General features: G+C 64.4%; 94 protein-coding genes, 5 tRNA genes and 2 pseudogenes (1 of these 101 running past the window's edge). 34 read left to right on the top strand and 67 right to left on the bottom strand.

Annotated features, from left to right (window positions below; genetic code table 11):
* The 7 genes from F6X37_RS04810 to F6X37_RS04780 form a co-directional block, all read right to left on the bottom strand.
* A protein-coding gene (locus tag F6X37_RS04810) for an NCS1 family nucleobase:cation symporter-1 (RefSeq protein ID WP_187610498.1) crosses the window boundary here: on the bottom strand, positions 1 to 1,427 show its 5' portion. It extends 55 nt beyond the left edge of the window; the window shows 1,427 of its 1,482 coding nt (coding positions 1–1,427); the start codon lies at positions 1,425 to 1,427; its stop codon lies beyond the left edge, outside the window.
* A 367-nt stretch (positions 1,428 to 1,794) separates the two neighbouring features.
* Positions 1,795 to 2,508: a GntR family transcriptional regulator gene (locus F6X37_RS04805; RefSeq protein WP_187610497.1), complete on the bottom strand. Its 714-nt coding sequence runs from the start codon at positions 2,506 to 2,508 to the stop codon at positions 1,795 to 1,797.
* Between the two features lie 317 nt (positions 2,509 to 2,825).
* Positions 2,826 to 3,752 (bottom strand): muramoyltetrapeptide carboxypeptidase, encoded by a 927-nt coding sequence (ldcA, locus tag F6X37_RS04800; RefSeq protein ID WP_187610496.1) that lies wholly within the window; start codon positions 3,750 to 3,752, stop codon positions 2,826 to 2,828.
* 26 nt (positions 3,753 to 3,778) lie between these two features.
* Positions 3,779 to 4,507, bottom strand: coding sequence for a tRNA adenosine(34) deaminase TadA (gene tadA, locus F6X37_RS04795; protein ID WP_187610495.1), 729 nt, complete (start codon positions 4,505 to 4,507; stop codon positions 3,779 to 3,781).
* Entirely contained in the window at positions 4,504 to 4,902 is a 399-nt protein-coding gene (locus F6X37_RS04790; RefSeq protein WP_187610494.1) for a DnaJ family domain-containing protein, read from the bottom strand. The genes tadA and F6X37_RS04790 overlap by 4 nt, the downstream gene beginning before the upstream one ends.
* Positions 4,903 to 5,409: 507 nt before the next feature.
* Positions 5,410 to 6,033, bottom strand: a complete 624-nt coding sequence (locus tag F6X37_RS04785; RefSeq protein WP_187610493.1) for a 2'-5' RNA ligase family protein — start codon at positions 6,031 to 6,033, stop codon at positions 5,410 to 5,412.
* A gap of 120 nt (positions 6,034 to 6,153) precedes the next feature.
* Positions 6,154 to 6,894 carry a LysR substrate-binding domain-containing protein gene (locus tag F6X37_RS04780; protein WP_187610492.1) on the bottom strand — a complete coding sequence of 247 codons (741 nt, stop codon included), beginning with the start codon at positions 6,892 to 6,894 and terminating at the stop codon, positions 6,154 to 6,156.
* Here F6X37_RS04780 and F6X37_RS04775 point away from each other — a divergent pair.
* The 6 genes from F6X37_RS04775 to F6X37_RS04750 all read left to right on the top strand — a co-directional run bounded on the left by F6X37_RS04775 (position 6,878) and on the right by F6X37_RS04750 (position 15,940).
* Entirely contained in the window at positions 6,878 to 7,660 is a 783-nt protein-coding gene (locus F6X37_RS04775; RefSeq protein ID WP_187610491.1) for a hypothetical protein, read from the top strand. The genes F6X37_RS04780 and F6X37_RS04775 overlap by 17 nt on opposite strands.
* A 51-nt stretch (positions 7,661 to 7,711) precedes the next feature.
* Positions 7,712 to 8,692, top strand: a complete 981-nt coding sequence (locus F6X37_RS04770) for an amidohydrolase family protein (RefSeq protein WP_187610490.1) — start codon at positions 7,712 to 7,714, stop codon at positions 8,690 to 8,692.
* Positions 8,693 to 9,275: 583 nt separating this feature from the next.
* Complete coding sequence (locus F6X37_RS04765) at positions 9,276 to 10,736, top strand: DUF3375 domain-containing protein (protein WP_187610489.1); 1,461 nt, start codon at positions 9,276 to 9,278, stop codon at positions 10,734 to 10,736.
* A gap of 2 nt (positions 10,737 to 10,738) precedes the next feature.
* The gene (locus F6X37_RS04760) at positions 10,739 to 11,395 is read left to right on the top strand and encodes a DUF4194 domain-containing protein (RefSeq protein ID WP_090800540.1); all 657 of its coding nucleotides are present in this window, start codon (positions 10,739 to 10,741) and stop codon (positions 11,393 to 11,395) included.
* On the top strand, positions 11,388 to 14,759 hold the full coding sequence (locus F6X37_RS04755) for an ATP-binding protein (RefSeq protein WP_187610488.1): 3,372 nt from the start codon (positions 11,388 to 11,390) through the stop codon (positions 14,757 to 14,759). The genes F6X37_RS04760 and F6X37_RS04755 overlap by 8 nt, the downstream gene beginning before the upstream one ends.
* On the top strand, positions 14,756 to 15,940 hold the full coding sequence (locus F6X37_RS04750; RefSeq protein ID WP_090800543.1) for a Wadjet anti-phage system protein JetD domain-containing protein: 1,185 nt from the start codon (positions 14,756 to 14,758) through the stop codon (positions 15,938 to 15,940). The genes F6X37_RS04755 and F6X37_RS04750 overlap by 4 nt, the downstream gene beginning before the upstream one ends.
* A gap of 92 nt (positions 15,941 to 16,032) precedes the next feature.
* Here the strand turns inward: F6X37_RS04750 and F6X37_RS04745 are convergent, their stop codons facing one another.
* The 4 genes and pseudogenes from F6X37_RS04745 to F6X37_RS04730 all read right to left on the bottom strand — a co-directional run.
* The gene (locus tag F6X37_RS04745) at positions 16,033 to 18,432 is read right to left on the bottom strand and encodes a DEAD/DEAH box helicase (protein ID WP_187610487.1); all 2,400 of its coding nucleotides are present in this window, start codon (positions 18,430 to 18,432) and stop codon (positions 16,033 to 16,035) included.
* A 429-nt stretch (positions 18,433 to 18,861) separates the two neighbouring features.
* Positions 18,862 to 19,810, bottom strand: a pseudogene (locus tag F6X37_RS37580) (nucleotidyl transferase AbiEii/AbiGii toxin family protein).
* Positions 19,794 to 20,615, bottom strand: a complete 822-nt coding sequence (locus F6X37_RS04735) for a type IV toxin-antitoxin system AbiEi family antitoxin domain-containing protein (protein ID WP_187610486.1) — start codon at positions 20,613 to 20,615, stop codon at positions 19,794 to 19,796. The pseudogene F6X37_RS37580 and the gene F6X37_RS04735 overlap by 17 nt, the downstream one beginning before the upstream one ends.
* A gap of 155 nt (positions 20,616 to 20,770) precedes the next feature.
* Positions 20,771 to 21,787: pseudogene (locus F6X37_RS04730) on the bottom strand (tyrosine-type recombinase/integrase); the annotation flags it as partial.
* A 273-nt stretch (positions 21,788 to 22,060) separates the two neighbouring features.
* Here F6X37_RS04730 and F6X37_RS04725 point away from each other — a divergent pair.
* Entirely contained in the window at positions 22,061 to 22,870 is an 810-nt protein-coding gene (locus F6X37_RS04725) for a DUF5677 domain-containing protein (RefSeq protein ID WP_187610485.1), read from the top strand.
* Here the strand turns inward: F6X37_RS04725 and F6X37_RS04720 are convergent.
* The 5 genes from F6X37_RS04720 to guaB form a co-directional block, all read right to left on the bottom strand.
* The gene (locus tag F6X37_RS04720; RefSeq protein WP_187610484.1) at positions 22,842 to 23,693 is read right to left on the bottom strand and encodes a DNA-methyltransferase; all 852 of its coding nucleotides are present in this window, start codon (positions 23,691 to 23,693) and stop codon (positions 22,842 to 22,844) included. The genes F6X37_RS04725 and F6X37_RS04720 overlap by 29 nt on opposite strands.
* A gap of 194 nt (positions 23,694 to 23,887) precedes the next feature.
* Positions 23,888 to 24,103, bottom strand: coding sequence for a hypothetical protein (locus tag F6X37_RS04715; RefSeq protein WP_187610483.1), 216 nt, complete (start codon positions 24,101 to 24,103; stop codon positions 23,888 to 23,890).
* Between the two features lie 162 nt (positions 24,104 to 24,265).
* Positions 24,266 to 25,849: a glutamine-hydrolyzing GMP synthase gene (guaA, locus tag F6X37_RS04710; RefSeq protein WP_187610482.1), complete on the bottom strand. Its 1,584-nt coding sequence runs from the start codon at positions 25,847 to 25,849 to the stop codon at positions 24,266 to 24,268.
* Positions 25,850 to 26,064: 215 nt separating this feature from the next.
* Complete coding sequence (locus F6X37_RS04705) at positions 26,065 to 26,808, bottom strand: hypothetical protein (protein WP_187610481.1); 744 nt, start codon at positions 26,806 to 26,808, stop codon at positions 26,065 to 26,067.
* A gap of 6 nt (positions 26,809 to 26,814) precedes the next feature.
* Positions 26,815 to 28,275: an IMP dehydrogenase gene (gene guaB, locus F6X37_RS04700; RefSeq protein ID WP_187610480.1), complete on the bottom strand. Its 1,461-nt coding sequence runs from the start codon at positions 28,273 to 28,275 to the stop codon at positions 26,815 to 26,817.
* Positions 28,276 to 28,592: 317 nt separating this feature from the next.
* Here guaB and F6X37_RS04695 point away from each other — a divergent pair, with 317 nt between their 5' ends.
* On the top strand, positions 28,593 to 29,579 hold the full coding sequence (locus F6X37_RS04695; RefSeq protein WP_187610479.1) for a DMT family transporter: 987 nt from the start codon (positions 28,593 to 28,595) through the stop codon (positions 29,577 to 29,579).
* A 70-nt stretch (positions 29,580 to 29,649) separates the two neighbouring features.
* Here F6X37_RS04695 and F6X37_RS04690 read toward each other — a convergent pair whose 3' ends face one another.
* Together F6X37_RS04690 and F6X37_RS04685 are read right to left on the bottom strand one after the other, a co-directional pair.
* On the bottom strand, positions 29,650 to 29,982 hold the full coding sequence (locus tag F6X37_RS04690) for an RnfH family protein (protein WP_090800565.1): 333 nt from the start codon (positions 29,980 to 29,982) through the stop codon (positions 29,650 to 29,652).
* Positions 29,979 to 30,416: a type II toxin-antitoxin system RatA family toxin gene (locus tag F6X37_RS04685; protein ID WP_018417666.1), complete on the bottom strand. Its 438-nt coding sequence runs from the start codon at positions 30,414 to 30,416 to the stop codon at positions 29,979 to 29,981. Before F6X37_RS04685 ends, F6X37_RS04690 begins: the two co-directional genes overlap by 4 nt.
* A gap of 100 nt (positions 30,417 to 30,516) precedes the next feature.
* Between F6X37_RS04685 and smpB the strand changes: the two genes are divergently transcribed.
* Positions 30,517 to 30,963, top strand: a complete 447-nt coding sequence (gene smpB / locus F6X37_RS04680) for an SsrA-binding protein SmpB (protein ID WP_013089686.1) — start codon at positions 30,517 to 30,519, stop codon at positions 30,961 to 30,963.
* A 100-nt stretch (positions 30,964 to 31,063) separates the two neighbouring features.
* On the opposite strand, the gene F6X37_RS04675 is transcribed toward smpB, so the two are convergent.
* The 3 genes from F6X37_RS04675 to ppsA all read right to left on the bottom strand — a co-directional run bounded on the left by F6X37_RS04675 (position 31,064) and on the right by ppsA (position 35,075).
* Positions 31,064 to 32,011, bottom strand: coding sequence for an SPFH domain-containing protein (locus F6X37_RS04675; RefSeq protein WP_184056883.1), 948 nt, complete (start codon positions 32,009 to 32,011; stop codon positions 31,064 to 31,066).
* Between the two features lie 87 nt (positions 32,012 to 32,098).
* Positions 32,099 to 32,554 (bottom strand): NfeD family protein, encoded by a 456-nt coding sequence (locus tag F6X37_RS04670; protein WP_187610478.1) that lies wholly within the window; start codon positions 32,552 to 32,554, stop codon positions 32,099 to 32,101.
* A 118-nt stretch (positions 32,555 to 32,672) separates the two neighbouring features.
* Entirely contained in the window at positions 32,673 to 35,075 is a 2,403-nt protein-coding gene (ppsA, locus tag F6X37_RS04665; protein ID WP_187610477.1) for a phosphoenolpyruvate synthase, read from the bottom strand.
* A gap of 515 nt (positions 35,076 to 35,590) precedes the next feature.
* Between ppsA and F6X37_RS04660 the strand changes: the two genes are divergently transcribed.
* Complete coding sequence (locus tag F6X37_RS04660; protein WP_090800570.1) at positions 35,591 to 36,406, top strand: pyruvate, water dikinase regulatory protein; 816 nt, start codon at positions 35,591 to 35,593, stop codon at positions 36,404 to 36,406.
* Between the two features lie 58 nt (positions 36,407 to 36,464).
* Here F6X37_RS04660 and F6X37_RS04655 read toward each other — a convergent pair whose 3' ends face one another.
* From F6X37_RS04655 to rpsB, 16 genes are all read right to left on the bottom strand, one after another.
* On the bottom strand, positions 36,465 to 37,253 hold the full coding sequence (locus F6X37_RS04655; protein WP_090800571.1) for a TrmH family RNA methyltransferase: 789 nt from the start codon (positions 37,251 to 37,253) through the stop codon (positions 36,465 to 36,467).
* 92 nt (positions 37,254 to 37,345) lie between these two features.
* The gene (gene rnhB / locus F6X37_RS04650; RefSeq protein ID WP_090800573.1) at positions 37,346 to 38,095 is read right to left on the bottom strand and encodes a ribonuclease HII; all 750 of its coding nucleotides are present in this window, start codon (positions 38,093 to 38,095) and stop codon (positions 37,346 to 37,348) included.
* Positions 38,092 to 39,261 (bottom strand): lipid-A-disaccharide synthase, encoded by a 1,170-nt coding sequence (lpxB, locus tag F6X37_RS04645; RefSeq protein ID WP_187610476.1) that lies wholly within the window; start codon positions 39,259 to 39,261, stop codon positions 38,092 to 38,094. The genes rnhB and lpxB overlap by 4 nt, the downstream gene beginning before the upstream one ends.
* A 3-nt stretch (positions 39,262 to 39,264) precedes the next feature.
* The gene (gene lpxA / locus F6X37_RS04640) at positions 39,265 to 40,053 is read right to left on the bottom strand and encodes an acyl-ACP--UDP-N-acetylglucosamine O-acyltransferase (RefSeq protein ID WP_184056892.1); all 789 of its coding nucleotides are present in this window, start codon (positions 40,051 to 40,053) and stop codon (positions 39,265 to 39,267) included.
* Positions 40,054 to 40,154: 101 nt separating this feature from the next.
* On the bottom strand, positions 40,155 to 40,619 hold the full coding sequence (gene fabZ, locus F6X37_RS04635) for a 3-hydroxyacyl-ACP dehydratase FabZ (protein WP_006048683.1): 465 nt from the start codon (positions 40,617 to 40,619) through the stop codon (positions 40,155 to 40,157).
* A 186-nt stretch (positions 40,620 to 40,805) separates the two neighbouring features.
* On the bottom strand, positions 40,806 to 41,918 hold the full coding sequence (gene lpxD / locus F6X37_RS04630) for a UDP-3-O-(3-hydroxymyristoyl)glucosamine N-acyltransferase (RefSeq protein WP_090800579.1): 1,113 nt from the start codon (positions 41,916 to 41,918) through the stop codon (positions 40,806 to 40,808).
* Between the two features lie 143 nt (positions 41,919 to 42,061).
* Complete coding sequence (locus F6X37_RS04625; RefSeq protein WP_026225318.1) at positions 42,062 to 42,583, bottom strand: OmpH family outer membrane protein; 522 nt, start codon at positions 42,581 to 42,583, stop codon at positions 42,062 to 42,064.
* Between the two features lie 89 nt (positions 42,584 to 42,672).
* Positions 42,673 to 44,976, bottom strand: coding sequence for an outer membrane protein assembly factor BamA (gene bamA, locus F6X37_RS04620; RefSeq protein ID WP_184056894.1), 2,304 nt, complete (start codon positions 44,974 to 44,976; stop codon positions 42,673 to 42,675).
* A 67-nt stretch (positions 44,977 to 45,043) separates the two neighbouring features.
* Entirely contained in the window at positions 45,044 to 46,438 is a 1,395-nt protein-coding gene (rseP, locus tag F6X37_RS04615) for an RIP metalloprotease RseP (protein WP_187610475.1), read from the bottom strand.
* Positions 46,439 to 46,445: 7 nt separating this feature from the next.
* Positions 46,446 to 47,651, bottom strand: coding sequence for a 1-deoxy-D-xylulose-5-phosphate reductoisomerase (locus tag F6X37_RS04610; protein ID WP_184056899.1), 1,206 nt, complete (start codon positions 47,649 to 47,651; stop codon positions 46,446 to 46,448).
* 10 nt (positions 47,652 to 47,661) lie between these two features.
* A complete protein-coding gene (locus F6X37_RS04605; RefSeq protein WP_090800583.1) occupies positions 47,662 to 48,483 on the bottom strand; it encodes a phosphatidate cytidylyltransferase in 822 nt (273 codons plus the stop codon).
* Entirely contained in the window at positions 48,477 to 49,256 is a 780-nt protein-coding gene (uppS, locus tag F6X37_RS04600) for a polyprenyl diphosphate synthase (protein WP_090800585.1), read from the bottom strand. Before uppS ends, F6X37_RS04605 begins: the two co-directional genes overlap by 7 nt.
* Positions 49,257 to 49,318: 62 nt before the next feature.
* Positions 49,319 to 49,879 (bottom strand): ribosome recycling factor, encoded by a 561-nt coding sequence (gene frr, locus F6X37_RS04595; RefSeq protein WP_090800586.1) that lies wholly within the window; start codon positions 49,877 to 49,879, stop codon positions 49,319 to 49,321.
* Positions 49,880 to 49,976: 97 nt separating this feature from the next.
* Entirely contained in the window at positions 49,977 to 50,690 is a 714-nt protein-coding gene (gene pyrH / locus F6X37_RS04590; protein WP_090800588.1) for a UMP kinase, read from the bottom strand.
* Positions 50,691 to 50,912: 222 nt separating this feature from the next.
* A complete protein-coding gene (gene tsf, locus F6X37_RS04585; protein WP_090800589.1) occupies positions 50,913 to 51,794 on the bottom strand; it encodes a translation elongation factor Ts in 882 nt (293 codons plus the stop codon).
* A gap of 218 nt (positions 51,795 to 52,012) precedes the next feature.
* A complete protein-coding gene (gene rpsB / locus F6X37_RS04580) occupies positions 52,013 to 52,765 on the bottom strand; it encodes a 30S ribosomal protein S2 (RefSeq protein WP_013089705.1) in 753 nt (250 codons plus the stop codon).
* Positions 52,766 to 53,321: 556 nt separating this feature from the next.
* On the opposite strand from rpsB, the gene map reads away from it, so the two are divergent.
* From map to F6X37_RS04565, 3 genes are read left to right on the top strand one after another with little or no spacing between them, the layout of a single operon-like run.
* Positions 53,322 to 54,131 carry a type I methionyl aminopeptidase gene (map, locus tag F6X37_RS04575; RefSeq protein WP_187610474.1) on the top strand — a complete coding sequence of 270 codons (810 nt, stop codon included), beginning with the start codon at positions 53,322 to 53,324 and terminating at the stop codon, positions 54,129 to 54,131.
* Positions 54,132 to 54,160: 29 nt separating this feature from the next.
* Positions 54,161 to 56,740 carry a [protein-PII] uridylyltransferase gene (locus F6X37_RS04570; protein ID WP_187610473.1) on the top strand — a complete coding sequence of 860 codons (2,580 nt, stop codon included), beginning with the start codon at positions 54,161 to 54,163 and terminating at the stop codon, positions 56,738 to 56,740.
* Between the two features lie 6 nt (positions 56,741 to 56,746).
* Complete coding sequence (locus F6X37_RS04565; RefSeq protein WP_187610472.1) at positions 56,747 to 58,891, top strand: pseudouridine synthase; 2,145 nt, start codon at positions 56,747 to 56,749, stop codon at positions 58,889 to 58,891.
* A 96-nt stretch (positions 58,892 to 58,987) separates the two neighbouring features.
* Here F6X37_RS04565 and def read toward each other — a convergent pair whose 3' ends face one another.
* From def to F6X37_RS04540, 5 genes are all read right to left on the bottom strand, one after another.
* Positions 58,988 to 59,521: a peptide deformylase gene (def, locus tag F6X37_RS04560; protein ID WP_090800596.1), complete on the bottom strand. Its 534-nt coding sequence runs from the start codon at positions 59,519 to 59,521 to the stop codon at positions 58,988 to 58,990.
* Entirely contained in the window at positions 59,521 to 61,584 is a 2,064-nt protein-coding gene (ligA, locus tag F6X37_RS04555) for an NAD-dependent DNA ligase LigA (protein ID WP_187610471.1), read from the bottom strand. Before ligA ends, def begins: the two co-directional genes overlap by 1 nt.
* 166 nt (positions 61,585 to 61,750) lie before the next feature.
* Complete coding sequence (locus F6X37_RS04550; protein ID WP_187610470.1) at positions 61,751 to 63,067, bottom strand: cell division protein ZipA C-terminal FtsZ-binding domain-containing protein; 1,317 nt, start codon at positions 63,065 to 63,067, stop codon at positions 61,751 to 61,753.
* A 113-nt stretch (positions 63,068 to 63,180) separates the two neighbouring features.
* Positions 63,181 to 66,699: a chromosome segregation protein SMC gene (smc, locus tag F6X37_RS04545; protein WP_187610469.1), complete on the bottom strand. Its 3,519-nt coding sequence runs from the start codon at positions 66,697 to 66,699 to the stop codon at positions 63,181 to 63,183.
* A 184-nt stretch (positions 66,700 to 66,883) separates the two neighbouring features.
* On the bottom strand, positions 66,884 to 67,945 hold the full coding sequence (locus tag F6X37_RS04540; RefSeq protein WP_187610468.1) for a DMT family transporter: 1,062 nt from the start codon (positions 67,943 to 67,945) through the stop codon (positions 66,884 to 66,886).
* A gap of 304 nt (positions 67,946 to 68,249) precedes the next feature.
* Between F6X37_RS04540 and dapC the strand changes: the two genes are divergently transcribed.
* The 6 genes from dapC to cls all read left to right on the top strand — a co-directional run bounded on the left by dapC (position 68,250) and on the right by cls (position 74,594).
* Positions 68,250 to 69,470: a succinyldiaminopimelate transaminase gene (dapC, locus tag F6X37_RS04535; RefSeq protein ID WP_187610467.1), complete on the top strand. Its 1,221-nt coding sequence runs from the start codon at positions 68,250 to 68,252 to the stop codon at positions 69,468 to 69,470.
* Between the two features lie 62 nt (positions 69,471 to 69,532).
* Positions 69,533 to 70,360 carry a 2,3,4,5-tetrahydropyridine-2,6-dicarboxylate N-succinyltransferase gene (dapD, locus tag F6X37_RS04530; RefSeq protein ID WP_184066209.1) on the top strand — a complete coding sequence of 276 codons (828 nt, stop codon included), beginning with the start codon at positions 69,533 to 69,535 and terminating at the stop codon, positions 70,358 to 70,360.
* Entirely contained in the window at positions 70,360 to 70,725 is a 366-nt protein-coding gene (locus F6X37_RS04525) for an ArsC family reductase (RefSeq protein WP_090800605.1), read from the top strand. The genes dapD and F6X37_RS04525 overlap by 1 nt, the downstream gene beginning before the upstream one ends.
* 141 nt (positions 70,726 to 70,866) lie before the next feature.
* Complete coding sequence (gene dapE / locus F6X37_RS04520) at positions 70,867 to 72,006, top strand: succinyl-diaminopimelate desuccinylase (RefSeq protein WP_187610466.1); 1,140 nt, start codon at positions 70,867 to 70,869, stop codon at positions 72,004 to 72,006.
* 14 nt (positions 72,007 to 72,020) lie between these two features.
* The gene (prmB, locus tag F6X37_RS04515) at positions 72,021 to 72,905 is read left to right on the top strand and encodes a 50S ribosomal protein L3 N(5)-glutamine methyltransferase (protein ID WP_090800608.1); all 885 of its coding nucleotides are present in this window, start codon (positions 72,021 to 72,023) and stop codon (positions 72,903 to 72,905) included.
* Between the two features lie 201 nt (positions 72,906 to 73,106).
* Complete coding sequence (gene cls, locus F6X37_RS04510) at positions 73,107 to 74,594, top strand: cardiolipin synthase (protein WP_187610465.1); 1,488 nt, start codon at positions 73,107 to 73,109, stop codon at positions 74,592 to 74,594.
* Between the two features lie 10 nt (positions 74,595 to 74,604).
* Here the strand turns inward: cls and F6X37_RS04505 are convergent, their stop codons facing one another.
* Positions 74,605 to 75,084, bottom strand: a complete 480-nt coding sequence (locus tag F6X37_RS04505) for a glutathione peroxidase (RefSeq protein WP_090800611.1) — start codon at positions 75,082 to 75,084, stop codon at positions 74,605 to 74,607.
* Between the two features lie 166 nt (positions 75,085 to 75,250).
* Here F6X37_RS04505 and F6X37_RS04500 point away from each other — a divergent pair, with 166 nt between their 5' ends.
* Positions 75,251 to 77,206: an ATP-binding cassette domain-containing protein gene (locus tag F6X37_RS04500; protein ID WP_187610464.1), complete on the top strand. Its 1,956-nt coding sequence runs from the start codon at positions 75,251 to 75,253 to the stop codon at positions 77,204 to 77,206.
* A gap of 108 nt (positions 77,207 to 77,314) precedes the next feature.
* Positions 77,315 to 78,370, top strand: coding sequence for a CaiB/BaiF CoA transferase family protein (locus tag F6X37_RS04495; RefSeq protein ID WP_187610463.1), 1,056 nt, complete (start codon positions 77,315 to 77,317; stop codon positions 78,368 to 78,370).
* A gap of 70 nt (positions 78,371 to 78,440) precedes the next feature.
* On the opposite strand, the gene F6X37_RS04490 is transcribed toward F6X37_RS04495, so the two are convergent.
* The 3 genes from F6X37_RS04490 to alr all read right to left on the bottom strand — a co-directional run bounded on the left by F6X37_RS04490 (position 78,441) and on the right by alr (position 81,323).
* Positions 78,441 to 78,719: a DUF2866 domain-containing protein gene (locus F6X37_RS04490; protein ID WP_090800615.1), complete on the bottom strand. Its 279-nt coding sequence runs from the start codon at positions 78,717 to 78,719 to the stop codon at positions 78,441 to 78,443.
* 153 nt (positions 78,720 to 78,872) lie between these two features.
* Entirely contained in the window at positions 78,873 to 80,249 is a 1,377-nt protein-coding gene (gene radA, locus F6X37_RS04485; protein ID WP_184056927.1) for a DNA repair protein RadA, read from the bottom strand.
* A 3-nt stretch (positions 80,250 to 80,252) separates the two neighbouring features.
* Positions 80,253 to 81,323 carry an alanine racemase gene (alr, locus tag F6X37_RS04480; RefSeq protein ID WP_187610462.1) on the bottom strand — a complete coding sequence of 357 codons (1,071 nt, stop codon included), beginning with the start codon at positions 81,321 to 81,323 and terminating at the stop codon, positions 80,253 to 80,255.
* A gap of 218 nt (positions 81,324 to 81,541) precedes the next feature.
* On the opposite strand from alr, the gene lplT reads away from it, so the two are divergent.
* Positions 81,542 to 82,849: a lysophospholipid transporter LplT gene (lplT, locus tag F6X37_RS04475; protein ID WP_187610461.1), complete on the top strand. Its 1,308-nt coding sequence runs from the start codon at positions 81,542 to 81,544 to the stop codon at positions 82,847 to 82,849.
* Positions 82,850 to 82,910: 61 nt separating this feature from the next.
* Positions 82,911 to 83,717: a bifunctional hydroxymethylpyrimidine kinase/phosphomethylpyrimidine kinase gene (gene thiD / locus F6X37_RS04470; protein WP_187610460.1), complete on the top strand. Its 807-nt coding sequence runs from the start codon at positions 82,911 to 82,913 to the stop codon at positions 83,715 to 83,717.
* A 6-nt stretch (positions 83,718 to 83,723) separates the two neighbouring features.
* Here thiD and F6X37_RS04465 read toward each other — a convergent pair whose 3' ends face one another.
* From F6X37_RS04465 to tsaB, 4 genes are read right to left on the bottom strand one after another with little or no spacing between them, the layout of a single operon-like run.
* On the bottom strand, positions 83,724 to 84,749 hold the full coding sequence (locus F6X37_RS04465; protein WP_262419807.1) for a DUF1853 family protein: 1,026 nt from the start codon (positions 84,747 to 84,749) through the stop codon (positions 83,724 to 83,726).
* Positions 84,750 to 84,751: 2 nt separating this feature from the next.
* A complete protein-coding gene (locus tag F6X37_RS04460) occupies positions 84,752 to 85,735 on the bottom strand; it encodes a uracil-DNA glycosylase family protein (protein WP_187610459.1) in 984 nt (327 codons plus the stop codon).
* Positions 85,722 to 86,216: a ribosomal protein S18-alanine N-acetyltransferase gene (gene rimI, locus F6X37_RS04455; RefSeq protein WP_018417621.1), complete on the bottom strand. Its 495-nt coding sequence runs from the start codon at positions 86,214 to 86,216 to the stop codon at positions 85,722 to 85,724. Before rimI ends, F6X37_RS04460 begins: the two co-directional genes overlap by 14 nt.
* Positions 86,213 to 87,049 (bottom strand): tRNA (adenosine(37)-N6)-threonylcarbamoyltransferase complex dimerization subunit type 1 TsaB, encoded by an 837-nt coding sequence (tsaB, locus tag F6X37_RS04450; RefSeq protein WP_187610458.1) that lies wholly within the window; start codon positions 87,047 to 87,049, stop codon positions 86,213 to 86,215. Before tsaB ends, rimI begins: the two co-directional genes overlap by 4 nt.
* Positions 87,050 to 87,216: 167 nt before the next feature.
* Between tsaB and F6X37_RS04445 the strand changes: the two genes are divergently transcribed.
* Positions 87,217 to 87,486, top strand: a complete 270-nt coding sequence (locus tag F6X37_RS04445; protein ID WP_184056944.1) for an acyl-CoA-binding protein — start codon at positions 87,217 to 87,219, stop codon at positions 87,484 to 87,486.
* 169 nt (positions 87,487 to 87,655) lie between these two features.
* On the opposite strand, the gene F6X37_RS04440 is transcribed toward F6X37_RS04445, so the two are convergent.
* Positions 87,656 to 87,979: a hypothetical protein gene (locus F6X37_RS04440; RefSeq protein ID WP_184056947.1), complete on the bottom strand. Its 324-nt coding sequence runs from the start codon at positions 87,977 to 87,979 to the stop codon at positions 87,656 to 87,658.
* 8 nt (positions 87,980 to 87,987) lie between these two features.
* On the opposite strand from F6X37_RS04440, the gene F6X37_RS04435 reads away from it, so the two are divergent.
* Both F6X37_RS04435 and aceA read left to right on the top strand, forming a co-directional pair.
* Entirely contained in the window at positions 87,988 to 89,601 is a 1,614-nt protein-coding gene (locus tag F6X37_RS04435) for a DEAD/DEAH box helicase (protein WP_187610457.1), read from the top strand.
* A 400-nt stretch (positions 89,602 to 90,001) separates the two neighbouring features.
* On the top strand, positions 90,002 to 91,306 hold the full coding sequence (gene aceA / locus F6X37_RS04430) for an isocitrate lyase (protein ID WP_187610554.1): 1,305 nt from the start codon (positions 90,002 to 90,004) through the stop codon (positions 91,304 to 91,306).
* 270 nt (positions 91,307 to 91,576) lie between these two features.
* On the opposite strand, the gene F6X37_RS04425 is transcribed toward aceA, so the two are convergent.
* On the bottom strand, positions 91,577 to 92,011 hold the full coding sequence (locus F6X37_RS04425) for a universal stress protein (RefSeq protein WP_090800630.1): 435 nt from the start codon (positions 92,009 to 92,011) through the stop codon (positions 91,577 to 91,579).
* Between the two features lie 127 nt (positions 92,012 to 92,138).
* Entirely contained in the window at positions 92,139 to 93,041 is a 903-nt protein-coding gene (locus F6X37_RS04420; RefSeq protein WP_187610456.1) for a LysR family transcriptional regulator, read from the bottom strand.
* Positions 93,042 to 93,192: 151 nt separating this feature from the next.
* Between F6X37_RS04420 and F6X37_RS04415 the strand changes: the two genes are divergently transcribed.
* Entirely contained in the window at positions 93,193 to 93,999 is an 807-nt protein-coding gene (locus F6X37_RS04415; protein WP_184056955.1) for a haloacid dehalogenase type II, read from the top strand.
* Positions 94,000 to 94,079: 80 nt separating this feature from the next.
* Positions 94,080 to 95,672, top strand: a complete 1,593-nt coding sequence (gene aceB / locus F6X37_RS04410) for a malate synthase A (protein ID WP_187610455.1) — start codon at positions 94,080 to 94,082, stop codon at positions 95,670 to 95,672.
* Between the two features lie 127 nt (positions 95,673 to 95,799).
* Here the strand turns inward: aceB and F6X37_RS04405 are convergent, their stop codons facing one another.
* The gene (locus tag F6X37_RS04405; protein WP_187610454.1) at positions 95,800 to 96,201 is read right to left on the bottom strand and encodes a gamma-glutamylcyclotransferase; all 402 of its coding nucleotides are present in this window, start codon (positions 96,199 to 96,201) and stop codon (positions 95,800 to 95,802) included.
* Positions 96,202 to 96,384: 183 nt separating this feature from the next.
* Between F6X37_RS04405 and F6X37_RS04400 the strand changes: the two genes are divergently transcribed.
* On the top strand, positions 96,385 to 97,284 hold the full coding sequence (locus F6X37_RS04400; RefSeq protein WP_187610453.1) for an AraC family transcriptional regulator: 900 nt from the start codon (positions 96,385 to 96,387) through the stop codon (positions 97,282 to 97,284).
* A gap of 47 nt (positions 97,285 to 97,331) precedes the next feature.
* On the opposite strand, the gene F6X37_RS04395 is transcribed toward F6X37_RS04400, so the two are convergent.
* Positions 97,332 to 97,796 (bottom strand): GNAT family N-acetyltransferase, encoded by a 465-nt coding sequence (locus F6X37_RS04395; protein WP_184056962.1) that lies wholly within the window; start codon positions 97,794 to 97,796, stop codon positions 97,332 to 97,334.
* Positions 97,797 to 97,922: 126 nt separating this feature from the next.
* On the opposite strand from F6X37_RS04395, the gene F6X37_RS37880 reads away from it, so the two are divergent.
* The gene (locus F6X37_RS37880) at positions 97,923 to 98,108 is read left to right on the top strand and encodes a hypothetical protein (RefSeq protein ID WP_187610452.1); all 186 of its coding nucleotides are present in this window, start codon (positions 97,923 to 97,925) and stop codon (positions 98,106 to 98,108) included.
* A 443-nt stretch (positions 98,109 to 98,551) separates the two neighbouring features.
* On the opposite strand, the gene F6X37_RS04385 is transcribed toward F6X37_RS37880, so the two are convergent.
* The 6 genes from F6X37_RS04385 to gltX form a co-directional block, all read right to left on the bottom strand.
* A tRNA-Asp gene (locus F6X37_RS04385) sits at positions 98,552 to 98,628 on the bottom strand.
* Positions 98,629 to 98,708: 80 nt separating this feature from the next.
* Positions 98,709 to 98,784 (bottom strand) — tRNA-Glu (locus F6X37_RS04380).
* Positions 98,785 to 98,845: 61 nt separating this feature from the next.
* Positions 98,846 to 98,922, bottom strand: a tRNA-Asp gene (locus F6X37_RS04375).
* Between the two features lie 90 nt (positions 98,923 to 99,012).
* A tRNA-Glu gene (locus tag F6X37_RS04370) sits at positions 99,013 to 99,088 on the bottom strand.
* Positions 99,089 to 99,275: 187 nt separating this feature from the next.
* Positions 99,276 to 99,351, bottom strand: a tRNA-Ala gene (locus F6X37_RS04365).
* Between the two features lie 119 nt (positions 99,352 to 99,470).
* Positions 99,471 to 100,880: a glutamate--tRNA ligase gene (gene gltX, locus F6X37_RS04360; RefSeq protein WP_187610451.1), complete on the bottom strand. Its 1,410-nt coding sequence runs from the start codon at positions 100,878 to 100,880 to the stop codon at positions 99,471 to 99,473.
* Between the two features lie 488 nt (positions 100,881 to 101,368).
* Here gltX and F6X37_RS04355 point away from each other — a divergent pair, with 488 nt between their 5' ends.
* Positions 101,369 to 102,316 (top strand): patatin-like phospholipase family protein, encoded by a 948-nt coding sequence (locus tag F6X37_RS04355; RefSeq protein WP_187610450.1) that lies wholly within the window; start codon positions 101,369 to 101,371, stop codon positions 102,314 to 102,316.
* Positions 102,317 to 102,429: 113 nt separating this feature from the next.
* Here F6X37_RS04355 and F6X37_RS04350 read toward each other — a convergent pair whose 3' ends face one another.
* The 6 genes from F6X37_RS04350 to F6X37_RS04325 all read right to left on the bottom strand — a co-directional run bounded on the left by F6X37_RS04350 (position 102,430) and on the right by F6X37_RS04325 (position 109,509).
* Positions 102,430 to 103,095 carry a C40 family peptidase gene (locus F6X37_RS04350; RefSeq protein WP_090800645.1) on the bottom strand — a complete coding sequence of 222 codons (666 nt, stop codon included), beginning with the start codon at positions 103,093 to 103,095 and terminating at the stop codon, positions 102,430 to 102,432.
* A 136-nt stretch (positions 103,096 to 103,231) separates the two neighbouring features.
* Positions 103,232 to 104,863, bottom strand: a complete 1,632-nt coding sequence (locus tag F6X37_RS04345) for an ABC transporter ATP-binding protein (protein WP_187610449.1) — start codon at positions 104,861 to 104,863, stop codon at positions 103,232 to 103,234.
* Complete coding sequence (locus F6X37_RS04340; RefSeq protein ID WP_187610448.1) at positions 104,860 to 105,966, bottom strand: ABC transporter permease; 1,107 nt, start codon at positions 105,964 to 105,966, stop codon at positions 104,860 to 104,862. Before F6X37_RS04340 ends, F6X37_RS04345 begins: the two co-directional genes overlap by 4 nt.
* Positions 105,966 to 107,003 (bottom strand): microcin C ABC transporter permease YejB, encoded by a 1,038-nt coding sequence (locus tag F6X37_RS04335; RefSeq protein WP_090800650.1) that lies wholly within the window; start codon positions 107,001 to 107,003, stop codon positions 105,966 to 105,968. Before F6X37_RS04335 ends, F6X37_RS04340 begins: the two co-directional genes overlap by 1 nt.
* Before the next feature lie 49 nt (positions 107,004 to 107,052).
* Entirely contained in the window at positions 107,053 to 108,969 is a 1,917-nt protein-coding gene (locus tag F6X37_RS04330) for an extracellular solute-binding protein (protein WP_090800652.1), read from the bottom strand.
* Between the two features lie 192 nt (positions 108,970 to 109,161).
* On the bottom strand, positions 109,162 to 109,509 hold the full coding sequence (locus F6X37_RS04325) for a hypothetical protein (RefSeq protein WP_184056973.1): 348 nt from the start codon (positions 109,507 to 109,509) through the stop codon (positions 109,162 to 109,164).
* Between the two features lie 464 nt (positions 109,510 to 109,973).
* Here F6X37_RS04325 and F6X37_RS04320 point away from each other — a divergent pair, with 464 nt between their 5' ends.
* From F6X37_RS04320 to F6X37_RS04310, 3 genes are all read left to right on the top strand, one after another.
* The gene (locus F6X37_RS04320) at positions 109,974 to 111,260 is read left to right on the top strand and encodes an MFS transporter (protein WP_187610447.1); all 1,287 of its coding nucleotides are present in this window, start codon (positions 109,974 to 109,976) and stop codon (positions 111,258 to 111,260) included.
* Between the two features lie 19 nt (positions 111,261 to 111,279).
* On the top strand, positions 111,280 to 113,715 hold the full coding sequence (locus F6X37_RS04315; protein WP_187610446.1) for a glycoside hydrolase family 31 protein: 2,436 nt from the start codon (positions 111,280 to 111,282) through the stop codon (positions 113,713 to 113,715).
* 61 nt (positions 113,716 to 113,776) lie between these two features.
* Positions 113,777 to 114,961 carry a porin gene (locus tag F6X37_RS04310; protein ID WP_090800656.1) on the top strand — a complete coding sequence of 395 codons (1,185 nt, stop codon included), beginning with the start codon at positions 113,777 to 113,779 and terminating at the stop codon, positions 114,959 to 114,961.
* Positions 114,962 to 115,343: the final 382 nt, after the last annotated feature.

Raw genomic sequence — 115,343 nt, 5'->3', positions numbered from 1 at the left:
GAGAAATTCGCGCAGCCGTCGAGCCCCGGCACCATCACGCAGATCACCGCGATCAGCGCGGCCGGCAGCAACGCGGCCACTGCGCGATAGTTGACGCCGTTGCGATACCAGTACGAGCCGCTCGGCGCGACCGTGTACAGATCGTCGAGCACGATCTTCTGACGCTTGACGAGGTAGAAGTCGACGATCAGGACGCCGTACAAAGGCCCGATGAAGCTGCCGAGCACGTCGAGCGTGTAGTGGATCACGGCCGGATTGTTGAACAGGTTCCACGGCGTGATGAACACCGACGCGACCGCCGCGAGCATGCCGCCCGCGCGCCAGCTGATCAGACGCGGTGCAACGTTCGAGAAGTCGAAGGCCGGCGACACGAAGTTCGCGACGATGTTGATGCCGATCGTCGCGATCGTGAAGGTCAGCGCGCCGAGAATCACGGCCATCGGATAGTCGATGCGGCCCACCGTCTCGACCGGGTCCGTAATCAGTTCGCCGAACACCGGCAGCGTGGCCGCGGTGGTGATCACCGTGACGAGCGAGAACGCGAGGAAGTTGACCGGCAGGCCCCAGAAGTTGCCGCGCTTGACGCTGCGAAAGCTCCTGCCGTAGCGCGAGAAGTCACCGAAATTCAGCATCGGTCCGGAGAAGTACGACACCACCAGCGAAATCGCCGTGATCATCACCGGCACCACTTCCATGCCGTGATATTTGACGCCGCCGAGGTTGATGCCGATGTTGCGCCAACCCGCGCGATACACCATGTAGCCGGCGAGAATGAACATCACGACGTAGACGGCTGGCCCGGCGAAGTCGATGAACTTCTTGATGGTCTCCATGCCGTGCCAGAACACCAGCGCCTGCAGTACCCACAGCAGCATGAAGCCCGCCCAGCCGAGCGTCGACAGACCGAGCAGGCCATGCCGATGCACGTCCGCGTACGGCAGCAGTTGCGGCACGAACTTCAGCACGACGATCACGAGCGCGCTCGACGCGAGATAGGTCTGGATGCCATACCACGCGACCGCGATCAGGCCGCGGATCACTGCGGGGACATTCGCGCCGAGCACGCCGAAGGTCGCGCGACACGCGACCGGATACGGCACGCCGTTCAGCTGGCTCGGCTTCGCGATCAGGTTGCACAGCACGTTCACGAGCGTGATGCCGATCAGCAGCGACACCAGCACCTGCCAGCTCGTCAGGCCGAGCGCGAACAGACTCCCCGCGAATACATAGCCACCCACGCTATGCACGTCCGACATCCAGAACGCGAAGATGTTGTACGCGCTCCAGTTCTGCGCGCGCAGCGGCGCGAGGTCCTCGTTGTAGAGCCGCTCGCTGTAGCCGGCCGGCATCGACGGATCGGTTTGAGCCGTACCGTCCGGATAGTTGGAGATGGGGTGACCGCCTGGCGCTGCACTGAACTGAGCCATGATTCCTCCTTTGGATAGGGACCGTCGAAAGAGCATCGACGGACATTGCATCGGCCATGCCAGTTGCTCGCTTCTCGTCCCGCGTGGGTCGAAGAAGTCGGCGTCGTGGTCCCGGACCGTGCCGCGCGTGTCTCCGTACTGACGTACTTGTGGTTGTCGCATCGCCAGCCGCCGCGGCTTTCCGGCGATGCGTCGCTACCCGAGCTCCGTCGTCTCGCGACGGACGTGCGTGTTCAGGCCGGCGGCGCTCACGCGAGGCCGCCTGGCCGTGCATCTATCGGTTCAGTTCAATTCAGTGCGGCGCGCACCACGAACGGGCGCTCGCCTGCTGCTTGCCTCAGCCTGGGGTGGAGTCGGCTTCGGCTGTCTAGGTGGATGCTTCTTTCGACGCAAGCGCGCCGAATACTTCATGCAGATCCGCTGCCCCGCGCGCGGGGCGCTCCAGCATCTTCAACTCGACGCTTTGCAGATGGCGCGACATCAGCGCGGCCGCCTGCTTCGCATCGCCGGCGTCGAGCGCGGCGAGAATCGCTTCGTGGTCCTCGAACGAGCACGGGCTGCGTCCGAGCGATTCGTACAGCGCGGAAATCAGCGTGGAACGCGCGACCAGCCCATTCAGGCAATCGCACAGCACTGAGTTGCCGGTCAGGTTCGCGAGCTCCGTATGAAACTCGCCCGACAAGCGGATCCATGCCGGAAAATCCCGCGTTTCGAATGCCTTGCGTTCCCGGCCGATCATGCCGCCGATGTTCTTCAGACGCCGCATGCCGTGTCCGCTACAGATCTTTTCGACGACGGCCAGCTCGATGATGCGGCGCATTTCGAACACCTCGTGCACCTCCTGCAGCGACGGACTCGCGACGAACGCGCCACGATTCGGCTCGAGATCGACGAGGCGCTCACTCGCCAGCTGCGACAGCGCCTGGCGGATGGGGCCGCGCTTCACACCGAATACTTCGCATAGCTGAGCTTCGGTGAGCTTCGCGCCGGGTGCCAGCCGGTGCTCGAGGATCGCCGCGCGGATGCGCTCGGCGATTGCTTCGGGCTTCGAACTGTTCGCGACGGATTCGGTGTCGGACATGATTGGCGTCTCGGTATGTTGGTCATCATAGGACGGACACAAATATTGTCAACAATTTTTGCGTCGATTTTCGACAGTTTTTGTGCTACGTTGCGTCAGCGGAAGGCTGTGAGCCAAGCTGCGCGGCTGTCTGGCGGGAATCTTACCCGGTTTTTATAATGCCAAGACGAGTACTGGCAGCCAGTTTTTGTCAACAAAAACTGAAAACATTGGCGATGGGTTTGGAGGTGGTGAGGGTGGAAATACTGACAGTTAGTTGCGTTACTGACGCAAAAAAAGCGGGCGATCCGCCCGCCTCCGCCCCGCCCACGACGGCTTCAGCCAATGCTCGGATAGCCCGACGCCGTCAGCCTGAAGCCATGCGCATTGGCGACCAGATGCGCGTCCGCGCCGACCGGCAGCGTCACCATGTTATGAACGTGTCCGAACTGCAGCCCCGTCACGACAGGAATGCCGATCAGCGAGCGCACTTGCTCGACCATCGCGTGCAGGTCGTAGCCGTTGTCGTAGTCGTACGGCTTGCCGCCCGAGAAATCACCGAGCACGAGCGCCTTCTGCTGCGCGAGGATGCCGGCCAGATGCAGTTGATAGATCATCCGCTCGATGCGGAACGGCTGCTCGTTGACGTCCTCGACGAACAGGATGCCGCCCCGCACCGGCGGCATGTACGGCGTGCCGACAAGCGACGCCACCACCGCCAGATTGCCGCCCCACAGCGTGCCCGTTACGTCGACGCTCTGCGCTTGCGGCGTGTCGCTCGCGACCGTGATGGTCGGCTGCGTCAACGCCGACCAGAAATGCCGCATCGTGAATTCGCTGAGCTGCTCGGCGCCGAAATCACTCATCAGCATCGGGCCGCCGAAGGTCTTCAAGCCGGCGCGCGCGAGCAGCGCCAGTTGGATCGCGGTGAAGTCGCTGTGACCGACCAGCGCTATCGGCTGATCGGCGAGCCGCCGCTGCAGCCCCTCGTAGTCGAGACCGTGCAGAATCCGCACCGCGCCGTAGCCGCCGCGCACGGCCAACACGACATCGGGCAGCTCACGCGATGGATCGGCGAGCCGGTTCAGATCGGCCGCGCGCTCGCCGTCGGTGCCCGCGAAGCGCTGGTAGCGGCGCTTCGCGGCCTCCTCGCCGTCGACTCGATGCCCCTGCGCACGCAGCCGATGCAGCGCGCGATGCAGCACCTCCGGATCATGCGGATAGCCGGATGGCGCAATCAGTTCGATGGTGCGAGATGCGGTCATGGCGAGACCCGTTGGGCGTTGTTGTTTTAGAGCGGCGTGGTTGGGGGCGGTTCGCTGCTGGAGGGTGTGGCGGTGTCCACGGCCGCTTCGGCCGCTTCAGCCGTTTCGCCGCGCGCCGCCGCGCGGGCTGCGCGACCCGTCCGACGCCGCTCGGCAAAAAACGACCTGAGCGCGGCACCGCATTCGGCTTCGAGGACGCCGCCGCTGACCGTCGTGTGATGGTTCAACTGAGGATTCGCGAACGCATCGACCACGCTGCCGCACGCGCCGGTTTTTGGATCGCGCGCGCCGAACACGACACGGGCGATGCGCGCGTGCATGATCGCGCCGGCGCACATCAGGCAAGGCTCGAGCGTCACATAGAGTTCGCAACCCGGCAGACGATAGTTTTGGAGCGACTGCGCGGCTGCGCGCAGCGCAACCATTTCGGCGTGCGCGGACGGATCATGCGCGCCGATCGGATGATTGAAGCCCGTGGCGATGACTTCGTCGCCGCACACGAGCACCGCGCCGACCGGTACTTCGCCAGCTGCGCGCGCTTCTTCGGCGGCGGCCTGAGCGAGCGCCATGAAGCGCAGGTCGCGTTCGGAGATGATGGCAGCGTCGGAATTTCCGGGAGGGATGGCGGCAGCGGCCATCGGGTGATCAGCCGCCGGTGCGAAGACCGCGCCGATGCAAGCGCCAACGGATTTCTCACCGGCCTCGGCTTGCGCAGAAGAGCCGATCGAGGCGGCACACGGGAGCGGCTCGTTCACTGCGAACCCGCGGCGGCCACATCGACATTGCCCACGCGCTCAGAGAGACGCTCCGCGATGCGGCGGCAATATTCGCGCGGCAGGACCATCGGGCCGCCGCGCAGCGATTCGAGCGCCATATCGAGCGCGAGCATGCGCGCCTGGAGACGGCAACGGGTCGGCTGATCGCTCACGGCATTCAGCTCCGTTTGCAGATCGCGCAACGCGCGAAGCTGCTCGACGGCGGGCGGCACGAAGCCCGCATTTTTCAGAATCCGGTTGGCGACGCGCACCTCTTCCGGCACCAACGCATCGTCGTCGAGGGCTAGCAGCGCGCCCGCACCCGGCAAGTCGTCGAACTCTCCGCGCGCGGCGGCGGCAATACGCTGTTCGACAAGCGCATCAAGCAATTTCATCTGCAATCCACAACGTTGCGGCCCGAGCATTCTATCAGGGAGCGCACGGGCGCTCCGTGCTCACTTGACGGCATAAAGGCGCCGATTTGCCGGCAACCCGGCATTTGACGGTACTTCAGCGTGGACTTAGAGTAAGTCATCCAGTCGCACAATGCGCGCGGCGCTTAACCGGCGCGGCACGCAGAGGTTCCCTCTCGTCGAATTTGATGCCGCCATGCCATTCAAACCGATCGGCCGTCCCAGTGCTCTTCCCGTCGCGGAACCGCATCCGATCTGCGCCGCGCAGCCAGTGCGAGGGGGCCAGCAAGCGTCTCGGCGGATCGGCGTGCGTAGCGCAATGGCGGCGATTACCGCGGCCGTGCTGCTTTCCGGCTGCGGCGTTTTTTGCGGTGGCGCCGCGGCGAGCGGCGGCGCCTATGCCGGGGGCTGCGGGACGAGCGTGCGGTTCTAGCCGGCGCCTCGCGAAACAGCCGCGAATTCGTTACCGAGGTGGCCTACGCCCCTCCCTCAGCCCGGCCCCACCAACGGCCACCGTGCGAGGACGACATGTCTGGTCCGTCCCAGCAGGCTGTGCATCAGCGCAAACTCGCGCACATTCCAGCAAGCCGCCTCGGCCGTACGGCGCTCGATCCACTGCATCCCGTACGCCAGCGTCACGTGCGGCGTAAAACGTGCGTCGGGCTCGATGCCGTCGTCGCGCAAGCCCGCTTCGAGCGCATCGTGAAGCGCCTGCAGTCCGTGCACACCGTGCTCGCCCACCAGCACCGCCGGCCCGAGCCGCGGCCTTTTCGCGAAGCTGGCGACCGCGTCGAATTCGACCGTAAATGGCGCCATGCTGACCGCCGCGGCCGCCCGTTTCGCCGCCTCGACCACATCCGCCGGCAAACCGCCCGCGAAATTGCCGAGATGCCTGAGCGTGACGTGCAAGCGGTTCGCCGCGAGCGGTTTGCCGCGCACGCCGCTGTGCCCGCCGCTACGCACGCCGCTGCGCATGCGTGCCTCCGCACAAAGCTGCTGCGCGAACTTCGCGATACCGGCCGCGGTATTGGCATCGGGATAGACCGCGAAAAAGAGCCCGTCGGTGGGCGGGGACGGCGCCTCGAGCCCGGGCAACCACAGTTGTTCAGGCATCGCGCCTCGTTCCTTCGTTGATTCTTTCCGTCGATCCGCACACCGCCGCGCAAGCGGCCCATTGCAGTCATGATACTGTATATTCATACAGTACGACAAGCCGTGTGCAACTGCGACGCGCTACAGATCGGCCGACTTGCCGATGCGTTTGTACCAAAGCTCGATAAACGACTCGGCCGCCGGCGACAGCGAATGCTCGGCGCGTCGGATCAGATTCACGTCGCGTGTGACGAGCGGCGCTTCGAGCCTGCGCGCGAGCAGATCGCGATGTGGAAACGACCCGAGCAGAATGCCCGGAAAAATCGCGATGCCGAGACCGGCCTGCACCATCGAAAGCCCGGTCGTCATATAGGACACTTCGTACTCGACCGCCTTGCGCATGCCGAGCGTGAACAACGTTTCGTCGATCAACTTGCGGATGCCGCTCGTCGACTTGATGCCGAGCCATGGATACTGCAGCGCATCCTTCCAGCTCACACGCCGCTTTTTCGCGAGTGCCGAATCCTTGCGGCAGATCGCGCACAAGTTGTCGCGCGCGAGGCATTGCAGCGTGATGCCGTCGGGGCGCTCGCTGATCGTGCCGATGCCAAACTCGACGTCGCCTGTCAGCGTCGACGCGGTCAGGCGATCGGGCGCGGCGTCGTCGACCGAGACCTCGATATTCGGGTACAGCGCGCGATATTCGGCGAGCAGTTTCGGCACGATCGCCGCCGCGATCGACGGCGTCGCCGCGAAGCGCAGCCGACCGCGCTCGCGCCCGGCCAGCTCCTTCACGCTCGACTGGATCGACTCGAGATCACGCAGCATCCGCTCGACGGTCGGCAGGATTTCATGCGCGGTCGCGATGGGCAGCGCGCTCACGCATCTGTTCACGCATGAGGCGCTCGAGTCGTGGGCATGGCGCATTCCGTTCCTGCTTGGTCTGCTGATCGGCCCGGTCGGCTTCTATATCCGCCGCAACCTGCCCGAAACCGAGGCGTTCCAGAAGCTCGGCGCGCGTGTGAAGGTGCCGTTCTCGCGCGTCGTGATGCGCTATCCGCGCGAATTGTTCGTCGCGACCGCGCTGTCGGCCGCGCTCACCGTGATGGCCTACGTGATCATCACGTATCTGCCGATTTACGCGGTGCAGAACCTGCATATGCCGGTGACGCTGCCGTTTTCCGTGCTGCTCGCGAGCGTGCTGCTGCGCGTGGTGACGATTCCTCTATTCGGTCATCTCGCGGATCGCATCGGCGGCGAGCGCATGATTCGCGTCGCGCTCGCGCTGTTTCTCGTCGTGCTGTACCCCGCTTACTACTGGATCGTCAACGCGCCGTCGTTCGCGTCGATCATGTCCGTCGAACTCGGCTTCGCGCTGCTGATCAGCGCGTCGAACGCGCCGATTCCGACCGCGCTCGCCGGCCTGTTCCCGACCGAAGTCCGCTCGACCGGCCTCGCGATCTCGTACAACATCGGCGCGGCCGTTTTCGGCGGCTTCTCGCCGATGGTGCTGACGTGGCTGCTGCACGTGACTGGCAACAACATGATGCCTGCGCATTTCTGCGCGGTGTTCTTCGCGCTCGGCCTGATCGGCGCGTTCATGCTGAAACGCCGCGCCGCGCCGGTGAACGAGTTCGCCACCCAGTAGCCCGTTCATCCCCGTTTTCCTCTCACCCGCACTTTCTCCGGGAGATCCCGCATGCCTGTCATTGACGTTCATACGCACATCTTCACGCACAAATGGCTCGAACTGCTGCGGCAGCGCGGCGGTGCGTACAACATTCAGACGCGCCCCGACGGTCAGCAGGAAGTGTTTCGCGGCAACACGCCGGTCGTGATTCCGCAAAAAGGCCACTTCGATTTCGACATGCGGATCCGCCAGATGGATGAATCGGGCATCGATATTTCGGTCGTGTCGCTGACCTGCCCGAACGTGTACTGGGGCGATCAGGCAACCAGTTGCCTCGCCGCGCGCGAATCGAACGACACGATCGCCGAAGCACAGGCCAGATATCCCGGCCGCATCCGCTGGTTCACGTCGCTGCCGTGGGAATATCCGGAAGCGGCGCTCGAAGAACTGCGCCGCACCTGCGAGAACGGTGCGAGCGGCGTGATGGTGCTCGCGAACATCGCGGGACGCAGCCTCACCGATCCGATGTTCGCGCCGATCTGGGCCGAGATCGACCGTCGCGCGTTGCCGGTGCTCGTGCATCCGACCGATCCGCCCGGCGTCGATCTGATGGACATGACGAAGTTCGATCTGAGCTGGGCGGTCGGTTTCATGTTCGACACGACGCTCGCCATCACGCGGATGATCTTCGAAGGCTTCTTCGATCAGTATCCGGATCTGAAGCTCATCGCGTCACATGCGGGCGGTGCGTTGCCTTATCTGGCGGGCCGCTTCGAGAAAGGCAACGAGGTCGAGATCCCGCAACGTCGCAAGATGAAGCGCAAGCCGATCGATTATCTGCGCCATATCTACTACGACTGCATCACGTATAGCCCGGCGTCGTTCGAATTTCTCGTCTCGGTGGTCGGCGCGGATCGCGTGATGTTCGGCACCGACTGGCCGCATCAGGTGTACGACATTCGCGGCGCGTTCGCCAACACCGCGCGTCTGCCGAAGGAGCAATGCGAGGCGATCCGCGGCAACAACGCGCTGCGGGTCTTCGGGTTCTGACGCGAGTCGCGGCGGCAGCTACCTGCCAGGAACCGTCAGCTGGTCGCCACCTACGCGGCGCTGCTCGACGATCTGATCGCGCGAGCGCCGCGGTAGTCGTCGCGCGCGGTGCAAGGGCGAGGTGTCGTTGCGAGAACAGAATTGCCAGCGTATTCCGGCGCATCAGGTCCTCCGATCGTGCCGGTACGTGCGGGACGTCCAATCACGCCCACTCGATCGTCAATCAGCCGGCTGGAGCCTTGTGGGAACGGCGTTTCCGCCTGGTCACGCGGGGTCGATACCGTCAGTCATACCGAAATTCTGGCTCGGCAGTTAATGGCTTCCATTGCACGGCATTGGACAATCGGCACCCGCTCCGTTTAAAAAGCCAGCAAGACCGAGCATCTGAAGCCGATCCGATACCGTCGTCGATACCGTGAGCGAACCCCTGCGCGGGCGCCCACGTACACCGCCAGAAACACCGTGAGACTCATTCCAGAGCGGAGCCTTGCAAAATTGGGATGACAATCGGAGTAGGATACTGGCCTTTTGAGCCAAAGATCGGCGATCTCCTCAGGGGTGCCGAACCCGTCATCTCGCACCGATGCCCCTCGACTACCCTACCCTCGATGCGCTGCGCACGCGCCATCCCGCTTGGCGCCTGTTACGCTCCGACCACGCGCCGCTCGCCGTCAGCTTCCTGCACCGCGTGTTCGTCGCGCCAAACGTGCGCGTGGTGGCGGCTCCGCTTCTTGCCGAAGCACTCGAAGATGAGCTTTACGCGTTGCGCGAACAACTCGGCGATGACGCCTTCCCGAAGCCGGCGCTCGCGTATCTGAACGACTGGGCCAGCCCTGAAAAGGGATGGTTGCGCAAGTACTATCGCCAAGGTTCCGATGAACCGCAGTTCGACCTGACACCCGCCACGGAGAAAGCGATCGCGTGGCTCGGCACGCTGACGGAACGCAGCTTTGTCGGCACGGAATCGAGGCTCTTGACACTTTTCGAGCTGCTGCGGCAGATGGGCGAAGGCAGCGAGGCGGACCCCGAAAAGCGTCTTGCCGAGCTCCACACGCGGCGCGGCCAGATCGACGAAGAAATCGCCCGCGTGGAGGCCGGTGACGTTCGGCTGCTCGACGATGCCGCGCTCAAGGACCGCTTTCAGCAATTCATGCAGATGGCGCGCGACCTGCTCACGGATTTCCGTGAAGTCGAACAAAACTTTCGGCTGCTGGACCGACATGTACGCGAGCGAATCGCGCTCTGGGAAGGATCGAAGGGTGCGCTCATCGAGGAAATCATGGGCGAGCGCGACGCGATCGCCGATTCGGACCAGGGCAGCAGCTTCCGGGCGTTTTGGGACTTCCTGATGTCGAGCCGCCGTCAAGAGGAACTCTCGAAACGGCTCGAGCGCGTGCTGGCGCTGCCGGCGGTCATGGAAATGAGGCCCGACGCGCGCACACAGCGCGTCCACTATGACTGGCTGGAAGCCGGCGAGCATACGCAGCGCACGGTAGCTCAGCTCTCGCAGCAGCTTCGACGCTTCCTCGACGATCAAGCGTGGCTCGAAAACCGCCGCATCATGGACATTCTGCGCGGTATCGAAACGAAAGCGCTTGCGCTGCGCGAAGCGCCCCCACCAGGCTCCGTCATGGAGATCGAGACCGCATCCACTGACATCGAGCTGCCGATGGAACGCCCGCTTTACGCGCCGGCGCTGCGCCCACTCATTGCCAACGTCTCGATCGAAACCGGTGAGGCGAACCTCGATGCCTCGGCACTCTACACGCAGATCGTCGTCGATCGCGCGCGCCTCGCAGGCCATATCCGCCGATGCCTGCAAGATCGGCCGCAAGTGACGCTTGCCGAACTGACCGCTTCGCAGCCTCTCGAGCATGGGCTCGCCGAGCTCGTCGCCTATTTGCAACTGAGCGCCGAAGCTGGATCATTTCGCGCGACCGTCGATGAGACCATTTCCGATACGATCGAGTGGCAGGCGAACGACGCCAACGGAACACCAATCATTAAGCGCACGACGATGCCGCGTGTGATTTTCACAAGGTAGAGATGACGGAAGAACAGCAAGCCTCGTCGCCTGGTCGAGGCGATTTGTCGACAGTTGCCATCGCGCTGCTCAAGGGCGTGGTTTATCGTGATGGAAACGAGCGCCTCTGGGCCGCACTGCTCGAATTGCAGACGCACGCGCGCGACTACGTCGCCGTGCTTGGCCTCGAGCTCGTCGTGGACGAGGCGGAAGGCTACGCCTTCGTAAAAAGCCGCGCCGCGCATGACGCTGAAGTCGATGGGGAACAGGCTAAGCTACCCCGGCTCGTTGCCCGGCGTCCACTCTCGTTCCCCGTGAGCCTGCTGCTCGCGCTGCTGCGAAAGAAGCTGGCGGAATGGGATGCTGGCGGCGGCGACACGCGGCTCGTCCTTGCGCGCGAGGACATCGTCGAGCTCGTACGCGTATTCCTTCCCGCGAGCACCAACGAGGCGCGCCTGGTCGATCAGATCGATACGCACGTGAACAAGATCGTCGAGCTCGGCTTCCTACGCCGGATGAAGACCACGAGCGGACCGCCCACATTCGAGGTGCGGCGCATTCTCAAGGCGTTCGTCGATGCGCAATGGCTGCTCGATTTCGACGCACGGCTCGCGAGCTATCGGGCGCACCACCTTCAAGATTCGACGGTTTCTGACCAACAGGAGAGTCGCGATGAATGAGCCGCGCACGCTCGGCCTCGATTTTGCAGTCGACGACGCCCTGACGGGCTTTCGCCTCGAGCGGCTCGAGGTTTTCAATTGGGGAACCTTCGACCAACGAGTCTGGGTGCTGCGGGTCGATGGCCGCAACGGCCTGCTGACAGGAGACATCGGCTCCGGCAAGTCGACGCTCGTCGACGCGATCACCACCCTCCTCGTGCCCGCGCAGCGCATCGCCTACAACAAGGCGGCAGGCGCGGACAGCAAGGAACGTACGTTACGCTCGTATGTGCTTGGCTACTACAAGTCGGAGCGCAACGAGGTCACGGGGACGGCCAGGCCCGTGAGCCTGCGCGACCATAACAGCTATTCGGTGGTTTTGGGCGTGTTTCGTAACGCCGGGTACGATGCCACAGTCACACTCGCGCAGGTGTTCTGGATGAAAGACGCACAGGCTCAACCCGCGCGATTCTTCGTCTGTGCCGAACGCGATCTCTCGATCGCCGCTGACTTCTCGCGCTTCGGCACCGACATCGCACAGCTGCGCAAAAAGCTGCGCGGGCTGGGTGCCGAAATCGAGGACACCTTTCCGAAATACAGCGCCTGGTTCCGGCGGCGCTTCGGAATCGAAAACGAGCAAGCGCTCGAGCTCTTCCATCAAACGGTATCGATGAAATCGGTGGGCAATCTCACCGACTTCGTACGCAGCCACATGCTTGAGCCGTTCGACGTTGCACCGCGCGTCGACGCACTGATCACTCACTTCGACGATCTGAATCGCGCGCACGAGGCGGTACTGAAAGCCAAGCGCCAGGTGGAACTGCTGACACCGCTCGTCGACGACTGCGATCGCCACAGCGAGCAAGGACACGTTCTCGAAGGCTGGCGAGCGTGCCGTGAAGCACTGAAACCCTACTTCGCCGGGCTCAAGCTCGGCCTCATCGAGCGCCGCCTCCAATTGCTCGACGAGGATCACGCGCGAGCAATATCACGCAAGGCGCGGCACGAAGAAGCGCGCGACCAGGCGCGCCAGCGCGTGGACGATTTGCGCCGCGCCGTGGCCGAACAAGGCGGCGATCGCATCGCGCAGCTCGAGGTCGAAATCCGCCAGCACGAGCGAGAAAGCGCGCGTCGCCGCGAACGCGCGCAACGCTATGCCGCCATCGTTACGCTGCTCGGCGAAACCGAGGCCACGGATGAGGCCGCATTCGCTTCCCAACGCCAACGTCTGGCCGAGCGGCGCAGCTCGCTCGTCGACGACGAAGCGCAAGAGCAAAATGCGATTACCGAATGGAGCGTGGCCTTTCGCGAAGGGAAAGCGCAGCGTGATCTGCTAGAGGACGAAATCGCGAGCCTGAAAGCTCGACGTAACAACATCCCGAAGGAGCAAGTCGCGATGCGGGCGAGCCTATGCTCGGCGCTCGGTCTGGAGGAAGACGCCCTGCCGTTCGCCGGCGAACTCATTCAGGTGCAAGAGGATGCGCGCGATTGGGAGGGCGCCGCCGAGCGCGTCCTGCGCAACTTCGGCCTGTCGCTGCTCGTGCCCGACGAGCACTATGCGAACGTCGCGGCGTGGGTCGATCGCACTCATCTCCGGGGGCGGCTCGTCTACTTTCGCGTGCGCTCTGAACGCGCCGCGCGTGCAGCCGAGGCCATCGAGCTACACCGCCACTCGCTCGCGCACAAGCTCGCGATCAAGCCCGATTCGCTGTTCTATGGCTGGCTCGAGCGCGAAATCGGCCGCCGGTTCGACTATGCATGCTGCGATACGCAGGAGCAGTTTCGGCGCGAGATGCGCGCGATCACGCGTGCGGGCCAGGCGAAAGCGCTTGGCGAGCGCCACGAAAAAGACGACCGCCGCGCGCTTGACGATCGCAGCCGCTACGTGCTGGGTTGGAGCAACACGGCCAAAATTGCCGCCCTCGAAGCACAACGGCGAGCGCTCGAGGTTCGGCTTGGCGAGATCGGACAGAAGCTTGGAGAAGCTCAAAGCGAGCACGCGAAGGTGCGCGAGCAGCTCGAAGCGCTTGCGCGCATCGGCGAGTTCGTCGACTTCCGCGACATCGACTGGGGAAGCTGCGCGACCGCGATCGCACGTCTGGCAGACGAAAAAGCCCGCCTCGAAGCGGCAAGCGACGCCCTCGCGGAGCTAACGGCCCAATTGGACTCGGCGCAAGCGTCGTTGACAGAGAGTGAAGCGGCGATCTCGGAAACCGATTCGGAACTGGGCGGTATCCTGGCCAGGCGGGAGGCAGCGCAAACGTTGCGCGACGAGACGCACGCGCTCGTTGCGCAAGTGAATGCCGAACTTGCCGAGCGAATCGAGGCGCTGCGAGCGGAGATTCTCGGCGAACACCAGCTTTCCGTCGAGTCATGCGACAACCGCGAGCGGGACGTGCGAGAGGCGTTGACAACCCGTATCGACAACGAAACGAAGTCGCTCGGCCGCCTTGCCGAAAAAATCGTCAAGGCCATGGCGGCCTTCAAGGATGCCTACAAGCTCGAAACGGCCGACTTCGATGCGAGCCTCGACGCGACCTCAGAGTACCGTGACATGCTCGCGCGGCTGCAAGCGGACGATCTGCCGCGCTTCGAAGCGCGTTTCAAAGAGCTGCTCAACGTCAATACGATCAACGAGATCGCCAACTTCCACGCCCAGCTCGCCCGCGAACGGCAAACGATCAAGGAACGTATCGAACGCATCAACGAATCGTTGCGACAAATCGACTACAACGCGGGCCGATACATCGTCCTCGAGAGTCAGTCCAGCCCCGACGCGGAGATCCGCGAATTCCAGAGCGACCTGCGTGCTTGCACCGAGGGCGAACTCACCGGCTCGGACGATAGCCAATACTCGGAGACCAAGTTCCTGCAAGTCAAACGGATCATTGACCGCTTCCGCGGCCGCGAAGGGTTGACCGAGCAGGACCGGCGCTGGCGCGCCAAAGTGACCGACGTGCGCAACTGGTTTCTGTTCGCCGCCAGCGAGCGTTGGCGTGAGGACGACAGCGAATACGAGCACTATTCGGACTCGGGCGGTAAATCGGGCGGCCAGAAGGAAAAGCTCGCCTATACGATCCTTGCCGCGAGTCTCGCCTATCAGTTCGGCCTCGAATGGGGCGCCGTGCGTTCTCGATCGTTCCGCTTCGTCGTCATCGACGAGGCGTTTGGACGAGGCTCCGACGAATCGGCGCAATACGGTCTCACATTGTTTCAAAAACTGAACCTGCAACTGCTGATCGTCACGCCGCTGCAGAAGATTCACATCATCGAGCCGTTCGTTTCGAGCGTCGGATTCGTTCAGAACGAGGGCGGACGCGCCTCGAAGCTGCGCAACCTGTCGATCGAGGAGTACCGCGCGCGCAAGGCGGAGTTCGAGCAATGAATTGGACGACGACCGCCGAACTGCGCGTTCGCCTCCAGCGCCTATGGGAGCGTGGCGAATGGCTGCGGAGCCTCGTAGACGGCACCGAGGGGCTGTTCCCGCTACGTCTGACGATAAAAGGCCCGAGTTCGTCCGAATTGGCCGAACGCTTCGACGCGGTACGCGCATGGATCGCGGAGATTGCCGCGACACCGCGCGTACGCATCGAATGGCGAGAAATCAATCATCGAATTCTCGGCCTGCAGCGTTTGCCACAAGCAGCTTGGGTGGACAGTCTGGACGATGCGCTCGCGGTCGCCGGCAAGCGCCGCGACGCAGCGCAGTTCGAGCGGCTGCTCGAAATCACACGCTCCCGCCAGCCGAAGCTCACCACGTGGCTTGCGCAGCGCCCGTTGCAAGCACTCGAATTCGCAGGCGATTGGGAACGACTGCTGGCAGTCGTCGATTGGCTGCAAGCACATCCGCAGCCGGGCGTATATCTTCGCCAAGCCGAAATCGCCAACGTCGACACGAAATTCATCGAGGCGCGGCGCGGCGTCCTCGCCCAATGGCTCGATCTCGTGCTGCCGTCGGAGTCAATCGACAGCAGCCGGACAGCCGCCGCCCAATTCGCTGCTCGCTACGGGTTCCGCGAGAAGCCGCCTCGGATTCGATTTCGCGCGCTCGATGACAGGCTCGCCGTTCTGCCCGGCATGGGCCGGCCCGACATCGCACTCGACGCTGACAGCTTCGCGCGCCTCACACTGCCATGCCGCCACGTGTTCATTACGGAAAACGAGATAAATTTTTTGGCGTTTCCCGACGTTCCGCAGTCGATCGTGCTCTTCGGGGCCGGCTACGGTTGGGAAGCTCTCGAGCCGGCGCGATGGCTCACGGACTGTGCGCTCCACTACTGGGGCGACATCGACACGCACGGCTTCGCCATTCTCGATCAATTGCGCAGCCGGTTCCCGCATGTTGGATCGTTCTTGATGGACCGCGCGACGCTGGTGGCGCATGAAGCGTTCTGGGGAGAAGAAGGCGATCAGGTCACGCGCGATCTGCCGCGGCTCACTGCCAAAGAGCGGGAACTCTTCGATGACCTCCGCGACAACCGGATTCGCCATGGATTGCGGCTCGAGCAGGAGCGCGTGGGATTCGGGTGGGTCAGGGCGGCGCTCGAAGAGCGGGCTTGCGCTTAGAACTTCCCCGTCTCACCGCCAGGTACAACTCGAATACGACTCGAAGCAGGCCGCCTCGAAGATGCCTGCCCCAACTCCCACGTTCAGCGACTTTAGTTTGCGCTGCCGTTGCGCAGCAGAGCATCCGAGATCGTCGACAGCACCTCAGCCAGTCGTCTTGCCGTCTCGGGAGATGGCAGCGGCAACCTGAGACTTCGCGCGCCCGTCACGGCATCGCGCTCGACCCACGGGTGTGCGGCAACCGCGCCATCGCCCGGCTCATTCAACGCCGACACCAGCGCCGCGCCGAACTGCAGCAACCCTGACCACGGTTCGAAGGACGCGCCTCGTTGCGCTGTATCGATGGTCGAAGCTTGAGGCCGCTCGCCGGTACCGGCGAGGTCGGTTTCCACGACGCTCGCGTCACGCGCCGCGTCGCCGGACACGACTGCGCCGCTCGCGGCTTCCTCCGCCGCGGCCATGACCTCGCTCTCTCCCATCCGCCCCGCGACGTTTTCGACATCCTTCATGAAGCGGGTCAGGCGCGAACCACCGAGCAGAATTTCGCTGGCGCCGCCATCGAGGATGCCTTCCGCCAGCGAGCGCTTGAAAGCCAGCACCGACAGCATGCCCTCCTCGATCGTTCCCTTCGCGATGTAATTGACGACTTGTACCGGCTTTTTCTGGCCCAACCGATAGATGCGCGCGATGCGCTGTTCCAGCACCGCCGGGTTCCACGGCAGATCCATGTTCACGAGCGTCGACGCGTGCTGGAGGTTGAGCCCCGTGCTACCTGCGTCCGTCGACAGAAATACCCGACAGTCCGAATCGTCCCGAAAGCGCTGCACCAGCGCGGGCCGATTTTCCGACGGCACGCCGCCATGGAAGCTGACGTAGCCGATGCCGAGCTTCTTGAGCCGGCGAATGACTATCTCATGCGTGCGCGTCCATTGACTGAACACCACGACTTTCTCGTCCGGCTGCGTGAAAAGCGACTCGAACAACGTCGCCAGCTCGTCGGCCTTCACGCCATGATCGGTTTCCTGGTCCAGCAGATAGGTGCTGTTGCACGACATGCGCATGTTCTGCAAAGCACAGGTGAGGCGCCGCTGGTCCTGATCCGACAGAAACCTGGTGTTACGCCAGCGCCGGACGATTTTGGCCACGATGTCCGCGTTTTCCGTGTGATACGCCATCTGCAGCTCGGTCATGGGCACCAGCAGATTCTGGTCGGTGCGCCCGGGCAACTGCAGCAGCACCTCGGACTTGCGACGCCGTATCATGATCGGTGCCAGGGTCTGGCTGATCTTCTCGAGGCCCGTGTATCCCGTCACGCGTCCCGCCTCGTCCTTGAGCTGATGTTCGTGCAGCAGCTTCCACGTGGGCCCGAGACGGTGCTGGTCGACGAATTGAACGATGGAAACGAGTTCCTCCAGCTTGTTTTCGAGAGGCGTTCCCGTCAGCACGACGGCATAGGGGCTGTCGATTCGCTTGAGAGCCTTCGCCGCAATGGTGTTCCAGTTCTTGATGCGCTGCGCCTCGTCGACGATGACCAGCTCCGGCGCCCACGCGGAAATCATGTCAAGGTCCGATTTCAGCTTTTCATAGTTGGTGATCTTGTAGAGATCCTGGGCCGCATATTCGCCCCGCCTCTGGGCAAGGCCGCCCGCGACTACCCTCGAAGCGTGGCCGGAGAACCGCGTGATCTCGCTCTGCCACTGATACTTGAGCGAAGTCGGGCAAATCACCAGCACTTTCGACACGCCAAAATGCCGGATCAGGATTTCCGCCGCCGCGACGGCCTGCACCGTCTTGCCCAGGCCCATTTCGTCGCCGATCAAGGCGCGCCCGGCACGCACGGCGAACAATGCGCCTTCGGCCTGGTACGGATAGAGCGGCACCTTGAGCAGCTTCTTCAGCGAGGGCGTCGCCCCGCCTTGCGGAAACTGCCCGTCGAGCATCCTGGCACGGCGCGCCGCATCGTTTCGGCCGGCGATGAAATCGAGCGCGTCGTCATGGGCGCGCAATTCGTGCCCGGCCTTCGCCACCGTGGAGAGAAAGCGCCCGAGATCTTCGAAACGGTCCTCCGGCAGATGCCATCGCCGAGACTCGTCGAACAAAGCGGCGGCCGCTTTGGCTACCTTTGCCGGACAATCCGCGCCGGCGCGAAAATGGACCGCTCGCCCTCCCTCGTTTCGCAAATACAGCTCCGAGAATGCGGGCTGATAACCACGGGCGAAGGCCGCCTTTGCGCCTCGCTTGCGCAGCAGTCGCGACAAGGTAAATTCAATGTGCTTGCAGGTGCCGAGTTCGTTTGTGGCGTAATCGGGACAGTCGCAAAAGTTGTCGCCCGGGCAGGCCCCACGAATCGACACGCGATAGCTGAAGTTCGACTCCGGATTGCCGACGCGGAATTCGGAGAAATACGTCTCCGTCCCGAGATTCTCCAGCGAGAACGCTTGCTCTTGCCCGAATTGCCGACGCAAGGCGCGCTGCCAGTCGGCGGGCGACATGTGATCGGGGGCGTGGATGCGGGAAAGCTTCGAGGATCGACGTGACTTGGTGGAAGAGTGTTTGCTAGTCATGACTTGACGTGATATTTGCGCGACCGACCCGCTCAAACAATGCGAAGTCCAGCGGGTCTCGGATTGCCTCCCACGCGGGCAGATCCAGTCAATCCGCCAACGGCTGAATCCGCCCCTCGGATCGAGTCCGTAAGGCGTCCTTGATTGCCTACCGGCTCGGTAAAAAAGAGGACACACAGTATATCCCAGGCCTCGTCCTCCATCGCCCGCAGATTCGACACACAAGGTGGCACTCAGCACCGGCACTACCTCATTCTCGGGCAATAGTTTCGGCACGTAACAATCCACTGCAATCCCTGCCTTGACCTAACTCATAGACCCCTGAGAAACCGCGAATCGTCGCGTAAGCACCTCGCCTCATCTGGCACCGACGATCCGAGCCAGTGTTTCTTCCAACAGGGTCCGATCCGCCGCACGCTTGACGTCGGTACGCTGGGCCAAGTTATGCAGCTTGCGTAGCACAGCCGGCAAATTGGCCGCATGCGGAAGTCCAATCAGGTCGAATTCCGGCTGCTGATCCTCAATGGATCGTAGGAACGCACACGATGGCTCATCTAGCCAGTCGACCACACGTGCCAACAGGCGCTCATGGATGCCTAGTAAGACTTCGACTTCAATCGGCTCAGCCGTCATGCCCTTGAAGTGCGCATCGAAGGTCGCTGCGAAATCCGCAGGCACGCGAGGCGCTAGCATCTCCCAGGCAGGCTTGGGACTACAGGTCATGTAGACAAGAAAGGTACGTCAGAGCACCTGGTCCGCCCGTTCGTCTTCCAACAACAAGCCGACATCGAACAGATCGCGCGGATGCTGCCTCGACAATGCTGCGGCAAGCTTGCCGGCATAGAGGTCGGCGAAGTCCAGCACCTGCACCGAGGCGAAACCGAACGCCTCTTCGACCCTCGGGCGCACCACCATGTTCCGCGCTGGATGCACCGTACCGCGCATGACCGGCGTTGTCTCGATCTGCACACGCGCACGACCGCGGCTGGCCACCCAACCGCGTGACGCCAGCGCCCTCACCTGCCGACAACTGCACCTGTAATTGCAGGGGCCGGGCACGCAACACATCGGCCAGTCGCACGAGCGCTTCTGCGATCAGCTTCGCATCCTCGGCATAGTCATGCACCGGCAACCAGGCCAGATCAATGTCTACCGACAACCGTGGCAAGTCGTGCTCGAACAGGTTGATAGCCGTGCCGCCCTTGAGCGCGAACCTCGGCTCCTGTGCCAGCACCGGTAGGATCTCGACCAACAACCGAACCCGGTCGGTGTAGCGGCGATCCCAGTGATCAAGCCAGGTGTTCATCGAGGTCTCCCGGCAAGGTGATCTGATAAGCCGGATGCAGACGACCGCTAGGCACCAGCGCACGCTTTCCCCGCCCCAGATCGACGCCATCCATCGGCACGTGTGACAGCCACGCGTGCCGATGGCGATCGGCGAGCGCCAGGAACAGCCGCTTGGCCTTGATGCTGCGGCAGTGGCGCAGCATCAGGCCAACCCGCTGCGGCCGCAGCGTCGTCATGGCCTGCATCAGCGCATCCACCTCGTAGACCAGCGCCGCATCTGATACGCCATCGCACAATTCCAGCATGGCTCGTTCCGGCGTTGAACAAACCAGGGCATCGGCACCGGGAGCAGCCTGGTGCCACGCCAACCCCTGATCCGACAGCTCCGCCTCGGATACCTCTACCGTGAACGACACGGGTGGCAGATCAAATGCCCCCTTGCCCAGATACTCGACGCGCTGCGCCAATGGGAGCTTGCAGAGCCAACCCGGAGGCCGTCCCGGCCCATACAGCGTGACCGTCCCCACATCGCCCAGGCGCAGGTAGTGTTCGTGCCCCTGCAGGCCGAGCGCGAAACGGCCTCCAACGTGCAGCGGCATCCCTTCACCGACCTGCAGGCTGCGAATCACGCCCTCCCACTGCAGGCGGCCTCCCTTACGCATATAGACGCCGCGCGCAGGCGACACCAGCCACCCGCTGCTCACGTAGCGCGCGACGAGGCTGTTGGAATAGTCGTGAACCCGCAGCCATCGACTCGACACCAGACGCGTATCGCCCAGTTCGGTCAGTAGGAGGTTCAATTTTCCTGTATTTTGATCACCCATAGTGATCAAAATACACTTCTTATAAACCCCTGCCAAGCCCTACGAGTTCGATAGAGGGGGAAAAACAATCACTCATAGTGATCGTTTTTAGACGACTACAAACCAATCGATGACTAGCAGTCGCCGACGCAAGGAAAACCATCGTTCCCTCCCCCTTACACCGTCGCACTCAGTACCGGCACGACCACGTTCTCCGGCATCAGCTTCGGCACGTAGGTCTGACCACCGCCCCGGGCATCTACCAGGTTGGCCCACTCTTGCAGCATGTGGCGCCGCTGCTCGGCGTACTCGGCCTTGTTGTAGACCGAGCGTGAGGAACGTCCCTCCTCGTGCGCCAAGCACTTCTCGATCCAGTCGCGGTTGAAGCCGATTTCGTTCAGCAGCGTCGAGCCGGTACGGCGCAGATCATGGACCGTGAACGATTGCAGCGGCAGCCCTTTGGTTTTTGCCGCCTCCGCCACGAGTTGCGTGACCCGATTCAAGGTTGCGTTGGACATGCAACGCTGTGCATCGTAACGGGAGGGAAAAACGAACCTTGAGCCGGCCGCGCAGGCGTGCAACGTCACGAAGATGTCGAGCGCCTGGCGCGACAGATAGACCACATGCGGATCGCGTCCCTTCATCCGCTGCTTCGGAATCGTCCAGGTCTTGCCCTCGAAATCGACCTCATCCCAGGTGGCCTGGATCAGTTCGCTCTTGCGCACCAGTGTCAGCAGGATCAGGCGCAGCGCCAGCTTGATCGTCGGATAGGTTGCCACCGATTCCATCTGCTGCACCATCAGCCGGATTTCCAGCGGCGACAAGGCGCGATCCTTCGGCACGAAGGTGGCGATCGAGGCCGCACCCACGCTGTTCGCCGGGTTGTCCACCTTTTCACCGTGGGCGATGGCGTAGACGTAGACCTGCTTCACGATGTCCCGAATCTGCACCGCAGTGGCGGGTGCCCCGCGCTCCTTAACCCTGTTGCACAACGCCCGCAGGTCTTCAGGCTGGATTTCGGTCAGCAGGCGGTTCTGGAAAACCGGCAGGATGTCCCGGTCGATGATGTGCTTGCGCATGGCGCGGGTGCTGTCGGCCAACTTCGCGTTGGCCAGCCATGTCTCCATCGCCGTGCCAAAGGTTTTGATAGCAAGTACCCGGCGTTTCTCGCGCTGCTTTTCGAGCGCGGGCGATGTTACAGCAATTTCTCGATAGTTGGCGATAGTCCCCGAAGGACGTATTTTCATTCCCACTCACTCATCAATGAGCGTTGTAACTCATTGAATTCAATGCGTTTTACGCGACTCACTTTTCTCGATACCACGCTAAATACCATAGCCAGAAAATGCTCGAATTAGCCGTATAAGAATTGATCCGAACGCTCACTCCTACCGTGCAGAAGCCATCCAAAGCTTGCTACGGTAGACTCATCGTATGCCCTTTCGACGACAACACGGAGAACATGGATGCCCAGCGGCTTCAACGATGTAGGGTTTCTTGGCGATGATCTTGATGGATGGCGAGACACTGTTCGCGCCGAGTTCCCGGAGTCCTTCGCCATCGCAGACCGGATGAACCGAATGGGGATGCGGATGATCCACGAGTTCCCAGATGGCGAACTGCCAGAACATAGGGTGCTTGCAATCGCAGCCTTCTATCGGGCGCTTCAATCATTCCAGTCTGCGATCCTCCTTTCAGAACGTGGCGCACTGGCGGAAGCCCGCGCCCTTGCCCGCCTCTGCTGCGAAGCTGTGATCGTGACGGGCGGACTGTTGAAGGTCGAAGGAACTCTCGAAAAACTGCATGAGGATCATGCGAAGCATTGCCTGTCCTTGGCCAACTCGATGATTGAGATGAATCGAGCCGCGAGGAACGGCAGAGACTTGACGCAATTTGAGCAGGAAGTGGCACGCGTAAAGGAGGAGTATCCACAAGAGAATGGGCCGCAGTCGATCAAGTGGGCACCATTGGCTGTGCAAGCTGGCCTTGCCCAGTTATACGAGCTTTCGTATCGCTTCCCATCAGGGGATGGCGCGCATGTGACGCTCGGCGCGCTTCATAGACACTTCGACAAGGACGAACAGGAAGATTTTGTCGGGATGATCTTCCATCCCGACAAATCAGACCTACGCGCCACTCTCCTGTCCGCGAATGCCGCGCTCATACACCTGCTTGGCCTCGCCCAAGAGTTCATGGGGCTGAACCACTACGAGGCCGAGATGCGCGACCTTCTGTTGCAATGGGCAGTTAGCCGTGAGGAACTTGGGCTTCAGTAGCGGATAGGTCGGCAGACTCGCCGCGCTTGTCGAGTGCCGCCTCGATGCGCTGTTCGGCAATCGCCAAGTATTCTTGGCTAATCTCGATTCCGACAAAACGGCGGTCGGCCAAAACGGCCATCTTCCCGGTAGTTCCACTGCCTAAGAACGGGTCAAGAACTACGTCGCCGGGGTTCGACCAACTTAGGATATGGTCACGCGCAAGCGCTTCAGGGAACGCGGCAGGATGACCGCTCTTGGAATTGCCTTTGTTTGTGGCCATACGCCACACGTTCCACCTAGCCCCGAACTCCTTTATGGAATTGCCGTAGCATGAGGCGCGGGATGTTGAGCCGCTAGCATTGCGCCCCGTACCAGTAACCTTTCGGCCAAAGCTTACATTATGCCGATCATGGATTATGTTCCTTGTAGAAGGCGCACCTCTTGAAAACACAAACATATATTCAAAAGATTGTTGATACCTGTTCTTGTCGGGAAACGATATAGCGTCTTTCTCGTAAATCATGGTGTCATGCAGTTTGAATCCGCATACGTCTAGAAAGAACAGCGCATGGCGGAATGACGTGCCTGTTTCACTCCCATTGACCGTCGCATCACCAATTACCCAAACCACCACGCCCCCCGGCTTGGTTACGCGGCTCAGTTCACGGGCAATATTCTCGAAATCAAACGTATATCCGTTATAGGTACGCAGGTTGTCGTAGGGCGGACTGGTAACGGTCAGGTCGATTGAGTCCGACTCCATGCTTCGCATCACATCGAGGCAGTCGCCTTGATGAAGGCTGAACGGCTTTTCTTGGAATTTTTTTGCGTCGTTAAACATTGTCAGCAATCGGTTATGTGATTGCTCAATCCTGATCCACGACCAAAGCTGAAAATCCCGCCAGTTTCCTTAACCAAGTCCTATTGATAATCCGGTCGCGAAATCAACGAGACGGCGTCTGACAGGCACCGAAAAAGAAGGTTTCAGGCGATTTCTGCACGTGGTATCGCCCGCCAAGACTTTCTTTTTTGATATCAAACGTTTGCGCGAGCATAGGCGATGGCGCGATGGTATCGGCCTGTTACTGACGGCTGTTTCGATACCATGATTCCGAAGTGTTGTTTTTTAGGATCAAACCATTGATGGGCAACGGTTAGCGCGATTTCGATACCACGTGAAACCGGATCATCAATGCGTGGTATCGCCGCGCCTGCGGCGGCAGTGAAAATTGATACCAGTGAAAGTGCCACGCCTAGAAAGTGCTCACCCGTGCTTTTCAGCAGTTCTTACCGTTAGACGGGGCGTTTCAGCGTTCTTATTGACGATGTGAAAAAACCCGCAGAATCACGGGTTTAGGTGGGTTTGATGCCTGTAGATGCTTGGCCCTGCCAGATTATGCACCAAAATGGTGCCTACTCCCACTCGATCGTCGCAGGCGGCTTCCCCGAGATGTCGTAGACGACCCGGTTGATCCCGCGCACTTCGTTGATGATCCGGTTCGACACATGCCCAAGCAGTTCATGCGGCAGATGCGCCCAATGCGCGGTCATGAAGTCGAGCGTCTGCACCGCGCGCAACGCGACGACGTACTCGTAGGTGCGCCCGTCGCCCATCACGCCGACGCTCTTGACCGGCAGGAACACCGCGAATGCCTGGCTCGTCAGGTCGTACCACGACTTGCCGGTTTCCTTGTCGATCGTGTTGCGCAGCGTCTCGATGAAAATCGCGTCCGCGCGGCGCAGCAGGTCCGCGAAATCGCGCTTCACTTCGCCGAGGATCCGCACGCCCAGACCCGGACCCGGGAACGGATGGCGATACACCATCGAGTGCGGCAGACCGAGCTTCACGCCAAGCTCGCGCACTTCGTCCTTGAACAGCTCGCGCAGCGGTTCGAGCAGCTTCAGGTTCAGCGTCTCCGGCAGACCACCGACGTTGTGGTGGCTCTTGATGGTTTGCGCAGCCTTCTTGCCCTTGCCCGCCGATTCGATCACGTCCGGATAGATCGTGCCTTGTGCCAGCCACTTCGCGTCGGTCAGCTTGCCGGCTTCGGCCTGGAACACTTCGACGAACTCCGCGCCGATGATCTTGCGCTTCGCTTCAGGATCGGTCACGCCGGCGAGCTTGCCGAGGAATGCGTGGCTCGCGTCGACGTGAATCACCTTCACGCCAAGGTGATCGGCGAACAGCGCCATCACCTGCTCGGCTTCGTTCAGGCGCAGCAGGCCATGGTCGACGAACACGCAGGTCAGTTGATCGCCGATCGCGCGGTGCAGCAGCGCCGCCGCCACCGACGAATCCACGCCCCCCGACAAGCCCAGAATGACGTGCTCGTTACCGACCTGCTCGCGAATCTTCGCGACGGCTTCGTCGATGTAGTGGCCCATTTCCCAATCGGCCTTCGCGCCGCAGATCTTCAGCACGAAGCGCTCGAGCATCGCGCGGCCCTGCACCGTGTGCGTGACTTCCGGATGCCATTGCAGGCCATAGAAGCGGCGCTGCTCGTCGGCCATCGCGGCGATCGGGCACGATTCCGTCGATGCCATCAGCGCGAAACCCGGCGGCATCTCCAGCACCTTGTCGCCGTGGCTCATCCATACCTTCAGCATGCCGTGGCCTTCGGACGTGGTGAAGTCGCTGATGCCTTCGAGCAGGCTCGTATGGTTGCGCGCGCGCACTTCGGCGTAGCCGAATTCGCGCAGATGACCGATGTCGACCTTGCCGCCGAGCTGCTGCGCCATCGCCTGCATGCCGTAGCAGATGCCGAGCACCGGCACGCCGAGTTCGAACACGGCTTGCGGCACGCGCGGCGTGTCTTCCTCGGTGACCGAGCTCGGACCGCCCGACAGAATCACGCCCTTCGGCGCGAAGTCGCGGATGAACGACGCGTCGACGTCGTACGGATGGATTTCCGAATACACGTTGGCTTCGCGAACGCGACGTGCAATCAGTTGGGTGACTTGCGAACCGAAGTCGAGAATCAGGATCTTGTCATGCATGGCAGCGGACGGAATCAGAAGTGAGCGGATACGGAATGCCGCGCGCGAGGCGCGGCGTCGAATTCAAAGCGGTCCGCGCGGCGACGGTCTTGGCGCAGCGCGGACAGCCAACATTACGATGAAGCACAAGGGCGCGGCCGACCACGGAACTCGCCGCCTGTGATGCGCGCGAACGAAATCCGCTAGCTTCGGCAAACGGCCTGGCGCGCGGCGCTTCAACCATGAAACGGCGGGCGGGGTGCGCCGGGCACGTCGTTGCTGGTGTCGCGCGCGGCGCGTTCGGACTCGCTCAGGCCGGGCTCGCTTGCGGCCGGATGAAGCGGCGCGGGAGTGGCAACGGAAGCCGCGGCAGCCGGATTGGCCGGCCGCGTGACCGGCACGACGGGCTCTGGCACCGGCTCGGCGTGATAGACCGGAAAGCCCGCTGAGGCACGTGGCTCGCGCGCGTTGTCGCGTTCGGGTTCACGCTGCCGTGCGGCATCCTTTTCGGCCTCTTTCGCGGCACGCTTATCGGCACGACTGTCGGCCTTGCTCGACGAGGGCTTGATCACGATCCCCTTCTCGCGCCGCCGCACCGCACCCGACAGTCGCACGCCGCCGAGCCCGATCACCACCAGCACCACACCGGCCAGCACCGCCACCATCTGGCCGAAACCGGTCAGCGACGGCGTATGCAGCCCCAGCAGCCAGACCAGCATCAGCACGCCGATCAGCCAGTGCACATGACCGACGACCTTCGCGACCGTCGAGGTCAGCGCCCCGTCGAACGACGCATGCACCGCGAGCCACGCGAGCCCGATCAGCGCGACGCCGAACGCCTGGCCGACCAGAGTCGGCTCCGTTGGCACCAGTTGCAACGCGTCGTACAGCGAGGTCCACGGCGTCAGCACGAACAGCAGGCCGAACGCCAGCAGCAACAACGCATCGAGGATCAGTACAACGCGCAGCAGTGGCTTCATGGGCGTTTAGTCCACGTGGTAGTTGGGCGCTTCCTTGGTGATTTGCACATCGTGCACATGCGACTCGCGCAGGCCCGCACCGGTGATCTGCACGAACTCGGCCTTCTCGTTCATTTCGGCGATGGTGCGGCAGCCGCAGTAGCCCATGCTCGCGCGCACGCCGCCGATCAGCTGGAACAGGATCGCGTTGACCGAACCCTTGTACGCGACGCGACCTTCGATGCCTTCCGGCACCAGCTTGTCGATGTTGGCCGAGTTGTCCTGGAAGTAGCGGTCCGCCGCGCCGTCCTTCATGGCGCCGACCGAGCCCATGCCACGGTACGACTTGTACTGGCGGCCCTGGTACAGGAATACCTCGCCCGGCGACTCCTCGGTACCGGCGAACATGCTGCCCATCATGACCGCGCTGGCGCCCGCCGCGAGCGCCTTGCTGACGTCGCCCGAGAAGCGCACGCCGCCGTCGGCGATGACCGGCACGCCGGTGCCGTTCAGCGCTTCGGACACGTTGGAGATAGCGGTGACCTGCGGCACGCCGACGCCTGCGACGATTCGCGTCGTGCAGATGGAGCCCGGGCCGATACCGACCTTGACGCCGTCCGCGCCGTATTCGACGAGCGCCCTGGCGGCCGCAGCGGTTGCGATGTTGCCGCCGATCACCTCGACGTGCGGGAAGTTCTGCTTGACCCACTTGACGCGCTCGAGCACGCCCTTGCTGTGGCCATGCGCGGTATCGACGACGATCACGTCGACGCCGGCCTGCACGAGCAGTTCGACGCGCTCTTCGTTGTCCGCGCCGACGCCGACCGCCGCGCCCGCGCGCAGCTTGCCGTGCTCGTCCTTGCATGCATCCGGGTGCTCGGTCTGCTTGGTGATGTCCTTGACGGTCATCAGGCCGCGCAGTTCGAAGGCGTCGTTGATGACCAGCACGCGCTCGAGGCGGTGGCTGTGCATCAGCGCCTTCGCTTCGGCGAGCGGCGTGCCTTCCTTGACGGTGACGAGACGCTCGCGCGGCGTCATGATGTTGCGCACCGGCTCGTCCAGACGCTCTTCGAAGCGCAGGTCGCGATTCGTCACGATGCCGACGAGCTGCGAGCCCTCGACGACCGGGAAGCCCGAAATGCCATGCTGGCGCGACAGTGCGATCACGTCGCGCACTTTCATATGCGGCGGCACGGTGATCGGATCGCGCACGACGCCCGACTCGAAACGCTTGACCTTCGCGACTTCACGCGCCTGCTCGGCCGGCGTGAGGTTCTTGTGGATGATGCCGACGCCGCCCATTTGCGCCATGGCGATTGCCAGACGTGCTTCAGTGACCGTGTCCATCGCGGCGGACACGAGCGGCATGTTGAGGGAGATGTTGCGGGTCAGCCGGGTCTTGAGGCTGGTGTCGCGCGGCAGAACATCGGAGAAGGCCGGGACGAGGAGCACGTCATCGAACGTGAGTGCTGTTTGGATCAGACGCATGGCAAATCCTATAGGCGCAAAAGCGAATTATACGCGATACCACCCCGGTTTTCACTGCGCGAACAGCAGCTTAGCGAATTTCAGACGATTTTTTGCCGCTCCCGCCTGCGTCGATTTCGCTTGCCTGTTCGCGTCGGGTTCGATCGGGTTTCGTTTGCGCGTTCGCAGGCGAAATCGGAGCAGAGCCGGCGGCATTTTCGCGGCACGTACCCTGTCGAGCGGCGGTCGAGCGGCCTGAATGCAGGATCGAACAAGACGCCCCGCGCGCAAAACCGCTATTCTGCCGGCCATTCCAGTTTATCCAGCAGAGGCAGTCGATGCAGCGCGGTGTCGTATATGGCGTCATGGCCGGAGCCTTGTGGGGCATGGTGTTTCTGGTGCCGCGGGTGCTGCCCGACTTCTCCCCGCTCCTGCTCGTCGCCGGCCGCTACTCGATGTACGGCGTCGTGTCGCTCGCCGCGGCGCTGCCGATCGCGCGTTCCCTCGCCAAACGGCTGAGCCGCGAGGATCTGATCGCGCTCGTCAAGCTCGCGCTGGCCGGCAATATCGTCTATTACCTGCTGCTGACGGCCGCCGTGCACCTGATCGGAATCGCGCCGGCCTCGCTGATCGTCGGCGTGCTGCCGGTCACGGTCACGCTGGTCGGCCGGCGCGATCACGGCGCGGTGCCGCTCGCGCGCCTCGCATGGCCGCTCGCGACCGTGATGGCGGGCATCGTCTGCATCAATATCGACGTCTTTACGGTGGCCGGCGCGGCGCCGGTGAGCATCGCGACGCGCCTGCTCGGCGTGGCCTGCGCGGTGGGCGCGCTCATCTGCTGGACCTGGTTCGCGGTCGAGAACGCCCGTTACCTGCAGCGTCAGACGCATTTCAGCGGCAATGAGTGGTCGGTGCTGTGGGGCGTCGTGACTGGCGCGCTCGGCGGCGCGTTGTGGCTCGTGGTCGCGGTGCTGCCGTCGGGCGGCCCGCAGGGTGAATTGGCCGACCCGCGCTGGCGCACGTTCTGGCTGCTCAACCTCGCACTCGCGATCGGCGCGTCGTGGCTCGGCAACGGCCTGTGGAATGCCGCGGCAAAACGGCTGCCGCTAACGCTGTCCGGCCAGATGATCGTGTTCGAGACGCTGTTCGCGCTGCTTTACGCGTTCATTTACGACGAGCGCCTGCCGCGCCCGCTCGAACTCGCGGCGATCCTGCTGCTGGTGGCGGGGGTCTGGTGGTCGGTGCGCCGGCATTCGGACGACGATTCGTCGGGTGCGGCGCGCATCGAGGGGATGAACGATAAGGCGCAGACGGCGGCGCCTTGAGGTGATGTGACGCGATGATGCAAGACGGGCGGCGCGCGAAAAAGTCCGCCGCCCCCCCAACTAGCGCCGCCTAGCGCGAATCCTTGTTCAACCAACGCCGCCCCTCGATCGACCCCGCCTTGCGTGTCTTTTCGACGCGGCGTTGGCGCGACACCTTCGGATCCACCAGCAACGGCCGGTAAATCTCGACGCGATCATGGTCGGCCAGCACTGTATCGAGCGGTTTGAGCTTGCCGAACACGCCCACCTTCTGCGTGTTCAGATCGATCGACGGAAAGCGCTGCAGAATCCCGCTTGCGCCGATCGCCTGTTGCAGCGTCGCGCCCGCGGGCAACTCGACCGCAATCAGCGCCTGCTCGGCAGCGAGCGCATAGCAGACCTCTACCGTTAGCCGCGCGCTCATGACTGACCATAGCGCTGGTTGGCGCGCTTCACGAAAGATTCGACGAAGGTATTGGCGATGTGATTGAACACCGGCCCGATGATCTTCTCGAGCAGGATGCTGGTGAACTCGTAGTGCAGCGCGAATTCGATCTTGCACGCATCGGCGCGCAGCGGCGTGAAGCGCCAGAAACCGGTGAACTTGCGAAACGGACCGTCGGCGAATTCCATGTCGATGCGCGTGGGGCGCTCCATCGAGTTACGCGTGGCGAAATGCTGCTTGATGCCCTTGAAGTTGATATCGATCCTCGCCTCCATGCTGGTGTCGTCCCGGTGACGAATTTCGATGCCCCCGCACCATGGCAGGAACTTGGGGTAATCGTCGACGTCGGTGACGAGGTCGAACATCTGCTCCGCCGAGTGGCGAATCAAAACGGTTTTCTGGACATCTGCCATAAATTGAACAGCGCGTGGCAACGGTGGACGAGCGCCGCGGGCTTTCCTTGCCCCGCTTTGCTAAAATCGTGATTTTAAACGAGTTGGGCACTTTCCATTCATGAGCATCATAGACAACAGAAAAGCCTTCTACGACTACTCGGTCGAGGAACGCTATGAGGCAGGCCTCGTGCTCGAAGGATGGGAGGTCAAGGCGTTGCGCGCCGGGCGCGGCCAGATCAAGGAAGGCTACGTGGTGATCCGCAACGGCGAGCTGTTCCTGATCGGCACGCACATCAGCCCGCTGCCCGAAGCGTCGACGCACATCCATCCCGACCCGGTGCGCACGCGCAAGTTGCTGCTGCATAGCGAGGAGATCAGCAAGCTGATCGGCAAGGTCGAGCAGCGCGGCTACACGCTCGTGCCGCTGAATTTTCACTACAAGAACGGTCGCGTCAAATGCGAGATCGGTCTCGCGAAGGGCAAGAAGATGCACGACAAGCGCGAGACCGAGAAGAAACGCGACTGGGAGCGCGAGAAGGCGCGCTTGATGCGCTCGCCGACCTGAACGCGATTCGTTTCCGGCTCATGCAAAAATGGCCCGCGCATCGATGTGCGGGCCATTTGCTTTTACGTCACGCGCTCATTGCGCATGCATTGCCCGTTCGTCAGCGCAAGTCGCCGCGCGGCGGCTCCGCTGCCGCCTTGCTCCTGTTCACGATGGTCAGCGCCGACGCGATCATCGAACTCATGTTCGACATGTCGCCCGGCACGATCAGTGTCGTGCCCTGCCTGGCGAGGTTCGAGAACGCGTTCACGTACTGTTCGGCCACCTTCAGATTCACCGCGTCCATGCCGCCGTTCAGCTGGATCGCCGCCGCGATCTTCTGGATCGCCTGCGCGTTCGCCTCGGCTACCGCCAGAATCGCCGCGGCCTGCCCCTGCGCCTGATTGATCGCTGCCTGACGCTCGCCCTCGGACTTCTGGATCGCCGCCTCGCGGCCGCCCGACGCGATATTGATCTGCTCCTGCTTGCGCCCTTCCGATGCCGCGATCAGCGCGCGTTTCTCGCGCTCGGCGGTGATCTGCGCCTGCATCGCGTGAAGGATTTCCTTTGGCGGCGTCAGGTCCTTGATCTCGTAGCGCAGCACTTTTACGCCCCAGTTCGCGGCCGCCTCGTCCAGCGCGGACACGATGCTGTGATTGATGAAATCGCGCTCCTCGAAGGTCCGGTCGAGCTCCAGCTTGCCGATGACCGAGCGCAGCGTGGTCTGCGACAACTGCGTGATCGCGAACACGAAGTTGCTCGATCCGTACGATGCCTTCATCGGATCGGTGACCTGGAAATACAGCACACCGTCGACCTGCAGTTGCGTGTTGTCGCGCGTAATACAGACCTGGCTCGGCACTTCGAGAGGAATTTCCTTCAGCACGTGCTTGTACGCGACCCGGTCGACGAACGGGAACGCGAAGCTCAGACCCGGCGTCAGCGTCGCGTGATAACGGCCGAGGCGCTCGAGCACCCACGCATGCTGCTGCGGCACGATCTTGATGGTCTGCGACGCGAGCATGATCACGACGATCAGCAGCACTGCCCCGACGATGGTTGAATCCATATCGCTACCCTCCGATTCTGCTTCGAATAGTTGTGCGCAGGTTGGTCGGGCCTGCGTTTTCAGCTTGGGCGGCCGGCGCTCAGGTCGTCAGGTCGCGCTCGCGCGCGCCTTCGGCTGCCGCCTCGCGACGACGACGAGGCAACTGCCCCGCAACTCCTTGATCTCGTAGACCTGCGCGTCTTCGGGTTCGCCCGCGGCCAGCTCGATGTCCCATGCCGCGCCACGATAGGTCGCGCGTGCTTTGCGCCCCTGCCAGGCCGGCACGTTCAGCGTCTGCCCGATATCCAGATTGACATCCGGATTGCGCGACGCCTGCTCGCGCCTACGACGGCCGAATCGCGAGCGTCTGAGCACCACGACCGCCGCGAGCGCGACCAGCGCCGCCACTACGAATTGCAGATCGGTCCCGGCGCCGGCAATGCGCGCAAGCGCGGCCGCGACGAAGCCGAACGCGATCATCAACAGATAGAAGGTGCCGCTCATCAGCTCCAGCACGACAAGCACACCCGCCCCGATCCACCAGAACAGTCCACCAGGCGCCACGTCGACCTCCACAAAGCAAAACACCCCGGTTCTACCGGGGTGTTTATAGCACGAAGCGCACGTGCCTTTAACGCGTGCCGAATGCCGCCTGCGAAAGCGGCATTCGATACCTCGCGAGTTACTGCTTCGCCTTTGCCAGCTGCTGCCACGTATCGATGATCGTGTCGGGGTTGAGCGAGATCGACTTGATGCCTTCGTCAGTCAGCCATTGCGCGAAGTCCGGATGATCCGACGGCCCCTGGCCGCAGATACCGACGTACTTGTCGAGACGCAGACAGGTTTCGATCGCGCGCTTGAGCAGGAACTTGACCGCTGGATCACGCTCGTCGAAATCGACCGCGAGCAGCTCCATGCCCGAGTCGCGGTCGAGGCCGAGCGTGAGCTGCGTCAGGTCGTTCGAGCCGATCGAGAATCCGTCGAAGTACTGCAGGAACTCTTCCGCGAGGATCGCGTTCGTCGGCACTTCGCACATCATGATCAGACGCAGGCCCTTCTCGCCGCGCTTCAGGCCGAACTTCGCGAGCAGCCCGACCACGCGCTCCGCCTGCTTCAGCGTACGCACGAACGGCACCATGATCTCGACGTTGTCGAGGCCCATCTCTTCACGCACCTTCTTCAGCGCAACGCATTCCATCTGGAACGCCTCGGCGAAGTCTTCCGCGATATAGCGCGACGCGCCGCGGAAACCCAGCATCGGGTTTTCCTCGTCCGGCTCGTAGCGCGAGCCGCCGATCAGCTTCTTGTACTCGTTCGACTTGAAGTCCGACAGACGCACGATGACGGGCTTCGGATAGAACGCCGCCGCGATCGTTGCGATACCTTCGGTCAGCTTGTCGACGTAGAACGCGCGCGGCGACGCGTGACCGCGCGCGACGCTTTCGACCGCCTTCTTCAGGTCCTGATCGACGTTCGGGTACTCGAGGATCGCCTTCGGGTGCACGCCGATGTTGTTGTTGATGATGAACTCGAGCCGCGCGAGACCCACACCTGCGTTCGGCAGTTGCGAGAAGTCGAATGCGAGCTGCGGATTGCCGACGTTCATCATGATCTTCACCGGAATCGGCGGCAGTTCGCCGCGCTGCACTTCGGTGACTTCGGTTTCGAGCAGGCCGTCGTAGATCTTGCCTTCGTCGCCTTCAGCGCACGACACGGTGACGAGTGCGCCGTCCTTCAGCACGTCGGTCGCGTCGCCGCAGCCGACCACGGCCGGCACGCCCAGCTCACGCGCGATGATCGCCGCATGGCAGGTGCGGCCGCCACGGTTCGTGACGATTGCCGACGCACGCTTCATGACAGGCTCCCAGTTCGGATCGGTCATGTCGGCGACGAGCACGTCACCCGGCTGCACGCGGTCCATCTCCGAGGGGTCGTGGATCACGCGCACCGGACCCGCGCCGATCTTCTGACCGATCGCGCGGCCCGTTGCCAGCACGTTCGACTGGCCCTTCAGCTTGAAGCGCTGCTCGGCCTTGCCGCCGCCCTGGCTCTTCACCGTTTCCGGACGCGCCTGCAGGATGAAAATCTTGCCGTCGCGGCCGTCCTTGCCCCACTCGATGTCCATCGGACGCTGGTAGTGCTTCTCGATGATCACCGCGTACTTCGCGAGCTCGATCACGTCTTCGTCGGTGATCGAGAAGCGGTTGCGCTGTTCGTGCGCGACGTCGACGGTCTTCACGCGGCCCGGCTCGCCCGGCTTCGTGAACTCCATCTTGATCAGCTTCGAGCCGATCGAGCGGCGGATGATCGGGTACTTGCCCTGCGCGAGCGTGGTCTTGAAGACGTAGAACTCGTCCGGATTCACCGCGCCCTGCACGACGGTTTCGCCGAGGCCATAGCTCGACGTGATGAAGACGGCGTCCTTGAAGCCCGATTCGGTGTCCAGCGTGAACATCACGCCCGCGGCGCCGACGTCCGAACGCACCATGCGCTGCACGCCCGCCGACAACGCGACTTCAGCATGCGTGAAGCCCTTGTGGACGCGATAGGAGATGGCGCGGTCGTTATACAGCGACGCGAACACGTGCTTCATGCGATCGAGCACGTCGTCGATGCCGACCACGTTCAGGTAGCTTTCCTGCTGACCGGCGAACGATGCGTCCGGCAGGTCTTCCGCGGTCGCGGATGAACGCACGGCAAACGACAGCTCCTCGGGCGAGCTCTGTTGCAGCGTGTCGAACCCCGCGCGAATGTCAGCCTCGAGCTGCGGCTGCAGCGGCGCGTCGACGATCCATTGACGGATCTCCTTGCCCGCTTCGGCGAGCGCCTTCACGTCGTCGACGTCGAGCGTCTCGAGACGTTTGGCGATGCGCTCGGTCAGATCGTTGTGCTGCAGGAAGTCACGGAACGCGAGCGCGGTGGTCGCGAAGCCGGTCGGCACGCGCACGCCGGCTTCGGCGAGCTGGCTGATCATCTCGCCCAGCGACGCGTTCTTGCCGCCGACGATCTCCACGTCGGTCATCCGCAACTGCTCGAACGGAACTACATACGCCTTGTCCTTTGCGACGGTAACTGCGTTAGTCATACAAGCCCCTAAGTGTGAAAGAAATTCACGACTGTGCAAGTGGGCTTGAACACGGGCAGCCCATTGGAAGCCTCGACCCCGTGTCTTGCACAACCTGTTAGATAAGCAATCGCCTGGACGGCGGAGATGCGTTGCATGGCGCGCCGGCCGTGGCGCGCGAGGCGGAGCATCGAAGAACGCGGTTGAGCGGACTTACCGCTCGATCTGTTGCGTTCAACGCATATTGACATTAGATAACGTGACGTTGAACGACCGTTCGCGGCAAGTTAGCGGCCAATCGCCTGCAATTGCTTATCCAACAGGTTGCCGCTATTCTACCGTGCCGACTCCTGAAATGTGGCAGTCGGTCGAGAATTGCGCCTCGAATCGCGCGCCGACCGAGCCAGCGGGCTTTTGCGGGACCGCCCGCGCGGGACGCGAGCGTGGCGCGCCCGCCGCCGCGCGGTTTGTATTCGAGCGCGTTGTCGCGCTCGCGCTTTCCGGCTCATTTGCCTTTCACGTTCACAACTCCTCTGATGCCGCCCACCGTATTCATCGTCTCAGACGGTACCGGGATTACTGCCGAAACCTTCGCGCATTCGATCCTCTCCCAGTTCGACCAGAAATTCCGCCTGGTCCGCGTGCCTTTCGTCGACTCGACCGAGAAGGCCTATGCGACGCTCGAAAAGATCAACGAAGCGGTCGTGCAGGACGGCCGTCGCCCGATCGTGTTCACCACGCTCGTCGATAGCTCGTCGAATCAGATCGTGAAGGGTTCGAACGCGCTCGTGCTCGACATGTTCCAGACCTTCGTCGAGCCGCTCGAGCAGGAACTGGAACTGAAGTCGAGCCACGCGATGGGGCGCGGCCACCAGAACGCGGACACCGAGGAGTACAAGAACCGGATCGAGGCGATCAATTTCTCGCTCGCGCACGACGACGGTCAATCGAATCGCAATCTCGCAGACGCCGACGTGATCCTCGTCGGCGTGTCGCGCAGCGGCAAGACCCCGACGAGCCTTTACCTGGCGATGCAGTACGGCGTGAAAGCGGCGAACTATCCGCTGATTCCCGAAGATTTCGAACGCGGCAAGCTGCCGACGCCGCTACGCGAGCATCGACAGAAGATGTTCGGCTTGTCGATCGATCCGCAGCGGCTGTCGGAGATCCGTAACGAGCGGCGGCCGGGCAGCAAGTATGCGGCGCCGGAAAACTGCCGCTATGAGATCAACGAAGCCGAAACGATGATGCGGCGCGAGGGGATCAAGTGGCTGTCGTCGACGCACAAGTCGATCGAGGAAATCGCGACGACGATCCTGCAGGAGATCAAGCTGGATCGGCCGTCGTATTGAGGGATGGCCGAGCAGGCGTTGCGTTGCCGGGCCAGAGCCCTCGCAACGCCACTTAAGTCTACTTTTTGCGCCCGCGCTGCTGCCGGCACTGCTCGAACACGCAGACCGCCGCCGCGGCCGCCACGTTCAGCGACTCCATACCGCCGGGCTGCGGAATCGTCACCCGCAACGACACGGCATCGCGCCACGCCTGCGACACGCCTGCCCCTTCGTTGCCGAACACCCACGCGAGCGGCCTGCTCAGGTCGCTGTCATAGATCGCTTCGGCACCGTGCGAATCGGTGATGACGATCGGTACCGCGAGCCGTTCGATCAGCGCACGCGCTTCGACATCCTCATGAATCTGCAACAGGAAGTGCGCGCCCATCCCCGAGCGCAGCACCTTCGACGACCACGCGTATGCGGTACCCGGCGCGCAGAACACGTGCTCGATACCCGCAGCCGCTGCGCTGCGCAGAATCGAGCCGACGTTGCCCGCGTCCTGCACGCCGTCGAGCACGAGACAGTTTTGCTCGACGCGCTCGGGCAGCGGTGCGTCGAGCTTCTCGACGAGCAGCAGAATCCCGACCCCATGCACGACATTCGACAACTGTCCGAACAACGCATCCGGCAGCGTCACGAGCCGATGCTCGTCGATGCGTGACACGATCGCCTGCGCTTCGTCGTGACGCAACGCGCCGTCGGTGACGACGCATAGCTCCGGCTGACCTGCGACGTCGAGATACGTGCTTGCGAGATGGAAGCCCTCGAGCAGCGCGTGGCCGCTGCGGCGCTGTTGATGCGTCGAGCCGGCCAGTGCCTTCAGGCGCTTGTAGAGCGGATTGTCCCGCGAGGTGATGGCTTTCACAGGCAGCGAAGGCGGTGAGAAGGGAAAAGGAATCAGCGGCAATCAACGGCGCGCAAGCGCGGAGCGCGCTCGAGCCGCGCTGATGGGGTCGGTCACGCGAAGCCGGCTTCGCCGAACGCATCGTCGTCGAGCAGCAGCGCGTCGGCCACGATGACGGCGTCCGCCGACGGCAACGGCACGCCAGTGCCGAACCTCAAATGCGCTTCGCGCACCGGCGCGAACGATCGCCGATGATGCTCGCACGGCCCATGCTCGCGCAGCGCCGCGAGATGCTGCGGCGTGCCATAACCGGCATGCGCGTCGAAGCCGTACATCGGATACGCCTGGTGCAGTTCGACCAGCATGCGGTCGCGCGTGACCTTCGCGAGAATCGACGCCGCCGAGATGCTCTTCACGAGCGCGTCGCCGCCAATCACCGCCTCGCTACGGATGCTGAGCGTCGGGCAACGGTTGCCGTCGATCTTCACGAGCGTCGGCACGACCGACAGGCCCTCGACCGCGCGCTTCATCGCGAGCATGGTGGCGTGCAGGATGTTCAGCGAATCGATTTCCTCGACTGTCGCCGACGCGACGCAGTACGCGAGCGCACGCTCGACGATCTTGTCGTACAGCGCTTCACGCTTGAGTGCGCTCAGCACCTTCGAATCGTCGAGGCCGCGGATCATCGGTTTGGCGGGATCGAAAATCACCGCCGCCGCGACGACCGGACCGGCCAGCGGTCCGCGCCCTGCTTCGTCGACGCCGCAGACGATGTCGTCGGCGCTCTCGAAGTTCAGGCCGGCTTGCGCCACTACCCGAACGGTGGCCGCGATCTTCCGGCGAGGCGCGCCCGCGGCGGTCATGGCCGCCCCGCCCGCTGCTCGACAACGCTCGCCACGACTTCAGCCGCGCGCTGCGCGGTGTTCTGCTTCAGCACGTGATGCATCTCCGTGAAGATTTCCTTCAGCGTGCGCCGGTTCGCCTCGTCGCGCAACTGCTTCAGCGTCGCCTCGGCGAGCGCCTGCGGCGTCGCGAAGTGCTGCAGGATCTCCGGCACCACGAAACGCCCGGCCAGGATGTTCGGCAGGCCGACGTACGGCAGATAGCCCTGGCGGCGCATGATCTGCCCGGTCAGCCAGGGCACCTTGTACGAAATCACCATCGGCTTTTTCAGCAGCGCGGCTTCGAGCGTGACGGTGCCGCTCTTCACGAGAATCGCGTCGGCGGCGGTCATCGCGAGTTGCGACTGGCCTTCGGTGATGGTCAGCACGAGGCCCGGATGCGCATCGACGAGCGGCTGCAGCAGCGCACGCAACGCGGGCGTCGCCGCCGGCATCACGAAGCGCACGCTGGGCTCCTGGTGCTGCATCATCTCCATCGCCGCGAAGAACGTCGGGCCGATCAGGTCGATCTCGGAGCGCCGGCTGCCCGGCAGCACCGCGATCACCGGCCCGCTTTCCGCGAGACCGAGTGCGCGGCGCGCACCGAGGGTGTCGGGTTCCAGCGGGATCTGATCGGCCAGCGGATGCCCGACGTACGACGCCGCGACACCCGCCTTTTCGAGCAGCGCGGTTTCGAACGGGAACACGCACAGCATGTGGTCGACGGCCTTGGCGATCTTCTTGATGCGCCCGCCACGCCACGCCCAGATGGACGGGCAAACGAAGTGCACGGTCGGAATGCCGGCGTCGCGCAGTGCGTGCTCGAGCCCGAAATTGAAGTCGGGCGCGTCGACGCCGACGAACACGGACGGCGGTTCGGCGAGCAACTGACGCTTGAGCTCATTGCGGATACCGAGGATTTCAGGAATGTGCCGCAGTGCTTCGACATAGCCGCGCACCGTCAGCTTTTCCATCGGCCAGTGGGCGTCGAAGCCCGCGGCGATCATGCGCGGACCGCCGATGCCGTAGTACTGCGTGGCGGCCGGCAACCGGCTGGCGAGGCCGTCGAGCAGCGACGCGGCGAGCAGGTCGCCGGACGGCTCGCCGGCCACCATCGCGACGCGCAGCGGACTGGGTTGCAACGTCATCGGTTAGCGGATGATGCCGCGCTGCGACGCTTCGACGAACGCGAGCAGCGTCTGCACCGGGGCGTCGCCGTCACCGCCGGCCGAACCGAGTTCCTTCAGTTGCACCTTCGCTTCTTCGAGCGACAGGCCGTTCTTGTACAGCACGCGATACGCGGTGCGCAGCACCGAGATCGCGTCGGCCGAGAAGCCGCGGCGACGCAGCCCTTCGACGTTGATGCCGTGCGGCTCGGCCTTGTTGCCCGCGGCGATCACATACGGCGGCACGTCCTGCACGAGCGCCGACGCGCCGCCGAGCATCGAATGCGCACCGATGCGCACGAACTGATGCACGCCCGACATGCCGCCGATGATCGCGTAGTCGCCGATCGTCACGTGACCGGCCATCTGCGCGTTGCTCGACAGGATCACGTTGTTGCCGACGTGGCAGTCGTGACCGATGTGCACGTAGGCCATGATCCAGTTGTCGTCGCCGAGCGTGGTGACGCCCGCGTCCTGCACCGTGCCGGTGTGGATCGTCGTGAACTCGCGGATCATGTTGCGGTTGCCGATCACGAGCCTGGTCGGCTCGTCCTGGTACTTCATGTCCTGCGGACGCCCGCCGACCGATGCGTAATGGCCGATGCGGTTGTCTTCGCCGAGCGTGGTATAGCCTTCGATCACGCTGTGCGAGCCGACCGTGCTGCGCGCACCGATCGTCACGTGTGCGCCGATCACCGCATAGGGCCCGACTTCGACGGATTCGTCCAGCTGCGCGCCCGCTTCGATGATCGCGGTGGGATGGATCCTGCTCATGCGTCCTCGCTTCTGATTCTGTTGCGTTGTGTGGATGGCCTTGCCGTCAGGGCCGCCGCGCGCGTGCCTTGCCGCGCCGCGACCTGCCCCGACGCGGGCTTTTACGCGTCTTTGTCCGTGTGGCGCACCGCGCACATCAGATCGGCTTCCGCCGCGACGACGCCATCCACTTCGGCGCGCGCCTTGAACTTCCAGATGCCGCGCATGTGACGCTCGAACGTGCAGTTCAGGATCAGCTGATCGCCCGGTTCCACCACGCGCTTGAAGCGCGCGTTGTCGATGCCGACGAACAGGTACAGCGTGTTCGACGGATCGCTCGGCTCTTCCGAGAACGTCAGCAGCGCCGCGGTCTGCGCGAGGGCTTCGAGGATCAGCACGCCTGGCATCACCGGCCGCGTCGGGAAATGTCCCTGAAAATACGGCTCATTGATCGACACGTTCTTCAACGCTTTGATGCTCTTGTGCGGTTCGAGTTCGAGCACCCGGTCGACTAGCAGGATCGGATAACGATGCGGCAGCAGCGTGAGAATCTTATGAATGTCGAGATTGATTTTTTCGGTGCTCATGGTGTTTCTGCTCACGCATTGACTGCGCGATGATGACTGCGGATGCTGGGTGCAGGTGGGTTGAAAACGCGCACGACCGGCGCCTCTGATGACCGGTGGTCGTGCCACCCGGTCACGGCCACCGGCTTTGCTTCACGATGCTCGACCACTATTTTACGCGGTGCGGATGGGTCGCCGGGATAACTGTCAGATCTTGTTGCCTGCGGGTTGACCTGCGGCGCCGTCAGTGGCATTGCCGGCTTTGTCGACGGTGGCGTTCTCCAGCGCTTTGATGCGATCGCGAAGCTTGTCGATATTGCGCAGCAGCGCGGCGCTTTTGTTCCAGTCCGCGTGGTTCACGGCCGGGAACGCGCTCGTGTACATGCCGGGCTTCAGCAGCGACTTCGACACGCCCGACTTTGCGGTGACGATCACGTAATCGGCGAGCGTCACGTGTCCGGCAATGCCGACCGCTCCGCCGATCATGCAATGACGGCCGATGGTCGTGCTGCCCGCGATGCCCGCGCAGCCCGCGATCACCGTGTAGGCGCCGACCTTGCAGTTGTGGCCGATCTGCACGAGGTTGTCGATCTTCACGCACTCCTCGATGATCGTGTCGGCCATCGCGCCGCGGTCGATCGTGGTGTTCGCGCCGATTTCGACGTCGTTCGCGATCGACACGCCGCCGACCTGCGGAATCTTGACCCAACTGCCGGTGCGTGCGTCGCCCTCGCCGACGAAGTCGGGCGCGAAGCCGAAGCCGTCCGAGCCGATCACCGCGCCCGCGTGGACGATCACGCGCTCGCCGAGCTTGCAGCCGTGGTACACGGTCACGTTCGGATACAGATGTGAGTTCGCCCCGACGCGGGTGCCGCGGCCGATTACGACGTTGGCGTCGAGCCGCGCGTGCTCGCCGATCACTGCGCCCGCTTCCACGGTGACACGCGGACCGATCACCGCGCTCGCGGCGACCTGGGCGGAAGGATCGATGGTTGCGCTCGGATGCACGCCGGGGACCGCTCTCGGCGCGGCCAGGTCGATGAAGGTTTGCGCGATGCGCGCAAAGTAAGCGTAGGGATTTGGCGTGACGATGAAGTTTCGAGCTTCGCGCGAGGCGAGCTTCGCGAGGTCGCCGGCATTGATCAGCACTGCGCCGGCGCGGGTCGTTTCGACCTGCGACAGATACTTCGGATTGGCGAGGAACGCCAACTGGTCCGGGCCGGCCTGGTCGAGCGGCGCAAGACTGCTCACGCGCTGCGCCCCGTTACCGACTACTTCACCGCCGAACCGCTGGACGATGTCCTCGAGCGTAAATGCCATGCCTATCCTGTCTCCAATGTCGACCAGAGTTGGCGCTTTAGCGCTTACTCTGGTCCCATTCAAATCATTGCGAGGGGCGCGCGCCGAGGCGTGCGGGGCGACCGCGCGCCGCCCTCAGTCGCCCTCATTGCCCTTAGTTGCCCTCAGTTGCCCGATGCCGCAAGTGCCTTCAGCACCTGGTCGGTGATATCGATGCGCGGGCTCACGTACACCGCTTCCTGGACGATCAGATCGTAGTGCTGCGTTTCGGCGATCTGCTTGATGACCTTGTTCGCGCGATCGAGCACCGCCGCGAGTTCCTCGTTGCGGCGCTGGTTCAGGTCTTCGCGGAACTCACGCTGCTTGCGTTGGAAGTCCGAGTCGAGCTGCGACAGATCGCGCTGCTTTTGCGCGCGATCGGTCGCCGACATTGTCGCGCCATTCTTGTCGAGTGCATCGGACATCGACTTGAGCTTTTGCGCCATGTCGGCGAGATCCTTGTCCCGCTTCGCGAATTCGGCCTCGAGCTTCAGCTGCGCGGCTTTCGCCGCCGCCGATTCGCGCAGGATGCGGTCGGAATTCACCGCGGCGATCCTCGCCTCCTGCGCGTGCGCCATGCCGACCCCGAGGGTCATTGCCAGCGCCAATGCGCACGCTACACGTTTCGAAAACATACCGGTTAGCAAAGTCATCCTCTCGATACTGTAGTTTGGCCGGGTCCGGCGCCGCAGCCGGCCGCCGGCAACGCCGGCCGCCGGGAACACCCGCCGCCCGATCAGAACGCCGTCCCGATCTGGAACTGGAACTTCTGGTACTGGTCGCCAGTGTGCTTCGTGAGCGGGAAGCCAAGGCTCAACTTGAGCGGGCCGATCGGCGAGATCCACGCGAGACCCACACCGTAGCCGTAACGCAGGCCATTTGCGCCGATGCTGTTACCTTCCGTTCCCCACACGTTACCGGCGTCGAGGAACGTGAACACACGCAGCGTGCGATCGTAGCCCGTGCCCGGCAGCGGGAACGTGAGCTCGATATTGCCGACGAGCAGCTTCGAGCCGCCGATCGGGTCGTTGGTCTTCGCGTCTCGCGGACCGAGCGAGCTCGGCTCGTAGCCGCGCACCGAACCGATACCGCCGGCGAAGTAGTTCTTGAAGATCGGATAAGGCTTGCCGCCGAGGCCGTTACCGTAGCCGCCCTGGAAGTTGAAGCCCAGCACGAAGCCACGCGCGAACGAGTAATAGTACTGCGCGTTGATGTCGGCCTTGTAGTACTGCGTGCCCCCGATCGGCGTGCCGTACTCGGCGTTCGCCTGCGTGAAGTAGCCGCGGCTCGGCACCAGCGCGCTGTCACGCGCGTCGCGCGACCAACCGACCGTCAGCGGTACGTTGTTCGACACGCGGCCGAACTGGTTCACGTAGTCGATATAGCTTTGCGGCGTATTCGAGTCGATGTCGAGCTGGTTCTGCTCGAAGCCGACGCCGAAAAACACCGTGTCGACTTCGGAGAACGGAATGCCGAACTTCAGGTCACCGCCAATCGTGACGATCTTGAAGCTCGAATCGGTCGAATAGTACAGCGGCTGGTACGTGCGGTAGTAGACGTCGGTGATCCGCTTGATGCCGTCCACCGTGAAGTACGGGTCGACCTGCGTGACCGTCAGCGTACGGTACGTCTTCGCGGTATTGATGTTCACCGAGAGGCTCGTGCCGGAGCCGAACACGTTGTCCTGCGAGATACCCGCCGACAGCACCACCTTGTCCGTCGATGAGAAGCCCGCGCCAAGCGTGATCGCGCCGGTCGGTTTTTCGGCGACCTTCACGTCGATGTCGACCTGGTCGGGCGTGCCTTCGACCGGCACCGTGGTCACGTCGACGTCGGTGAAGTAGCCGAGACGGTTGATACGGTCCTTCGACAGCGCGAGGCGGTTCGAATCGAACCACGAGCTTTCGAGCTGGCGCATTTCGCGGCGCACCACTTCGTCGCGCGTGCGCGTGTTGCCGACCACGTTGATGCGGCGCACGTACACGCGACGGCTCGGGTCGACCTGAAGCGTCAGGTCGACGGTGTGGTTGTTCTGGTCGATCTGCGGCTGTGCATTGACGGTCGCGAACGCGTAGCCGTACTCGCCGAGCTTGTCGACGATCGCCTTCGTGGTGGCCTGCAGCTTTTCGGCCGAGAAGCGGTCGCCCGGCTTGATCTTGATCAGCTTCTTCAGTTCCGCTTCGCGGTCGAGCAGATTGCCGGCGAGGCGGATGTTCGAAATCGTGTACGGCTGACCTTCATGCAGCGTGACCGTCAGGTACATGTCCTTCTTGTCCGGCGAAATCGACACCTGGGTCGATTCGATGCTGAACTCGAGATAGCCGCGGTTCAGGTAGTACGAGCGGACGTTCTCGAGGTCGCCGGTGAGCTTGTCTTTCGCGTACAGGTCGTTCTTCGTGTACCACGAGAACCAGTTCGGCGTGGACAGCTGCATTTCGTCGCGCAACGTGCCGGTGCTGAATGTCTTGTTGCCGATGAAGTTGATCTGACGGATCTTCGCGCTCGGACCTTCGGCCACCGAGAACAGGATGCCGACGCGGTTGCGGTCGATCGGCGTGATCGTCGTGGTGACTTCAGCCGCGTAAAAACCGCGCGTCAGATACTGGCGCTTCAGCTCCTGCTCGGCCTTGTCGACGAGGGCCTTGTCGTAGTAGCGGCCTTGCGACAGCCCGACCGCGCGCAGCGCCTTGATCAGGTTGTCCTTGTCGAACTCGTGGATACCGGCGAAGTCGATCGTGCCGATGGCCGGGCGCTCTTGCACCTGCACGATCACCACGTTGCCTTCGGTCGCGATCTTGACGTCGTTGAAGAAGCCCGTCGCGTACAGCGCGCGAATCGCTTCGGACGCCTTGTCGTCGGAAAAGGTATCGCCTTGCTTGATGGGCAGGTACGCGAACACCGTGCCCGGTTCGACGCGTTGCAATCCCTCAATGCGAATGTCTTGCACCACGAAGGGCGTCGTTGCGTGAGCAACCAGCCCATGCGCGGCGAACGCCGCGGCTACAACCGTCTTTGGACCAAAGCGATGAGGTTTGAACAACGTGCTTCCCCAGTATGTATAGCTGCATCAGGCCTGGCGGCCGCCCTCGTGAACGCCGCCGGACACTTTAAAAATGGATTAAACGAGCCAGATCGTTGAACAGCGCAATCGCCGACAACGCGACGATGCAGGCAAGCCCCGCCCTCTGAAAAACGAGTTGCCAGCGATCGGAGACAACTTTACCGGTCACAGCTTCAACCAAATAATATAACAGATGACCCCCATCCAATACCGGAATTGGTAGCAGGTTCAGCACGCCGAGGCTAATGCTGACAAGGGCCAGGAACGACAGAAACGCGGCAGGACCCAGACGTGCGCTCTTTCCCGCGTAGTCGGCGATCGTCACCGGACCGGACAGATTCTTCAGCGACGCCTCGCCGACGATCATCCGGCCGAACATCCTGACCGAGTACACCGCGAGATCCCAGGTACGGCGCGCGCCGAGGTGGAGGCTCTCGAGCGGCCCGTAGCGCACGTCGATCAACGGCACCTGGGTCGCCAGCTCCGCGCCGATGCGGCCGATCTGCTGCCCGCTCGCCGCATCGCGCTGCAGCTGCGGCACGATGGTGATTTCTTCGAGCGCGCCCGCCGCATGACCGCCACGGCCCCCGCGCTCCACCCGCAGCGTGACCGGCACGCCGGCGTGCGATTTTACAAAAGCGATGAAGGCCGAGGCATTATCGGTCGGCGTGCCGTTGATCGCGCGCAGTCGGTCGCCGGCGACGAGCCCCGCCTTTTGCGCGGCGCTGCCCGCCTGCACGCCCGCCACCGTCAGCTTGCCGCCGCCGGGCTCGAAGCCGAGGCGCGACATCAGATCGTCGTCGACGTCTTTCTCGCCGAGGCCGCGCAGGTCCATCGGAAAATCGGACGTGCCGTGCGCGTCTTTTGCACTGAGCACGATGCGCTGCTGATCGAACGCGGCGCCGAGCAGCTTCCAGCGCAGATCCGACCACGACCGCACCGGCTCGGTCTCATCGCTATGGCCGGTGCGCACACCGACGATGGTCTCGCCGCCCTCGAAGCCCGCCAGCGCGGCCGGCGTGTTCGGCGCGGGTGTCGCGATCACGGCGGCCGGTTCGGTCACGCCAGTTGCGAACACGAGCGCGAACAGCACGATCGCGAGCAGGAAATTCGCGACCGGACCGGCCGCGACGATCGCGAAGCGCCGCCACACCGACTGGCGGTTGAACGCATGCGGCAGATCCGCTTCGGGAATCGAACCGGGGCCGGTCTCGCGCTCGTCGAGCATCTTCACGTAGCCGCCGAGCGGCAGCGCGGCAATCGTCCACTCGGTGCCCGTCTTCGGACTGACCCACTGAACGAGCGGCTTGCCGAAGCCGATCGAGAAGCGCAGCACCTTCACGCCGCACAGACGCGCGACGCTGTAGTGCCCGTACTCGTGGACTACCACGAGTACGCCAATCGCAACCGCGAAAGCGAGCAGTTCGATCAGCAGATTCATAAACGCCTCACTGGACGGCGCGTTCCGTGCGACGGGCGCCGTCAGGCAGACGCGCGATGAATTCGGTAGCAGCTCGGCGCGCGGCGGCGTCCGCTTCGATGACGTCGTCGAGCGCGTGCGCGCTGCGGTTCGGCAACGCGTTCAGCACCGAGTCGACCGCCTCGGCAATCGCCATGAAGCCGATGCGGCGCGCGAGAAATGCCTCCACCGCGATCTCGTTCGCGGCGTTCAACGCCGCGCTCGCGACGCCGCCTTCCGCAAGCGCCTTCATGGCGAGCGCGAGGCACGGGAAGCGCGCGTAGTCGGGTTTTTCGAACGACAGCGACGCGATCTCCGCGAGATCGAGCTGCGCGACTCCGGAATCGACGCGATCCGGAAACGCGAGCGCGTGCGCGATCGGCGTGCGCATGTCGGGGTTGCCGAGCTGCGCGAGCACCGAACCGTCCGCGTACGACACCAGCGAATGAATCACGCTCTGCGGATGGATCAGCACCTCGATGCGCTCGCCGGGCAGGTTGAACAGCCAGTGCGCCTCGATCACTTCGAGGCCCTTGTTCATCATCGTGGCCGAGTCGACCGAGATCTTGCGGCCCATCACCCAGTTCGGATGCTTGCAGGCTTCGTCAGGCGTCACGTCGACGAGCGTGGCCGGTTCGCGCGTGCGGAACGGGCCGCCCGATGCGGTCAGGATGATCTTTGAAACGCCGCCATGCAGCGACGCTTCACGCGGCAGGCATTGGAAAATCGCGTTGTGTTCGCTGTCGACCGGCAGCAGCACCGCGCCGTGGTCGCGCACCGCGTCCATGAAGATCGCGCCGGACATCACCAGCGCTTCCTTGTTCGCGAGCAGGATACGCTTGCCGGCGCGCGCCGCGGCAAGGCTCGGCGCGAGACCGGCCGCGCCGACGATCGCCGCGACCACCGTGTCGCAGCCCTCGCTCTTCGCGACGTCGACGAGCGCCTGCGGCCCGTACGTGACCTCGGTCTTGCTGCCCGCTTCGCGCAGCTTCGCGGCGACCTTCGCGGCCGTGTCGGCGTCGCCGACCACCGCCACTTCGGGCGCGAACCGCAGGCATTGCCCGACGAGCTTGTCGCCGTTGCGATGCGCGCTCAGCGCGTAAATCGAAAACCGCTCGGGATGACGCGCGACCACGTCGAGCGTACTGTCTCCAATCGAGCCCGTAGAACCGAGCAATGTCAGACGTTTTTGCATATCTCTTTCTCTAGCCGAGCAGCAGCATGGCGAGCGGCAGCACCGGCAACAACGCGTCGATGCGATCGAGCACGCCGCCGTGCCCCGGCAACAGGCCGCTCGAGTCTTTGACGCCGGCCTGACGTTTCATCATCGATTCGAACAGATCACCGACCACGCTGAAAACCACCAGCAGGGTCAGCGCGAGCACCGTGCGCAGCGCACCCAGTTGCGCCAGCAGCGCAGAATACAGGGTCGGCTCGAACGCGTGCAAAAAGATCGCCGCGGCCGCGACGATCATGACCAGCAGCCAGCCGCCGATCGCCCCCTCCCAGGTTTTACCCGGACTGATCGCTGGCGCCAGCTTGTGCTTGCCAAATGCCTTCCCGGAGAAGTATGCGCCGATATCGGCGAGCCATACCAATAGCAGCAGCGACAGCACGAACGGCACACCCTGCATGCGCGCGGCGACGAGAGCATGCCAGCACGCGATGAAACCGACGATTCCGGCAAGAAACAGAAACGCGCGCCACGCGCCCTGCGCGAGCACGGGCTTACGCAGCAGCGCGAATGGACCGGCGATCACCCAGAAAATCGCCGCCGCCTGGAAGAACGGCCGCGCAGGCTCGGTGCCGATGCCCACCCGCGTACTGGTGACGAGTCCGAGCGCCGCGACGAGCGCGTACAGCACCGGACCCGCGCCACCGAGCTTCAGCAGGCGCGCCCACTCCCACGCGGCGAACACGACGACGAAAGCGATCAGCGCGCCGAATGCGCCGATAGGCGCGAACAGCGTGACAGGCAGGAACACTGCCAGCAACACGATCGCCGTGATGACACGGGTTTTTAGCATGGAAGCGAATCGACGTTCTGCGATTGCGGCTCGAGCTGAGCACTGGTGCGGCCGAAGCGGCGTTCCCGCTCCGTGTACGAAGCGATGGCGTGACCGAGCGCGTCGGCGTCGAAATCCGGCCAGAACGTGTCGGTGAAATAGAACTCGGTGTAGGCAAGCTGCCACAGCAGGAAGTTGCTGACGCGGCGCTCGCCGCCGGTGCGGATGAACAGGTCCGGCTCGGGTGCGTAGGCCATCGACAGGTGCTCGGCGAACGCGTCCTCGTTGACCTCGACCGGCTTGCCCGCCGCCGCTTGCTCGACGAGCTTGCGGGCGGCCTGCATGATGTCCCAGCGCCCGCCGTAGTTCGCGGCGATGGTCAGCGTGAGACGGGTGTTGCGCGCGGTCTTGGTTTCCGCGCGCTTGATCAGATCGCGGATCTTGTCGTCGAAACGCTCGAGATCGCCGACCACGCGCAAACGGATCCCGTTCGCGTGCAGCTTGCCGATCTCGCGCTCGAGCGCGGTGACGAACAGGCGCATCAGGAACGATACCTCTTCGTTCGGACGGCGCCAGTTCTCCGAGCTGAACGCGAACAGCGTCAGATATTCGACGCCCCGCCGCGCGCACGCCTCGACGGCCGCCCGCACCGCGTCGACGCCGCGCGTATGGCCCGCCACGCGGGGCAGACGCCGCTGCGTGGCCCAACGGCCGTTGCCATCCATGATGATCGCGATATGTCGCGGCACCGCGGCGACTTCAGGCACGCGCACGGTTGAGCTGGTATAGGTCATGGCCGTCGGGACAGTAATGCCAGTAAAGAAGTGGAAATCAGAAGGTGCTGAGCCGAACGGCGTCAGACCGTCATGATCTCGGCTTCTTTCGTTGTGACGAGCTTGTCGATTTCGGCGACGAACTTGTCCGTCAGCTTCTGGACGTCGTCACCGGCACGACGCTCGTCGTCTTCCGAGATTTCCTTGTCCTTGACGAGCTTCTTCAGTTGCTCGTTGGCGTCGCGGCGCAGGTTGCGCACGGCCACCTTGGCCGTTTCGGCTTCGCTGCGAACGACCTTGGTCAGCTCGCGGCGACGCTCTTCGGTCAACGCTGGCATCGGTACGCGGATCACATCGCCATGGGTAGCTGGGTTCAGACCGAGATCCGACTCGCGGATCGCCTTTTCGACGACCTGGACCATCTTCTTTTCCCACGGCTGCACGCCGATCGTGCGCGCGTCGATCAGCGTCAGGTTCGCGACCTGCGAAATCGGCACCGGCGAGCCATAGTAGTCGCACTGGATATGATCGAGCAGGCCCGTGTGCGCACGGCCCGTGCGGATCTTCGACAGGTCGTTCCTGAACGCGTCGATGGAGCGCTGCATCTTCTGTTCAGCGCCCTTCCTGATATCAGCCACAGACATTTTTAAACCTCCGAACCTTCAAAACGGTGCGAGCCGCCCGGCACGCGCGATGCGGCGGCCCGGGCTCGCGTCAAAGCCCACGTAATGTAAACGAAGTTTACACGTGGACGAGGGTGCCCTCGTCCTCACCTAGCACGATGCGCTTGAGCGCACCGGGTTTGACGATCGAAAACACGCGGATCGGCAGCTTCTGGTCGCGGCACAGAGCGAAAGCCGTCGCGTCCATCACCTGCAGATTGCGGCCGATTGCCTCATCGAAGCTGATCGTGCTGTAGCGGGTCGCGCTCGAATCCTTCTTCGGATCGGCCGAATAGACGCCGTCCACCTTGGTCGCCTTCAGCACCACCTCCGCGCCGATTTCCGCGCCGCGCAATGCAGCGGCCGTATCGGTCGTAAAGAACGGGTTGCCGGTGCCGGCCGCGAAGATCACGACCTTGCCTTCCTCGAGCTGGCGGATCGCGCGGGGCCGGATGTACGGCTCGACGACCTGGTCCATGCGCAGCGCCGATTGCACGCGCGCCTCGATGCCGGCGTGACGCATCGCGTCCTGCAGCGCCAGCGCGTTCATCATCGTGGCGAGCATACCCATGTAGTCGGCCGTTGCGCGGTCCATACCCGCCGCACCGCCCGCGACGCCGCGAAAAATATTGCCGCCGCCGATCACCACGGCCAGTTGCGTTCCGAGACGGACCACTTCGGCCACGTCCGCCACCATTCGTTCGATGGTTCCGCGATTGATGCCGAAGGCATCGTCGCCCATCAGAGCTTCACCGGAGAGTTTGAGCAGGACGCGTTTATAGGCAGTGGGCATAGGGGTATCCAGATCGCGCAGAACAGGGCAACAACAAGGGACTAATGTAGGGGTGAAATGCTGATTCGGGCAAGCACCGCCAAATTGGCGAACCCTGAGGTTCGCCAGCGGCGGCCGCGCGGCGAGGGTCAACTCGTGCGCGGCCTTGCGGCGCTGCCGACCGCGGCGAGGTCTTGCCTCGCCCCGGGTCCAAACGGTACGGCGGTGAAGCTTGGGTAGCGCTTATTGTTGCTTTGCAGCAGCGACCTGGGCGGCCACTTCCGCTGCGAAGTCGTCCTGCTTCTTCTCGATGCCTTCGCCGACCACGAACAGCGCGAACTTCTGCACGCTCGAGTTGCCCGCCTTCAGCATCTGCTCGATCGTCTGCTTGTCGTTCTTCACGAACGTCTGGTTCAGCAGCGACACTTCCTTCAGGTACTTCTGCACGGTGCCGTCGACCATCTTCGCGACGATTTCAGCCGGCTTGCCCGATTCGGCGGCCTTCTGTTCAGCGATGCTGCGTTCCTTGGCGATCAGGTCCGCCGGCACGTCGTCCGACGACAGTGAGACCGGCTTCATCGCGGCGATGTGCATCGCCACGTCCTTGCCGACCTGTTCGTCCGCGCCGGTGTACTCGACCAGCACGCCGATGCGCGTGCCGTGCAGGTACGCCGCCAGCTTGTTCGCGGTGTCGAAGCGCACGAAACGGCGGATCGACAGGTTTTCGCCGATCTTGCCGACCAGCGCGAGGCGCACTGCGTCGACGGTTTGGCCGTCGAGCGGCAGGGCTGACAGCGCCGCGACGTCAGCCGGGTTTTGCGTCGCGACGAGTTCGGCGATCTTCTTCGAGAACGCGAGGAAGTCGTCGTTCTTCGAGACGAAGTCGGTTTCGCAGTTCAGCTCGACGAGCGAACCAGCGTTGCCGTTGATGAACGATGCGACGACGCCTTCGGCCGTCACGCGCGATGCCGCCTTGCTCGCCTTGTTGCCGAGCTTCACGCGCAGCAGTTCTTCAGCGCGCGCCAGATCGCCGTCGGCTTCCGTCAGCGCCTTCTTGCATTCCATCATCGGCGCGTCGGTCTTCGCGCGCAGTTCTGCAACCATGCTTGCGGTAATTGCCGCCATCATTTGCTCCTTGAGTTCTGTCTGTCACACGCCGCCCGCATTTCGATGCCGGCGGCAGGAATTCGTTTCAGCGTTTTCGCGCATTTTTTGCGAGCGACGCGCCTCGCGTCGCCTCGAGCACTCTGCCAGATGCCCGTTACAACAACTGTCATAGACGTCGCGACTTAAAAAAAGGGGGCCTGTAGAAAGCCCCCTTTTATGCCGGACACTGGGCAGCCTTACGCTTCCGGGTTGACCTCGACGAACTCGTCGCCGTCGCCGCCACGCGCAGCCTGGACCACTTCGTTGACCGCGTTGGCACGGCCTTCGAGGATCGCATCGGCCACGCCAGCCGCGTACAGGGCGACGGCCTTGCTGGCGTCGTCGTTACCCGGGATCACGTAGTCCACACCTTCCGGCGAGTGGTTCGTATCGACCACGGCGATGACCGGAATGCCGAGCTTGTTTGCTTCGGTCACGGCAATCTTGTGGTAGCCGACGTCAACCACGAAGATCGCGTCCGGAATGCCGCCCATGTCCTTCACGCCGCCGATCGACTTCTGCAGCTTGGCCATTTCACGTTCGAACAGAAGCGCTTCCTTCTTGCTCATGCGCTCGGTTTCACCGGCTTCCAGCGCCGCTTCCATGTCCTTCAGGCGCTTGATCGAAACCTTCAGCGTCTTGAAGTTGGTCAGCATGCCGCCGAGCCAGCGCGCGTTCACGAACGGCATACCAGCGCGCTGCGCTTCCTGGGCGATCGTGTCACGCGATTGACGCTTCGTACCGACGAACAGGATCGTGCCGCGGTTCGATGCCAGCTGACGCGCGTACTTCAGCGCGTCGTTGTACATCGGCAGCGTCTTTTCGAGGTTGATGATGTGAATCTTGTTGCGATGACCGAAAATGAAGGGGGCCATCTTCGGGTTCCAGAAGCGGGTCTGGTGACCGAAGTGGACACCTGCTTCCAGCATTTGACGCATCGTAACTGCCATGAAATTCTCCACGAGGGTTGGGTCTTAAACCGGCCGCCGTATCGGCCGCGCCCGCCTCTACCTTGGCTGGAACGCGACGACACCCTGGGTGCGCCGGCTTGCGAATTGGTTGCCTGACACGACTTTCTCTCACTCACGACACCCAACAACCGGAGTGCCGCGAGAAGCCGCTCCGCCCAGCTGCCCTGCGCGAATTTGCGGACTCGCGAATAAAAGCGGGACTAGGATCGACTTAGCCAAAGATTATAGCACGCGACAACCGACTGACTCAACCGGCCCGACCACCGGCCGATGGTCCTACGCACGGGACCGCGCCGCCGGGCCCGAAGCCCGGCCTGGCGTCCTCTGGGCCGCCAATTTGCCGATTCTGGCGCTTTTCGCCCATTGCCGCCCGATCCAGCGCAACGACCCGGCCCCCACTGCTGTAAAATGGCTCGATTCCGCCACGCGCGGGGGGCATTAAGGATCGACCGGCATTCCGTGCCCGGCAGACGCCCCTCCGCCCGGCCACCGCAACACCCAGCAAGCCTTATCCAGCAAGGCTTCCGAGGAAACCATGGCTATCACCATCAAAAACGAAGACGATATCGCGAAGATGCGCGTCGCCTGCCGGCTCGCGAGCGAAGTGCTCGACTACGTCACGCCGTTCGTCAAGGCCGGCGTCACCACTGGCGAGCTCGACCGTCTGTGTCACGAATACATGCTGAAGGACCAGGGCACGGTCCCCGCGCCGCTGAATTACCAGCCACCCGGCTACCCGCCCTACCCGAAAGCCACCTGCATTTCCGTCAACGACGTGATCTGCCACGGCATACCGGGCGACAAGGCGCTCAAAACCGGCGACGCGCTGAACATCGACATCACCGTGATCAAGGACGGCTATTTCGGCGACACGAGCCGCATGTTCATCGTCGGCGAAGGGTCGATCATGGCAAAGCGCCTCGTGCAAGCCACTTTCGAATGCATGTGGCTCGGCATCGACCAGGTGCGACCCGGCGCGCATCTCGGGGACATCGGCTATGCGATCCAGAAGCACGCCGAAGGCCTCGGCTACAGCGTGGTGCGCGAATATTGCGGACACGGCATCGGCACCGTATTCCACGAAGATCCGCAGATCCTGCACTACGGTCGCCCCGGCACCGGGTTCGAACTGCAGGCCGGTATGATCTTCACGATCGAGCCGATGATCAACGCCGGCCGCCGTGACATCCGCACGATGCCCGACCAGTGGACCGTCAAGACCAAGGACCGCAGCCTGTCCGCGCAGTGGGAGCACACGGTGCTCGTCACCGAGACCGGCCACGACGTGCTGACCGTGTCGGCCGGCACGCCGGCGCGTCCGCCCGTGGTCGCGGCCACGGCCTGATCGATTCCGACCACACCGCCTTCCTGCCAATGAGTAGCGTTCCAGCCGTCGCCCCCTCCCATGCCTCGTCGCTCAAGGCGGATTACAAAGTGGCCAAAGCCCAGTTGCTGGAACGCTTCCGAACGGCCACCAACGTCGACGCGTTGATGGCCGCCCTCGCGCGCGCCACGGACCATTCGCTGCGCGCCGCCTGGGACACCTGCGAGCTGCCCGACGACCTCGCGCTGGTCGCGGTTGGCGGCTATGGGCGCGGCGAACTCGCGCCGCACTCCGACATCGACATCCTGGTGCTGTTGCCCGACGCGCGGCTCGAGCATCTGGACGCGCGCATCGAGCGCTTCATCAGTCTCGCGTGGGATCTCGGGCTGGAACTCGGCAGCAGCGTGCGCAGCGTGTCGCAATGCATCGAGGAAGCGGCCAACGACGTCACGGTGCGTACCTCGCTGCTGGAAGCGCGCCGCATCACCGGCAGCACCGCACTGTTCGACGATTTCGCCCGGCGCTACCGTGCGGCGCTCGACCCGAAGGCGTTCTTCCAGGCGAAGGTGCTCGAAATGCGCCAGCGTCACGCGAAGTTTCAGGACACGCCCTACGCGCTCGAGCCGAACATCAAGGAAAGCCCGGGCGGGCTGCGCGACCTGCAGCTGATCCTGTGGATCACACAGGCGGCCGGCTTCGGCAGCAGCTGGCGCGAACTCGAAGCACGCGGACTCATCACCGAGCGCGAGGCGCGCGAGCTGCGCCACAACGAAGGCTTTCTGAAGTCGCTGCGTGCGCGGCTGCACGTGATCGCCGGGCGCCGCCAGGACATCCTGGTGTTCGACCTGCAGACGCCGGTCGCGGAAAGCTTCGGCCTCAAGCCGACCGCGACCAAGCGCGCGAGCGAGCAGCTGATGCGCCGCTACTACTGGGCCGCGAAAGCGGTCACGCAACTCGCGACGATCCTGATCCAGAACATCGAGGCGCAGCTGTTTCCGAGCACGAGCGGCATCACGCGCGTGCTGTCGGATCGCTTCGTCGAAAAGCAGGGCATGCTCGAAATCGCCTCCGACGACGTGTTCCAGTGCGAGCCGAATGCGATCCTCGAGGCGTTCCTGCTATACCAGCGCACCCCCGGCGTGAAGGGACTGTCGGCGCGCACGCTGCGCGCGATCTACAACGCCCGCGACGTGATGGACCAGCACTGGCGGCGCGATCCGGAAAATCGCCGGCTCTTCATGGAAATCCTGAAGCAGCCGGCCGGTATCACGCATGCGTTCCGGTTGATGAACCAGACGAGCGTGCTCGGGCGTTATCTGCTGAATTTCCGGCGCATCGTCGGGCAGATGCAGCACGACCTGTACCACGTGTTCACGGTCGATCAGCACATCCTGATGGTGCTGCGCAATCTGCGCCGCTTCGCGGTCGCCGAGCATGCGCACGAATACCCGTTCTGCAGCCAGTTGATCGTCAACTTCGACCGGCCGTGGGTGCTGTACGTGGCCGCGCTGTTTCATGACATCGCGAAGGGCCGCGGCGGCGATCATTCCACGCTGGGCATGGCCGACGCACGGCGCTTCTGCCGCCAGCACGGCATCGAAGGCGAGGATGGCGAGCTGGTCGTGTGGCTCGTGCAGCAGCATCTGACGATGAGCCAGGTCGCGCAGAAGCAGGACACGAGCGACCCTGAAGTGATCAAGCGCTTCGCCGAGCTGGTCGGCACCGAGCGCCGCCTGACCGCGCTCTATCTGCTGACCGTCGCCGACATCCGCGGCACCAGCCCGAAGGTCTGGAACACGTGGAAAGGCAAGCTGCTCGAAGACCTCTACCGCACCACGCTCGCCGTGCTTGGCGGTGCCCAGCCGGACGAGCATTCCGAGCTGAAGTCGCGCCAGGAAGAGGCGCTCGCGCTGCTGCGTCTCGAAACCGTGCCGGAAGGCGCGCAACGGGCGCTGTGGGACAAGCTGGACGTCGGCTATTTCCTGCGCCACGACGCGGCGGACATCGCGTGGCAGACGCGCGTGCTGTACCGCCACGTCGAAACGCCGACGCCGCTCGTACGCGCGCGGCCGTCGCCGATCGGCGAGGCGCTGCAGGTGCTCGTCTACGTGAAGGACCAGCCCGATCTGTTCGCGGGCATCTGCGCGTATTTCGACCGCAACGGCCTGTCGGTGCTCGATGCGCGCGTCAGCACGACGCGCCACGGCTACGCGCTCGACAACTTCCTCGTCGCGCACACCGAAGAGGACGTGCACTATCGCGACATCGCCAATCTGGTCGAGCAGGAGCTGACCGCGCGCCTCGCGGGCCACGGCACCTTGCTGCCGGGACCGTCGAAGGGCCGGCTGTCACGGCTGTCGCGCACCTTCCCCATTACGCCGCGCGTCGACCTGCGGGCCGATGAGCGCGGCCAATACTACATCCTGTCCGTGTCGGCGAACGACCGGCCGGGCCTTCTTTATTCGATCGCGCGCGTGCTGGCTGAGCACCGGGTCGGCGTCGCCTCGGCGCGGATCAATACGCTCGGCGAACGCGTCGAGGACGTGTTTCTGCTCGAAGGACACAGCCTGTCGGACAACCGCCTGCAAATTCAGGTCGAGACCGAACTACTGCGCGCGATCGCAATGTGAGATTTCATGCGAATCAAATTAACAGCGAAGCATCCGCGGCCGGCGGCGTCCGAACGCGCCCCTGTCCGCCCCGGCAGCGCGTCGGCGCGTAAGCCGACCCGTCCAGCGCGGCCGAAGCCATTCGAGGCCGAGGCCGGCGCGAAGCGCGAAGGCGCGGCATCGACGGGTGGTGGCGCGAAGCGGCCGGTCGGTGCGAAGCCGGCGGGCGCCGGTGCACGCGCGCCGCGTGCCGAAGGGTCGGGCGTGCGCGAACGGGGCGCGGCTGCCGCGGGCGCACCGCGCCGCTTCGAAGGTGCGGCTCAGCGAGGCGAGCGCGGAGAACGCGCGCCGCGTCGTTTCGAGGGCAACGCTGAGCGTGGCGAACGGGCGCCTCGGCGCGAATTCGGCGAACGGACTGAACGCGCGCCGCGTCGTTTCGAAGGCAGCGCTGAGCGCGGTGAACGGGCGCCTCGGCGCGAATTCGGCGAACGGACTGAACGCGCGCCGCGTCGTCTCGAAGGCAGCGCTGAGCGTGGCGAACGCGGGCCTCGGCGCGATTTCGGCGAACGGACTGAACGCGCGCCGCGTCGTTTCGAAGGCAACGCTGAACGTGGCGAACGCGCTCCTCGACGCGAATTCGGCGAACGGACTGAACGCGCGCCGCGTCGTTTCGAAGGCAGCGCTGAGCGTGGCGAACGCGCTCCTCGACGCGAATTCGGCGAGCGTGCAGAACGCGCGCCGCGTCGTCTCGAAGGCAACGCTGAGCGTGGTGAACGCGCTCCTCGACGCGAATTCGGCGAACGGACTGAACGCGCGCCGCGTCGTTTCGAAGGCAGCGCTGAGCGTGGCGAACGCGCTCCTCGGCGCGAATTCGGCGAGCGTGCAGAACGCGCACCCCGTCGTTTCGAGGGCAATGCGGAGCGCGGCGAGCGCGCACCGCGCAGTTTTGGTGAGCGCGCACCGGGTCGCGACGCCGGCGAACGCCGTCCGTTCAGCGGTCCGCGTCCAGGCACAGGCAGGCCGTCGGAAGGCGGCGCGCGTGGCGATCGTCCGGTGCGCCGGGAGCGCGAGGCCGCCGACCGTCCGCGCTTCGGTAGCGATCGCGGTGAGCTGCAGGAGCGTCGCAGTGGCGATCGAGGCGCGCGCAGCGACAGCACCTCGCGCCGCTTCGAAAGCGAGCGTGGCGAGCGCAGCTTCGCGAAGCCGGCGAAAGGCGGCTACGGCGAACGCACCGAGCGTCGCGAGCGCCCTGCGCGCGGCTTCGACGACACGTTGCCGGCCGCGAACCGCCGCTTCGGCGACGACCGACCAGCCCGCGCCGCCAAGCCGCGAGCCTCGGCATCAGCAACCGCCCGCCCCGTCGACACCACCATCGACACCCCGCACCCGCCCCGCCGCGATCGCGAAGACGCGCCGGGCATGCTGCGTCTGTCGAAGCTGATGTCCAAGCTCGGCCTGTGCTCGCGTCGCGAGGCCGACGAATGGATCGAGAAAGGCTGGGTCATGGTCGACGGCGAGCGCATCGATACGCTCGGCACGAAGGTGTTCCCGGATCAGCGCATCGACATCGACCCGGCCGCCGAAGCCTTTCAGTCGAGCCAGGTGACCGTGATCGTTCACAAGCCGGTCGGGCTCGTGTCGGGCCAGGCGGAGGACGGCTATCAGCCGGCCATCACGCTCGTCACGCCGGAGAATCGCTGGGAAGGCGACCGTTCGGGGATCCCCTTCTCGGCGTCGCATCTACGCCAGCTCGCGCCGGCCGGGCGTCTCGACATCGATTCGACGGGCCTGCTCGTGCTGACGCAGGACGGCCGCGTCGCGAAGCAACTGATCGGCGGTCACTCGGACGTGGACAAGGAGTATCTGGTGCGCGTCGCCTACGGCGATCACACGGTCGACGTCGAAAGCCATTTCCCGGCCGAAAAACTCGCGCTGCTGCGCCACGGCCTGTCGCTCGACGACGTCGCGCTGAAGCCCGCGCAGGTCAGCTGGCAGAACGGCGAGCAGCTGCGTTTCGTGCTGCGCGAAGGCAAGAAGCGTCAGATTCGCCGCATGTGCGAACTGGTCGGTCTCGAGGTGGTGGGCCTGAAGCGCGTGCGCGTGGGCCAGGTGATGCTCGGCGCGCTGCCGCCGGGACAGTGGCGCTATCTGTCGGAAGGCGAGTCGTTCTGAGGTCCGTCCAATGTGCCTCCTTGCTGAGAGAGGGCGCATCGGCACAACAAAAAACCCACGCACTTTGGCGTGGGTTTTTTGTTGGCGGCAGCCGTGTCAGTCGTCGCTATTCGTATCGAGATCCGGGAACAGGACCTCCGTAAAGCCGAACTTCGAGAAATCGGTAATCCGCATCGGATACAGCTTGCCGATCAGATGATCGCATTCGTGCTGCACAACCCGTGCGTGAAAACCCTCGGCGACCCGGTCGATCGGATTGCCGAACTGGTCGAAGCCGTGATAACGGATCATCGAAAACCGGCTCACCACGCCGCGCAGCCCCGGCACCGACAGGCAACCTTCCCAGCTTTCTTCCATGTCCTGCGAGACCGGCGTGACGGTCGGGTTGATCAGCACCGTTTCGGGCACCGGCGGCGCGTCCGGATAGCGCTCGTTCGAACCGAAGCCGAAGATCACCACCTGCAGATCGACGCCGATCTGCGGCGCGGCGAGACCCGCGCCGTTCGCCGCGTGCATGGTCTCGAACATGTCTTCCACGAGCCGGTGCAGCTCGGGCGTGTCGAAGTGATCGACCGGCTCGGCGATTCGCAGCAGGCGCGGATCGCCCATCTTCAGAATGTCGTGAATCATCAGTGCCCCTCCAGGAGCTTGCGCATACCATCTTCGTCGAGTACGGGGATGCCGAGTTCCTCGGCCTTCGAAAGTTTGCTGCCCGCGTCGGCCCCCGCCACCACGTAACCGGTTTTCTTCGATACCGACCCCGCCACCTTCGCGCCGGCCGCCTCGAGCATATCCTTCGCGTCCTCGCGCGACAGGTTTGGCAGCGTACCGGTCAGCACGACCGTCTGCCCGGCCAGCACGCCCTGCGGCGCCTTCGGCGCTGGCGGCCCCTCGGGCCACGTGACCTTGCCCGGCGCGCGCAGCTGTTCGATCACCGTGCGGTTGTGGTCCTCGGCGAAGAACTGGTGGATCGATTCGGCGACGACCGGCCCCACGTCGTTGACTTCGAGCAGTTCCTCCAGCGACGCATCCATGATCGGATCGAGCGAGCCGAAGTGCTTCGCGAGATCCTTCGCGGTCGATTCGCCGACATGGCGAATCCCCAATGCGTAGATAAAGCGCGCGAGCGACGTGTGCCTGGCCTTGTCGAGCGAGTCGAGCAGGTTCTGCGCGGACTTTTCGGCGAAGCGGTCGAGTTCCGCGAGCGTCGTGAAGCCGAGATTGAACAGATCGGCCGGCGTGCGCACGAGGCTCTGTTCGACCAGTTGATCGATGATCTTCTCACCGAGGCCGTCGATATCGAGCGCGCGCCGCTGCGCGAAGTGCCACAACGCCTGCTTGCGCTGCGCCGGACAGAAGAGCCCGCCCGTGCAGCGCGCGATCGCCTCGTCGGGCAGCCGCTCGATCGCCGAACCGCACACCGGGCACTGCGTCGGCATCACGAACTCGCGCGCGTCGGCCGGACGACGCTCGAGCAGCGCGCTGACCACCTCCGGAATCACGTCGCCGGCGCGCCGCACGATCACCGTGTCGCCGATGCGGATGTCCTTGCGGCGCACTTCATCCTCGTTGTGCAAGGTCGCGTTCGTGACCGTCGCGCCGCCGACGAACACCGGTTCCAGCCGCGCGACCGGCGTGATCGCGCCGGTGCGGCCGACCTGCACGTCGATCGCAACGAGCTTCGTCAGCGCTTCCTGCGCGGGGAATTTGTGCGCGAGCGCGAAGCGCGGCGCGCGCGACACGAAACCGAGCGCATCCTGCTCGTCGCGCCGGTTGACCTTGTAGACCACGCCGTCGATGTCGTAGGGGAGCCTGTCGCGCTTCTCGCCGACCGCGTGGAAGAAGCCGAGCAGGCCTTCGGCGCCCTGCACGACCGCGCGCTCGCCATTGACCGGCAAGCCCATCTCCTTGTACCAGTCGAGCAGTTCGCTATGGGTGGCCGGCATCTCGATGCCTTCGAGCACGCCGATGCCATACGCGAAAAACGACAGCGGCCGCTGCGCGGTGATCTTCGAATCGAGCTGCCGCAAGCTGCCCGCCGCCGCGTTGCGCGGGTTCGCGAATTCGCGTTGTTCGGCGCTGCGCTGGCGTTCGTTCAGGCGCTCGAAATCGCGCTTGAACATCAGCACTTCGCCGCGCACGTCGAGCACGCGCGGCACGCGCTTACCCTTCAGCTTCAACGGAATCGAGCGGATCGTGCGGACGTTTTCGGTGACGTTCTCGCCAGTTGTGCCGTCACCGCGCGTGGAGGCCTGCACGAACACGCCGTCGGCGTAGCGCAGCGAGATCGCGAGGCCGTCGAATTTCAGCTCGGCCGCGTAGTCGACGGGAACCGGCGGCTCGCTCGCGTTGTTGCCGAGCGCGTCGCCGATGCGCTTGTCGAACGCGACGATGTCTTCGTCGGCGAAACCGTTGTTCAACGACAGCATCGGCAGATCGTGCACGACCGGCTCGAAACCGCTCGCGGCCTCGCCGCCGACGCGCTGCGTCGGCGAATCCGGCACGATCAGATCGGGATGCTCGGCCTCGATGCGCTCCAGCTCCTTGAACAGCTTGTCGTACTCGGCGTCCGGCAGGTCCGGTTGATCGAGCACGTAATACGCGTAGTTCGCGCGTTCGAGTTCCGCGCGCAACCACACGGCCCGCTCGGCCGGAGCGCTGGTTGCGGAAGGAGGGACGGAGGATCGGGCCATGCTGTCGGAAGCTTCTCGAGAAGAAAGTCGGACATCGGATTATCGCAGGAAGCGTGCCCCTTTACATCGCTGAATCGGGGCGGGCCGCGCTGCGACGCAAGCCGGAAACGACGACGGCCGCACATCGTGCGGCCGTCGTCAAAACGCGTAGAACGCTGCAAAAGGCTTACTGGCTGAACAGGCGCCGCGTGGCCGGCGAACCCGCCGGAATACCCGCCTGTTCGAGCTTCGCGTACAGCGTCATCAACTGTTTTTCGATCGCGAGCAGCGCGCTTTCCGGCAGCGGCCGGCGACCGTCGTCGACCACGCGTCCGCCGATGCGCTCGGCCAGCGACTTCGCGTAATCGCACATCAGCCGGAACGGCAGGATGTCTTCGTCGGCGACCGGCACGTCGAGCACCAGCGTGATCATCTCGCCGCCTTTGTACGTGAGGTCGTCGCGCAGGAAGTTGGTGTCGCCGAATTGCAGCATAAACACCGGGCTTTGCCGCGAGTCGAGCTTGACGAAGCGCGTGCCGTCGCGCGACAGCAGCAGACCGTCCTGCGATGCGACCGCCTGCACGTAGTTGGCCGACCACGGCGCGCCGTCCGACAGCACGTTGATCGACAACTGCGCGTCGCACTGGGCGGCAAAGCCGTCGAGCTCGCGCGCCATCGCGACGGTTTCGAGCATGTCGGGGAATTCCGGCGCCGCGTCGAGCGCATCGGCGAACTGCTGTACGCCGGTCACGAACTCGGAAAATTCGAGCTCGTTCAGCGCGCCGCTACGGTTCGCGAGCTGCGCGGCCGCGCGCAGCTCTTCATAGCGCGTGCCGTTCTGCAGCAGCTCCCACGAGCCGCCGCCTTCGGGTTTGCCTTCGATGTGCACGGGCTTGCTGCCCGCCCGACGCAAGCGCTGCGCGAGCGGAAGCACCTTGTCGCCGGCCACGGGGCCGTTCAGCCGGATCGGCACGATACAGTCGATGCGTCGATCGACGATCGCGGGCGGCGCCGACGAAATCGTCGTGGCGGCCGGCAGGATCGGTTCGACCCGCTCGTGCCCGGCGGACGCGGGCTGGGCCGCGGGCGCTTCGGCCGCGGGCCGCTTCGCGTGCGCGCCCGGCGCCGCCGCAGGTTCGCCTTCGCCCACGGTATCGGCGTCCGCCGCTGGATACCCGTTCGGCGACGTCATCTCGGCCTGGATATCGGCCGGTGTATCGAGCGGTGCGGCGCCCGCGCCGAACGTCGGCTCGACGCGCGCCGCGGTCGGGTCCGCGGCCGCCTCGGCGCTCACGTTCGGCTCGCGCCGCGTGGTCGGCCGGGCCGGCTCGATGAACGGGCTCTGCTCCTCATGCTCGTCCCGCGCAAAGCTCTCGGCGGTGTCGGCCGGCATCGGCCGCGGCATCTTGCGGCGCACCTTCGCGCCCTGCCACGCGTTGTACACGACCACGCCCCCCACCACCACGGCACCCGCGCCGATCAAACCGAGTGTCAACTCGTCCATGCATGCTCCATCAGCAATTCTTCTATCCGCGCGGGCCTGTCGTCCGCTCCACGTACCGCGCGGCGCTCATCGAGGCCGCTGCGCTGGATGCGGATGCCCGCGAAGGCGTTAACTCAAACGATATTCTGGGCGAAACCCGCCGCCGTTTCCATGTCGACCGCGACGATCCGCGAGACGCCCTGCTCCTGCATCGTCACGCCGATCAGCTGCTGCGCCATCTCCATCGCGATCTTGTTGTGCGAAATGAACAGGAACTGGGTTTTGTCGGACATCGCCCGTACCAGATTCGCGAAACGCTCGGTGTTGGCGTCGTCGAGCGGTGCGTCCACTTCGTCGAGCAGACAGAACGGCGCGGGATTCAGCTGGAACATCGCGAACACGAGCGCGGTCGCGGTCAGCGCTTTCTCGCCGCCCGACAGCAGGTGAATCGTCGAATTCTTCTTGCCCGGCGGTTGCGCCATCACCTGCACGCCGGCGTCGAGAATTTCGTCGCCGGTCATGATCAGCTTCGCCTGGCCGCCGCCAAAGAGACGCGGGAACAGCTCGCCGAAATGACGGTTCACTTCGTCGAACGTACTTTGCAGCAGCGTGCGCGTTTCGGCGTCGATCTTGCGGATTGCGTCTTCGAGCGTTTCGATCGCGCTCGTCAGGTCGGCCGACTGCGAATCGAGGAAGCTTTTGCGCTCGGTCGCGGCCTTCAGCTCGTCGAGCGCGGCCATGTTGACCGGCCCGAGCGCGGTGATCGCGTTGTTGATGCGCGTGACTTCGCCCTGCAGGTACGACGGCTTCATGTCCGCCGTCAGCTTGGCTTGCAGTTCGGCTTCATCGACACCGGCCGCGGCCAGCTGCTCGACGAACTGCTCGCCGCTGATGCGCGCGGCCTGCTCCTTCAACTGCAATTCATTGATGCGGTCGCGCAGCGGCTGCAGGGCGCGCTCGGCGGTGAGGCGCGTTTCGTCGGCCGAGCGCAGCTTCGCGGTCAGGTCGTCGAGCTCGACGCGCGCGGCGCGCAGCGCCTCTTCTTTCACGGCGCGGATGTCGAGCGCGTCCTGCAGCCCGGTGTGCGCGGTCTGCTCGTTGATCGTTTCCAGTTCGGCGCGCGCGTCTTCGAGCGCACCCGCGACGCGCTCGCTCTGCTCGTGCGCGACCTGGATGCTGCGCTTCAATTCGTCGATGCGGTTCGCCATGTTGCGCGCGGCGAAGCGCGCGTCGGTAGCGGCGCGGTCGAGCTCGCGTGCTTCGCCGCGGGCGGTCGTCAGTTCTTCGTCGAGCGCTTCGAACGCGAGCTGGTGATCTTCGAAGCGCGCCTGCAGTTCGGCGAGCTCGCCGTCGTGACGCTCGAAGTTCGCTTCCGACTCGGCGCGCAGCGCCCGCTGCTCGTCGATCTGCGCGGCGATCTCTTCGAGTTCCTCGCGAATCTGCGTGCTGCGCTGCGTGTAGCGTTCGTGTGCCTGGGTGAGCCTCAGCACGTCCATCTGCAACGCGTGCACCCGCTGCGTCGCGCGTTCGGCCTGCTGGCGCAGCTCGGCGAGCGCCTGCGCGGCTTGCGTGTGCGCGGCTTCGGCGCGGATCGCGGCGGCCTTCGCCTCGTCGGCGAGCAATGCCTGTGCGCGCACCTGGCGGCCGAGGTTTTCGATTTCCTGCTGACGCGCGAGCATGCCGGCCTGTTCGGAATCGGCCGCATACAGCTGTACGCCGACGCGCGTGACCACGTGCCCCGCCTTGACGACGAACGCGCCGCCCTCGGGCAGCTGCGCGCGCATCGAAAGCGCCTGCTGCAGATCGTCGGCGACGAAGGCGAGGCCGAGCCAGTCGGTCAGCACCGCGCGGATACCCGCGTCCTCGATGCGCACGAGCGACAGCAGCGAGCGCAGCGCGCCCGCCGCCGGGGCAGGCTGACCAGCCGCGGGCGGCGCGTAGAACGCGAGCTTGGCCGGTGGCGCGTCGGTTGCGAACGCCTTGACCCAGTCGAGATTCGACACTTCGAGCGCGGCGAGGCGCTCGCGCAGCACCGCTTCGAGCGCGGTTTCCCAACCGGCCTCGACATGCAGTTTCTTCCACAAACGCGGCAGGCTGCCCAGCTCGTGCTTGTCGAGCCACGGCTGGATCTTGCCTTCGGTCTGCACGTTTTCCTGCAACTGCCTGAGCGCGGCGAGGCGCGCGTCGAGCTGATGGATCTGCGCGCTTTCGGCCTGCACGCGCTCCTGCGCGGCGCGGCGTTCACCGTCGAGCCGCGGCAGTGTTTCCTGCGCGTCGGCGAGGCGGCCCTGCGCGTCGCGAAGGATTTCCTCGTGCTCGGCGAGCTGCACGCGCAATTCTTCGAGCTGCGCCTCGTCGGGCGCGTCGAGGCCACCCTCTTCCGATTTCAGCCGCTCATGGCGCTGCTGCAGCTGCTGCAACTGCTGATCGGCATTGCGCTGATGCGCGGCTTCGAGCTTCAGCGCCTGCTCGGTCTGCGCGATGCCGCCGCGCTCGGTGTTCAGTTCCGCCTGAGCGTCGCGCCAGCGCGCTTCGAGGGCGGGCAGCGCATCGTGCTTCGCGGCGGCGTCCTGTTCGGCGAGCACGGCTTTTTCTTCAGCGACGGCCAGTTGCTCTTCAGCGTCGGCGATATCGTCCTGCGCCTTGTCGGCCTGCGATTGCCACTGCTCGCGCTGCGCGGTCAGCGCGGCGATCTGCGCCTGCACGCGGTTGCGCGATTCGACGATGAAGCGGATCTCGGCTTCCAGCCGGCTCACTTCCGCGTTCGCCTCGTACAGCGCGCCCTGCGCGCCTTGCATCGCGTCGCTCGCCGAATAGTGCGCGACGCGCAGCGTTTCGAGTTCCGCCTCGACTTCGCGCAGCTTCGCGGTTTGCGCCTCGAGGTCGATCTGCGCCTGCTCGATCGCGCGTTGCTGGCGCTGCTGCTCGCCGGCTGCCTCGTTCTTGCGCAGCAACCACAGCAGACGCTGCTTTTCCTCGCCGTCGCTTTGCAGCTCGCGATAACGGGTCGCGACGACCGCCTGCCCCTCGAGCTTCTCGAGATTCGTGCCGAGCTCGCGGACGATGTCCTCGACGCGCGTCAGGTTCTCGCGCGTGTCGTGCAGACGGTTCTCGGTCTCGCGGCGGCGCTCCTTGTACTTCGACACGCCGGCGGCTTCTTCGAGGAACACGCGCAGCTCTTCGGGCTTCGCCTCGATCAGCCGCGCGATCATGCCCTGCCCGATGATCGCGTACGCACGCGGCCCGAGGCCGGTGCCGAGGAAGATGTCCTGGATGTCGCGGCGCCGCGCCGGCAGATTGTTGATGTAGTAGCTCGACGTGCCGTCGCGCGTCAGCACGCGCTTCACGGCGATCTCCGCATACTGGCCCCACTGGCCGGCGGCGCGGCCGTCCGCGTTGTCGAACACGAGTTCGACGCTCGCGCGGCTGCCGGGCTTGCGGGCGGTCGAGCCGTTGAAGATCACGTCCTGCATCGACTCGCCGCGCAATTCAGAGGCGCGCGATTCGCCGAGCACCCAGCGCACGGCGTCGATGATGTTGGATTTGCCGCACCCGTTCGGACCGACCACGCCAACCAACTGGCCTGGGACCTGGAAATGCGTGGGATCGACGAAGGATTTGAAACCAGCGAGTTTGATCGAGGTGAGCCGCACGGCGATTTCGCTGTTTGAAAAGAGAGAGTGATAGGTGGCTCGCGAGGTTGCGCCAGTCGTTCACCGCCGCAGCGGGACGGCCCCGCGCAACCTCGCGAGCCTTCGCAATTTGGTTGCCGGCTGCATGCGCTCATGCATATCTGAGGCACACACAGATACGCATGCGCCGGCTAATGAGGGGGAATCATACCATCGCGCGTGGACGATTCTTACCGCCCTTTCGGCGGTCGTCACTGTCGCCGTCAGGGCCGTGTTCGTCACCGCGTTGGTCGCCGCGTTTGCTACCGCATTGACCACCGCGTCCATCGTCGCCGCCGGGCCCCTCCGTGTCCCCGATGGCGGGATCGGGCGGCGCCAATTTCGTCCGATGCACCCAGCTCGACAAGGCCGACGCGAGCACGATGCACGCGCCGCCGGCCCATTCGCGCGGGCCCGGTACTTCGCCGGCGAACAGCCACGCCGACAGCGCCGTCACGACGAGTTCGAACAGCATGATGATCGACGCGCGATTGGCCCGCACGCGCGAGAGCCCGTATTGCACGAGCATGTTGTTCGACGCGAGCAGCAGACCGAGACCGAGCACCAGCAGCGCCGCCGTGCCCAGCTGCGCGCCGACGGGCGGCGCGGGCATCGGCTCGAACAGCGACGCGAGCGCGCCGAACAGCGCCGCGCCGCCGAAGATCACCGCGGTGCGCATTTCGGGCTTCATGTCCGGCAGCACGCGGCTCGTCTTCAGGATCAGCACGTTGCTCATCGCGAAGCCCATGCCGCCGGCGAGCCCGGCCCATTCGGCGGGATTGCCCGGTACCGGAATGCCGAGACGCGGCGACCATAGCATCGTCATCGCGCCCGCGAGCGACAGCGCGGCCAGCGCCGCGCCCGACCACGTGAGCCGCTCGTGCAGGATGAAATGCGCGAACAGCGCGGTCCACGCGGGCGTCAGATAGAACAGCAGCAGCACGCGCATCACCTGACCGTGGATCGCGCCCCACACGAAGCCGAGATTCGTGACGCCCGCGGCGAGCGCGAGCGCCGGCAGCAGCCAGTGCCACCGCACGGTCTTCAGCGCGCCATTCCGCACGAGCAGCACGAACAGGCAGCCGGTGCCGCTCGTGAGCGCGCTCGCGGCGGTGCCGGTCACCCCGAGCGCGGCCAGCATCCGCAGCGGATACCAGACCATCCCCCAGACCGACGCGCCCAGCATGATCGCGAGCGTCGGCCAGCCGTTGCGAAGCCAGTTGGTCATGGGGCGGGACTCCGACGGGCGTCGTGGGCGGGTCGTATGAGGGTCCAGCCGGCCGTCTCCTGAACTGCTGCGTACATTGCTGCTCCTGCGTATTCTTTTACGCGAACCGTGGCGGATTTCGGGCCGTTCCCGCCGCGGCGCCCCGGTGTGCCGCCTCGCGGATTGCTCCCGCGCCGCGCGCCCGGCTCCCGCCTGGTCCGCGGGCGCGCCACGCTATAATCGTCCGTTCGCCGCCGCCCGCCGGCGCGCGTGCCCGGTTGTCCCGCCATTCGTCCGCGTCCATCCCGATCAGGCCATTTCGTCCGTGAATCCGCTACTCGACTCCCTTCAGCCCTATCCGTTCGAAAAGCTGCGCCTGCTTTTCAAGGACGTCACGCCGCCGGCCGGCCTTGCGCACATCAGCTTCGGCATCGGCGAGCCGAAACATCCAACCCCGCCGCTGATCCGCGACGCCGTCATCGATTCGCTCGGCGGCCTCGCCGCGTACCCGGCCACGCTCGGCTCGGCGCCGCTGCGCGAGTCGATCGCGAAATGGATCGCGCAACGCTACGACCTGCCGCCGCTCGATCCGCTGACCGAGGTGCTGCCGGTGGCGGGCTCGCGCGAGGCGCTGTTCGCGCTCGCGCAGACGGTGCTCAATCCGCGCCGCGATGCTGACGGCGAGCCTGCGATCGTACTCTGTCCGAACCCGTTCTACCAAATCTACGAAGGCGCGGCGCTGCTCGGCGGCGCGCAGCCGTACTTCGTCAACAGCGACCCGGCGCGCAACTTCGCGTGCGACTACTCGGCGGTGCCCGCCGACGTGTGGGCCCGCACGCAACTGCTGTACGTCTGCTCGCCGGGCAACCCGACCGGCGCCGTGCTCACGCTCGACGACTGGCGCGAGCTGTTCGCGCTGTCGGACCGCTACGGCTTCGTGATCGCGTCGGACGAGTGCTACTCGGAAATCTATTTCGACGAGTCGAAGCCGCCGCTCGGCGGCCTCGAAGCCGCGCACAAGCTCGGACGCGGTTTCGAGCGCCTCGTGATGCTGTCGAGCCTGTCGAAGCGCTCGAACGTGCCGGGCATGCGCTCGGGCTTCGTCGCCGGCGACGCCGCGATTCTCAAGGCATTCCTGCTGTACCGCACGTACCACGGCACGGCGCTCTCGACCGTGTTCCAGAGCGCGAGCGTGGTCGCCTGGAGCGACGAAACGCACGTGCGCGAGAACCGCGCCAGGTACCTGCGGAAGTTCGCGACCGTCACGCCGATGCTCGCCGACGTGCTCGACGTGCGCCTGCCCGACGCCGCGTTCTACCTGTGGGCCAACGTCGAGCGCACCGGCCTCACGGACACCGAGTTCGCCCAGCGCCTCCACGCCGACTATAATGTGACGGTTCTGCCGGGCTCGTTCCTCGCGCGCACCGCGCACGGCGTGAACCCCGGCCGCAATTTCGTGCGCCTCGCGCTCGTCGCCGACGTCGACGAATGCACGGCGGGCGCGCAGCGGATCGTCGAATTCTGCCGCTCGCTCAGTGTCAACTGAGTGCAGCTTGAGCTACACGGCATCCCCTTCTTCAGACTTCAACCCTTCAGATAATCACGCCTATGTCGCAACAACTTCAGAGCATCATCGATACCGCCTGGGACAACCGCGCCGAACTGTCGCCGAAAGCCGCGCCGGCAGAAGTGCGCGAAGCCGTCGCCCATGCGATCGAGCAACTCGATAAGGGCGCGCTGCGCGTCGCCGAAAAGAAGGACGGCGACTGGGTCGTCAACCAGTGGCTGAAGAAGGCCGTGCTGCTGTCGTTCCGTCTGGAAGACAACGCGCCGATGCCGGCCGGCGGCTACAGCCAGTTCTACGACAAGGTGCCGTCGAAGTTCGCGAACTACACCGCTGAAGACTTCGCCGCCGGCGGCTTCCGCGTGGTGCCGCCCGCGATCGCGCGCCGCGGCTCGTTCATCGCGAAGAACGTCGTGCTGATGCCGTCGTACACCAACATCGGCGCGTACGTCGACGAAGGCACGATGGTCGACACGTGGGCCACCGTCGGCTCGTGCGCGCAGATCGGCAAGAACGTGCACCTGTCGGGCGGCGTCGGCATCGGCGGCGTGCTGGAGCCGCTGCAGGCCAACCCGGTCATCATCGAAGACAACTGCTTCATCGGCGCGCGCTCGGAAGTCGTCGAAGGCGTGATCGTCGAGGAAAACTCGGTGATCTCGATGGGCGTGTACCTCGGCCAGAGCACCAGGATTTACGACCGCGAAACCGGCGCAGTCACGTACGGCCGCATTCCGGCGGGATCGGTCGTGGTGGCGGGCAACCTGCCGTCGAAGGACGGCACGCACAGCCTGTACTGCGCGGTCATCGTCAAGAAGGTCGACGCGAAGACGCGCGCGAAGGTCGGCCTGAACGAGTTGCTGCGAGGCGATTGATGGCGCGCGGCACCAAAACCGTCGTCTACGGCATTCCGAACTGCGACACCGTGAAGAAGGCCCGTGTGTGGCTCGAAGAGCACGGCGTCGAGTTCGAGTTCCACGACTTCAAGAAGGCCGGCGTGACCGAGCCGCTCGTGCAGGACTGGCTCAAGGACGTCAAGCTCGAGGCGTTGCTGAACCGCCGCGGCACGACGTGGCGCGCGCTGTCCGACGACATGAAGGCGGCCGCGGAAACGCAGCCGGGCGCGATCGCGCTGATGATCCACAAGCCGTCGGTGATCAAGCGGCCGGTGCTGGTCGTGAACGGGCGGGTGAAGTCGCTCGGCTTTTCGGCGGACGAGTACGCGGCGCTGTTTGTCTGAGCGCGGCGCTGAAGCGCCAGGCTCGAGCACGAGGTAGCCGAACGCGCGGCCTCGCGCCGCGTCGTTCAAAGGCGGTTGCCGGCTGCGGTGCCTCACCGCGAGCCGGCATTTTTTCATTTCAAAGTGGCTTGTACTGAATCCATGTCCGGCACCCTCGCCCTTACCGAACAACTGATCGCGCGCGCGTCCGTCACGCCCGACGATCAGCATTGCCAGCGTCTCCTGATCGAGCGCCTCGCCGCGCTCGGCTTCGAGCACGAGACGATCGAATCCAACGGCGTGACCAACCTGTGGGCCGTCAAACGCGGCGTCGACGGCACGCAAGGCAAGCTGCTCGCGTTCGCCGGCCACACCGATGTGGTACCGACCGGCCCGCTCGAACAGTGGCGCTCGGCGCCGTTCGAGCCGACCCACCGCGACGGCAAGCTGTACGGCCGCGGCGCGGCGGACATGAAGGCGTCGATCGCCGGCTTCGTCGTCGCGAGCGAGGAGTTCGTCGCCGCGCACCCCGAGCACCGCGGCTCGATCGCGTTCCTGATCACGAGCGACGAGGAAGGCCCCGCCACCGACGGCACCGTCAAGGTCGTCGAAGCATTGCAGCAGCGCGGTGAGCGCATGGACTACTGCATCGTCGGCGAGCCGACCTCGAGCGAGCGTTTCGGCGACATGGTCAAGAACGGCCGGCGCGGCTCGATGTCGGGCAAGCTGATCGTCAAGGGCGTGCAGGGCCATATCGCCTACCCGCATCTGGCGAAGAATCCGGTGCACCTGCTGGCGCCAGCGCTCGCCGAACTCGTCGCCGAGCGCTGGGACGAAGGCAACGAATATTTCCCGCCGACCACCTGGCAGGTGTCGAACCTCCACAGCGGCGCCGGCGCGACCAACGTGATCCCCGGCCACGCGGACGTGATGTTCAACTTCCGCTTCTCGACCGCGAGCACCGTCGAAGGACTGCAAAAGCGCGTGCATGCGATTCTCGACAAACACGGCCTTGAATACGAACTGCAATGGACCGTGAGCGGCCTGCCATTTCTCACCCCGAGCGGCGAGCTGTCGAGCGCGCTCGCGCAGGCGATCAAGGACGAAACCAGCGTGGACACCGAACTGTCGACCACCGGCGGCACGTCGGACGGCCGCTTCATCGCGCGCATCTGCAAGCAGGTGATCGAGTTCGGTCCGCTGAACGCGAGCATCCACAAGATCGACGAACATATCGAAGTCGCCCATATCGAGCCGCTGAAGAACGTGTATCGCCGCGTGCTCGAACAACTGATCGCGTAACCTGGAACTTTGCGATGACGCTTCCTTTTTGCACCGTCCGCGACCTGCTGCGTTATGCAGTGTCGCGTTTTAGCGAGGCCAAACTGTCGTTCGGCCACGGCTCGGCCAATGCCTACGACGAAGCCGCCTATCTGATCCTGCACACGCTGCATTTGCCGCTCGACCTGCTCGAACCGTTTCTCGACGCGCGCCTGACCACGGCCGAAATCGAGGCGGTGCTGAAAGTGATCGAGCGACGCGCCGCCGAACGCGTGCCGGCCGCGTACATCACGCAGGAAGCGTGGATGCACGGCTATCGCTTTTACGTCGACGAGCGCGTGATCGTGCCGCGCTCGTTCATCGGCGAGCTGCTGCAGGACGGCCTGCAGCCGTACGTCGAGGACCCCGAGCAGGTCGGCGCGGTGCTCGAACTGTGCACCGGCTCCGGGTGCCTCGCGATCCTCGCCGCCCACGCGTTCCCGAACGCCGACGTCGACGCGGTCGATCTGTCCGCGCCCGCGCTCGAAGTCGCGACGCGCAATGTGCTGGACTACCACCTCGACGAGCGCATCGCGCTGTTCGAAGGCGATCTGTATGCGCCGCTCGCCGAGCGCCGCTACGATGTGATCATCAGCAATCCGCCGTACGTGAACGCCACGTCGATGCAGGAGCTGCCGGCCGAATACAAGCACGAGCCGGAGATGGCGCTCGCCGGTGGCGCGGACGGCATGGACATTGTGCGACGGATCATTGCCGACGCGCGCAACTGGCTGACCGAAGACGGCGTGCTCGTCATCGAGATCGGCAACGAACGCGAGCACGTCGAGGCGGCGTTCGGCGGTCTCGACCTCGTGTGGCTGTCGACCAGCGCCGGCGACGACAACGTGTTTCTGATCCAGGCCAGCGACTTGCCGGTCTGAGTCCGGCATGCTGACTGTTTGATCGTCGTTTCAAGCGCGTTTCTCAGGCAGGGTCACGAGCAATCGCCGCGACAGCGCGTGGCCTTGCCCGCAACCGCAGCCTGAGCCCGTTGCCCGACGCGTTCGCCGCAGACCACGGAGCGAGCCCGTGCCCGCCTCCGTTTCCTGAACCACGGCGCTTCGCCAACTGTTCGCGAGCTTATGTCATTCGACCTGCTTCACGTCGGCACGCTGGTTGCTGTTGCCCACATTCTCGGCATCATCGCGGCCGCTCACGCGATTCTCCATACCCGCACCTCGCAAGGGGCGATCGCGTGGGCCGTGTCGCTGGTCGCGATGCCTTATCTGACGCTCATACCCTACCTGTTCCTTGGCCGCAGCAAGTTCGCCGGCTACGCGGACGCGCGCCGCGTCGAGAACGAGCTGCTGCGCACGCGCGCGCATCCGCTGGAGTGGGACACGCAGGCGTCGTCGGCCGGGGTGCCGACGCAGCAGCTCGGCTCGCGGCTCGTGCAGTCGCTGACGCGCCTCGGCGGCATGCCGTTCCTGCCCGGCAATACCGTGCGCACGCTGGTCAACGGCACGGCGACTTTCGAGGCGATCTTCGAGGCGATCGAGAACGCGCGCCGCTATGTGATCGTGCAATTCTTCATCGTGCGCGACGACGCGCTCGGCGACATGCTGAAGGACGCGCTGATCGCCAAAGCCAAACAGGGCGTGCGGGTCTACTTCCTGTATGACAGTATCGGCAGCTTCGATCTGCCGCACCGCTACGTCGCGGCGCTGCGCGCCGCCGGCATCGAGATGCAGCCGTTCGCGACGAACCGCCTCTTCGTCAACCGTCTGCAACTGAATTTCCGCAATCACCGCAAGATCGTGGCGGTCGACGGCGAGCGCGCGTTTGTCGGCGGTCATAACGTCGGGGTCGAATATCTGGGCGCGAAGCCGCCGCTGTCGCCGTGGCGCGATACGCACATCGAAGTGCGTGGTCCGGCGGTCGCAAGCATCCAGTTCGTCTTCATCGAGGACTGGTACTGGGCCACGCAGCAGTTGCCCAAGTTCGACGCGCCGGCCGCGGATTCCGTGACCCCATCCTTCGACCAGCCCGGCGAACACGGCGCCAACGAGCGCGCCGCGAACAACATGCACTGCCTCGTGCTGCCGAGCGGCCCGGCCGACAAGCAGGAGACCTGCTCGCTGTTTTTCGTCGAAGCAATCAACGCGGCGCGCGAGCGCATCTGGATCACGACGCCCTACCTCGTCCCCGACGAAGCCGTGTTCGCCGCGCTGCGGCTCGCGGTACTGCGCGGCGTCGAGGTGCGCATCCTGATTCCGAGCCGGCGCGATCACCGGGTGGTGTTCGCGGCGTCGAAGCTCTATGCGTACGACTCGCTGCGCGCGGGCATTCGCATCTTCCGCTATCAGCCGGGCTTCCTGCATCAGAAGGTCGTGCTGATCGACAGCAGCGCGGCCGCGATCGGCAGCGCCAATCTCGACAACCGCTCGTTTCGCCTGAACTTCGAGATCATGGTGCTGACCGTCGACCGCGGCTTCGCGCTCGAAGTCGAGACGATGCTGCTCGACGACTTTGCCGAGTCGCGCGAAATCGACCGCGACGAGTACCGCAAGTCGAACGCGCTGCGACGCATGCTGATGCACGTCGCGCGGCTCTTTTCGCCGATCCTGTAGGCGTGCCCGCTTACAGCAGCGCTTCGATATCCCCGGTGATCGCCTCGGGCTTGGTCAGCGGCGCATAGCGCTTGACGACGTTGCCGTCGCGGCCGATCAGAAACTTCGTGAAATTCCACTTGATCGCCTCGAGACCGAGCAGTCCCGGCGCCTCGATCGTCAGATAGCGGAACAGCGGGTGCGCGTTCGGGCCGTTCACGTCGATCTTGTCGAACATCGGAAACGTCACGCCGTAGTTCTTCTCGCAGAAGCTGCCGATCTGCGCGGCGTCGCCCGGCTCCTGCTTGCCGAACTGGTTGCACGGAAAACCTAGCACCGCGAGCCCGCGCGCCGCGTACGCGTCATACAGTTTCTGCAAGCCCGCGTATTGCGGCGTGAACCCGCATTCGCTCGCGGTATTGACGATCAGCATCACCTTGCCTTCGTACTGCGCGAGACTCGCTTCCTCGCCGCCGAGCGTGCGTGCCGAAAACGAAAAGATCGATGTCATGTGCCCTCCCGTGAAAGCCGTCAGTCTATGCCAAAAGCGCTACCGATACAGTCGGCCGGATGGCCGATGAGCGCTGCGCGCGAAGTGACAGACGGGCAATCGGCGCCGCGCGCCCGGCAACGCGCCGGGCAGTCTAAAATAGCGGTTTTCTTCAGCCGGCCACGTCGTGATCCGCTTCAATCAGTTCAGCCTCGCGCGCGGCACCAAGCCGCTTTTCGACAACACCACGTTCACCTTGAACCCCGGTGAAAAAGCCGGCCTCGTCGGAGCGAACGGCGCGGGCAAGTCGACGCTGTTCGCCGTGCTGCTCGGCGAGCTGCATGCGGACGGCGGCGATTTCTCGATCCCGCCGACCTGGCGCATCGCGCACGTCGCGCAGGAAACGCCCGCCGTCGACAAAACCGCCCTCGCCTACACGCTAGACGGCGACGCCGCGCTGCGCGACATCGAAGCGCGCATCGCTTCGGCCTCCGCGGCGCACGACGGCGCGGCAGAAGCCGAAGCGCACGCCGCGTTCGCCGACGCCGACGGCTACACCGCGCCGGCTCGCGCCGAAGCGTTGCTGCTCGGCCTCGGCTTCACGCTCGACCAGACCCGCGAGCCGGTCAGCAGCTTCTCGGGCGGCTGGCGCATGCGCCTGAATCTGGCGCAGGCGCTGATGTGCCGCTCCGATCTGCTGCTGCTCGACGAACCGACCAACCACCTCGACCTCGACGCGATCGTCTGGCTGGAAGATTGGCTGAATCGCTATGCGGGCACGCTGATCGTGATCTCGCACGACCGCGAGTTTCTCGATTCCGTCTGCAACGTCACGCTGCATCTCGAGAACCAGCAGATCAAACGCTACGGCGGCAACTACTCGCAATTCGAAGTGCTGCGCGCGCAGCAGATCGCGCTGCAACAGAGCGCGTACGAAAAGCAGCAGCGCACGGTCGCGCATCTGCAGAGCTACATCAACCGCTTCAAGGCGCAGGCCACCAAGGCGCGTCAAGCGCAAAGCCGGGTGAAAGCGCTCGAGAAGATGGAGCTGATCGCGCCCGCGCACGTCGGGTCGCCGTTCACGTTCGAGTTCCGCACTCCCGACTCCGCGCCGAATCCGATGATGGTGATGGAAGACGTGCGCTGCGGCTACCATGCCGAAGACGGCAGCGAGATTCCGATCGTCGAGCGCGTGATGCTGTCGATCCAGAATGGTCAGCGCATCGGCCTGCTCGGCGCGAACGGCCAGGGCAAGTCGACGCTGATCAAGACGCTCGCGGGCACGCTCGAACCGTTGAGCGGCCACGTACGCGAAGGCAAGGGTCTGCGCATCGGCTACTTCGCGCAGCATCAGCTCGAAACGCTGCGTCCGGACGACACCCCGTTGCAGCACCTCGCGCGTCTCGCGCCCGATACGCGCGAGCAGGAGCTGCGCGACTTCCTCGGCAGCTTCAACTTTTCCGGCGACATGGCGACCGCGAAGATCGCGCCGTTCTCGGGCGGCGAGAAGGCACGCCTCGCGCTCGCGCTGATCATCTGGCAAAAGCCGAACCTGCTGCTGCTCGACGAGCCGACCAACCACCTCGACCTCGAAACGCGCCACGCGCTGACGATGGCGCTCGCGCAATTCGAAGGCACGCTGATCCTGGTCTCGCACGACCGGCATCTGCTGCGCGCGACGACCGATCAGTTCATGCTGGTCGCGAAGCATCGTCTGCAGGAATTCGACGGCGATCTCGACGACTACCGCGACTGGCTGCTGCAGCATGCGGCCGAGCAGCGCGCCGCGCTGAAGGCCAATGCTTCCGGTGCGTCGGACGCAGCGTCCAACGGCGCGGCAAGTGGCGACAGCAACGTCAATCGCAAGGAACAGCGCCGCCTCGAAGCGGAAACGCGGCAGAAGCTCGCGCATCTGAAGAAGCCGCTGCAAAGCCGCATCGCGAAGATCGAAAGGGAAATGGACGCACTCAACGCGGAGAAAGCGACGCTCGATACATTCGTCGCCGATCCCGCGAGTTACGAACCGGAGCAGAAGAGCAAGCTGACGGAGGCGATCCGCCGTCAGGCAGACGTGAACGCGCGCCTCGACACGCTCGAAGCCGAATGGCTCGAGACGCACGAGGAACTCGAACAGATCGGCTAGCGGCACCGCGCCGGCATCCACGGGAGCTTGGCTTTGTCATTTGCGAATTCATCGTCCGGGTTATCGGCCCCAGAATCCGTAGCTGCATCGGCAGCCGATGCGCCGCCGTTGCAAGGACTGCGCGTGCTCGACCTCACGCGTCTGCTGCCGGGTCCGGTGGCCGCGCTGCGCCTCGCCGAGCTCGGCGCCGATGTGCTGAAGATCGAGGCGCCCGGCGCGGGCGACCCGACTCGCACGATGATGCAGTCGTCGAGCGATCGTGTCGCGGGCCGACCCGGCGCGTTTTACCGGATGGTCAATCGCGGCAAGCGCGAGACGCGCCTCGACCTCAAGTCCGAAGCAGGACGCCAGGTGCTGCGCGCACTCGCGGCTGAAGCCGACGTGCTGATCGAGAGCTTCCGGCCCGGCGTGATGGAGCGGCTCGGCCTCGGCTACGCGACGCTCAGCGCAGCCAATCCGCGGCTCGTCTATTGCGCGATCAGCGGATATGGCGCGAGCGGTCCGTTCGCGGACCATGCCGGCCACGATCTGAATTACATCGGCTATGCAGGCGTGCTCGATCAACTGGCGAACCGCGACGGTGCGCCGATCCTGCCGAACTTCCAGATCGCCGATCTGCTCGGCGGCGCATTGAGCGCGGTCACGCAAATTCTCGCGGCGCTCTGGCATGTCGCGCGAGGCGGCGCGGGCCGCTTCGTCGATGTATCGATGACGCACACGAGCTATGCGCACAACTTCGTCGCGCAGGTGTCGCTCGTCAACGAAGGTGCGGCGCCCGCCGCGGGCAGTGGTCTGTTGAACGGCGGCGTGCCCTGCTACAACCTCTACCGCACCAGCGATGAACGCTGGCTCGCGGTCGGCGCGCTCGAATTGAAGTTCTGGGAAACGCTGTGCATGGCGCTCGATCGGCCGGAATGGGCGACGCGTCACTGGAGCCTGGGTCAGGCGATCGGCGGTCCCGATGCCGTGGCACTCATTCAGGAAGTCGCCAATCTGATTGCGACGCGCACGCTCGGCGAATGGGTGGAATCGCTGGAATCGCTCGATTGCTGCGTGTCGCCGGTGCTGACGCCCGCTGAAGCGGCGCAGCATCCGCTGTTCAATCCGCACGCGTATGCGGCGGTGGCCGCGAGCGCCGCCGACTCACACGACGACGAGGCCTAATGCGCGTGGCGAAGCCGCGACGCGGGCGCAATGAAGATCAAGGCCCGGTCAATCGAAAAACCCGCCGCCGTCAACGCCGCGTCGGCGTCTGCCTCGGCAGCGTTTGCCGAGGCGACTTTTCGTCGTCGTACAGCAGGTGCTTGCGGCCTTCCACATGGCGGCTGATCGTGGCACGCACTTCGGCGGCCGTTACGTCTTCGGCCACCACCCGCCGCGAGATCTGGCCCGCGGTGTCGATCCACTCGACGATCCGGCAAGCGCCGCCCCACGGCTGATGAATCGGGGCGGAGACCCGGCAGCCGCGCACCTGGATGTTATGGTGGGCAGCGGTTTCACGAGACTGTTTCAAGGCGCGATCCTTTTTCGAGCATCAGACGGGATGCATATCCTTACAGCTTAGAAAAAAGGTATGGCGACCAGGTTACAGCCAATATGAAGATATTTACCGGGCATTACGGTACCGCAAGCGTACAAAGTACTGGCGAGCCGTCCCGGCCCCCGTCTATTCGAGCGTGCGGACGCGGTCGATGGCCTGTTCGATCCGTTCGACCGCAACGACCTGTAAGCCTTCGATTGGCTGTTTCGGCGCATTGGCCTTCGGAATCACCGCCACCGAGAAGCCGAGCTTGGCTGCTTCCTTCAGGCGCTCCTGACCGCGCGGCGACGGCCGGATTTCGCCGGCGAGGCCCACTTCGCCGAATACGACGAGCCCCTTCGGCAGCGGCTTGTTGCGCATCGACGAATGGATCGCGAGCAATACCGCGAGGTCGGCGGCGGGCTCGGAGATCTTCACCCCGCCCACCGCGTTCAGGAACACGTCCTGATCGAAACAGGCGATGCCCGCGTGCCGATGCAGCACCGCGAGCAGCATCGCGAGCCGGTTCTGTTCGAGGCCGACCGCAAGGCGTCGCGGATTTGGCGCGTTGGCCGCATCGACGAGCGCCTGCACTTCGACGAGCAACGGCCGCGTGCCTTCCTGCGTGACGAGCACACATGAGCCCGGCACCGACTGCTCGTGCTGCGATAAAAACAATGCCGACGGATTCGCGACGCCGCGCAAACCACGCTCGGTCATCGCGAACACGCCGAGTTCGTTGACCGCGCCGAAACGGTTCTTGATCGCGCGCACGAGACGGTACGACGAGTGCGTATCCCCCTCGAAATACAGCACCGTATCGACGATATGTTCGAGCACGCGCGGACCTGCGAGCGCGCCCTCTTTCGTCACGTGCCCGACCATGATGATCGTCGTGCCCGACTGCTTGGCGATGCGCGTGAGTTGCGCTGCGCACTCGCGCACCTGCGCGACCGAGCCCGGCGCCGATGTCAAAGCATCCGAATAGACGGTCTGGATCGAATCGATCACGGCGACTTCAGGCCGTTGCTCCGTGATCGTCGCCTGAATTTTTTCGAGCTGGATTTCCGCGAGCAATTGCAGCTCGCTCGCCTTCGAGCCGGGTTCGAGCAACGCCAGCCGTTGCGCGCGCAACGCGATCTGCGCGCCAGATTCTTCGCCGCTGATATAGAGCGCGCGTTTGTCCGCCGCGATTTCCGCGAGCGATTGCAACAACAGCGTCGATTTACCGATGCCCGGATCGCCGCCGATCAACACCACGCCGCCCGGCACGAGGCCGCCGCCGAGCACGCGGTCGAATTCGCTGACGCCGGTGGAAAAGCGCGGCACGTCCGACGCGTCGATGTCGGCGAGGCGCCGTACCGGCGTGCTCTTCGCGAGCGACTGGAAACGGTGACCGGACGGCGCCTCCGCGACCGATTCGACGAGCGTGTTCCACGTCTGGCAGGACGGGCATTGACCGGACCACTTCGGCGACTGTCCGCCGCATTCCCCGCAGATGTACAACGTCTTCGCTTTCGCCACGCGTTACTCCGCCCGAACCGGCACACGCGGCGCGACCGCGCACATCAGCTCGTAGCCGATCGTGCCGCAGGCCTGCGCGACGTCGTCGATGGGCAGCGCGGTGCCCCACAATTCCACGCGCGAGCCGACGTTGGCGGTCGGCACCGGGGTCAGGTCGACGGTCAGCATGTCCATCGACACACGTCCAACGACCCGTGTGCGCACGCCATCGACGATCACCGGCGTGCCTTCCGGCGCGACGCGCGGATAGCCGTCCGCGTAACCGCACGCGACCACGCCGATACGCATCGGTCCGCGCGCAGTGAACCTCGACCCATAGCCGACCGAGCTGCCTTCGCCGAGCGTCTGCACGGCGATCAGTTCCGACGCGAGCGTCATCGCGTGCTGCAGGCCCGTGCCGTCGATCGCGGCCGTCACGCCGGACGGCGACGCGCCGTACAGGATGATGCCCGGACGCACCCAGTCGAAATGCGCTTCCGGATGCCACAGCGTCGCGGCCGAATTCGACAGACTGCGCGCACCGGCGATGCCCTGCGCGCCGCGCTCGAACGCCTCCATCTGATGCGCGATGCCGCGCTCGGCATCGGCATCGGAAAAATGCGTCATCAACGTGATCTGGCCGACGCCCTGACAGGCGCGCGCACGTTCCCACGCGGCACGGAATTTTTCGACCGTGTAGCCGAGCCGGTTCATGCCGGTGTTCATCTTCAACTGAATATTGACCGGTTTCGACAGACGCGCCATTTCGAGCATGCGCAGCTGCTCGTCCGAATGCAGCGCCGTGGTCAAACTGTAGCGGTCGATTACGTCGATATCGGTCGGCCGAAAAAAGCCTTCCAGCAGAAGAATTGGACCCGCCCAGCCCAATTCACGCAACTTCACCGCTTCTTCGAGGTCCAGCAGCCCAAAGCCGTCCGTAGCGCGCAAACCGGGGAACACGCGCGCGAGGCCATGCCCGTAGGCATTAGCCTTGACGACGGCCCAGATTTTCGATTTCGGCGCATAGCGCCGCGCGACAGCGAGGTTATTGGCGAGAGCAGCGGTATGAATCGTGGCGGAAAGGGGGCGCGGCATGGGATTTTTTCGTAAAGACACTTGCGAATCAGCGGCTTACAGGGCGTTTTCAGCGCTCGGCGGCCCGCTGGGCGGTGCGATCAAGAATTCTGCTAGTCCGAATTCAGCTATTTTCATGATATAAAGCCGTGCGCACAACCCATTTCGATCGGCATAAGCCCGGACACATGACAAACGGCCGGGGCGGACAGACCGCAGCGAGGACAGCATCGCATCAGATGAAAAAAGGTTTTTACACCATCATGGCCGCGCAGTTTTTTTCGTCGCTGGCCGACAATGCGCTTCTGATCGCTGCTATCGCTCTGCTGAAAGATCTTCACGCTCCGAACTGGATGACGCCGCTGCTCAAGCTGTTTTTTGTGCTGTCGTACGTCGTTCTTGCCGCCTTCGTGGGCGCATTCGCCGACTCCCGTCCGAAAGGACGCGTGATGTTCATCACCAATACGATCAAGGTGGTTGGCTGCATAACGATGCTGGTCGGCGCGCATCCGCTGATTGCGTACGGCATCGTCGGCTTCGGCGCGGCGGCCTACTCGCCCGCCAAATACGGCATTCTCACCGAACTGTTGCCGCCTGACCGGCTCGTTGCCGCGAACGGCTGGATCGAAGGCACCACGGTCGGCTCGATCATTCTCGGCACGGTGCTCGGCGGCGCGCTGATCAGCCCGCATATCGCCGCGCCGATTCTCAAATGGCACGTCCCCACCGTGAACACGCCCGCGGAAGCCGCGATGCTCGTGATCATGGCCATTTACGTGATCGCCGCGCTGTTCAATCTGCGCATTCCCGACACCGGCGCGCGCTATCCGCGACAGGAGCACGGGCCGATCCGCCTGATCACCGATTTCGCCGACTGCTTTCTCGTGCTGTGGCGTGACAAGCTCGGACAGATTTCGCTCGCCGTGACGACGCTGTTCTGGGGTGCGGGCGCGACGCTGCAATTCATCGTGCTGAAGTGGGCCGAAGTGTCGCTGGGCATGTCGCTGTCCGAGGCGGCGATCCTGCAGGCGGTGGTCGCGGTTGGCGTCGCGTTCGGCGCGATTTTCGCGGCTTCGCGTGTGCCGTTGAAGAAGTCGCTGTCGGTCTTGCCGGTCGGCATCATGATGGGTATCTCCGTGATGCTGATGGCGTTCTACACGCGCGATCTGTTTCCCCCGCATTGGGGCGTGTATTTTGGCCGCATGCACGTGTCGGGCTATCTGATTTTCGCGTATATCTTCCTGATGTTCGTGGGCGGCCTGTCGGGCTTTTTCGTCGTGCCGATGAATGCGCTGCTGCAGCATCGCGGGCACGTGCTGCTGTCGGCGGGCCATTCGATCGCCGTGCAGAACTTCAACGAGAATCTGTCCGTGCTCGTGATGCTGTGCCTGTACGCGGTGCTCGTGTGGCTCGACGTGCCGGTCACCATCGTGATCGTTCTGTTCGGCACCTTCGTCTGCCTGATGATGTGGCTCGTGATGCGACGCCATCAGGCGAACCAGCGCGCCTTCGATTCGGTCGCGCTGATCGGCGAAGCCAAGCACTGATCGGCTGCGCCGGGCCGGCCGCGGCACACACGAGCGCGCCCCCCTTCTTCCTCGCTCGACCATGACTCAATCGATTCCCAATGTGCTGACGATCGCCGGTTCCGACTCCGGCGGCGGCGCCGGCATCCAGGCCGATCTGAAGACCTTCTCCGCGCTCGGCGCCTATGGCGCGAGCGTGATCACCGCGCTGACCGCGCAGAACACGCGCGGCGTGACCGCGATTCACGCGCCGGACCCGGGCTTCGTCACCGCGCAGCTCGACGCGGTGTTCGACGACATCCGCATCGACGCGGTGAAGATCGGCATGCTCGCGAATGCGCCGATCGCGCGTGCGGTCGCCGACGCGCTGCGCCGTCATCAGCCCAAACACATCGTGCTCGACACGGTGATGATCTCGAAGAGCAATCACGCGCTATTACTACCCGATGCGGTCGCGGTGGTACGCGACGAACTGCTGCCGCTCGCCGATCTGCTGACGCCGAATCTGCCGGAAGCGGCCGCATTGCTGGGCATGCAACCCGCCGCCGACGAAGCCGGCATGGTCGAGCAAGGCGAAGCGTTGCGCGCGCTCGGCGCGCGCGCGGTGCTGATGAAGGGCGGCCATCTGAGCGCGACCGATAGCCCCGACTGGCTCGTGCAGGAAAGCGGCACGCTGCGTCTCGGCGGTCCGCGCGTGCCGGTGAAGAACACGCACGGCACGGGCTGCACGTTGTCGTCGGCGATCGCGGCCTTGATTGCGCAGCGCGACGATCTCGCTAGCGCGGTCGCCGATGCGAAGGTTTATCTGACGGGTGCGTTGCAGGCGAGCGAGCGGCTCGACGTCGGCCACGGCGTGGGGCCGGTGCATCACTTTCATCGGTGGTGGTGAGCGACGTCATTGCTTCGCGTAACGCCGCGCGTGCTCGGGCCAGTCGTCGGGCACGATAAAACCGCGCGAGCGTTCAAGTACACGCCCCGTGTTGTCTTCGATGAATCCGGCGACCATCGTCGGGCCATGTTGCGGTGAGATCTGCGCGGCGAGCGTGTTTGCGTCGACGTACCACGTGTCGTCCGCACCGGCTTGCGTTCGATATTGCGGCGCGAGCCATTCGAGCCGCGCCAACACCCGCCACCTGTGCGCATGCGCGCACGCGAAAGCCGGCCAGTCGCGATGCGTGACCCACCAGCCGCGACCGTGCGCGGGATCGAGTTCGGCAGGATCGGTCGGCATCTCGCCACGCCGGTAAAACAGCCAGCCTTTGACGAACATCTGCGGCGTCCACGCGCCCGCATAGCCCGTCGAGGCAAATTCCTCGCGCGCGCTGAGCGGCAACTGATGGTCGAGCAAATGCGCGAGCTTCAGATCGAGGCGGTCTTTCAGATTGGGGCCGACGTAATCGGCGAGACGCGCCGCCTCTGCCCCATTCGCATCGCCCGCATGCAGATAGCACTTCACCGCGAGTTCCCAATGCAGTCGCGCGCCCTGGCGCGTGCGCACGAGGAAATCGCATTCACCGAGCGTGAGGCCCGCATGTCGTAGCGGCACACCCGCTGCGATCAGTTGCGTCGCCGGTCCATGACGAAGAAAAAAGCCCAGCAGGCGTTCGGCGTAGCGGCCAAGGCGCGTGATACGCGTGGCCGCGAGATCCTGACGCAGAAGTGCCGGCGCGGCGTCGAGCGCGCGCAGCCAGTCGAGCGTGGCCTGCAATTCCTGCGGTGTGCCGAAAGGATCGGCGAGCGCGCCTGTGGGAAGCTGAGGGCGCAACAGATCGGGACTGAGCAGCAGCCACGCGAGATCGCGGACAGCGGGATCGCGCAGCGCATCGACTGAAGCATCGCCACGCAAACCCAGCAAGGTATCGAGAAGCGCCGCGCGGCTGACAGACGCGGCGGGCATGCGCGCCGCCGGTCCCTCGGGCATCGTCACTTTGATTCGTTCGACGGCACGCCGCCGTTCGCGAGCCACGTGGCACGCGCGAGGCACAGATCCGCCCAGGCCTTGGCCTTGTCGGGCAGGCTACGCAGCAGATAGGCCGGGTGATAGGTGACGATCACCGGCACGCCCTCGTACGTGTGCACGCGGCCGCGCAACGACGAAATGCTCGAGTCGGTCTTGAGCAGACTTTGCGTGGCGAAACGGCCGAGCGCGACGATCAGCTTCGGCTTCACGAGCGACACCTGACGCTGTAGATAAGGTTCACAACGCGCGACTTCGTCCGGCTGCGGATTGCGATTGCCAGGCGGCCGGCACTTGATCACGTTCGCGATATACACGTCGGTGCCGCGCGCGAGCGCGAGCGAGTGCAGCATGTTGTCGAGCAGCTTGCCGGCCTGGCCAACGAACGGTTCGCCTTGACGGTCCTCGTTCTCGCCGGGCGCTTCGCCGATCAGCATCCAGTCGGCCTCGCGATCGCCGACGCCGAACACCGTGTTCGTGCGCTTCTCGCACAGCCGGCACGCCTCGCATCCGGCGACGCGCTCGGCGAGCGCGTCCCAGTCGAGTGTGTGGATAGACGGCAGCGCGGGCGCGTCGCGGCGCGCTTCGGCGGGCGCGGCGGCCGATGCGGTCGGATCGTCGAACCACGCGAAGTCGTCCTCGGAAGGGGCGTCGAAAGTCGGCGGGGCTGAAAAGTCAGTTTGGGGTTCTGATGTTTCGCGCCGCGCTGCAGTTTCGTCGAAGCGCGGCGTGGATTCGCGCTGCACTTGCGGCGGCTGCACCTCGGCGGACGCGCGCAGCGGTTCGCGCGAGGTCTGCGTCGCAGGCTCCGCGCGACGCAAGTCTGCCGCGTGTTCCCGCGGCGACTGCAGCGCATCACTCTGCCCGGCCTCCTCTCGCGCCGCGAGTCCGCGACGCACCCACAACGGCGCGAGTCCGAATTCTTCGAGCACCGATTCATGCAGCGCCATCTGCGCCCTCCGTGGCTAACGACAGACGCATCACGATCGCGTCCTCCCGGCCGCGATGCCGCGCCGGATAATAATTTTTGCGCCGGCCGATCGACGCGAAGCCGAAGCGCTCGTACAACCGGATCGCCCGATGATTCGACGGCCGCACTTCGAGCAGCAGCCCCTCGAGCCTCTCCGCGTGCGTGATGCGCACCGCCTCGCGCAGCAGCGCGAGGCCTGCGCCGGCGCCTTGTGCTTGCGGCGTGACGCACAGATTCAGCAGATGCATTTCATCGACGACTGGCATCAGCACGCAGTAGCCGATCAACGTCCCCGTCACGTGACGCAGACAGACGCCGAAATAGCCATTGCGCAGCGAGTCGCCGAAGTTGCCGCGGCTCCACGGAAACTCATACGCAAGTTTCTCGATCGCGGCGACTTCGTCCAGGTCGCTTTCGGTCATCGGCGACATGTAGCGGTCTGTGAGCAGCACGCCGCTCATGGGCGCGCCTCGTCGTGGGACGGTTGGCCGGAGCCGCCATCGGGCGCGTGCTGCGCGGACTGCTCGGCGCTATGAGCCGCTTTGGCCGATTTCGCCGCTTTGTCGGCCATGCGCTCTGCGGTCGTCTGCGCGACCTTGTCGCGCACGTACTCGGGTGCGGCCTGATCGGCGCGCACCGTGCGGCCCGCATGAAACGCGCGCAGCGCCGCGTGCGCGAGCGGCAACGCATGCGGCAACGCTTGGCCATCGACGCTCCGCGCGGCCGCGACCGCCGGCAAGCGCTCGCCGAACGCGGCGGCCGCGTTGCCGGCGAGTGTGAACGGCACGTCGGGCAGCACGAGCCGCTCGGGTGCATCGAGCGTCGCCGCCTGCACGGTGCGCCATTCGTGTTGCGTGTCGTCCCAAGCGTAGTCGGCCCAGTAGATTTCGTCCATGCGCGCGTCGAGCGCGGCGAGCACGCGCGTCGTCGACGGATCGCGCAGGCGCGCGCTCTCCGCGCACGCGAGCAGCGTGCCGATCGGTACGACCGGCAGGTTCAGGCCGAACGCGAGGCCTTGGGCGACGCCGGTCGCCGTACGCAGTCCGGTGAACGAACCCGGACCCGAGCCGAACGCGATCGCGTCGCAATCCGCCAGCGTGAGGCCGGCTTCGTCGAACAGTTCGCGGATCGCCGGCAGCAGGCGGGTACTGGACACCGCGCCGGTTTGTTCGTGACGAACCCAGACGCGCGGTTCGGCGCTGGGCTGACCGGCGGCATCGACGGACGCGGACACGAGCGCCGCCGAGCAGAACTCGGTCGATGTATCGAGGGCAAGGAGCACTGTTTGAGTCATGGACCGTATTGTAATCGGCGCGGTGCGCGTGAATGGTGGTTTGCGCGGCCGCGCTGCCCGGCTTCGCGGCCGTCATCGTTTGGAATAAGCCCTCGGTCCCGGGGCGGCGGGCAATTGCTATGATTTTCGGCCGATCTCATCTATCCCGCCACGCGGGCCAAACGACCATGACCGACATCAATTCCCAGTTCGAGCAAGCCCAGCAAGACGTCAAGCAACTGCCCGAGCGTCCGGGCAACCTGACGCTGCTGCGTCTCTATGCGCTCTTCAAGCAGGCGAGCGAAGGCGACGTGCACGGCGACAAGCCGGGCTTCACCGACATCGTCGGCAAATACAAGTACGATGCGTGGGCGGCGCTCAAGGGCACCGCGCAGGACGCCGCGAAGCAGCAATACGTCGAACTCGTCGAATCGCTGAAGAGCGGCACCGCGGCCTGAGTTTCCGGCGCGCCAAGCATCTGCCGAAATGGCCGCCTGGCAATGCTGCGACCGCCTCGCGGCGGTTTCGGACACGAAGCTCCGGCCCGCCGCCCTCACTCGCCTACTTCATTCCGACACTTTCTTCTGTCGGAATTGCCTGAATGGTGGCGCAGTGCAGCAAATGTCGCTACAATGCCGCCTGCGCTTCACTGCTTTGCCCGTTTTTTCCAGCGGTCCTCGCGGCGCAGCGTCCATAGCGTTTGCTCCAATCCAGTTTAGAACCTGTCCCCTTCTGCCTAGCCCACTCCGGGCTCAAGTCCCAGGCTGGCGACTCGCCATGTTGGCACGTCGCATCCGATACAGCTTCTAACGAAAAACTCGCCTTCATTGTCGCGAGTTGCCCCCGTTTTTCGATTTGCTCGCTGCTGTTTTGCTCGCTGAATCCGACGACTTGGGTATGCCGATTGGCGTTGACGTTTTCATCCGATGAACCACCCAGGATCGTTTTCAAGGATTCACATGACTTTGAGCAACACGCCCAGCAGCCCGTTGAACGCCATCGCCGACGAAGCACTCGGTCTTTCGCCCGCCGCTCCCGAAGCCGCCGCGCAGGCTGACGCCAAGCCGACCTTCGCGTCGCTCGGCCTGTCCGCGGACGTCGTCTCCGCGCTGACCGCCGCCGGCTACGAGCATCCGACGCCGGTGCAGCAACGCGCGGTGCCGGCAGCGATCGCCGGCCGCGATCTGCTGGTTTCGAGCCCGACCGGCTCGGGCAAGACCGCCGCGTTCATGCTGCCCGCCATCGAGCGTTTCTCGCAGCTGCAAAAGACGCAGGCGAGCCAGCCGCGCGAACCGCGCCCGGCCGACGGTGGCCGCGGCCGCCGTCCGCAGCCGGTCGCGCGTCCGACCATGCTGGTGCTGACCCCGACCCGCGAACTGGCGATGCAGGTCACGACCGCCGCCGCGACGTACGGCAAGCACCTGAAGCGCCTGCGCACCCTCAGCATTCTCGGCGGCGTCGCTTATGGCCAGCAACTGATGCTGCTCGCGAAGAACCCCGAAATCCTCGTCGCAACGCCGGGCCGTCTGATCGACCACCTCGAGCGCGGCCGCATCGATCTGTCGCAACTGCAGATCCTCGTGCTCGACGAAGCCGACCGCATGCTCGACATGGGCTTCATCGAAGACATCGAAACGATCGTCGCCGCTACGCCGGCTACGCGCCAGACGATGCTGTTCTCGGCCACGCTCGACGGCAAGATCGGTTCGCTGACCGGCCGTCTGTTGAAGGACCCGGAGCGGATCGAGATCGTCCAGCGCTTGGAACAGCGCACCAACATCGCGCAAACCGTCCACTACGTCGACGACCGCGATCACAAGGACCGTCTGCTCGACCATCTGCTGCGTGACGACGGCCTCGACCAGGCCATCGTCTTCACGGCCACCAAGATGGACGCCGACCAGCTGGCGGGCCGTCTGGCCGACGCCGGCTTCGAATCGGCCGCGCTGCACGGCGACCTGCCGCAAGGCGCGCGTAACCGCACGATCCGCGCACTGCGCGAGCGCCGCGTGCGCGTGCTGGTTGCGACCGACGTCGCCGCTCGCGGTATCGACATCCCGGGCATCACGCACGTGTTCAACTACGACCTGCCGAAGTTCGCCGAAGACTACGTGCACCGTATCGGCCGTACCGGCCGTGCGGGCCGCTCGGGTATCGCCGTGAGCCTCGTGCATCACGCCGAACAGGGCGCGTTGAAACGCATCGAGCGCTTCGTGCGCACGCCGCTGCCGGTCAACGTCGTCGAAGGCTTCGAGCCGCGCAAGGCGGCGCCCTCGGGCAATGGCCGTCCTGGCTTCGGCGGCCGCGGCCGTCCTGGCGGTGGTAATGGCCGTCGCTTCGGCAGCGGCTCGGGCAAGCCGGGCGGCTACGGCGGCTCGCGCAACGGTAACGGCACTGGCAACAGCAACAGCAACGGCGGCGGCTGGGGCAACAAGTCGGCCGGCGGTTCGCGCGAAGGCTTCGGCTCGCGCGAAAGCCACGGCGGTTCGCGCGAAGGCTTCGGCGGTGGCTCGCGTGACGGCTACGGCGCGCGCCGCAACGACGGTCCCCGCTCGGCACGTCGCGGCAGCTAATAGCGACCCACCGACCGACCGGATGGCTTCGCGCCGTCCGTGACACAGAAGAAAACCGGCGCTCGGGCGCCGGTTTTTTTTCGTCTATCGACTGGCCGCCCCAAATTTCACGATGTAAAAAATTTTTTTGCGTCGTAAAAAATCATGCTGCAAAGCACAAGAAGGACTATTGCAACAGGGAAAATATCGTTTCTTATCGCGAAAAGCAGGCATCAAGTCATTGATTTTATATAAAAATAAATATTGGAAAAACGCTTTGCGGCGTCTATTGCGCGTCCTTCGATTTGCCTAGACTCTTATATAAGACTTCACGAAACAGAACGCCTCTCCGGGCCCCACGCTTCGAGAAGACAGAGTCACCCATCCTCCATAACTGGCATCGAAGGAGCACATCATGACCATGACCCGCGAACAGCAAGTGCAGCAACTCAAGCAGCAATGGGAAACGGACCCGCGTTGGAAAGGTGTCAAGCGCACCTACTCGGCCGAAGACGTGGTGCGTCTGCGCGGCTCGGTGCAACCTGAGCACACGCTCGCGAAGCGCGGCGCGGAAAAGCTGTGGGCCGCCGTCAACAACGAGCCGTTCGTCAACTCGCTCGGCGCGCTGACCGGCAACCAGGCGATGCAGCAGGTGAAGGCTGGTCTGAAGGCAATCTATCTGTCGGGCTGGCAGGTCGCGGGCGATGCCAACGTCGCCGGTGAAATGTATCCGGACCAGTCGCTGTATCCGGCCAACTCGGTGCCCCTCGTCGTCAAGCGCATCAACAACACGCTGACGCGCGCCGACCAGATCCAGTGGTCGGAAGGCAAGAACCCGGGCGATGAAGGCTACGTCGATTACTTCGCGCCGATCGTGGCCGACGCGGAAGCCGGTTTCGGCGGCGTGCTGAACGCATTCGAACTGATGAAGGCGATGATCGAAGCGGGCGCCTCCGGCGTGCACTTCGAAGACCAGCTCGCATCGGTCAAGAAGTGCGGTCACATGGGTGGCAAGGTGCTCGTGCCGACCCGCGAAGCCGTCGCGAAGCTGACAGCCGCGCGTCTGGCCGCCGATGTGTCGGGCGTGCCGACCGTGCTGCTCGCCCGCACCGACGCGGAAGCCGCCGACCTCGTGACCTCGGACATCGACGAGAACGATCGCCCGTTCCTGACCGGCGAGCGTACCGTCGAAGGCTTCTATCGCACGAAGCCCGGTCTCGAGCAGGCAATCTCGCGCGGCCTCGCCTATGCGTCGTACGCAGACATGATCTGGTGCGAAACCGGCAAGCCGGACCTCGAATTCGCCAGGAAATTCGCCGACGCGATCCACAAGGAGTACCCGGACCAACTGCTGTCGTACAACTGCTCGCCGTCGTTCAACTGGAAGAAGAACCTCGACGACGCGACGATCGCGAAGTTCCAGCGCGAACTCGGCGCGATGGGCTACAAGTTCCAGTTCATCACGCTGGCCGGCTTCCACGCGCTGAACTACTCGATGTTCAACCTGGCGTACGGCTATGCGCGCAACCAGATGACCGCGTTCGTCGAAATGCAGCAGGCGGAGTTCGCGGCGGCCGAAAAGGGCTTCACCGCGGTCAAGCATCAGCGCGAAGTCGGCACCGGCTACTTCGACGCGGTCACGCAGACGGTCGAGCGCGAAGCATCGACGACCGCGCTGCACGGTTCGACGGAAAACGAGCAGTTCTTCGACAAGAAGGTCGCCTGAGATCAGCCAGTCGGGTTATGCAGTCCCGTGGCCTGAGCGCAGGAACGATCGGCAAACGTCGAGCGGCACCACCAGAGTGCCGCCGACGCAGGGAGGGCCGTGCCGTGCTGGATTGGCAGGAGCGTCAGCGCGAACGCCGACGGCCGGAGAGTCTCAAAGAAGCCAGCACGCGGCAAGCGTGCGGCGAACCTGAACGCGCCGGCAGCGCCGCCGGCGCGCTTTTTTTCGAAGGCGGTGCATGCCGGCACGCTGCCGGCAGTGCCAAGCGATTCAGCGATAGACGATCACAGGAATTTTCGTATGCGTGAGCACGCGCTGCGTTTCACTGCCGATCAGCAGGCTGCCGAGCCCGCGCCGCCCATGCGATGCCATGAAGATCACGTCGCAGCGCCCCTGCTCGGCCGCTTCGATGATGCCGAGATACGGCGCCGGATGCACGCTCGTGCGGCTCTCGACACTGACGCCGACGCGGTGCGCCGCATGCTCGACTTCGCGCAGATGCACGCGCGCCTCGCGCTCGCTGCGTTGCAGGAACTCGCCGGGCGGTTCGACCACGACATCGGAGAACGGCGAGTACGGATATTGCGGCAGACAGGCGTATGCGGTAACGCGGGCGCCCACGGCCTGCGCGAGGTCGATCGCGCCCGCTATCGCCTTGCGTGACAGATCTGAACCATCGGTCGGAACCAGGATGTGCCTGAACATGATCCCCTCCGTCGCCGGCTGCCCGCAGCACGGCGTCAGCGTCCAACAAAGCCCAGGGTGCAGGCTGCTCGAAACGATTGTAATGCGTATGAATGCGGGTATTCGCGTCTGTCTGGAGATTGGCGCATCAGTCCCAGTAACCGGGTTCGCCGTACGTATGCTTGAGAAAGTCCAGAAACAGCCGCACCCTCAGCGGCAGATGACGGCGCTGCGGGAACACCGCGTGGATGCCGATCGGCGGCGCGGCGAATTCGTCGAGCACGCTGACGAGGCGGCCCGCCGCGATCTCCGCGCCGACCTCCCACCACGAGCGCCACGCGAGCCCGTGTCCGGCGAGACACCATTCGTGCAGCACCGCGCCGTCCGAGCACTCCATCGTGCCGGACACCTTGATCGACACGACCTTGCCGTCGTGCTGAAACATCCAGCCGCGCTGCTGGTTCGCGCTGGCGCCGAGCGCGAGGCAGTTGTGGCGCGCGAGATCGGCCAGGCTGCGCGGCGCGCCGCGCCGGCTCAGATACGCGGGCGACGCGACGCATACGCGCCGGTTCTCCGCGAGCTTCAGCGACACCAGCGACGAATCGGGCAACTCGCCGAGCCGCACCGCGCAATCGAAGCCTTCGTTGACGAGGTCGACGAGGCGGTCGGACAGATCGAGCGTGATCGACACGTCCGGATGCGCGACCGTGAACGCGGGCACCAGTGGCGCCACGTGCCGGCGCCCGAAGCCGGCCGGCGCCGACAGCCGGAGATGGCCGCTCGCCTTCACGCCGCCCGCCGACACGCTCGCCTCGGCGTTCTGCATGTCGTGAAGAATGCGCTGGCAGTCTTCGAGAAAGGCCGAGCCTTCGAAGGTCAGCGTGATCTTGCGCGTCGTGCGCACGAGCAGCTTGACGCCGAGGCGCTCCTCCAGTGCGTCGATGCGCCGGCCGATGATCGCGGGCGCGACGCCCTCGGCGAGCGCCGCCGCGGACAGGCTCCCTTTGGCCGCGACAGTGGCGAAGGTCTCGATCTGCTTGAAACGGTCCATGAACGATACGCGCCGCGGCGAGGCGGAACAGTGAGCAGTGCGCCTCAGATTAGGCACGCAAAAGTAAAAGATCAAGTGATCTTTAGCCTATTTTTTAGCACCTAAGGTCAGCAATACAATCGATCCCGACCTCTGACAGGAGCGCATGGCAATGTCGGCCACAACGACACCTTCCCCGCGAGCAGTGATTTTCGACGCCTACGGCACGTTGTTCGACGTGCATTCGGTGATCGCCGCCGCGGAGCAACTGTTCCCCGGCCACGGCGACGCGCTGTCGCAGCTGTGGCGCCAGAAGCAGATCGAATACACGCAATTGCGCACGCTCGCCGCGCGCAGCGACGCCCCCGGCGAACACTACCGCCCGTTCTGGGACATCACGCTCGACGCACTGCGCTTCGCCGCGAAAAGACTGCAGCTCACGCTCGGCCGCGCGGCCGAAAAGCGGCTGATGGACGAATACGCGTGCCTGTCCGCATTTCCCGACGCGGTCCCCGTGCTGCGCGCGTTGCGCGAGGCCGCCGCCGCGCCACGCGTGGGGCTCGCGATTCTGTCAAACGGCAATCCGCAAATGCTCGATATCGCGGTCAAGAGCGCCGGCATGAACACCCTCTTCGATCACGTGCTGTCGGTCGACGCCGTGCGCGCGTACAAACCCTCGCCTGCCGCGTATGCCCTCGGCCCCGACGCGTTCGGCGTGGCCGCGCGCGAGATCGTGTTCGTGTCGTCGAACGGCTGGGACGTCGCGGGCGCGACATGGTTCGGCTTCACGACGTTCTGGCTGAACCGGCAGAACCTGCCCGTCGAAGAGCTCGGCGTGACGCCGCATGGCACCGGTAGCGGCATGAACGATCTGCTGGACTTTCTGCGCACACTCGCGACGTCGTCACGTTCGAGCGGCGGCCGTCGAACGAAAGTTCCTGGCAGTGGCAGTCGCAAACGCGCCGGCCCGCGCGTATGACGGCGCCCCTCGCATTCGGCAATCCACTCCCCCCTTTTCAACCTTCGCATTTTTGCAATCTGACCGACCAAGGAAAAAACATGGCTAATTCGCTGTCGTTGCCGCAAGGCATGGAAATCACCGGCGACATCAAGCCCGGCTTTGAAGCGATCCTCACCCGCGAAGCGCTGGAACTCGTCGCGGCCTTGCACCGTACGTTCGAGCCGCGCCGTCAGCAGTTGCTGCAGGCGCGCGTCGAGCGCGCGAAGCGGCTCGACGCGGGCGAGCGGCCCGACTTCCTCGCCGCCACGAAGAGCGTGCGCGAAGGCGACTGGAAGATCGCGCCGCTGCCGCAGGATCTGCAGTGCCGGCGCGTCGAGATCACCGGCCCCGTCGAGCGCAAGATGATCATCAACGCGCTCAATTCGGGCGCCGACTCCTACATGACCGACTTCGAGGATTCGAACGCGCCGAGTTGGGACAATCAGATCACCGGTCATATCAATCTGAAGGACGCGGTGCGCCGCACGATCTCGCTCGAACAGAACGGCAAGTCGTACCGGCTCAACGACAGGACCGCGACGCTGATCGTACGTCCGCGCGGCTGGCATCTCGACGAGAAGCACGTGAAGGTCGACGGCCAGCGCGTGTCGGGTGGCATCTTCGATTTCGCGCTGTACATGGTGCACAACGCGAATGAGTTGATCGCGCGCGGCTCGGGTCCGTACTTCTATCTGCCGAAGATGGAGAGCCATCTCGAAGCGCGGCTGTGGAACGACCTCTTCGTCGCCGCGCAGGAAGCGGTCGGCGTGCCGCGCGGCACGATTCGCGCGACGGTGCTGATCGAGACGATCGTCGCCGCGTTCGAAATGGACGAGATCCTGTACGAGCTGCGTGAACATAGCTCGGGCCTGAACGCGGGCCGCTGGGACTACATCTTCTCGGCGATCAAGAAGTTCAAGAGCGACCGCGACTTCTGCCTCGCCGATCGCTCGCAGATCACGATGACCTCGCCGTTCATGCGCGCGTACGCGCTGCTGCTGCTGAAGACCTGCCATCGCCGCAACGCGCCGGCGATCGGCGGCATGAGCGCGCTGATTCCGATCAGGAACGATGCGGCCGCGAACGACAAGGCGATGTCCGGCGTGCGTTCAGACAAGGCGCGCGACGCGGGCGACGGCTACGACGGCGGCTGGGTCGCGCACCCGGGCCTCGTGCCGGTCGCGATGGAAGAGTTCGTCAAGGTGCTCGGCGATCGGCCGAACCAGATCGGCAAGCAGCGCGTCGACGTGCTCGTGAGCGCGACCGACCTGCTCGACTTCCGCCCGGAAGCGCCGATCACCGAAGCGGGCTTGCGCAACAACATCAACGTCGGCATTCACTACCTCGGTTCGTGGCTCGCGGGCAATGGCTGTGTGCCGATTCACAACCTGATGGAAGATGCGGCCACCGCCGAGATTTCGCGCTCGCAGGTCTGGCAGTGGATCCGCTCGCCGAAGGGCAAACTCGACGACGGTCGCAAGGTGACGGTCGAACTGGTGCGCGAGCTCGCGGCGCAGGAGCTCGACAAGGTCAAACAGACGGTGGGCGGAGATACGAAGCCGTATGAGCGTGCCGCGCAGATCTTCGAGCAGATGTCGACCGCGGAGCAGTTCACCGATTTTCTGACGCTGCCGCTTTACGAAGAGATTTGATGGTGTTGATGATGCGGGCTCGAGCGCCTTGGGCCTGCTCGAGCCAGGTGATCGCGTCGGCTTGAACGACGGCACGCCGCGGACATACGTGGCGCGCCGTTTTTTTTGCTCGCCTTCGTGGACCAGCTCAGCGCGTGCGCCGATGTTCGACCCAATCGCCTGAACGGATCTCGGGCAGCCCTTTTACGGCGCTCGGCGCGACCGGATAGAAGCGGCAATTCACGACGTTGCCGTCCACTTTGACCATCACCTCACGTGCCAGAAAACGGGACTCGACGCCCGGATACACGGCTTCGATTTCGTCGAGCACCGCGACGAGCGCATCGTCGATTTCATAGACGTCGCCGAGCACGTCGATGCCCGCTTCGTCGACGACGAGACCCGGATAGTCTCCAAAATCGAACAGATGGCCGCGCACGGTGGTACTGCCGAGCAGGCTCGGTGCGGGGATGTCGTTGCGCGCGGCGGCTTCGCTGATGTCGTTGGTTTCACCGGCACGCAGCGTGCCGTAGACAAAGACGGTCTGCATCGTCGTTGAGTCTCCATGGTCAGAGGTGATGTCGGTGGCTCGGGGGGCCATCGGGACATTATGCAACGGCGGCCCGTCGGCAACAGAAACTGGGCACGGCCTACAATGCTTGATGCCCGCGGCGGTGAATGGCCTCGACCGCGCTTCGCCGTTGCCAGCTCCGTGATCCGAACCGACCTTGCCATGACCTCGTCCTCCGACTCCGACTTGTTGAGCCGCGTGCGTTTCGCCGACATACCGCCCGAGTTCGCGCCGAACGAGATGCATCCGATCCGCGTGCGCTCGCGGCCAATGCCGGCGGGCTGGCATATCGCGCGTCATACGCATGCCTGGGCGCAGGTCGCGTATGCGTCGCGCGGCGTGCTGCGGGTCGCAACGACGGGCACGACATGGATGGTGCCGCCATCGCGCGCAATCTGGTTGCCGCCGCATGTGACGCACGAAGTGGTCGCCGTCGAGGATGCGTTCCTGCGCACGCTGTACATCACCGAGAGTACGGTGCCGGCCGGGCTCGATACGCCGCGCGTCGTCGAAGTATCGAACCTGTTGCGCGAGGTGATTGCCGCGCTCGATACGCCTGGCCTGTCCGCCGCGCGCGAGCAGTTGCTCGGCGCGCTCGCGCTCGATGAACTGACGCGCTCCGAGCCGTTGCCGCTGTCCGTGCCGATGCCCAGCGAAAAGCGCCTGCGCGCGCTGTGCGAGGCCGTGATCGCCGACCCGATGCATGGCGAGTCGCTCGAGCAGTGGGCAACGACGGTGGGCGCGAGCACGCGCACGATCGCGCGGCTGTTCCGCCAGGAGCTGGGTGTGAGTTTTTCGCAGTGGCGTCAGCAGGCGATTCTCGCGCGCGCCATTCCATTGTTGAGCCAGGGACGGCCGCTGTCGCACGTCGCGCAGGAACTGGGCTATCAGAGCCAGAGCGCCTTCTCCGCGATGTTCCGGCGTGCGTTCGGCGCGAGTCCACGCGCGTTTATCGAACGAGGCGCCGAGCATCGCGCGAGCAACGGCGAGCATGATGACGCGCAAGCGGATGATGAAACGGCACAGGATCAAGCCGGTTCGACGGACGTCGCCGAGCGGTGAATGGCGACAACTAGCGCTGCGCGTCGGCCATCGATGCGGGGCACGCCTCAAACCCGCCGCGCCAGATGACGGATTGCGCCTAGCTGCGCGAGCCGCGGCCCGGTGAGCTTATAGCCCTTGCGCAGATAGAGCCGCGCCGCCGGATTGTCGACGAACACGCGCAACTGCAACTCGCGCAGCCCGCGCTCGCGCGCCCATTGATGCGAGATGTCGAGCAGGAACGTACCGGCGCCAAGCCGACGATATCCTTCGGCGATCTGCACGTCGCGGATATGCAGCGAATCACCCTCCTCGGTGATACGCAGCACGCCCATCGGCACGCCATCCACTTCGAGAATGAAATTCTCCGATTCGCGCCAACTGCCGAGAAACAGATCGCTGCGCCACACCAGATGATGCCGGCGATAGTAGCCGCCCATGTTGTTGCGGGTCAGCGCCTCGGCAAACTCGAAATCGTCCATGCTGGCCGTGCGCAGATGAAACGGTGACGGAGCTTCGGTGGGATCGAACATGGCAGGACCGCGAGGATGAGTCGGATAAACGGTAAAACAGGCCGCGCGCGCTGGCAATGGCTGTTTGTCCCGAGCCTTCCGGGAGGCGGCCGGCAACGGTTGTAGAAACGGAGCGGTTACGGTCCTATGAGCAGGCGCCATCAGCCGCTCACCAGCACGACGGCTGCGGATAGACACGTTCGCATCGTCGGCACAGCGCACGAAGCAGTGGCCGCGCCGTTCCAGTTCCTTGTCTACCACGTCGAGCAACACGTTGGCCAGCAACGGCGGATCAGCCGGATCACGCTGGTCTCCACAATTCGTTTTCTGTAGACGGTCAATCAGGATGTCGTGGTTGACCTCCGACCGGTTTGGGGATCGTCACCCGACATACCGGAGCGGGCCGGTACGTCCCCTCTGCAACTGTTCATAAATCGCCGCGTCGTGCGCACGCCGTCCGGGCCGGAAGCCGTAGGTAAGAGCGCACTCCTTCATGGCACAGCCGCCGCCATTTACGCCGCTTCGCCCTGGTCACGAGAGCTTCGCGGTCTATTACCCGCCCGCCCTGCTTGGCAACGCCTTCTATGCGGTTCTTGTTTATCGGCTCGCGACTTACGCTCCACGCTTCCTTCCCACATTCGGCCGCCGTCATGCAGTTGCGCTTCACTTCATTCGCTGTGACCAGCTCATGGCGGGACTTGCACTCGCAGGAGTGCGCCCATGCTGGGCGCACAATAAAAAAAGCCCACTTCTTGCGAAGAGGGCTTTCTCAAATCTGGCGGAGCGGACGGGACTCGAACCCGCGACCCCCGGCGTGACAGGCCGGTATTCTAACCAACTGAACTACCGCTCCAGATTTTGCATCGCAGCCTGCGAGCCATACTCTCAGCTTGCTGCACCGTTCAAACTTCCAACCGAACGACGCCGATGTTCTGGCGTCCCCTAGGGGATTCGAACCCCTGTACTCACCGTGAAAGGGTGATGTCCTAGGCCTCTAGACGAAGGGGACAACGTACTGCTTACACCTTTAATGAAAAAGCCCGTTCAAGTATGTGTGAACGGGCTTTGTCTGGCGGAGTGGACGGGACTCGAACCCGCGACCCCCGGCGTGACAGGCCGGTATTCTAACCAACTGAACTACCACTCCAGTCTTTACACCCTGCTTGCGAGCGTCGGTTAATTCTCTGCAAGCTGCGCTGCTTTACTACTACTCGAATACTAAAGCGACGCTGATGTTTGGCGTCCCCTAGGGGATTCGAACCCCTGTACTCACCGTGAAAGGGTGATGTCCTAGGCCTCTAGACGAAGGGGACAAAATCTTTTCAGATCCGTCTCAATTCGCTTTTGACTTGATCAACCCGCGCTAACTTTTCAGTTAATTCGCCAAGCTATTTTCTGGTCAACAGCGAAGACCGCTACTTTAACTACATTTCAGCGATTTGTGAAGTCTTTTTTCTACAACCATCAGACTTCTTAACCACTTTCACCTCTCTGCTCTGTTGGTGGAGGTAAGCGGGATCGAACCGCTGACCTCTTGCATGCCATGCAAGCGCTCTCCCAGCTGAGCTATACCCCCGCGCACATCAGAGAAACGAGATTTTAGAGGGCGATCTGCGCTTTGTAAATACCCTTTGAGCGATTACATGCGGATTTTTCGGGCGGCATGCGAAACCTCTGACGCACGCCGCCAACGGATTAGCCAAGCGCTTTTTCGATGCGGCTAACGACGACGTCGCGACCGAACAGCATCAGCACGCTATCGATCGACGGTGTATGCGTCGTACCCGCCACCAGCAGACGCACCGGCATCGCGAGCTGCGGCATCTTCAGCTTGTGCGTGCCGAGCGTCGCTTTCAGCGCGGCGGCGATCGCCTCCTTGGTCCATTCGACCGTCTTCAATGCAGCGGCCAGATCAGCGAGCGCCGGACGAACCGCGTCGGTGACGTGCTGTGCAAGCGACTCAGCGTCGGGTGCCGGGGTGCGATAGAACATCGCGGCGTTCTGCGCGATCTCCTTCACGGTCGACGCCCGATCCTTCATCAGGCCCACCACGCCCGTCAGATCCGGACCTTGGGCGAGTGTGGCTTCGTCGATGCCGAACTCCGCGAAGAACGGTTTCGCCAGTTCGGCGAGGCGTGCGTTGTCGGCTTCCTTGATGTAGTGCGCGTTGAGCCAGTTCAGCTTGTCATGGTCGTACTGCGCCGGCGACTTGCCGAGGTGCTCGAGATCGAACCACTCGACGAACTGCTCGCGCGTGAAAATCTCCGCGTCACCATGCGACCAGCCGAGGCGCGCCAGATAGTTGACGACCGCTTCCGGCAGATACCCCGCATCGCGATAACCCGTCACGCTCATTGCGCCGTGGCGCTTGCTCATCTTCTCGCCCTGCTCGTTCAGCACGGTCGGCAGGTGTGCATACACCGGCGGCTCGCCACCGAGCGCGCGCAGTATGTTGATCTGGCGCGGCGTGTTGTTGACGTGGTCGTCGCCACGAATCACGTGAGTGATGCGCATGTCGAGATCGTCGACGACGACGCAGAAGTTATACGTCGGCGTGCCGTCCGGACGCGCGATCACGAGGTCGTCGAGTTCTTCGTTCGAGATTTCGATGCGGCCTTTCACCGCGTCGTCCCACGCGACCACGCCGGTCAGCGGATTGCGAAACCTTAGCACCGGCTTCACGCCCACGGGCGGCTCCGGCAGCACCTTGCCCGGCTCCGGGCGCCACGTGCCGTCGTAGCGCGGCTTTTCGCCTGCTTCGCGCTGGCGCTCGCGCAGCGCGTCGAGCTCTTCGGTCGACATGTAGCACGGATAGACGAGCCCCGCCTCCTGCATCTGCTTCAGCACTTCGCGGTAGCGGTCCATGCGCTGCATCTGGTAGAACGGGCCTTCGTCGAAATCGAGGCCGAGCCACGCCATGCCTTCGAGAATCGCGTCGACGGATTCGGTCGTGGAGCGCTCGAGGTCGGTGTCCTCGACCCGCAGCACGAAGGTCCCTTTCATCTTGCGCGCGAACGCCCACGGATACAGCGCGGAGCGGATGTTGCCCAGGTGGATGAAGCCGGTGGGACTCGGTGCGAAACGGGTACGAACGGAGGTGGTCATTAGCGGTTACTCGGAAAACAGGCGCCGGCGCTCAGGCGAACATGACTGCGAAGCGCGGCAGCGAAGCGTGCCCATGCTGCGCGCGACGTCGCGCACGGCCACGAGGGAATAAGTGCAAGAGCCGAATTATACCTTCCGCACGCGGGTTGCCGCCCTCGTCCGAACGGCCTATGGCGCATGGGCGAACGGCGTCCGGACATCTGCGTACGCACCTTCCCGGCGCTCGCCCAACTCATCTTGAAAACGCGCCGCGTCAGTTCCGAATACTTCCTCTGCAACGTTTCATTACAGCGGACCGCGCGAGCCGATCGTTTGCATTAAGATGTGCGCGCGCTGCGATGCGGGCTTACCGCACATCGATCCGATCCGGAGCGAACACCGCTGCAAGCGCGCGCGATCGCCGTCGGCGATCCGCCCGGTCTGACCTCAGCCTGATCGCGGTACGCGCGACGCCGCTCGCGTCGCGCGCGCCGTTGCTGGAGAACTCGTTGAAACCCTCATCCCCGAACTTGAGCCGCCGCAGCTTTTCGCTGGCGGCCGCATCCGCGGTGCTTGCCGCCTGCACCACGACCGCCGGCAAACTCGATGGCGCGCCGATCACCGCGACGCCCGCCGTTCCCCCGCCGCCTGAAAAAGCGCAACAGAAGCCGGTTCGCGTCGCGCTCGCTCTCGGCGGCGGCGCCGCGCGCGGCTTTGCGCACATCGGCGTCATCAAGGCTCTCGAGGCGCGCAATATCCAGATCGACCTGATCGCCGGCACGAGCGCCGGCTCCGTGGTCGGCGCGCTGTACGCGTCGGGCATGAACGGCTTCGCGCTGAACAAGCTCGCGCTGTCGATGGACGAAGCGTCGATCAGCGACTGGGCGATGCCGTTTCGTACGCGCGGCTTCCTGCAGGGCGTCGCGCTGCAGAACTACCTGAACACGACGCTGAACAACCGCCCGATCGAGAAGATGGCGAGGCCGCTCGGCGTGGTCGCGACCGATCTGCAAACCGGCCAGCCGATCCTGTTCCAGCGTGGCAACACCGGCATCGCGGTGCGCGCGTCGTGCAGCGTACCGTCGATTTTCGAGCCGGTGAAGATCGGCGGTCACGAGTACGTGGATGGGGGTCTCGTGAGTCCGGTACCGGCGTCGTTCGCGCGCAAGATGGGCGCGGATTTCGTGATCGCCGTCGATATCTCCCAGCGACCGGAAAACGGCGTCACGGCAAGCTCGTTCGACGTGTTGATGCAGACCTTCACGATCATGGGCCAGACGATCAAGGCCTACGAGCTCGACAAGTACGCCGAAGTGGTGATCCGGCCGAATCTCGCGGCGATGAGCGGCAGCGATTTCTCACAGCGCAACGCCGCGATCCTCGCCGGCGAGGAAGCGGTCGCGAAGATGATGCCGGAGTTGCAGCGCAAGCTCGCCGCGCGGCGCATGGGAGCCTGAAAGCCCGGCGACGCACAGTCGCTGTGCGGCGCCATGGCAAAAACGCGCGCATCAAACGCAAAAAGCCTGCTTCGAACGAAGCAGGCTTTTTTATCGCCAGGCCTGGCGCCGAATCAGTTATTCCCGCCGATCGTCGCGGTCACGCGCTTGCGCAGATCGTCGGCCTGATACGAGGTCTCGATCCGACGCGCACCCGTAAAGCGCTTTTCCCAGTAGCCGTCATCCATGTCGTCGACGCGGATCGTGCTGCCGGTGGACGGCGAGTGCACGAACTTGTTGTCGCCGATATAGATGCCGACGTGCGAGAACGTGCGGCGCATCGTATTGAAGAACACCAGATCGCCCGGCTTCAGGTCGCTTACCCGCACCTTCTCGCCCAGGCGGCTCATTTCCTCGGCACGGCGCGGCAGCGCGAGACCGAGCGTGTCCTGGAACACGTAGCGCACGAAACCGCTGCAATCGAGCCCCGAATCAGGCGTATTGCCGCCCCAACGGTAGCGAACGCCGATCATGTTCAACGCGCCGACCACCACGTCGCCCGCTTTGCCGGCCATGCCCGAAAGGAACGATTTGGCGCTGCCGCTTTCGCTGCCTGCGGCCTTGGTCTGGGGAGTGAGAAGGGAGAGAGGATCCGAGCCGTTGGTGGGCGGATATGAGGCATTCTGATTAAAACCGCTTACTTCGTCGGCGAACGCGCCGGGAGCTGCTGCCATCAAGACGCCAATGAACATCCCGGCGACGACGCGCGTGCAAGCCTGGGTGAAGTTTCTGTGCTGCATTGGTCGGTAGTTTTTGCCAAAAAATCAGGGGTCTAGAAAAAAAGTTTGCTCGATACTAGCCAGTAAGTATTTGCCTGTCAAAAGGAATAGGAAAAATCAATCGACAGACGCACTCAATTGGGGAAAGGGTGAAAAATCAACGATCAAGCGCCGCTTTCAGCAGCTTTCGCGTGTAAGGATGCGCGGGTGCAGCAAAAATTTTCTCAACTTCGCCGGTCTCGACGATCGATCCGTTTTGCATCACCACGACTCGGTGCGCCATCGCCCCGATCACTTCCAGGTCGTGACTGATGAATACGAAGCCGAGGTTGTATTTGTGCTGCAAACCGGTGAGCAGCTTGAGCACCTGCTGCTGGATCGATACGTCGAGCGCGCTGGTCGGTTCGTCGAGGATCAGCACGCGCGGCTCCAGTACCAGCGCGCGCGCGATCGCGATGCGCTGCCGCTGCCCGCCCGAAAATTCATGCGGATAGCGATACAGCGCGGTCCGGTCGATGCCGACTTCGCGCAGCACCGCGACGACCTTGTCGCGCCGCGCCTGCGGAGTCATCTGCGGCCGATGCAGCGCGAGCCCCTCACCGACGATCCGCTCGATCGTCTGCCGCGGCGAAAGCGAACTAAAAGGGTCTTGAAAGACGACCTGCATATTCGAGCGCAGCGCGGTCTTTTCAGCGCCGCGATAGCTCGCGAGCGCCCTGCCCTGAAACTGGATCTCGCCATGTGCGGTGCGCTGCAGACCGAGCAGTGCCATCGCGAGCGTCGACTTGCCCGATCCCGATTCACCGACGATCCCGAGCGTCTCGCCCTGGCGCACCGACACGTTCGCCGCGTCGACCGCGCGAAACCGCCCCGCGCCGAACCAGCCACGCAGGCCGGTCAGTTTCGTTCTGAAGTCGACCGCCACATCGCGCGCTTCGAGCAGCACCGGCGAGATCGGCAGCACCGGCACGACCTCGCGCTGCGGCCGGCTCGCGAGCAGCCGCTGGGTGTACGGATGGCGCGGCGCCTCGAACACCTGCTCGACCGTGCCGGTTTCGACCAGCACGCCTCGCTCCATCACCGCGACGCGCTGCGCGAAGTGACGCACGAGGTTCAGGTCGTGCGTGATCAGCAGCACGGCCATGCCGCGCTTTTTTGCTTCGTCGCGCTGCAGTTCCAGCAGGAGCTCGACGATTTGCGCGCGAATCGTCACGTCGAGCGCGGTGGTCGGCTCGTCGGCGAGCAACAGGCGCGGCCGGCAGGCGAGCGCCGTCGCGATCATCGCGCGCTGCCGCTGCCCGCCCGACAGCTGATGCGGGTAGCTGTTGATGCGCCTCTCCGGCTCGGTGATGCCGGTGCGCGCGAGCAGCGCGACCGCCCGCCTGCACGCTTCGGCCGCGCTGACGCCGTCATGCACGACGATCGTTTCCGCAATCTGGTCGCCGATCGTATACAGCGGATTGAGCGCGGTCATCGGTTCCTGGAAGATCATCGCGATGTCCGAGCCGCGCAGGCCACGCATCGCACGCTCGCTCTTCGCGAGCAGATCTTTGCCATCGAAGCGGATCGCCCCGCTCACCTGCGCATCGTTCAGCAGGCGCAGCACCGACAGCGCGGTCACGCTCTTGCCCGAGCCCGACTCGCCGACGAGCGCGACGCGTTCACCGCGCGCGATCGCGAGCGTGACGTCGTCGACGGCCACCGTGTCGCCGAACGCGACACGCAGATGGTCGAGTTCGAGCAGCGGCATGTCCGTCGATTGCGGATCGATTTGCGGCAGCGCGCTCATTGACCACCTCCGGCGTGTATCGCATCGGAGATACGCGTGTCGAGCGCGTTGCGCAGCGCGTCGCCCATGAAGGTCAATAGCAGCAGCATCGCCACCAGCACGCCGAAGGTCGACACCGAGATCCACCACGCGTCGAGATTCGCCTTGCCCTGAGCGAGCAGTTCGCCCAGGCTCGGCGTCGGCGGCGGCACGCCGAGGCCGAGGAAGTCGAGACTCGTCAGCGCGAGAATCGCGCTGCTCATGCTGAACGGCAGGAACGTGATGACCGACGTCAGACTGTTCGGCAACACGTGACGCCACATGATCTGCCAATGCGACAGGCCCATCGCGCGCGCGGCGCGCACGTAGTCCTGCTGGCGATTGCGCAGGAACTCGGCGCGCACGTAGTCGGACAGGCCGATCCAGTTGAACAGCGACAGCAGCACGATCAAAAGAGCGAAGCTGCGCTCGAAGATCGATGAAAAGATGATCAGCAGATAGAGCTGCGGCATCGCGTTCCAGATCTCGATCAGACGCTGCCCGACGATGTCCGTTCGCCCTCCGAAGTAACCTTGCACCGCCCCCGCGGCGATGCCGACGATCGTGCTGATCACGGTCAGCACGAGGCCGAACACGACCGACACGCCGAAGCCGTACAGCAGACGCGCGAACAGATCGCGGCCGCGGTCGTCGGTGCCGAGCCAGTTCTCGCGCGACGGTGGCGCCGGGTTGGGCGTCTTCGAAAAGTAATTGAGCGTGTCGTAGTAGTAATGATTCGGCGGATACAGCGCGAAGTTGCCCGGCGCATCGAAGCGGTGACGGATGTACGGATCGAGATAATCGGCCGGCGTGGGGAAGTCGCCACCGAAGGTGGTCTCGGCGTAGGTCTTGACGAGCGGGAAATACAGATGGCCGTTGTAGCGCACGACGACCGGCTTGTCGTTCGACCACAGCGGCCCCACGAGGCTCGCCGCGAACGCGACGACGAAGATGATCAGGCTCCAGTAGCCGAGACGCTGCTGGCGAAAACGCTGCCACACGCGACGCGCCGGCGACGGCGACATCAGTGCCCGCGCGGGTTCGGTGCGCGCCGCCGCGTCGGCGGAAAGGCGGGCTCGATTCATCAGCGCTCCAGTTGTTCGAATTGGATGCGGGGATCGACCCACACATAGCAAAGGTCGGAGATCAGCCGCGTGACGAGGCCGATCAGCGTGAACAGATACAACGTGCCGAGCACGACCGGATAGTCCCGCCGCATCACCGATTCATACGACAGCAACCCGAGCCCGTCGAGCGAGAACAGCGTTTCGATCAGCAGGCTGCCGGTGAAGAACGCGCCGATGAACGCGCCCGGGAAATTGACGATCAGCGGCAGCAGCGCATTGCGAAACACGTGCTTCCACAACACGCGCCGCTCGGACAAACCTTTGGCACGCGCGGTCAGCACGTACTGCTTGCGGATTTCGTCGAGGAACGCGTTCTTCGTCAGCATCGTGACGACCGCGAAGCTGCCCACCACCGACGCCGTGATCGGCAGCGTGATATGCCATAGATAGTCGAGGATCTTGCCGACGAGGCTCAACTGGTCCCAGTTGTCGGAAGTGAGGTTGCGCAGCGGAAACAGCTGCAGGAACGTGCCGCCGCCGAACAGCACGAGCAGCAGCACGCCGAGCACGAAGCCCGGAATCGCGTAGCCGACCAGCACGACGAGGCTCGTCGCGATATCGAAGTGCGAGCCGTTGCGCACCGCCTTCGCGATGCCGAGCGGCACCGATATCAGATAGGTGAGAAAGAACGTCCACAGGCCGATGCTGATCGACACCGGCAGCTTCGACACGATCAGCGACAACACGCTCTGATGACGGAAATAGCTCTGGCCGAGATCGAAGGTCGCGAAACGCTTGAGCATCAGCACGTAGCGTTCGAGCGGCGGTTTGTCGAAGCCGTACAACTGCTTCAGTTGCGCGATCTGTTGCGCATCGACGCCGCTATGCGAGCGCAGCCCGAACGGCGAGGCGCCCTCCGCGCCCTTGCGCAGTTCGTGCTGCATCTGCTCGACGGGGCCGCCCGGCACGAACTGGATCACGACGAAGGTCAGCGTCAGCACGCCGAGCAGCGTCGGGATCATCAGCAGCAGGCGTTTGAGGATGTAGCTCCACATAGGCGGTGTTCCAGTGCGAACGCGTTGGTGGGGGCGATGGCTCTGCGGATCAGTCGGCGCTGCCCGTGGGCGTGCGCGCCCGCGGGTCCTCGTACCACCACATCGTCGTGATCCAGCCCTCCGCGCCATAGTACAGCGGCAAAGTCTTCGGCCACGCGAGCCCGCGCTTGAACGCGACGCGATGCGTGCCGCTGTACCAGTGCGGCACCACATAGTAGCCATGCATCAGCAGACGGTCGAGCGCGTGCGCGGCATCGGTCAGCTGCTCGCGCGTTTGCGCATGCACGAGCGCGTTCAACACCGCGTCGACGGCCGGCGACTTCAGGCCGATCGCGTTGTCCGAGCCGGGGGTATCGGCGGCCTTGCTGCCGAAGCGGGTGATCTGCTCGGAGCCCGGCACCTGCACGTCGGGCATGCGAATCGTCGTCACGTCGAAGTCGAATGCGTCGAGCCGCTTCTGATAGACCGCGAAGTCGGTGGTGCGGAAGTTCGCGGTAATGCCGAGCTTTTGCAGATTGCGCGTGAAGGTCGCGATGATCGGCTCCATCGACGAGGCCGAACCCGAGTCGTCGAGTATCTCGAACTGGAACGGCTCGCCCTTCGCGTTGCGCAGCGCGCCGTCACGATAGGTCCAGCCGGCCTGCTGCAGCAGATCGCGCGCCTGCAGCAGATTCGCGCGCAGCGAGCCGGGCGGATCGGTATCGGGCTGCTTCGGCGGCGGCCCGAATACCGCCGGGTCGAGTTGGGCGCGAAACGGCTCCAGCAGCGCGAGCTCGCCAGGCGAAGGCAGCCCCTTCGCCTGCCATTCGGTGTTGGCGAAATAGCTGTCGATGCGCGTGTACTGGTTGAAAAACAGCTGGCGGTTCAGCCACTGAAAGTCGAGCGCGAGATCGAGCGCCTTGCGCACCCGCACATCCTGGAACAGCGGCCGGCGCGTGTTCAGGAAAAAGCCCTGCATGCCGGTGCCGTTGTGCTGCGCAAACTCGCGCTTGATCAACTCGCCACGGTCGAACTTCTTGCCGACGTCGCGCCGCACCCAGTTGCGCGCGATGTATTCGACCAGCGCGTCGTACTCGCCAGCCTTGAACGCCTCGAGCCGCGCGGTGCTATCGGCATACAGCTTGTAGACGATGCGATCGAAGTTGTTCATGCCGACGCGCACCGGCAGATCGGCGCCCCAATAGTGCGGGTCGCGTTTGAACGTGATCGTGCGGCCGTTGTCGTAGCTGTCGATCAGATACGGCCCGCTGCCGACTGGCTTTTCGAATGCGAGCTGGTCGAACGGAACACGGCTGCCGTCGGGCTTCATCCCCCACTTGCGCGAGAACACCGGCATGCTGCCCGCGAGCAGCGGCAACTCGCGATCGCGCTCGCGAAACTCGAAGCGCACCGTGGCCGGATCGACGACGACCGCACGCTTGATCTCGCTGAAAAGCGATGCGAACTGCGGCGCGGCCTGCGGGCTCTTCAGCGTGTCGAGAGAGAACTTGACGTCGTCGGCGGTCACAGGGTCGCCGTTCGAAAAGCGCGCGCGCGGATTGATGTGAAACGTGACCGACAGGCCGTCGGGCGCGACGACGATGTCGTCGGCGAGCAGCCCGTAGGCGGACGCGACTTCGTCGCTGCTGCCGATCGTCAGGCTCTCGAACATCAATTCGAGGCCGGGCGCCGCATTGCCACGCAGAGTGAACGGATTGAACTTGTCGAAGCTCGTTAGACGGCTCGGGTTCGCGAGCACGAGCGTGCCGCCTTTCGGCGCATCGGGATTGACGTAGTCGAAGTGCTTGAAGCCGGCCGGATATTTGGGCTCGCCGTATTGCGCGATCGCATGCGCGGCATGCGCGTGCGGCGCGACGAGCAGACTCGCGCACAGCAACGCGACGGCGAGCGCGGCGCGCAAGGGTCCGTGGATCACGCTGTGTCGAAGTCCCTCAGGCGTTTGAACCCGTCGCGAGCCAGTTGTCATGGAGTCGTGCTGGTAAATGGGCAGTGGCGATGTGGGGGATTCTACCCAATTAGCTTGCGCGATCTGGCGGGCGACTGCGACGAAATGCGTCAGCGACGGATGTTTCAGCACAAAAAACAAAACCGCCCTCCAAGGGCGGTTCTGTCATCGCTGCGGCCGGTTGGCGCGCTTCAGCGCTGACGCAGTGGCGACTCAGTGCCAGCCGCGATGTTGGTCGTAGTGACCCCGCGCATAGTCGCCGCGGCCCGGCGGATGGTGGCGATACCAGTCGTTGCGCGCCCAGTAGCGATGGCCGTCCCAGTAACGGTCGCCATGCCAGCCGATCACGATTTGCGGACCGCCGTAGTACACGGGAGCCGGCTGATAGACGACGGGCGGCGGCGGAGGCGGCGGCGGTGCGTAGACCGGCGCCGGTGCGACGTAGACCGGCGCGGGAATGCCGATATTGACCCCAACGTTGAGCCCCGCGGCCATCGCGGCACCCGATGCAGCCAACGTCAACACGCCGAACACAAGCGGAACAAGACGAGCGGACTTCATTGATCACCTTTGTAGGAACATGTTTTGTTGGCGGAAATATAACGCAAAGGCAGCAACACGCGTATTTCAACTTTGTAATAACTGATGCTGAAAATCGCCTCGCCGGCGGCGGCGTAATGTCTGGTTACACACGCCAGACGGCGGTGAAAAAGCCCCCTCCGCGCGGGCGCCGGCTCGCGGCCTGGCTGACATCCGGAAAACGAACATTTTAAAGTTCGAAAGAACATATCTGTTCGATATTTTTCATCATAGTCATCCGATCACCACTCCGATACCAGGCAAAAAAATATCAAATTATCCCGAAAAATCAAGGAAAAACATGGCAACAACTATGGTTTTCCCGGATATCCAGGTCGATTCCAAGTGATAGGATGACTGCCATTGAAAACCAATAAATGTTCGAATTCGCGCATACCCGAGCACTGCGTCGGAAGCAACCGCTCAATGCGCCACGGAGACTGATTTTGAAAACGATCAAGGGATTGCGCTGGTGGATCATCGCCCTCGTGTGCGTTGGGACGATCGTCAACTATCTGTCGCGCAACGCGCTCGGGGTGATGGCGCCCGAACTGATGAAACTGCTGCACATGAACACGCGGCAGTACTCGTACGTGGTCGGCGCGTTCCAGGTCGGCTATACGGTGATGCAGCCCGTCTGCGGCCTGATCATCGATCTGATCGGCCTGCGCCTCGGCTTCGCGCTGTTCGCGTGCCTGTGGTCGCTGACCGGCGTGTTCCACGGTTTCGCGGGCAGCTGGCTTTCGCTCGCGGCGCTGCGCGGCTTCATGGGCCTGTCCGAAGCGGTCGCGATTCCGGCCGGCATGAAGGTCGTCGCCGAATGGTTTCCCGATCGCGAGAAATCCGTCGCGGTCGGCTATTTCAATGCGGGCACCTCGCTCGGCTCGCTGCTCGCACCGCCGCTCGTCGTTTTCCTGTCGCTGCGCTACGGCTGGCAGAGCGCGTTCGCGGTGACCGGCGCGCTCGGCTTCGTGTGGGCCGCCGCATGGTTCGCGCTGTACCGCTCGCCCGCCGAGCACAAGCGCGTGAGCGATGCCGAGCGCGCCGCGATCGTCGAAGGCCAGGCACCGCCCGCCGCGCGCCGCGCGAGCGTGCGTGAAGTGCTGCGCACGCGCCGCTTCTGGGCGATCGCGCAAGCGCGCTTTTTCGCCGAGCCCGCGTGGCAGACGTTCAGCTTCTGGATTCCGCTGTATCTCGCCACGCAGCGTCATATGGATCTGAAGCAGATCGCGATGTTCGCGTGGCTGCCGTTTCTCGCCGCGGACCTGGGCGGTCTGTTCGGCGGCTATCTGTCGCCATTCCTGATGAAGCATTTTCGCGTGCCGCTGATCTGGTCGCGCATCTCGGGCGTCGTGCTCGGCGCGCTGATGATGATCGGGCCGGCATCGATCGGTCTCGTCGCGTCGCCCTACCAGGCCATCGCCCTCTTCTGCGTCGGCGGCTTCGCGCACCAGATGATCTCGGCGCTCGTCAACACGCTCGCCGCCGACGTATTCGATCCGGGCGAAGTCGGCACCGTCGCCGGCTTCGCGGGCATGGCCGCGTGGATCGGCGGCCTCGGCTTCTCCCTGATGGTCGGCGCGCTCGCCGATTCGATCGGCTACACGCCGCTGTTCGGCGCGCTCGGCGCATTCGACATCATCGGCGCGACGCTGCTGATCATCCTGATGCGCGGTGTGCCGCGCCACGGCCGCGCGCGCCGCGCCGAACTGAGCGTCAACACTGCTGCCTGACCTTCCTCGAAGACTCATCATGCATTCACAGATCAATCTCAAACATCCGCCGCGCTTCGCGCTCGTCCCCCACGCTGGCAACCCGGCGGCCAACCCGGTCGTGCTAAGCGCGCAGCCGAATTGCCGCATCGAGCTGTTCGTGCTCGCCGAGGACATCATCCGCGTGCTCGTGCTGCCGGCCGGCGAAACGCGCGGCCCGCGCACATGGGCGATCGCGCCCGGGATGGACGACGTGCCGCTCGAAGGCCGCGAGCGCCGCGACCTGAGCGGCTTCACGCCGCCGCCGTTCACGGTGAACGAAGCAGCCGGTCACATCGTGATCGAAACGGCGCGCGTGCGCGTGAGCGTGGCGCTCGAAGGCGGCGCCTGCGCCTGGGACATCCTGCACGAAGGCACATGGCATCGCGTGATGAGCGATCGCAAGACCCAGGCGTACAACTTCGGCTGGTGGGACTCGCGCGTCTATCACTACGTCGAGCGGCGCCGCGACGAAATGTACGTGGGCCTCGGCGAGCGTGCCGGCTCGCTCGATCGCGCGCGGCAAAGCTACGAGATGCGCAACATCGACGCGATGGGCTACAGCGCGCGCACCACGGACCCGCTGTACAAGCACATCCCGTTCTACGTGACGTGGCAGCCGCAGACGTCGACGGGCTTCGGCCTGTTCTACGACACGCTCGCCGATTGCCGCTTCGACATGGGCCGCGAGCTCGACAACTATCACGGCCACTATCGGCACTTCATCGCCGAGCATGGCGATCTCGACTACTACTTCATCGCATCGCCCGGCTCGCCGCTCGACGCGGTGCGCCGCTTCACGTGGCTCACCGGACGTCCCGCGTGGATGCCGAAGTGGGGCCTCGGCTACTCGGGCTCGACGATGAGCTATACCGACGCGCCGGACGCGCAACAGCAGATGGGCAAATTCATCGAGCGTTGCCGCGAACACGACGTGCTGTGCGATTCGTTCCATCTGTCGTCGGGCTATACGTCGATCGGGCCGAAGCGCTACGTGTTCAACTGGAATCACGACAGGTTTCCGGACATCGACGGCTTCGTGCGGAGCTATCTCGATCACGGCGTGCGTCTGTGCGCGAACATCAAGCCGTGTCTGCTGCAAGACCACCCAGCGTTCGACGACGTCGCCCACGCCGGCCTGTTGATCGAAGCGCCCGATGGCGATCCCGCATGGGTGCAGTTCTGGGACGAAGTCGGCGCGTACCTCGACTTCACGAATCCCGCGACGATCGACTGGTGGAAAGCTCGCGTGAAGGACGCACTGCTCAAATACGGCATCGCGGCCACCTGGAACGACAACAACGAGTTCGAGATCTGGTCGCCGCATGCGATCGCGCGCGGCTTCGGCAAGCCCTATCCGGCATACCAGGCGAAGGTGCTGCAGACGCAGCTGATGATGCGCGCGTCGCACGACGCGCAGCGCGAGCACGCGCCTGACAGGCGCCCGTTCCTCGTGTCGCGCTCGGGCGGCGTCGGCATGCATCGCTACGTGCAGACGTGGTCGGGCGACAACTACACGTCGTGGGAAACGCTGCGCTTCAATCTGAAGATGGGTCTCGGGCTCGCGATGTCGGGCGTGTCGAATAGCGGTCACGACATCGGCGGCTTCTCGGGTCCGGCGCCGGAGCCGGAGCTGTTCGCGCGCTGGGTCGGGTTCGGCATCTTCCTGCCGCGCTTTTCGATTCACTCGTGGAACGACGACGGCACCGTCAACGAGCCGTGGATGCATCCCGAAGTCACGCGGCACGTGGCAGACCTGATCAAGCTGCGCTATCGCCTGATCCCTTATCTCTACGAGCTGCTGTGGCAATCGCATAGCGCGTACGAGCCGGTGCTGCGGCCGCTGTTCGCGGAGTTTCCGCACGATCCGCGCTGCCTCGTCGATGGCGACGAGATGATGCTCGGCTCGTCGATGCTGGTCGCGCCAGTGGTCGATCCGGGCCAGAGCACGCGCGCCGTGTATCTACCGGCCGGTTCGCGCTGGGTGTCGTACTGGAGCGGCGAAACGTTCGACGGCGGCCAGACCGTCACGTTGCCCGCGCCGTTCGAGCGGCCGGTGTTCCTGCTGCGTGAAGGCAGCGTGATTCCGCTCAACATCGCCGAGCAGCATTTTGGCCGCCCCGCCGACCAACGCGCATTCCTCGCGGTGCCGTATGCCGACGCGGGCACCGCGCAAGGCGGCTCGATCGAGGACGACGGCGAGACCGAAGCCTGGCGCAACGGCGAGCAAGGCCGCTGGAGCGTCACGCTGACGGGCGACGCAAACACTTTGCGGGTGACGCTCGAGCGTTCGCAATGGATGCCGCGCGTGCAGCCGCAAGTGCGCGTGTTCGTGCCGATGCGCGAAACACGCGCGGTCGTCTGCGCTAACGGCACGCTCGTCACCGATCACACCGCGCACGGCTGGCGCTGCCTGACGATTTCGGTGCCGCACTGAACAACACACCGCACCGGCCTGAGGGATCAGGCCGTCCCATCAGTCTGGAGACATCCCAATCATGAAAATAAACCAGCGCGCGCGCACCCGCGCGTTCGTCCTCTGCTGCCTGCCGTTCGCGGGCACCGCGTTGTCCACCAGCGCATCGGCGCAAAGCAGCGTCACGCTGTATGGCGTCGTCGACAATGCGTTCGCCTATGCCAGCAACCAGAAGGGGCATTCGAATTTCTATATGAGCCAGGGCAACCTGCAGGCGAGCAAGTTCGGCTTCCTCGGCTCGGAAGATCTCGGCGGCGGCACGAAGGCGATCTTCCGGCTCGAGAGCGGCTTCAATTCGCTGACTGGCGCGCAAAGCACCGCGGGCTACCTGTTCAATCGCCAGGCCTATGTCGGCCTCGCGAACGACCGCTACGGCACGGTGACGCTCGGCCGCCAGTACACACCCTACTTCCAGATGGTCGGCGCGCTCGGACCGACCGGCGTGCTGACCGGCGCGACCGGCGCGCACCCCGGCGATCTCGACGCCCTCGACACGACGCTGCGCTTCAATAATTCGGTAACCTACCTATCGCCGACGATCGGCGGCCTGCAGGCAAGCGCGCAATATGGTCTCGGCGGCGTGCCCGGCAGCGTCGCGAACGGCAGCCTGTTCAGCGCGGCGCTGCGTTATGACTTCCAGCCCGTGTCGCTCGCAGCCGGCTACGTGAAGCTGAAGGACATTTCGACGAGCGCGGCGCTCGGCAGCTTCGCGATCAACTCGCCGGTCAACAACGGTTACGCCAGCGCGCGCAGCGCGCAGCTGTTCGCCGCGGCGGGTCGCTATACGTGGCACGATCTGATGGTGGGCCTCAACTACTCGAATGTGCAGTACGCGCCGGGCCACGGCTCGCTGTTCTTCGACAAGGCCGTGTTCAACACGTACGGTGCGATCGCGACGTACCGGATCACGCCGAGCGTGACGGTCGGCGGCGGCTATAGCTTCACCCAGGCAAGCAAGGCGAACGGCATCAGCGATCCGGCGCACTATCATCAGATCTCGCTCGAACAGACCTACAACCTGTCGACGCGCACCACGCTGTACGCGCTCGAGGCCTATCAGCATGCAGGCGGCAAGTCACTGATCTCGTCGGGCAGCGGTGTGACCATCGCCGACGCGGTCGCGGTGGTCGGCGACTCGCAGAACACGACGCCGTCATCGGGTCCGTCTCAGTTCGTCGGCATGGTGGGGTTGCGGCACGCGTTCTAAGCGAGGCGGTCTCGGTCAGCGGCACGACGGGATCAGTCATGCGGACTCCTTGCCTGCCGCGCTGGATCTGGCGCGGTTTTCTGCGGACCAGCGTGGCGGGCTAACGGCGCCATGCATTGATCAGCAGACCTGCCATTCACGTCGGAAGTGGTCACACGCTGGAGGGCGGGGAGTGCCGCTGACATCGCTGAAGTAGCGAGCGAGATCAAAATCAAGCCGCGCAAAATCGGGATAGGGGCAGGCCTCACGGCCCGACCCCTCCCACACCACCCGGCATGCGGGTCCGCACCGGGCGGTTGGAACAGTTGAGGTCCCCACGTGAGTTACCTCACGCAAAGCCTGGCCTCGCTTGCTAACGACCCGCCGCCGTTGATTATCTCGC

Source organism: Paraburkholderia sp. 31.1 (assembly GCF_014397645.1).
Taxonomy (GTDB): Bacteria; Pseudomonadota; Gammaproteobacteria; order Burkholderiales; family Burkholderiaceae; genus Paraburkholderia; species Paraburkholderia tuberum.
Note: the sequence above shows the minus strand (reverse complement) of the source record. Positions and strands in the feature narration are given on the sequence as shown.

Coding starts and splice junctions, on each gene's coding strand:
- alr (WP_187610462.1), bottom strand. CDS start 81,323: ATGCCGCGCCCCCTTTCCGCCACGATTCATACCGCTGCTCTCGCCAAT.
- F6X37_RS04570 (WP_187610473.1), top strand. CDS start 54,161: ATGAGTAGCGTTCCAGCCGTCGCCCCCTCCCATGCCTCGTCGCTCAAG.
- smpB (WP_013089686.1), top strand. CDS start 30,517: ATGAGCATCATAGACAACAGAAAAGCCTTCTACGACTACTCGGTCGAG.
- F6X37_RS04720 (WP_187610484.1), bottom strand. CDS start 23,693: ATGTTTAACGACGCAAAAAAATTCCAAGAAAAGCCGTTCAGCCTTCAT.
- F6X37_RS04445 (WP_184056944.1), top strand. CDS start 87,217: ATGACCGACATCAATTCCCAGTTCGAGCAAGCCCAGCAAGACGTCAAG.
- F6X37_RS04525 (WP_090800605.1), top strand. CDS start 70,360: ATGGCGCGCGGCACCAAAACCGTCGTCTACGGCATTCCGAACTGCGAC.
- guaA (WP_187610482.1), bottom strand. CDS start 25,849: ATGCATGACAAGATCCTGATTCTCGACTTCGGTTCGCAAGTCACCCAA.
- frr (WP_090800586.1), bottom strand. CDS start 49,879: ATGTCTGTGGCTGATATCAGGAAGGGCGCTGAACAGAAGATGCAGCGC.
- tsf (WP_090800589.1), bottom strand. CDS start 51,794: ATGGCGGCAATTACCGCAAGCATGGTTGCAGAACTGCGCGCGAAGACC.
- F6X37_RS04705 (WP_187610481.1), bottom strand. CDS start 26,808: ATGAAGCCACTGCTGCGCGTTGTACTGATCCTCGATGCGTTGTTGCTG.
- thiD (WP_187610460.1), top strand. CDS start 82,911: ATGACTCAATCGATTCCCAATGTGCTGACGATCGCCGGTTCCGACTCC.
- ldcA (WP_187610496.1), bottom strand. CDS start 3,752: ATGACCGCATCTCGCACCATCGAACTGATTGCGCCATCCGGCTATCCG.
- F6X37_RS04460 (WP_187610459.1), bottom strand. CDS start 85,735: ATGGCGCTGCATGAATCGGTGCTCGAAGAATTCGGACTCGCGCCGTTG.
- tsaB (WP_187610458.1), bottom strand. CDS start 87,049: ATGACTCAAACAGTGCTCCTTGCCCTCGATACATCGACCGAGTTCTGC.
- F6X37_RS04325 (WP_184056973.1), bottom strand. CDS start 109,509: ATGAAGTCCGCTCGTCTTGTTCCGCTTGTGTTCGGCGTGTTGACGTTG.
- lplT (WP_187610461.1), top strand. CDS start 81,542: ATGAAAAAAGGTTTTTACACCATCATGGCCGCGCAGTTTTTTTCGTCG.
- rseP (WP_187610475.1), bottom strand. CDS start 46,438: ATGAATCTGCTGATCGAACTGCTCGCTTTCGCGGTTGCGATTGGCGTA.
- F6X37_RS04565 (WP_187610472.1), top strand. CDS start 56,747: ATGCGAATCAAATTAACAGCGAAGCATCCGCGGCCGGCGGCGTCCGAA.
- F6X37_RS04805 (WP_187610497.1), bottom strand. CDS start 2,508: ATGTCCGACACCGAATCCGTCGCGAACAGTTCGAAGCCCGAAGCAATC.
- map (WP_187610474.1), top strand. CDS start 53,322: ATGGCTATCACCATCAAAAACGAAGACGATATCGCGAAGATGCGCGTC.
- aceB (WP_187610455.1), top strand. CDS start 94,080: ATGGCTAATTCGCTGTCGTTGCCGCAAGGCATGGAAATCACCGGCGAC.
- F6X37_RS04425 (WP_090800630.1), bottom strand. CDS start 92,011: ATGTTCAGGCACATCCTGGTTCCGACCGATGGTTCAGATCTGTCACGC.
- F6X37_RS04735 (WP_187610486.1), bottom strand. CDS start 20,615: ATGGGTGATCAAAATACAGGAAAATTGAACCTCCTACTGACCGAACTG.
- F6X37_RS04770 (WP_187610490.1), top strand. CDS start 7,712: ATGCCTGTCATTGACGTTCATACGCACATCTTCACGCACAAATGGCTC.
- F6X37_RS04415 (WP_184056955.1), top strand. CDS start 93,193: ATGTCGGCCACAACGACACCTTCCCCGCGAGCAGTGATTTTCGACGCC.
- gltX (WP_187610451.1), bottom strand. CDS start 100,880: ATGACCACCTCCGTTCGTACCCGTTTCGCACCGAGTCCCACCGGCTTC.
- rnhB (WP_090800573.1), bottom strand. CDS start 38,095: ATGACCGCCGCGGGCGCGCCTCGCCGGAAGATCGCGGCCACCGTTCGG.
- def (WP_090800596.1), bottom strand. CDS start 59,521: ATGATTCACGACATTCTGAAGATGGGCGATCCGCGCCTGCTGCGAATC.
- F6X37_RS04465 (WP_262419807.1), bottom strand. CDS start 84,749: ATGCCCGAGGGACCGGCGGCGCGCATGCCCGCCGCGTCTGTCAGCCGC.
- aceA (WP_187610554.1), top strand. CDS start 90,002: ATGACCCGCGAACAGCAAGTGCAGCAACTCAAGCAGCAATGGGAAACG.
- F6X37_RS04340 (WP_187610448.1), bottom strand. CDS start 105,966: ATGAATCGAGCCCGCCTTTCCGCCGACGCGGCGGCGCGCACCGAACCC.
- pyrH (WP_090800588.1), bottom strand. CDS start 50,690: ATGCCCACTGCCTATAAACGCGTCCTGCTCAAACTCTCCGGTGAAGCT.
- F6X37_RS04550 (WP_187610470.1), bottom strand. CDS start 63,067: ATGGACGAGTTGACACTCGGTTTGATCGGCGCGGGTGCCGTGGTGGTG.
- F6X37_RS04755 (WP_187610488.1), top strand. CDS start 11,388: ATGAATGAGCCGCGCACGCTCGGCCTCGATTTTGCAGTCGACGACGCC.
- prmB (WP_090800608.1), top strand. CDS start 72,021: ATGACGCTTCCTTTTTGCACCGTCCGCGACCTGCTGCGTTATGCAGTG.
- F6X37_RS04605 (WP_090800583.1), bottom strand. CDS start 48,483: ATGCTAAAAACCCGTGTCATCACGGCGATCGTGTTGCTGGCAGTGTTC.
- F6X37_RS04785 (WP_187610493.1), bottom strand. CDS start 6,033: ATGCCTGAACAACTGTGGTTGCCCGGGCTCGAGGCGCCGTCCCCGCCC.
- F6X37_RS04775 (WP_187610491.1), top strand. CDS start 6,878: ATGGGCAGCGCGCTCACGCATCTGTTCACGCATGAGGCGCTCGAGTCG.
- lpxD (WP_090800579.1), bottom strand. CDS start 41,918: ATGGCATTTACGCTCGAGGACATCGTCCAGCGGTTCGGCGGTGAAGTA.
- guaB (WP_187610480.1), bottom strand. CDS start 28,275: ATGCGTCTGATCCAAACAGCACTCACGTTCGATGACGTGCTCCTCGTC.
- rimI (WP_018417621.1), bottom strand. CDS start 86,216: ATGAGCGGCGTGCTGCTCACAGACCGCTACATGTCGCCGATGACCGAA.
- F6X37_RS04310 (WP_090800656.1), top strand. CDS start 113,777: ATGAAAATAAACCAGCGCGCGCGCACCCGCGCGTTCGTCCTCTGCTGC.
- F6X37_RS04675 (WP_184056883.1), bottom strand. CDS start 32,011: ATGGATTCAACCATCGTCGGGGCAGTGCTGCTGATCGTCGTGATCATG.
- uppS (WP_090800585.1), bottom strand. CDS start 49,256: ATGACCTATACCAGCTCAACCGTGCGCGTGCCTGAAGTCGCCGCGGTG.
- F6X37_RS04400 (WP_187610453.1), top strand. CDS start 96,385: ATGACCTCGTCCTCCGACTCCGACTTGTTGAGCCGCGTGCGTTTCGCC.
- F6X37_RS04420 (WP_187610456.1), bottom strand. CDS start 93,041: ATGGACCGTTTCAAGCAGATCGAGACCTTCGCCACTGTCGCGGCCAAA.
- F6X37_RS04505 (WP_090800611.1), bottom strand. CDS start 75,084: ATGACATCGATCTTTTCGTTTTCGGCACGCACGCTCGGCGGCGAGGAA.
- F6X37_RS04610 (WP_184056899.1), bottom strand. CDS start 47,651: ATGCAAAAACGTCTGACATTGCTCGGTTCTACGGGCTCGATTGGAGAC.
- F6X37_RS04350 (WP_090800645.1), bottom strand. CDS start 103,095: ATGCAGCACAGAAACTTCACCCAGGCTTGCACGCGCGTCGTCGCCGGG.
- F6X37_RS04695 (WP_187610479.1), top strand. CDS start 28,593: ATGCAGCGCGGTGTCGTATATGGCGTCATGGCCGGAGCCTTGTGGGGC.
- dapE (WP_187610466.1), top strand. CDS start 70,867: ATGTCCGGCACCCTCGCCCTTACCGAACAACTGATCGCGCGCGCGTCC.
- F6X37_RS04335 (WP_090800650.1), bottom strand. CDS start 107,003: ATGTGGAGCTACATCCTCAAACGCCTGCTGCTGATGATCCCGACGCTG.
- F6X37_RS04765 (WP_187610489.1), top strand. CDS start 9,276: ATGCCCCTCGACTACCCTACCCTCGATGCGCTGCGCACGCGCCATCCC.
- lpxB (WP_187610476.1), bottom strand. CDS start 39,261: ATGACGTTGCAACCCAGTCCGCTGCGCGTCGCGATGGTGGCCGGCGAG.
- F6X37_RS04395 (WP_184056962.1), bottom strand. CDS start 97,796: ATGTTCGATCCCACCGAAGCTCCGTCACCGTTTCATCTGCGCACGGCC.
- F6X37_RS04330 (WP_090800652.1), bottom strand. CDS start 108,969: ATGACAACTGGCTCGCGACGGGTTCAAACGCCTGAGGGACTTCGACAC.
- F6X37_RS04725 (WP_187610485.1), top strand. CDS start 22,061: ATGCCCAGCGGCTTCAACGATGTAGGGTTTCTTGGCGATGATCTTGAT.
- F6X37_RS04315 (WP_187610446.1), top strand. CDS start 111,280: ATGCATTCACAGATCAATCTCAAACATCCGCCGCGCTTCGCGCTCGTC.
- rpsB (WP_013089705.1), bottom strand. CDS start 52,765: ATGGCAGTTACGATGCGTCAAATGCTGGAAGCAGGTGTCCACTTCGGT.
- lpxA (WP_184056892.1), bottom strand. CDS start 40,053: ATGAGCAGGATCCATCCCACCGCGATCATCGAAGCGGGCGCGCAGCTG.
- F6X37_RS04690 (WP_090800565.1), bottom strand. CDS start 29,982: ATGAGCGCGCGGCTAACGGTAGAGGTCTGCTATGCGCTCGCTGCCGAG.
- F6X37_RS04345 (WP_187610449.1), bottom strand. CDS start 104,863: ATGAGCGCGCTGCCGCAAATCGATCCGCAATCGACGGACATGCCGCTG.
- fabZ (WP_006048683.1), bottom strand. CDS start 40,619: ATGAGCACCGAAAAAATCAATCTCGACATTCATAAGATTCTCACGCTG.
- F6X37_RS04435 (WP_187610457.1), top strand. CDS start 87,988: ATGACTTTGAGCAACACGCCCAGCAGCCCGTTGAACGCCATCGCCGAC.
- F6X37_RS04660 (WP_090800570.1), top strand. CDS start 35,591: ATGCCGCCCACCGTATTCATCGTCTCAGACGGTACCGGGATTACTGCC.
- dapD (WP_184066209.1), top strand. CDS start 69,533: ATGTCGCAACAACTTCAGAGCATCATCGATACCGCCTGGGACAACCGC.
- F6X37_RS04745 (WP_187610487.1), bottom strand. CDS start 18,432: ATGTCGCCCGCCGACTGGCAGCGCGCCTTGCGTCGGCAATTCGGGCAA.
- F6X37_RS04790 (WP_187610494.1), bottom strand. CDS start 4,902: ATGAAATTGCTTGATGCGCTTGTCGAACAGCGTATTGCCGCCGCCGCG.
- F6X37_RS04760 (WP_090800540.1), top strand. CDS start 10,739: ATGACGGAAGAACAGCAAGCCTCGTCGCCTGGTCGAGGCGATTTGTCG.
- F6X37_RS04685 (WP_018417666.1), bottom strand. CDS start 30,416: ATGGCAGATGTCCAGAAAACCGTTTTGATTCGCCACTCGGCGGAGCAG.
- F6X37_RS37880 (WP_187610452.1), top strand. CDS start 97,923: ATGAGCAGGCGCCATCAGCCGCTCACCAGCACGACGGCTGCGGATAGA.
- F6X37_RS04750 (WP_090800543.1), top strand. CDS start 14,756: ATGAATTGGACGACGACCGCCGAACTGCGCGTTCGCCTCCAGCGCCTA.
- cls (WP_187610465.1), top strand. CDS start 73,107: ATGTCATTCGACCTGCTTCACGTCGGCACGCTGGTTGCTGTTGCCCAC.
- ligA (WP_187610471.1), bottom strand. CDS start 61,584: ATGGCCCGATCCTCCGTCCCTCCTTCCGCAACCAGCGCTCCGGCCGAG.
- F6X37_RS04540 (WP_187610468.1), bottom strand. CDS start 67,945: ATGACCAACTGGCTTCGCAACGGCTGGCCGACGCTCGCGATCATGCTG.
- F6X37_RS04405 (WP_187610454.1), bottom strand. CDS start 96,201: ATGCAGACCGTCTTTGTCTACGGCACGCTGCGTGCCGGTGAAACCAAC.
- ppsA (WP_187610477.1), bottom strand. CDS start 35,075: ATGACTAACGCAGTTACCGTCGCAAAGGACAAGGCGTATGTAGTTCCG.